The organism is Bradyrhizobium sp. JR3.5 (genome assembly GCF_054057015.1).
On record NZ_JBSRYV010000002.1, the window covers coordinates 1,942,706 to 2,054,899 of the forward strand.

Sequence of the window (112,194 nt, forward strand, 5' to 3'; positions counted from 1 at the left end):
AATACATCTGACGTCCTCCATGAGCCTGGAGATTTCATCGCGTCATTCGGGCGAACTCGCTTGCGCTCGCCCCCTCGCTTCCGCTCCTTCTCGGTCCGGGAAATCCGATGGTTGGTGTGTGGCTCTCGGCGCTTATTTTGTAGCGGGTGGCTTCCGTGATTCCGCGGCTTCACGCGCCTGCCGCTCGGCCTTGAGGCGGTGGAAGTTGTTGTAGAACGCCTTCTCGTGGGCGAGGTGCTCCTTCATCGCCTGCGACGCGTCCTGCTGACGCTGCTCGTTACGAACCTTGCGCTGCTGGGGAGTAAGATTCATACGACCTCCGACTAAGTTCTTGAATCAACGCCGGATTCAACGCACGAGGCTGGAAAAGGTTGCACCCCGGAAGGAGCTGGATCTATTTGCGCAGGCTCGCCCAGACGCCGCCGAGGATCAGCAAGCCGCCAACCAGGTGGATCAGCTTCGGCGGCTCGCCGAGAATGATCCAGGACAGCAGTGCGCTTGCGATCGGCGCGACGTAGAGCACGAGCGACGTCCATACCGAGCCGAACCTTGCGCCGAGCCAGGCGAAGCCGGCATAGGCGATCAGGCCGGGGACGAGGCCGGCGAAGACATAGGCCTCGAACGCCCGGGCGTTGAAGACCGCAGCCGGCGTCGTCCACATTTCCTGGAGCGCGGGCGGCAGCGAGCACAGCGCGCCGGCCGTCGAGAACAGGCTGACCCGCGCCAGCAGCGAGGCGTGCGGCGCGACGCGCGATTGCACCAGCGTGTAGCCGGACCAGCCGAGCATGGCGCACACCACCAGGAGATCGCCCCAGGCCGCGCTCGATTGCGTCAGCGTTTCCAGACGGCCGCCAGAGACGATCAAAAGCGCACCGGCGAGCGCCAGCACCGTGCCGAGCCATTGCAGCGGACCGATATGCTCGATGCCGAGCGCGGCCGAGATCAACAGCACCATGATCGGCGACAGCGCGAAGATCAGCGCGATATGGATCGCGGTGGTGGTGATGCCCGCGATGTAGACCGGACCGCCGCACAGGAACATGCCGAGGAAGCCCGCGGCGAGGATCGGCCAAAAATTCTGCGCCAGCGGGATCTTGCCGTCCCGGATCGCCGCGATCGCAAATGGCGCAAGGCCGATGGCGATGATGCTCCAGCGGAAGAAGGCCAGCGAGAACGGCGGCACCGAGCCGGCCAGGCCGCGCGCCAGCACCTGATTGGAGGCCTGCCCGACCGCGACCAGGATGAAGCCGGTCAGCGCGACCGCGTCTTCCCAGCCCGGGGCCGGGCGGCCGACCTGACCTTTCGGCAACTCCGCATCCATGACACCGCCCCCTCAGCCGGCGCACGTTCACCCAGGACGGCTTCCGTCAGCGCACCACGTTCGCAGCGCGCTCGCGCTATTACTCCGCCGCCTCGCGCTCCATGTCGCGGCCGGACATGTCCTCGCCCTGCATGTTGGCGTATTCGCGCGCCATCTCGCGCATCAGGAATTTGGCCGGAACGTCGTGATAGGTGCCGTGGTCGTTGACGTACTGCATGTAGGCGCGCCCTGCGCCGTCGAACGGGTGCAGCAGCGCATCCGAATGGCCGTCGAAATCGAGCGGCTTGACGCCGAGCTTGGCGCACAGCGTGTCGTTGAAGGTCGGCGTCGCCTTGCGCCAGGCGCCGTCGACGAACACTTCGGTGAAGCCGTGCCAGGTGAACAGGTCCGAGCCCATGCTCTGGCGCAGCTTCTCGGTGGTGAGATGGTTGCGGACGTCGGCAAAGCCGACCCGGGCCGGGATGCCGTGGACCCGGCAGGCCGCGGCATAGAGCGCCGCCTTGCCGACGCAGTAGCCATTACCGGCGGCGAGCACGCTAGAGGCCCGGTAGCTCTCGGGCGAGCGCATGCTGACATAGGGGTTGTAGCGGATGCCGTCGCGCACCGCGGTGTAGAGCCGGCTCGCTATGTCGCGCGCGCCGGCATCGGCTGGGACGGCGGCGCGGGCGAACGCCTCGACGGCGGGATGGTCGCTGTCGACATATTCGCCGGGGTCGGTGTAGAGGCGGCTGATCGTGTCGGGAAGATGCTCGGTCATGGCGCAACCTTAGCAAGCCATGTGCGCAGTTCAATGCAGCAGGCGCAGCCCTTCTTGCAGCCCTGCCCCGCCTAGTTCCTGAAGCGTTCGTCCCACTGCGGCGGCCGGTAGCTGCGCCGCTTCGCCTTGAAATATTCGCGTGCGAAATGGATGCCGATCCCGATCAGGAACGGCGGCGCGAGCGCGGCGGCGATCATCAGCGCGGTGATCGACTTCGGCGTCAGGATGTCCAGCACCATCGACGCCAGCAGCCATAGCGTGGCAGCAATCACCGCGACGTCGACATGCTTCATTCCGCAGTCTTTCCTTGGTCCCTGACCACGATCCGGGTTCCATCCTACCGGCTGGCCCCGGGCGCGCCAAGGATTCCGGCGGCAGACGATACCTCCAGCCCTTCACTTTTTTGGACGGTCCGCAGGCAACGTAGACCAGGTTGAACCAAGGCGGCGGCCGCAATGAGCCGCCGTTCAACCGATCAAGCCGCGAACGCCCGCACCAGCAACAGGCCGGCGAACAGCGCGAGGATCGAGAGCGCAACGGAGGCCGCGATGTAGGCAGCAGCCGGCCATAGCTCGCCCCGTTGCATCAACACGATCGCATCGAGCGAAAAGGTCGAGAAGGTGGTGAAGCCGCCGCAGATGCCGACGGTGAGAAACACCCGCACCGCCTGGCTGACATTCCAGGTCAGCGCGAAGGACTCCGCGAATACGCCGATCAGGAACGAGCCCACGATATTGATCACCAGCGTGCCCCAGGGAAATCCGGTGCAGACCAGGCGTCCCGCGCCGATCGCCACCAGATAGCGCGCGACCGATCCCAGCGAACCGCCGATCGCGACCGCCGCCAACAACTGAACGCTCAAGATTCTGCCTTTCCGCCCCGCCACTCGGCGACGCCTGTCACAAGCCCAACAACGAAGGTCGCGGCGATCAGCTCGCCCAGAGCGCCGGCCAATAGGGCGACGACACCGACGAGCCAGATCGACCCGACCAGCGACAATGCGATTGAGAGTGACCCAGGAAGACCCGTCATGCTCTGCCCCTTCTCGTTCGCGGGACACGCAGCAGATCGGCGGTGGCGCATGCTCCTACCGACGCTGTCGCGCCCGGTAGAAGTCATCAGCCTTGCGGCGGTTATCGGGGGACTCCATCCCCATCAACGCAGGGATGGTAGGCGAGCCCAGCGGCGGGAGCAAGTCGGCGTCCCGCGCCGGCGTGACTGCTCATTCGCTCATCGACAGCATCGCGTTCAGCTCGACGGCGGTCCGCAACTGCTCGATGCGCGCGGCAATCTGTTCGCGCTTGGCGCCACGCGGCAATTCCGCGAGCTGGCTCTCGAGCCGCATCCGGTGTTCTTCGAGGCGCTGCTCGAAGGTGTGGGGTTCAGATCGCTTCCGCTTCCGAATCGTCTTCTGCATCACTCACCCTTGGCGGTTGCAGACCCGGACTATTGGCCCAGCGGTCCAGTTGATCGATCACCCGTGCGTGGCTCGGGCGCCGCGGTTCCGGCGCTTCCGGCTCCTCGGATAGCTTTCGGGGCAGCTTGACGTGGTTGGTCATGGCGTCACTCCCGCCAGACAACGGAGGGGCAGCCGGATCGTTCCCTTAGTTTTTCTTGTAAGTCATTGATTTTATTTGATTAACCTGCTCAATCGACGCTTTTATCTCAAGCTGTGGAACCCACCGCGAATTGGTTCGTTTAGCAAATTACTCAACTAACTAATTCTGGGCGATTTGCGATGAATGAACTTCGCGCTGAACGTCTTCAAGTCATGCTTTCCCCCGAAGAATTATCGGCTCTCGACGATTTCCGCTTCAGGCACCGCATGCCGACTCGTGCCGCGGCCGTGCGCGAACTGCTCAGGCTCGGTCTGGCCGGCAACGGCGTCGATGGAGGGGCCGGGGTGAAGTCGAGCGAGTATGGGGTGTTTAACCGGGGGCCGGATGGGCACACCCAAGGGGACGCGCCGCAAGGGGAGTAACGGCGCGTTGGCGCTGCTGCGGCGGTTCAGCCGGCGACGAACAGGTCCACGACCGCTTTCAGCGTGCAGACCACAAGCGCCGAGGTGAACATCGCCGTACCGAGATCTGCGAGATAAAGCAGCTGCGCCTTCTGCTCCGCATCAAGCCGCGCGATCGCCTTGCGCATGGCCAAGCTCCCTTTTCAGGAGAACGCGTCGCGTGAACGTCGGTTCCCTCGGCCGCCTTCTCACGCCCGCTGCAGCGCCAGCGTCACGCCGCTGAGCGTCAGCGCCATCGCGCCGATCTCACGCAGCCCCAACGGCTCGCCGAGAATGATCGCAGCCGAAATCACGCCAATGACCGGCACCAGCAGCATGCCGGTCGACGCCGATGTCGGCGGCAGGCGGCGCAGCGTCTCGAACCAGGTGAGATAGCAGATGCCCATCGGCATCAGCGTCATATAGGCAAAGCAGTCGAGGCCGAACGGCGTGATCGCGACATAGTTCGGGTGCTCGAACAGAACGCCGAGCAGCAGCATCACCACAGCCGATGCCAACCTGCCAGGCGACCACCGCGAGCGGCGGCATCGGCAGCGGCTTGCGGTTCAGCACGTTGCCGAGCGCGAACAGGATGGCGCAGGCGAGCGCAAGCGCGATGCCGGTGAGCTTGTCGGCGCTGAACCCAAAGCCGTTGCCGCCGAGCAGGAGCGCGACCCCGGCGACCCCGAGCACCAGCGCCGCCAGATCCCGCAGCGTCGGGCGGCTGTGCAGCACCGGCCAGGCAAACAGCATCGCCCAGATCGGCATGGTGTAGGCAAGGAGCGCCCCCTCGCCGACCGTGACAAATTTCATCGCGATGGTGCCAAAACCCATCCAGGCGAAGACGTTGGTGAAGGAGGCGAACAACAGCCGCGGCAGCGCCTCGCGCGGCACCGCGAGCGACTGGCCGCGGGCCAGCGCCAGCGCGCCCAGGATCACCGCCGCACAGATCCCGGCCAGCCCGCGGGCGAACAACGGCGGCCATTGCTGCAGCAACAGCTTCATCAGCGGCCAGTTCAGGGCCCAGCCAAAGGCCGTTACCACCAGGCAGAGAGAGCCGATCGTTCGGTCGCGTTGCGTCTCATCCATCGGCCGCGCTTAGCAGGCGGAAGCAGGCGATTCCACTTCGCGGCGCGCATGCCGCGTCGGCGTGCATCTCGGATACCATTCCGTCAGGCAAAGGTGCCGATCGAGATCCGCGGCCAGCCCTCGCTTTTCCGCGCGGCGGCAAGCTTGCTGGTCCAGGCATCGATCAGGCTTGCGATCAGGAGGCGGCCGGTGCCGCGCATGTCGGGCAGTTTCATGGTGGGCGTGCCGAGCGTCAGCGCGACCACGCCGTGCACGGCCGCAAGTAACGCGGTCGCGAGCCGCGGCGGCAGGCCGGACGCCGGCTCGGCGCCTTGCGCCGCGAGATACTCGCGCACCGAGATCACGAACAGCTCGTAGCTGCGGCGGGCGATCTCGGTCTCGCCGAAATAAACGCCGTCGGCAAACCGGCGGTCCTCGACCGTGCCGGACATCGAGAACAGCGAGCGGAAGTGATCGGGATTGTCGGCCCAGTAGTCGAGATAGGTTTCCATCACCCGCCGCAGCCGCGCATCGCTGTCGGCCGTCTGCGCGCGGACCCATTCGAGCCGTTTCGGCAACCGCCTCGAGATTCTGCTGCTTCACCGCGAGCAGCAGCAACAGCTTGGTCGGATAATATTTGAGGACGGTGCCCTTCGAATAGCCGATCGCATCGGCGATCTTCTGGATCGAGACGGTCTCGAGCGTGCCGGCGGCGAACTCCGAGCGCGCGGTCTCGAGGATCAACGCCTTCAGCGCCGCCTTGTCGGCCTCCTGTCGCGCCCTGCGCTGAAAGCGCCGCGCACCCTTGCTGGATCGCTCCTCGATCGACATTGCCGTCTCCTAGAGCACTTTCGTTCTGATTGAATCAGAACCGAAGCTCTAGCTTCTCGTTTCGACGCGTTTTCTTCACGCGAACCGGTACCCACTTCGCTCGAAAACGCTCTAGAGCCTTTTCCGCTCCGATGGAATCGAAACGAGGCCCCCCTTGCCTTACTCCATTTAATTGACTATGGTCAATTAACTGATCATGAAACGGGAGGATGCAATGAGCGCCCTTGCGAGCCCCCTCGCCGGCGAAATTGTCCGCAGCGATTTCGATCCGTTCAGCCCTGCGACGCGGGCCGATCCCTACGGCACCTACGCGGCGCTGCGTGCCGCGGCGCCGGTCGTTCGCCTGACCAAATATGACATCTGGGCGGTGCCGCGCTTTGCCGAGGTCAAGACGATCTTCGGAGACCATGCCCATTTCAGCAACGCCGGCGGCGCCGGGCTTGCGAACCACTTCAAGGAAACGCCGTGGCGGCCGCCGAGCATCGTGCTGGAAGCCGATCCGCCGCTGCATACGCGGACCCGCGCGGTGCTGGCGCGGATCCTCTCGCCCGGCGCGATGCGACGGCTCGCGGATGATTTCAAGGCCACGGCGACGCGGCTGATCGACGGGCTGGTCGAGCGCGGATCGTTCGATGCGATCAAGGACATCGCGGAGGTGTTTCCGGTCAGCGTGTTTCCCGACGCGCTCGGCATCGACCAGGAGGGCCGTGAGAACTTCCTGACCTATGGCGCGATGGTGTTCGCCGGCTTCGGGCCCGAGAACGACTATTTTCGCGACCTGATGAAAGAGGCGCCGCGCGTGCTGCCCTGGGTGGCGGCGCGCTGCCGGCGCGAGGCGCTGCGGCCGGGCAGTTTTGGCGCACAGGTCTACGAGGCGGCCGACACCGGCGAGATCAGCGCGGAGGAAGCTCCGCTGCTGGTGCGCTCGCTGCTCTCGGCCGGGCTCGACACCACGATCAGCGCGATCGGCATGGCGCTGTACACGCTCGCGCGCCATCCGGAGCAATGGGCATTGCTCGCTGCCGACCCGTCGCTGTCGCGCGCGGCGTTCGACGAGACGCTGCGCTTCGATTCACCGGCGCCGTTCGTATTCCGCACCACGCCGCATGACACCGAGATCGCGGGCGTTAAGATCGGCAAGCACGAGAAGGTGCTGCTGCTGCTCGCCTCCGCCAACCGCGACGCGACGCGCTGGGAGCATCCCGACCAGTTCGACGTCAGACGGCGGCTGTCTGGACACATGGGCTTCGGCGTCGGCATCCACGGCTGTGTCGGGCAGATGGTGGCGCGGCTGGAGGCGGAGGCCGTAATCGCAGCGCTCGCCAGCCGCGTGAAGCAGTTCGACATTGCGGGTCCGGTCGCCTTCCGCGACAGCTCGGGCCTGCGCGCGCTCGGCACGATGCCGGTGCACGTCACCCGCAAATAGTTTCGACATCGCGCGCCACGCAGCCTTGCTCAAGAAAAAGCCGGCGTACCTTTCGGCACACCGGCTTGCACTTTGCCCTCTTGCGTAAACTCAGGTCATGCCGACGCCGCGCGCGGCGTGCGGTTGCGCGAGTTGCGCTGGAAGAACAGCGCCTGGCTCGCCACCGCCGACACCATCGCCGGCTGGAACGGCTTCGAGATCAGGAACGCCGGCTCCGGCCGCTCGCCGGTCAGGAAGCGCTCGGGATAGGCCGTGATGAACACCACCGGCACCTCGAAGGTGCGCAACAGCTCATTCACCGCATCGAGGCCCGACGAGCCGTCGGCGAGCTGGATGTCGGCGAGGATCAGGCCGGGCTTCTTGTTCTTGGCGAGCGCCACCGCGTCGGAATGGGTGCGCGCAACGCCGATGACGTTGTGGCCGAGATTCTTGACCAGGCTCTCGAGGTCCATGGCGATGAAGGTCTCGTCCTCGATGATCAGGACATCGGTGGCGATCTCGGCGGCCATCTCGCGGCCGGCGGCATCGGTCAGCTTGCGGGTCTCGGCAATGTCGGTGCCGAGAATGTAGCCGACCTCCTCCTCCGAGAAGCCTTCCAGCGACAGCAGCAGGAAGGCCTGCCGAGGCAGCGGCGTGATGTTGGAGAGCCGGCGCTCCGGCGGCAACGAGAGCGTCGCCACGTCGGCATTGTCGTTGTTGTTCACCGACACCGAATTCCAGATCTGGGTGAACAACCGAAACAGCCCGGCGCGCGGACCGTGGGTCTGGTCCAGCAATGATCCGTCCTGCAACAGGGCCTCGAGCATGGCCCCGACATAGGCGTCCCCGGACGCCTGGTTTCCGGTCAGTGCGCGCGCATAACGGCGCAGCAGCGGAAGGTGTTCGGCAACGATCTGTGATCGGGACATTCCCACTCCATCCTTGTTCGTGAGGCCAACCGGCCTGAAACCCGTACTCTGGGGCCGCGTACTCTGGGGCGGCGTACCATTTTGGGGCGCCCCAGGTTCCCCTGCATGCCCGACTACGCGCGAGCGCCGAAAAAGTTCCACGAAATAGTTCCAGCCTTCCGGAACTTTCTGCGCAACTTTGCATTAGCTCCTGACCGACGAGGCAACGCGGCCAGCCTCTTTTTTCGAGGAATCGACTTGAAAATCAGAGACTTCACTCCCGGGGAAGCGTGGATCACATCATGAAGGAAGTAAAGAAGCAGGGCGGTCTCAACGCCGAGATTCAATCGAGAATCGGCCACCAGCTTCGCGCCATGTACGACGACGTGGTGCGGCAGGGGGTGCCCGACCGCTTTGCGGAGCTGATCCGCAAACTCGACGGACCCGAGGCTGCCGCGGCGGCTGTGGCCGGGGGCGATACTGACAAGAACAATGGAGGGGACTAATGCCTCTCACGAATGAACTTCGCGACGACATCCTGGCGTCGGTCCCGAGCCTGCGCGCGTTCGCGATCTCGCTGTCCGGTAATGGTGACCGTGCCGACGATCTGGTGCAGGAGACCCTGCTGCGCGCGATCGCCAATATCGACTCGTTCCAGCCCGGCTCGAACCTGCCCGCGTGGTTGTTCACCATCCTGCGCAACCTGTTTCGCTCCGACTACAGGAAGCGGCGGCGCGAGGTGGAGGATGCCGAGGGCAACTATGCCAAGACGCTGAAGAGCCAGCCGTCGCAGACGGCCCATCTGGAGTTCGAGGAATTCCGCGCTGCGCTCGAAAAGCTGCCGCAGGACCAGCGCGAGGCGCTGATCCTGGTTGGCGCCTCCGGCTTCTCCTACGAGGATGCCGCGGCGATCTGCGGCTGCGCGGTCGGCACCATCAAGAGCCGCGTCAACCGCGCGCGATCGAAGCTCTCCGCGCTGCTCTATGTCGACAGCGCCGAGGATTTCGGCCCCGACAACACCGTGCGCGCCGTGATCGGCGGCAATGGCGGCTAGACAAGCGCGATGCTAGAATGGAAGGGCGGCCCGATCGGGCCGCCTTTTCTTTTGCAAGGGATCTCGCGGGCCGTCGCTTCGGGCGTCGCACACGCTGCGATCCGCCTGGCATACAGGGGGAATGAAAACGATCGAGTGCCCAGGCGCGTCCTCGCGCATTCTAGACGGGTTGGGCTTTCGCCGGACCGGCGTCGTAACGGATGACAATATCGGCGAGGCCTGGGGATGGGTCCGCGCGGCACCCGGCGCAACAGCCTAGCCCGCCATTGCCTGCTTGACGGCATTCGGCTTGAAGCCGTTTCTCAATTCGAGGATCTTGCCCGCGATCTCGGTCACCGGGACCGGATGACTGAACAGGAAGCCCTGGGCCTCGTTGCAGCCCTCGGCCCGCATGTGGTCCAGCTGCTCGACGGTCTCGATGCCCTCGGCGATCGTGGTCATGCCAAGGCTCCTGCCAAGGCTGATGACGGCGCGCACGATCGATTTCGATCCATGCGTCGCGGTCGCGTCGCGCACGAAGGATTTGTCGATCTTGAGTTTGTCGAACGGAAAACTGCGCAGATAGCTCAGCGACGAATAACCGGTGCCGAAATCGTCCAGCGCAATGCGCAATCCCAGCGCCTTCAGCTTGTGCAGCGTTGCAAGCGTCTCGCTGCTGTTCGCGAGGAAGACGGATTCGGTGATTTCGAGCTCCAGCCGGCGCGGCGACAATTTCGACGCCGCCAGCCCGTTGACGACGACGTCGATGAAGTCGGGATCGCGAAACTGGACCGCGGAGACGTTGACCGCGAGCTTCATCTCGCTGGGCCAGCTGACGGCCTGCTCGCAGGCGCGATTGAGGACCCATTCTCCCAATGGGGCGATCAGGCCGATCTCCTCGGCGATCGGGATGAACTGGTCCGGCGCCACCATTCCCCGCTTCGGGTGATGCCAGCGCAGCAGCGCCTCGAAGCCGCAGATGCGGTCGAGATGGAGATCGTAAAGCGGCTGGTAGTACAACGAGAACTCGTCCTTGGCCATCGCCTCGCGGAGATCGAGCTCGATCGCCCGGCGCCGCTGCAGGCTGGCGTCCATCGCGGGCTCGAAGAAGCGCCAGGTACCCCGGCCTTCCATCTTGGCGCGGTACAGAGCGACGTCGGCGTTCTTCAGGAGCTTCTCTCCGGTGCTGCCGTCGACCGGCGACATCGAGATGCCGACGCTGCATCCGACAACGACGCGATGCCCGTTGAGCTCGTACGGAGCGCCGACGCATTCCACGATGCGGCGAGCGAGGCGCTCGGCCTCCTCTCCGGCCTGGACGCCACACTGGATGACTGCGAACTCGTCGCCGCCCAAACGCGCGACGGTGTCGACCTCGCGGACGCAGGCGTTGAGGCGGTCGGCGACCGCACACAGCAGTTCGTCGCCGACCGGATGCCCGAGCGTATCGTTGACCTGCTTGAAATTATCGAGATCGAGGCAGAACACCGCGAAGCCGGATCCGCGGCCGACCTGAGCGACCGCCAGCTCGATCCGTTCGGCCAGCAGCGTCCGGTTCGGCAGCCTGGTCAGGGCATCGTGCCGGGCCATGAACGCGATCTGCGACTCGGCCCGCTGCTGTTCGGTGACATCCTCGCAGGTGACGAGCCAGCCGCCGTCCGATGTCGGCCGTTGCGCGATGGCAATGATCCGTCCATCGCTGAGATGCTGCAGATAGTTGCCCTCGTGCTGGGCCATCGATCGCTCGCGTTCCGCCAGCAGGTCGGCGACGGTCTGGTCACCGTGATTGTCGGCGGCGACGCTGAGGCCGAGCACGTCCTCCATGGTCATTCCGGGAACGACGAGCTCCGGCGAAATATCGAAGATCTCGCAGAACCTGCGGTTGGCGACCTGCAGCCGCGCCTCGCTGTTGTACAGGCACAGCCCTTGCGACATGTGCGTGAGCGCCGCGTCGAGCCGCAGATTGGTTTCATGCAGCTCGGCCTTCTGCTGCTTCAACGCGGAGATGTCGCTGTAGACGAGAACGACGCCGCCCTCCTGCGTCTCGCTGCGGCTGACACGCAGCCAGCGCCCGTCGGAAAGCTGCGCCTCGCTCGCGAAGCCATCGAAGTCACTGTCGGCCGGCGCCAGGCTGGGGGCATCGAGCCGATCCGACCGCAGAAGCTGCGGCGAGAGACGGATGAATTCGCTGGCGCGCGAATTGGCCAGCGCGATCTGGCCATCCGCATCGAGCAGCACGACGCCTTCGTGCGACGTTTCGAGCGCATCGGAAAGCCGCGCCTGCGCGGAGCGGCGTTGCGAGACCTCCTGATCGACCATCCGCCTGATGTTGTCGCGCATGGTTTCCATGGCGGTCAGCAGCGTGCCGAGCTCGTCGGTGCCGCCCTTGGGGACGGTCGCGTCGAGGTCGCCGCCGGCGATGCTCCGCGCGGCCCGCGATGCAATGGCGACGGGCCCGATGATCCGGCGCGCCAACACCCACGAGAACAGCGCCGACAGGAACAGCGCGACGGTCAGCCCGGCGACGTTGAGCTGCAGGTCCCGCTTGATCGTCGAGAGCGCCTTCTGCCTGAACAGAAAGCCGTCGCCGGCCGTATAGTTGACCAGCAGCTCAACCTGCTGGCTGACGATCTTGGAGTAGCGATCGACGTCGCCGACCGTGGTGCCCGAGGACTGCGGATCAGCCGCCGGGCTTCCCTCGAGCGACGATCCGATGGCGCGGCGATGCAGTGCCATCCAGGCGTCGGCGGCTTCCTGAACCTTTGCCGCGGCTTGCGCGGCCCGCGAGGACTGCGAGCGGTCGGCAGCGATCGTCAGGTCTTCCGAGAGCGTCTTGGCGAGCTTTTCGATCTGGCTGTCGAGGCTGGCGCGAATTTCCGGATCCGTGGTCAGCAGACGCTGCGACGACGCCACCCGCATCGAGGCGAAGTCCGCACCGGCCGCGCGGGCGTAATTGATCGACATCAGGGATTCGTCGAACGTCTTGGCCACCAGATCGCCGGCATGGCGGATGCCGAGGATGGAGTATCCGCCGAGCGCGACAGCAACGGCGCTCATCGCGAGGCAGAAAATCAGAATCTGGGTGCGGATCGAACCCGTGGTCAGGGCAAGACGCGACAGGCCGCCGGTTGCGAACCGAATGGCTGCACCGGTCTTCACCTTGAGGTTGCCTAATAGGCTATCCATACCCGCGTTTCGCCGTAGTGCTCGATGTTCAAGCCACGCAGAAACGCGCAGCGCTGCGGAAAAATGACTGTCTGCTCAAAATTGCTTTAGTAGTGACTGGAACTGATGCTGAAATCGTTAAGATCAGCCAGCGATAATCATCGTTACAGGTAATCCGGGAGGCACCACTTGCACCCTGGGGTAGCCGATGTTGGGTGTTCGAGGTTCAAGCGGGGGTCTCATGCAGTCAGGCTTGTTGCGCATCCTGCGCCTCGGCCGGTCCGGCCGCGTGCCTTTAGTGGCCGCGATTGTCACGGGAGCGCTAGCCGGCGCCGCTCTGGGTGCGGCTCCCTATGTCATCTCGCAGAAGGATCGTGAATTCAAACCCGCGGAGATTTCGATCAAGCGCGGCGAGGTTTTACGATTCATTAACGATGACGGCGAGCTGTTGCATCACGCTTATTTGAGCACCGATACTTTCAGTTTCGACTCGGGCGACCAGCAGCCGGGCAGCAAGTTCGACGTCACCTTTTCGGTGCCCGGCGACTACACCGTGCTGTGCGGCATTCATCCGAAGATGAAGCTCGCAGTCCACGTCGCCAAATAGTCCCTCTCAGGGATCAACGATCTACAGGACCGAGGTCTTGAAGATCGCGGCGTGGCCGAAATAGTAGACGAACAGCGTCAGCGACAGCGCGGCACAGAGCGCAACCGGGGCAAGCCACGGCGCGCGACGATCGCGCGGCAACACCTTGTTGTCGGCAAGAATCGCAAACAGCACGGCGATGATCGCCGAGTGTCCGATGGTGTCGATCTTGCCGAACTCGAAGCACGCGCTGATGAACATCCCCGTCAGCACGGCGGCGGCGCAGCGCCGGATCAGCGGCGTCCAGATCAGGGCAAAGGCGAGCGCGAATTCCACCATGCCCGCGGCGCGCATGTAGAATTCGTTATCGAAGCCGAGGGTCATCCCGGCATGCTCGATCAGGAGCGGAAAGCTCCATTCCGGATAGGCCCATTTTTCGATCGAGGCCCACATCAGCGTCACCGCCGCAGCGTACCGCATCACATCGATCGGGCGGATTCCGAACAGGTCCTTGTTCAGCCCGATCAGCGCAAAATAGGCGGCAACGCCGAGAAAAATCGGGTAGTCGGCAAGATGGAAGACGCCGTAATCGCGAATGCCGATGCCGAACAGGATCGCCATCCCCACGGCCGACAGCGGCAGCGTGCGCCGCGACAGCATGCCGGCGGCGATGGCGAGCTGCAACGCGCCCACGAGCGGTGACGACGTCTTCAACTCGGGGGTCAGCAGGATCCCCCCCACGGCCCAGATCGAGATGAAGAAGAACGCGCAGACCGCGCGCATCATCAGTTCAGTGTGCAGCCGAAGCGCTTCGGTGACGCGGTCCAGCACGCGAATGGTCGCATCGCCCAGCGATGTCGGCTCGATCAGGCAGCCCGCAAACAGCCAGAAGACGGCGACGCCGAGCAGCAGTTCAAAATCGAGGCAAAGGACATTCTCGAGTCCGCGCGGCTGACCGGCGACATCGTAAGCGCAAAACCATTTGACATGTGCCTCGGCACTGCGCGCGGCTGTGACGCAAAACAAAACCGCTGCAAGGCACGTGGCGAAAAAGGAGCGCACAGCCGACGCGGCATCTCGCTCCCGCCCACTAAACATTGAACCAACCGCCCACACACATACGCTTAAGGACTATGTTTAACTTATATCAAATTTTATGCTTTGCGCCTGCCTCCGGACATCCGCTGGTTGCATTGTGGTTAATTGCGGCAGGCAGGCCCCAACCCGTCCTTCAGTGCATCTTTTCCGGCCGGTTCCATCGAATTTTAGCTAATTCCGGCACGGGGGCTCAATTCAACTGTCGTAGTGAAACCCGGACAAATCGGATCGGGAGGCCGGTTAAATGTTCGGAGCGTTGAGCGTCGTGAGTATCGGGGTGGGGTCAGCCCTCGCCTATGTGACAAAATCGTCCCCGTCGCGCACGGCGGCCCTCGAGACTTGCGCGGGCGCGTTCCTAGTCGTCGGGCTCGGCCTGCTTGGGGCCGCACTGCCGCACCTCGCCTGACGCCTCCCCGTTCCAGACCCTCTGCTGCGCTCAGCGCGGCAATTTGGGGATCCCCGCCACCGGCGGGGCCGTGGCGGTCAGGGTTTGCAGGAAGGCGATGAGGTCCTTCTTCTCGCCTGCCGTCAGAGACAATGGCTTGATGTCGGGCGACCGGCTCGGCCGCTCGATCCCGCCCTTGTTGTAGAGCTCGATGACATCTTCCAGCGTTGCGACCGATCCGTCGTGCATGTAGGGCGCACGGCGCACGACGTCGCGCAATGTCGGGGTCTTGAAGGCATATTTCAGCTTCGCCGAGGTCGGAAAGTAACGTCCGCGCCCGATGTCCTGGCCTTTGGCGGTGCCGATATCCTGGAAGGACCCGTCGGAGAAGGATGGGCCGCTGTGGCAGGACGAACAGCGTCCCTTGCCGTTGAAAAGCTCAAAGCCGCGCTGAGCCGTTGCGCTGATCGCGCTCTCGTCGCCCTTGATCCAGCGGTCGAACGGGGCTTCGCCCGCGACGATGGAGCGCTCGAAGGTCGCCAGCGACTGCTCGATCCTCGGCCGTGTGATCGCGCCGTCGCCGAACGCGTGGGTAAATGCATCGACATAGCCGGGGATCGCCGCGAGACGCGCGATCAATTCCGGCTCGGTCATGTTCAGGTTCATCGGGCTCAGAATCGGCCCGAACGCAACGGATTCGAGATCCTTGAACTTGCCGTCCCATCCCAGCGGCTCGAAGAAGGCCACATCGATCAGCGTCGGCGAACGGATCGGCAAGCCTTTCGGATCCTCACCGATGGCGCGCGGCAGGCCGTCGGCCCATGACAGGCTCGGCTTGTGGCAGCTCGCGCAGGAGTGCGTCTTGGACCGCGACAGCAGCGGATCGAAGAACAGCATCTGCCCCAGCGCGGATTTCGCCTCCGAATAGGGATTGCTGCTCGGGAAGGGAACCACGTCGGGCCGGCGATAGCCGGCACGGATTGTCGCAGGGTCGCGCGGCGCCGTCGCCGGGGTCAAGGCAAGCGACAGCCCGACAGGCAAAACTGCCGCGAGCAAGGTCAGGCTGACCCAAAGCCTCATCGGGGTCCTCAGACGGTATCCTGCTCGGTATATGCCCAAGCATGTTCAACGAAGTTTTAACGCTCGGTTGCGGTCTATTACGGATGCCGGATTCCGTCACAGATCATTTGAGCGTCGTCCGGCGCTCCTGATTTCGATCAATCCGTGCAATACCATAGCCACTCAACCTAAGGCGGGCCACGGCGGTCTACTTCGTGGGACGCTCTACTTCTTCGCCGGACGGACCGGCGCGGAGAGCTGCTCGGTGCGGTCGCGCTCGGTCATATCGACCACGGTGTCCATCGGCGCGGTGAGCTCATAGACATAGGAGACGTCGGTGAAGTAGCGCTTCGCGGTGCCGCCGAGCGCCTCCGGCGCGACGCGGTCGAGCAGGATCAGGCCGAAATCGCTGTCGGCCCGCCGCGTCGCCTGGCTGGTGTTGAACTCCTCCCAGCGGAAATGGAACATCGAGTCCGCATCCTCGCCGGCGACTTCCCAGTTCGCGACGATGTGCGGATGCTTGCCGACCAGCGACAGCCCTTCGTCGGAGTGCGAGGCGAGCTCAAAAAACAGCAGCGACAGCGATTGCGCGGCGCGGGCGCTGACGGTGATGTCGGGACCGTTCACCGCGATCCGGTCGGCATGCGGAATCGCGCGCGATTCGAACAGGCCCTTCAGCTTGACGCCTTGCCACTGGCTCTCGCTGAGCAGCGTGACGACATTCGACATCGCGTGGATGCGCCCGATCAACAGTTCGCGCGCGACGTCGATGTCGGCGCCGTGCCGCAGCGTGCGGGTCACGATCGACTGGATCACCGCGAGGATGTTCTTGACCCGATGGTTGAGCTCGTCGATGACCGCAGTCAGCCGGCGCTCGAAGCCGATCCGAACCTCGATCTCGCGGCTGAGGCGCAAATTGTTGTAGGCGACATAGCCGAACAGGCCGCAGACGATGCCGGTCAGCGCGAGGCCGATCGCAGCGACGATGGTCGCGGTCTGCTGCGCACGCACCGTGGCGTTGCTCTTGGCGTAATAGTCGAGCGACCAGTCCCGGCCGCCGAACGTCACCGTGCGGACCATCGACGGCAGCGGGCCGTCCTGGCGCACCGCGCGCGAGGTGACGATGCCCTGCTCGTTGGCGGTGAACTCGTCGTTGGAATCACGCGGGTCCTTCAACGCCACCGCGAACAGCGAGGAATCGTCGTTGGTCAGCATCAGCGACGACAGCTCGTAGGAAAAGGTGATGAAGCCGGCCGGCTCGGACCCACCCTCCTGGAACACCGGCGCAGCGAGCACGACCCCGACCGGGCCGTTCTGCCGCAGCAGCGGCACCGGGTCCGAGGCCACGGGCTTGGCGTTCTCCATTGCCCGCGCCAGCATCGGACCGACCACCGAGTGGCGGTCGAAGGCGCGGCCCGGGATGCTCAGGGTTTCCGGATTGCGCGGCTCGACATCCATCAGCACGTTGATCGGCTTGTCGAGCGCCTTGATGTCGAGCGCCTGGTCGTCGAAATCGCGGATCGAGGGATTGGTGAAGCCGGCGGCCTTCAGCTCCGCCTCGGCCGCGGTCAGCTCGTTCGGCTTGAGCCGCGCGATCCAGGCGGCGACCACGAAATCGGTCTTGAAGGCGTAGATCGCCGAGCGCAGCGGCTGCAGCATGTTGGCCTTCACCATCGACGGGGTCCGGAACAGTCCCGAGGCCACCCGCGCCAGCAGCTCCCGCTCGGTCAGGCGGTCCTGCACCAGGCTGGCATGGACGTCGATCGCCCGCGCCAGCGCGATACCGTCGATTGCGAGCTCCTGATCGTGCACCCGATAGGCGGCAAGACCGGAGAGCAGAACTCCGATCAGCGCAATCAATGCAACGATGAAGCCCAGTCGAACCACACGCTTACTCGGCAATCAGGGGGTGGCGAAAGGGGACGGTAGGCATCTGGCTTCTGCGGGGGCGGCGACAAATCAGGGTGCGATGAACGCCAGCCGCAAGGGAATATGGAATAGCGATCATCGGTACGCAACAGGAGCCGGTCGGCAACATTAACGACGACGCCATCCGGCGGTCTTTGGCGGCACCAAAGGTTGCTAATCGTCAAAGTTGGAAATTGTTCCGGCGATTGCGCAGCTTTTTTGCGGCGGAATGCGCTCCCCTCTCGTCGTCCGTCACCCTGAGGAGCGCGAAGCGCGTCTCGAAGGGTGAACGGCCCGGACAGTGCGGCCGTACACCTTTCGAGGCTCGCTACGCGAGCGCCTCAGGGTGACGGTGAAGCGCACCACGGTCCGCCACAATGATTAACGGCCAGCCGCCTTGCCCGCGCCCTGCGACCGAAGGCCACCCTTGGTCTCGATGAAGCTGATGATGCGGTCGAGGCCGTCGCTCTTCTTCAGATTGGTCATCACGAAGGGCCGCTCGCCGCGCATCCGCCTGGCGTCGGTGTCCATCTTCTCAAGCGACGCACCGACATGGGGCGCGAGGTCGATCTTGTTGATCACCAGAAGGTCGGATCGCGTGATGCCGGGGCCGCCCTTGGAGGGGATCTTGTCGCCGGCGGCGACGTCGATGACGTAGATGGTCAGATCCGCCAATTCCGGCGAGAAGGTCGCCGCCAGATTGTCGCCGCCGGACTCGATCAGCACCAGGTCCAGATCGGGGAATTTCGCCCGCATGTCGGCGACCGCAGCGAGGTTCATCGAGGCGTCCTCGCGGATCGCGGTGTGCGGGCAGCCGCCGGTCTCGACGCCGGCGATGCGGTCCGGTGTCAGCGAACCGGAGCGCACCAGAAACTCGGCGTCCCATTTGGTGTAGATGTCGTTGGTGATCGCGGCGATGTCGTAACGCTCACGCATCGCCTTGCAGAGCAGGTCCATCAGCGCGGTCTTGCCGGAGCCGACCGGACCGCCGACGCCGACGCGCAACGGGCCGTGAGAAGTGGGCATGTGAACAGTGCCTCCGCTATCGTCGTCCCGGCCTAGTGCGCGATTGCGCACGGGGGCCGGGACCCATTACCACCGAATTGAGTTGTTGCGCGCAGCTGGGGCCGCAGACTTGCACAACCACAAGCGTCTGTGGTTATGGGTCCCTGCTTTCGCAGGGACGACCCGGCAGTGTAGCGCATCATGACCGAAACAGCCTCGTATACTGCGCTTCATGACGCAGGCTTGCGAGGTCGGCCCGGAAGGTCGCGCTGCCGAGATCTTCGAGCGAAGCTGCGTTGGCCCGCGCCGCGGTCGCGGCAACGACCGGCTCGAGATCGGCCAGCACGCGCTGGCTGTCGGTCTGCCCGAGCGGAATCAGCCGGCTGCCTGCGGAGATCCAATTCGAGAGCGCAGCATGCAGGAAGGCATGCAGCGATGGCGCCAGCCGGATGCCATGCGCAGCGCTGACGATACCGACCGCGACCGGGTACACGATCGGCCCGCCGCAAGCCGCAATCATCGCGCCGAGGCCAGACGCATTCCAGGCCGCACGGGCAATCTCGATGAAGGCGCGTCCCTGCGTCGTGGTCTCGAGCTGCCGCTCGCGCGACGGCACGAAGGCAGCAGCAAGCTCGGCGATCTCCTTCAGTCCCGCGTAGCCGGGCTCCGACGCCGCGCGATGGCTCTGCGCAAGGAACACGGCGTCGCAAAAGCCGCTGCCGTCGGTGAGCATCGCCGCGAGCCAGCCGCGCAGCGACGCGGCATCGGTGATGTCACCGGCCTCGACCGCCCATTCGATGCCGCTGGAATAGGCGAACGCCCCCACTGGAAAGGACGGCGACAGCCACGTCATCAGCCTGTACAGCGCGGCCGCCTCGTCCTCCGCCATCCCGCCGCGCACCGCAGCGGGATCAGGCTCATTTGTGGTCATGAGCATGGGAGTGGTCGTGGTGATGATGGGCATGGTCGCAATGCTCATCATGATGATGGTGATCGTGGTCGTGGTGATGTCCATCACCGTGGTGGTGACCGTGATCGTGCGCGTCGCCATGGGCATGATCGTGCCCGGCGTGACCATGCGCGTGCTCGTCAGCATGCGCGTGCTCGGCATAGGCGCCGCCCTCGGGATCGAACGGCGCCTCGATCTCGATGACACGGGCCCCTAACCCCTTCACCATCGCCTCGATCACGTGATCGCGCCGAATGCGCAGGCCTTTCGGCATGATCTGCGTCGGCAGATGGCGGTTTCCAAGATGCCAGGCGACCCGGATCAGATGATGCGGATCGCTGCCGCGGATTTCCGCGAGCGGCTCCGGAGCTGCGACCACCTCGACGAGGCGGCCGTCCTCCAGCACCAATGCGTCGCCGCCGCGCAGCGCGATGGCGTTCTCGAGATCGAGCAGGAATTCGAGCCCGCGCGTCCCTGATATCACCATCCGCCGCCGGTGCCGGTCGTCGAAATCGAGCACGACGGTGTCGGCTGCCGCTTCTGTCCAGCGATGCTGTCCCAGGACTTTGGTTGCGCGGATCATCGATTGCCTCAGAGCTTCTGAACCTTGGCGTCGCTGATGATCTCGATCACCGTCGGGCCGGTCTTCATTTCGGCGGAATATTCGCGCCACACCTTCATGTGCGGCGCCTTGCTGTGCGCGGTCAGGTCGTCGCGGGTTTCCCAGCGCTCGACGGACCACATACAGATTGGGATCGTTGACGCTGACATGGCCCTCGTAGGAGAGGCAGCCCTTCTCCTTGTGGGTCTCGGCGATGCACGCCTTGTGTCCCCTAATGAAGTCGTCCTTGTTTTCCGGCTTCATCGGCGTGGTTGCGATGACATAGATCATGGTGTTTCTCCCGTTCTTGTTCTTGTTAGCGAACGTCGACCTTCTCGGGCGTGATCACCTCGATCTTCGGCGGCGCGGCCATGCACTTCACCGCAACGCGGCCGAACGTCTTCATGTGCTCGGCGGTACGATGCGGCACCAGCGCCTCGGCGTTTTCCCACTGCTCGACGAACACCATCTTGCTGTGGTCGGTGACGCTCTCGTGCAAATCGTAGGCGATGTTGCCGGGCTCCTTGCGGGTTTCCTTGATGCAGGCCGTCGCCGCGGCGATGAATTCGGCGCGGGTCTCGGGCTTGATGGTCAGCGTGGCAACGACGTAAATCACGGAAATTCCTCCCGGTTTTCTCTTTTGGTTTCAGATATCGGGATGGGTTTTAGAACATAAAGTAGCGCTGTGCCATGGGCAGCACCTCGGCCGGCGCGCAGGTCAGGAGCTCGCCGTCTGCGCGTACCTCATAGGTCTCGGGATCGACCTCGATCTCGGGCGTCGCGTCGTTATGGATCATGCTCTTCTTGGAGATCTTTCCGCGGGTGTTCTGTACCGCGTAGAGCTTCTTGCTGATCCCGAGCTTGCGGGCGAGGCCGCCGGTGACCGCGGCCTTCGAGGTGAACACCACCGAGGACGCGGTCAGGGCCTTGCCGAAGGCGGCGAACATCGGCCGGTAATGCACCGGCTGCGGTGTCGGGATCGAGGCGTTGGGATCGCCCATCGGCGCCGCCACGATCGAGCCGCCCTTGATGATGCAGTCCGGCTTGACGCCGAAGAACGCCGGCGACCACAGCACCAGATCGGCCATCTTGCCCTTTTCCACTGAACCGATCAGCTTCGACACGCCATGCGCGATCGCCGGGTTGATGGTGTATTTGGCGATGTAGCGCCTGACGCGGAAATTGTCGTTGTCGTTGCCCTTGTCCTGCGGCAGCGCTCCGCGCTGCTTCTTCATCTTGTCGGCGGTCTGCCAGGTGCGGATGATCACCTCGCCAAGCCGGCCCATCGCCTGCGAGTCCGACGACATCATCGAGAGCGCGCCGAGATCGTGCAGGATGTCCTCGGCGGCGATGGTCTCCTTGCGGATCCGGCTTTCGGCGAAGGCGAGGTCCTCGGCGATCGACGGATCGAGATGATGGCACACCATCAGCATGTCGAGATGCTCGTCGATGGTGTTGCGGGTGAACGGCCGGGTCGGGTTGGTCGAGGACGGCAGCACGTTCTTCAGGCCCGCAATCTTGATGATGTCGGGGGCGTGGCCGCCGCCGGCGCCTTCGGTGTGGAAAGCATGGATGGTGCGGCCCTTGAATGCCTTCACGGTTTCCTCGACGAAACCGGATTCGTTCAGCGTGTCCGAATGCAGCATCACCTGGACGTCGTAATCGTCGGCCACCGACAGACAGGTGTCGATCGCCGACGGCGTGGTGCCCCAATCCTCGTGCAGCTTCAGCGCGCAGGCACCGCCCTTGATCATCTCGACCAGCGCCGCCGGACGCGAGGCGTTGCCCTTGCCGGAAATGCCGAGGTTGACCGGGAAGGCGTCGAACGACTGGATCATCCGCCCCATGTGCCACGGGCCGGGCGTGCAGGTGGTGGCGAAGGTGCCGTGCGAGGGGCCGGTGCCGCCCCCTAACATCGAGGTGACGCCACTCATCAGCGCGTGCTCGATCTGCTGCGGGCAGATGAAGTGGATGTGGCTGTCGAATCCGCCCGCGGTGAGGATTTTGCCCTCACCCGCGATTACGTCGGTGCCGGGACCGATGATGATGGTGACATTGGGCTGGATGTCGGGATTGCCGGCCTTGCCGATCGCCGCGATCATCCCCTCCTTGATCGCGACGTCGGCCTTGACGATGCCCCAGTGATCGACGATCAGCGCGTTGGTGATGACGGTATCGGCCGCGCCTTGCGCGTTGGTCACCTGCGACTGCCCCATGCCGTCGCGGATCACCTTGCCGCCGCCGAACTTGACCTCCTCGCCATAGGTGGTGAGATCCTTCTCGACCTCGATGATCAGATCGGTGTCGGCGAGCCGCACTTTGTCGCCGGTGGTCGGCCCGAACATGTCGGCATAGACGGAACGCTTGATCTTCACGGACATGTCAGCCCCCAGTTTCAGCCAGCGCGGCCTTGGCGCGCGCGATAGCGTCATCGAAAATGCGGTCGAGCCGCGGATTGATCCCCCGGCAACCGGCAACGACCTTGTCGGCCCAGGCCGCATAGTCGGCGAGATCGTCGCGCTCGTCCTTGCCTGGATGCGGCACGATCCGGGCGCCGATATTGCTGACCTTGTCGGCGGTCTTGATCAGCTTGGCACCGGGCGATTTGTGCGGAGCGTCCTCGATCTGCTTTTGCCGGCGCACGGGCTTTGGCAGGCTCATGTCGTCGGTGCATTCGACCACCAGCGCGGCAACGCGTTCGCTGAACTTTTGCGCGAGCTCCGCGCGCGTGGTCTCGGTGTCCTCGATGGTGTCGTGCAGCCAGCCGGCCGCCACCAGCTCGGCATCGGCACCATCGGTCACCTGCGCCAGCAGGTTCGCGACCTCGGCCAGATGGTTGATGTAAGGCTCATTGCCCCGCCCCTTGCGCGCCATGCCGTTGTGACGGCGCGCGGCAAGCTCGGCAGCTTCGGAGACCATGCGGAGCGCGGGTAGCATCGGGCCTACAACTTCCCCTTCACCTCGGCGCGGAAGCCGTAGATCACGCGCTTGCCGGCGAGTGCCACGAGGTGGACCTCGCGGGTCTGGCCGGGCTCGAAGCGGACGGCGGTGCCGGCGGCGATGTCAAGGCGCATGCCGCGGGCTTTCTTGCGGTCGAATTTCAGCGCCGGATTGGTCTCGAAGAAGTGGTAGTGCGAGCCGACCTGGATCGGGCGGTCGCCGGTGTTGGCGACCGACAGCGTCACGGTCTTGCGGCCGGCATTAAGCTCGATCTCGCCGTCCTTGATGAAGAGTTCGCCGGGAATCATGTCGCACTCCTATCGGATCGGCTCGTGCACGGTGACGAGCTTGGTGCCGTCGGGAAATGTCGCCTCGACCTGGATGTCGTGGATCATCTCCGGGATGCCATCCATCACCTGCGCGCGGGTCAGGACCTTCGCGCCGGCCTGCATCAAGTCGGCGACGGTGCGGCCGTCACGCGCGCCCTCGACGATGAAGTCGGTGATCAGCGCAATCGCCTCGGGGTGGTTCAGCTTGACGCCGCGCTCGAGCCTGCGGCGCGCCACCATGGCGGCCATCGATACCAGGAGCTTGTCCTTTTCGCGGGGAGACAAATTCATGCGAGCACTCTGATCGTTCTTGAAGGGTCTAGTTCAGCCACAGCCGCGGCAGCGGGACTAAGGAGGCGCGGCCGAGCACCGCCATCATGTCGGCGCGCAACCGGGCCGCATCTTGGGCACAGAAGCGCGCCATTGCAAAGCCATTCCAGGCAGAGATGCCGACCTCGGCGCCGAAGCTGTCAGATGCCTCGCGGATGCGCCCGACCAGCGCCTCGTCGCCTGGCACGATCAGCGCGGTGCCGATCGCGCAGCCGCCCCCAGCGATCGCGGGCCTTGCCAGCTTGTCACCGATCTCGCCGTCGAGCCTGATAGTCTCGGCAAACACCAGCCGGCCGCCGCGGCGCATCCGCCAGCGGTCGACGAACTCGCCATGGCGCATGGTCTCGCCCATCGCGGCGCGGCCGAACACCACGATCTCGCACAGCAAAAGCGAAGCGCCCTCGGCAAGGTCGATGTCGAAGCCGCGATGAATACGGGCGCGGTCGAACAGGATGGTCTCCTGCGGCAGCCAGGAGAGATGCGCGCCATCAGCGACCTTCAGCGCGATATCGAGCCGCGCCGCCGCGCCCGGGGCGCGATAGACCTTTTCGGCGGCCGCCGTGGTCAGCGTCAGGCGGGCGCCCTGACCGGCCGCGATTGCGATGTCGAAGCGGTCGCCGCCGGCAATGCCGCCGGCGGTGTTGACGAACATGGCCGACAGGCCATCGTCCTCCGGCGATGGAAAACGCACGCGCAGCGAGCCCGATTCATGGAGATCACCGCGGCGGGTGACGCCATCCTTGCGATGCACGCCGAACCTGACAGCGCCCTGGGCGCGGTTTGCCGCAAACGTCGCCGCTGCCGCGCCTGCGATCCCGGTCCGCATTCCCCCGACGCTCCCTTGCGCGCGCCGCGCGAGGCGGCGTCACAGCCTGTTCACAACGCCATCTGGCGGCTGATCTCGGCGGGATCGAGGCTTGCGCGGTCGCAGGCATATTTCACCGCACCCCGGTCCATCACGGCAAAACTGTCGCCGAGTTCGCAGGCAAAGTCGAGATATTGTTCGACCAGCACGATGGCGATGTTGCCGAGGTTACGCAGATAGGAAATGGCGCGGCCGATATCCTTGATGATCGAGGGCTGGATGCCCTCGGTCGGCTCGTCGAGCAGCAGGAGCTTTGGCCGCATCACCAGCGCGCGGCCGATCGCAAGCTGCTGCTGCTGGCCGCCGGAGAGATCGCCGCCGCGGCGGCCCAGCATGGTCTGCAGTACCGGAAACAGCGAGAACACGTCGTCGGGGATGTTGCGGTCCTCGCGCTTCAGCGGGCCGAATCCGGTCTTGAGGTTTTCCTCCACCGTCAGCAACGGGAAGATCTCGCGGCCCTGCGGCACGAAGCCAATGCCGCGCCGCGCCCGCTCATAGGGTTTTAGCGCGGTGATGTCCTTGCCGTCGAAATTGATCGCGCCGGAGGCGATCGGATACTGGCCGACCATGGCGCGCAGCAGCGAGGTCTTGCCGACGCCGTTGCGGCCGAGCACGCAGGTGACCTTGCCCGGCTCCGCGGTCAGCGACACGCCGCGCAGCGCCTGGGCCGCGCCCGTAATAGAGGTTGATGTTGTCGATCTTCAGCATCGCCTAGCGCCCCAGATACACTTCGACCACCCGCTCGTTCGACGATACCTGGTCGATCGAACCTTCGGCGAGCACCGTGCCTTCGTGCAGGCAGCTCACCTTGACGCCGAGCTCGCGCACGAAGGTCATGTCGTGCTCGACCACCATGATGGTGTGGTTCTTGTTGATCTCCTTCAGCAGCTCCGCGGTCAAATGGGTCTCGACATCGGTCATGCCGGCGACCGGCTCGTCGACCAGAAGCACCTTGGGGTCCTGCGCCAGCAGCATGCCGATCTCGAGCCACTGCTTCTGGCCGTGCGACAGGCTGCCGGCGAGGCGGTTGCGCGCATCGGTCAGGCGGATGGTCTCGAGCACCTTGTCGATGCGCTCGGCCTCGGCCTTGCTGCCGCGCCAGAACAGCGTGCCGCGCACGGAATGATCGACATTGAGCGCGAGCAGCAGGTTGTCCTGCACGGTCTGGCTCTCGAACACCGTCGGCTTCTGGAATTTGCGGCCGATGCCGAGCTCGGCGATGCGGGTCTCGTCGAGCCGGGTCAGGTCGACGGTGCCGTCGAACAGCACGGTGCCCTCGTCCGGCTTGGTCTTGCCGGTGATGATGTCCATCATCGTGGTCTTGCCGGCGCCGTTCGGGCCGATGATGGCGCGCATTTCGCCGGGCGCGAGCGTCAGCGACAGATTGTTGATGGCGTGGAAGCCGTCGAACGAGACGTGCACGCCGTCGAGATAGAGCATGGCCGAAGTGGCGCGGGTATCCATGACGTTCATCTGCCTACTCCGCCAAGTTCGGTGCACCGACGCCGTCTTCGCGTGCGGCGCTTTCCTTGTCGACCGCAAGGGCCGCGCTGCGCCGCGTCTCCCACCAGCTGTCGAAGGTGCCGACGATGCCCTTGGGCAACAGCAGCGTGACCAGGATGAACAGCGCGCCGAGCATGAACAGCCAGTACGGCGCGAGTGGTCCGGACGTGAAGAACGTCTTGGCGTAATTGACAACGACGGCGCCGAGCGCGGCGCCGATCAGCGTGCCGCGACCGCCGACCGCGACCCAGATCACCGCCTCGATCGAATTGCCGGGCGCGAACTCGCTCGGATTGATGATACCGACCTGCGGCACGTAAAGCGCACCGGCGACGCCGGCCATGCAGGCCGACAGCGTGAACACGAACAGCTTGTAGGATTCGACGCGATAACCGAGGAAGCGGGTCCGGCTTTCGGCATCGCGCACCGCGATCAGGACCTTGCCGAGCTTCGAGGTCACGATCGCGCGGCAGATCAGGAAGGCGATGATCAGTGCCAGGCAGCTCAGCAGGAACAGCGCTGCACGGGTCCCTTCGGCCTGCACGTTGAAGCCGAGGATGTCCTTGAAGTCGGTCAGGCCGTTGTTGCCGCCGAAGCCGAAATCGTTACGGAAGAACGCCAGCAGCAGCGCATAGGTCATCGCCTGCGTGATGATCGACAGATACACGCCGGTGACGCGCGAGCGGAAGGCGAGCCAGCCGAAGCAGAAGGCAAGCAGGCCCGGCACCAACAGCACCATCAACGCGGCAACCCAGAACTTGTCGAAGCCGTACCAGTACCAGGGCAGCTTGTCCCAGTTCAGGAACACCATAAAGTCGGGCAGGATCGGGTTGCCGTAGACGCCGCGGCTGCCGATCTGCCGCATCAGGTACATGCCCATCGCGTAGCCGCCGAGCGCGAAGAACGCGCCGTGGCCGAGCGAAAGGATGCCGCAATAGCCCCAGATCAGATCGATCGAGAGCGCGAGGATGGCGTAACAGACATATTTGCCCCACAGCGCCACCAGATAGGTCGGCACCTGGAACATCGAGCCCTGCGGCAGCAGCAGGTTCGACAGCGGGATCAGCACGCCGACCGCGGCGACGAGCAGCACGAACGCGGTCGCGGCGCGGTCGAGCGAACGGGTGAGGATATGCGGCGTCATGCTTCCACCGCCCGGCCCTTGAGCGCGAACAGGCCGCGCGGCCGCTTCTGGATGAACAGGATGATCAGCACCAGGATCGCGATCTTGCCGAGCACCGCACCTGCCATCGGCTCGAGGAACTTGTTGGCGATGCCGAGCGTGAAGGCGCCGACCAGCGTGCCCCAGAGATTGCCGACGCCGCCGAACACCACGACCATGAATGAGTCGATGATGTAGCTCTGGCCGAGGTTCGGGCTGACATTGTCGATCTGCGACAGCGCCACGCCGGCAATGCCGGCGATTCCCGAGCCGAGGCCGAAGGTCAGCGCGTCGACGCGCGAGGTGGCGATCCCCATCGAGGCCGCCATGCGGCGGTTCTGCGTCACCGCGCGCATCTCGAGCCCGAGCGCGGTATAGCGCAGCATCGCGAGCAGGATGGCGAACACCGCGAGCGTGAAGCAGAGGATCCAAAGCCGGTTATAGGTGATGGTGATCTGGCCGAGCTCGAAGGCGCCGCTCATCCAGGAGGGGTTGCCGACCTCGCGGTTTTGGTCGGACCGAACGCGGTGCGCACCGCCTGCTGCAGCACCAGCGACAGGCCCCAGGTCGCGAGCAGCGTCTCCAGCGGACGGCCGTAGAGGAAGCGGATGATGGTGCGCTCGATCACGACGCCGATGAGGCCCGCGACCAGGAAGGCGAGCGGCACCGCGATCAGCAGCGAATAGTCGAACAGCGCGGGATAGCGGGTGCGGATCACCTCCTGCACCACGAAGGTGGTGTAGGCGCCAAGCATCACCATCTCGCCATGCGCCATGTTGATGACGCCCATCACGCCGAAGGTGATGGCAAGCCCGATCGCGGCGAGCAGCAGCACCGAGCCGAGCGACAGGCCGTACCAGGCGTTCTGCACCATCGACCACATCGCAAGATTGCTCTGGATCGAGGTGACCGCGGTAGCCGCCGCCTTGGCGACCAGCGGCGGCTGGTCGCCGAGCCCGGTAAGCAACGCCTGCGCCTCCTGGTCGCCGCGGGCCTTGACCACAGCAACGGCGTCGAGCTTGTCGCTGTCCGATGCATCCGGCTTGAACAGGATGATGGCGGCGCGTGCCTCGGCGAAGGCCTGCTTGATCGATTTGACGCTCTCCTTGGCGAGCGCCCCCTCCACCGTCGGCAGCAGATTCTCCTCGTGGCTCTTGAACACCGATTGCGCAGCGGCAAGCCGCTTGGCCGGATCCGGCGACAGCAGCGTCAGGCCGCCAAGCGCGGCCTCCACGGTGCGGCGCAGGCGGTTGTTGAGGCGAACGGCAGCGGCGCTGTCGGGCAGCTTGTCGACGGCCGCGCCGGTGGCGGCGTCGATGATCTTGCCGTCGGCCTGCGTGATGAAGACCTTCTTGCTGTCCGGATCGGCCGACAGCCGGCCGTCCTGCAGCGCGCCGATGATCGGCGAAGCGAGCGCATTGCCCGATGCGGCAACCTCGCCGATCGCGGCCTCGGTGTCGGAGAACTCGTCATTGGCGAATTTGGCGACCGAATCCTCGAACGGGCCGGCCAGCGCCGGCACAGCAAGGCAGCTCAGCAGCAGGATCGAGAGAAACAGAGTGCGAAAGCGATCAATACAAATAGCAAACACGTCAGTACCCCGGCAGGAGTGGAGGAGAAGGCGGCGAGCAATGCCGCCTTCTCCGGTTTTGGAAGGTTGTGTTGTGTCGTTGTTGAGGTCAGGTGTCTTGTTTGAGCGTGATCTCCGCGCAAACGCGTTCCGCGTTTGTCGCGAGGGAAAACCGCTTCGCAATTCTCCCTATCAAGCTCTCAATCAGGAGCCCTGGCCGCCGCACTTGTTGGTCTTGGTGTTGTAGTTGCCGCACTTCTTGCCGACCCAATCGCCGATCAGGTCCTTGGAGCCCTCGAGCTCCTTCGACCAGGCGTCGCCGGCCACCAGGCCCGGAGTCTTCCAGACCACGTCGAACTGGCCGTTGCCCTTGATTTCGCCGATGAACACCGGCTTGGTGATGTGGTGGTTCGGCAGCATCTTCGAGGTGCCGCCGGTCAGGTTCGGCGCCTCGGTGCCGGGAAGCGCGTCGATCACCTTGTCCGGATCGGTCGACTTCACCTTCTCGACCGCCTTCACCCACATGTTGAAGCCGATGTAGTGCGCTTCCATCGGATCGTTGGTCACGCGCTTCGGATTCTTGGTGTAGGCCTGCCACTCCTTGATGAACTTCTCGTTCGCCGGGGTCTTGATCGACTCGAAGTAGTTCCAGGCGGCGAGATGGCCGAGCAGCGGCTTGGTGTCGATGCCGGCGAGCTCTTCTTCGCCGACCGAGAACGCGACCACCGGGATGTCGGTCGCCTTGATGCCCTGGTTGCCGAGCTCCTTGTAGAACGGAACGTTGGCGTCGCCGTTGATGGTGGAGACCACGGCGGTCTTCTTGCCGGCCGAGCCGAACTTCTTGATGTCGGCCACGATCGTCTGCCAGTCGGAGTGACCGAACGGCGTGTAGTTGATCATGATGTCGTCCTGGGCGACGCCCTTCGACTTCAGATAGGCCTCCAGGATCTTGTTGGTGGTGCGCGGATAGACGTAGTCGGTGCCGGCCAGCACCCAGCGCTTCACCTTTTCTTCCTTCATCAGATAGTCGACGGCGGGGATCGCCTGCTGGTTCGGCGCCGCGCCCGTGTAGAACACGTTGCGCTCGGATTCCTCGCCCTCATACTGCACCGGATAGAACAGGATGTTGTTGAGCTCCTTGAACACCGGCAGCACGGACTTGCGCGACACCGAGGTCCAGCAGCCGAACACGACCGCAACCTTGTCCTTGGTGATCAGCTCGCGGGCCTTCTCGGCAAACAGCGGCCAGTTCGATGCGGGGTCGACCACGACGGCCTCGAGCTTCTTGCCGAGTACGCCGCCCTTCTTGTTCTGCTCGTCGATCAGGAAAAGGATCGTGTCCTTCAGCGTGGTTTCGCTGATGGCCATGGTGCCCGACAGCGAGTGAAGAATACCAATCTTGATGGTGTCGTCGGCCGCTTGGGCGGGCGCGAACGGCGAGGACGCAGCCAGACCCAAAACCAGGCCGGCCGTCGCCGCGAGCGCGCGGCGGCGGGTCATCGTCGTTATTTTGTGAGTAAGCTGAGTAAGCATGAAATGTCGTCTCCCTGACGCAGGCGTGGAACGCTTGCGAACGGCCGCTTGGCCGCCTGCGGTTAAGGGAATCGCAAGAACTGTGCCACGGTGTGTGGGCACCGTAAGCCAATGAACCAACTGGATAATTTCATGAGTTCCGGGCAAATACGGAAAGCGATTGCCCAATCATTGAGCCGTAAACTTGACTGCCGAAAGAGCAATCAGATTATTTTGTGGGCAAAATCAACTTCTTGGCTAAATTTCCGGCACCGATTTGTGACAGTTTGCGCGATGGTTCGGCGCATTCCGCGCACCCATTCCGGCGATATCATCTTGAAACCGCCCAGTTCCTGGTCCATATCCTCGCCATGCCCGCGACATCGCGGTGCCTTCGCGAGCTGCGTGTTCAAGCCGCCCCAAGCGGCTTCTGGCTCGCCTTTCAGCTAACCCAGCTTGACGCCCCAGACACGCGGGTGTCCCCGAATGCTTTCATGCGATTCCGGCCGATACTGGCCGGGACGATGACGGCTTTTATGGAAAGAACCACCTTTTGACCTCCTTTCAGGATTTCGGCCTCGCCGATCCCATCGCCCGCGCGCTTCGAGAAGAAAACTATCTCACGCCGACCCCCATCCAAGCCCAGACCATCCCGCTCGCACTTGCCGGCCGCGACGTCGTCGGCATCGCCCAGACCGGAACCGGCAAGACCGCGTCCTTCGCGCTGCCGATCCTGCACCGGCTGCTCGAGAACCGCATCCGCCCGCAGCCCAAGAGCTGCCGCGTGCTGGTGCTCTCGCCGACCCGCGAACTGTCCGGGCAGATCCTCGACAGCTTCAACACCTATGGCCGCCACGTCCGGCTGTCCTCGACGCTCGCCATCGGCGGCGTGCCGATGGGCCGCCAGGTCCGTTCCCTGATGCAGGGCGTCGAGGTGCTGGTCGCCACCCCCGGCCGTCTGCTCGACCTCGTGCAGAGCAACGGGCTGAAGCTCAACCAGGTTGAATTCCTGGTGCTCGATGAAGCCGACCGCATGCTCGACATGGGCTTCATCAACGACATCCGCAAAATCGTCGCCAAGCTGCCGATCCGGCGGCAGACGCTGTTCTTCTCGGCCACCATGCCCAAGGACATCGCCGAGCTCGCCGAGGCGATGCTGCGCGACCCCGCCCGCGTGGCGGTGACGCCGGTGGCCTCGACGGTCGATCGCATCGCCCAGCGCGCGATCCAGGTCGATTTCGCGGCCAAGCCGACGGTTCTCGCCCAGCTTCTGAAGCAGGAGCAGGTCAATCGTGCCCTGGTGTTTACCCGCACCAAGCACGGCGCCGACAAGGTGGTGAAGAGCCTTGCCAAGGCCGGCATCGAGGCCAATGCGATCCACGGCAACAAGTCGCAGAACCACCGCGAGCGCACGCTGGCGGCGTTCCGTACCGGCGAGATCCGCACGCTGGTGGCGACCGATATCGCCGCCCGCGGCATCGACGTCGACGGCATCAGCCATGTCGTGAACTTCGACCTGCCCAACATCCCGGAGACCTACGTCCACCGCATCGGCCGCACCGCGCGCGCCGGCGCTGACGGCATCGCGATCTCGCTGGTCGCCGGCGCCGAGGAGATGGGCTATCTGCGCGATATCGAGCGGCTGATCCGGATTACCGTGCCGCGGGAAGACCGCCGCACCCAGGGCAGCCGCGAGGCCGCCGCGCCCGCACCGGCGACCCACCCCCACCGTGGCGGCCGCTCTGCGCCGCGCGCGCATAATGTCCGTGGGAATGAGCCGGCTCCAAGTGCAAAAGGCCCTCGCCGCCGCCGCCGTCGGGGTGGTAATAATGGCGCGCCGCAGACGAGCCGGGGCGAGTCGCCGCGTCCGTCGCAGGCCGGCAACAGCGAAGGCATTCAGGGCGTCGCCTTCTTGCATCGCGAGAGCCGGCCGAATCCGCAACCCAACCGCAACAACCGACCGAAGCACTAGCCGTCGCTCGATCTGGAGAAACATATGGCTAAGGAAGAGCTGATCCAGTTCGAAGGACTGGTGACCGAAATCCTCCCCGACGCTCGTTACCGGGTGCAACTCGATGCCGGACACGAGATCGTCGCCTACACTGCCGGCAAGATGAAGAAAAACCGCATCAAGACGCTGGCCGGCGACCGCGTCACGATCGAAATGTCGCCCTACGATCTCGAAAAGGGCCGCCTGATTTTCCGGCACAAGGACGAACGTCCGAGTGGCGCACCCGGCGGTCCGCCGCGGGGCGGCGCACAGCGCGGCGGCCAGTTCCGCCGCCGATAGGTTGGGCATTGCAACCGTTACGCGCAGACGTCGTGATGTCCTGCGCAACAAGTGGCCGGCGGCTGCGCCGGCCAAAAAATCGCGCACGTCAGGATTGTTTTGAGCCCTTCTATCGAATAATATCCTACCCATCGATTGTTCGGCCGGACGACATTAGCCAATACCGGTACAGCCGGTTCAGACGCTGACGACCCTTCCAAAAATTCGATCTCACCACCCCGCCGACAAGCGGGTCTTGAACTTGTATATCTGAGAAGGGACTACCCACGTGAGCATGGGAACCGTGAAGTGGTTTAACGCGACCAAGGGCTACGGCTTCATCCAGCCGGATGAAGGCGGGAACGATGTGTTCGTGCACATCAGTGCAGTCGAGCGCGCCGGCCTTGGCACTCTGCGTGAAGGCCAGAAGATCTCCTACGAGATCGTTGCTGACCGCCGTTCCGGCAAATCCTCGGCCGACAATCTGCGCGCCGCTGGATAAGCCGATTTCCCGGGAGCGCGAAGCTCCAGGAAATTGCCGTCAAAGCATCAAGGGCCGCACCTTTGGGTGCGGCCCTTTTTGTCTGGATTGCGTCTCTGGCAGCGCGACGTTGAGCATTTTCTTCACGCAAACCGGGTGTCCACTTCGCTCGAAAACGCCCTAGTAAGTCGAGCAGGTCGTCGGCATGGTGGCGGACGTCGGGGCATAGAACACGCAAACCGACTGCCGCGGCCGCGTAAAGGCAACGTCGCTGAGATTGATGCCGGCCTTGGCCATCACATAGCCGATCGTCGGAACGTATTTGTAGCTCACTTCGCTGAAGATCAGATAGCTACCAGCAACCAGCAGCGCCGACGGAACGATGCTTGTCACGATGTCACCCTGATTGCGGGTCGAGGCCGTCAGCGTGGCCTGCGTGGCGCCCGAGGCGATCGTCCCCGCCTTGCTCCACTGTATGTGCGCGATGTTGGAGTTATCGACGTAGATTTCCGACAGCGTGACCTTGGTCGGCGACGCATCGTAGGGCGTCATGATGCCAACGCTGGCGCTGAAGAAGTTTTGCAGGTCAGCATCCACCACCTGCGTCGCCTGCGAGGTGAGATCTGACGCCGCGCGCGCCATCAGCGTGACCTTGCGGTCGACCGCGACACCGGATGAAAACTCGACGGTGCCGAAGAACATCACCAGCATCAGCGGCATGATAAAAGCGAACTCGACGGCGGCGAGGCCCCGGCGGTCATGCGCGAGAGCAGCAACCGAGCGCAGCAAGGCCACAGACAGGGTTTTCACGACCTTGCTCATGAACATGTGGTCCCAGCCGTTCCGGACGGCTCGTTCTTGAATGTCGCGGTCGCGATCAGGAGCCGCTTGCCATTGGGAAGGTTCGAGGCGTTGAAGCCCAGCTGGGTGACAAACAGCTGCCATTGATAGAACAGCCGAACCACCACGACGTCGCCGTCCTTGCCGGGACACCATTTCACCTGGGTGGGATCGGTGATCGGCGTGATGTTGACGCTGCTAAAGCCTGTCGCAGACGGATAGCTGCGGACGTCGACATAGATGCCGTTGGTGCAGTCGAACAGCGCATTGATCTGGCCACAGACGTAGCTCTTGAACTGCGCTTGGGTATAGCTTGCGCCCTGGGCCTGTCCGGTCATGATGAAGCGAGACGAGTCCTGCGTCACCGTCTCGAGCACCTGGCTCGCAAAGAAGATCATTGCCACTTCGATGATCGCAAAGAGCAGCCCGAAAAACAGCGGCGCGACCAGCGCGAATTCGACCGCGGTCACACCACTGCGGTTACGGCGAAAGCGACGGAGGAGGCGTGCAAGACAATGAGCGGGCAGCGGCATCAACGACCCCGGATCAACATGGTGGCAACAACTACCCAAGAGTCATTGTCGAAGTATTTCGCCGGATCGAGACAGAGCGACCCGATCCGTTAGGCCTTTATCAAGCATGTCGGGCGTACCGCCTGCGATCGGCCAAGGCCCCGGCGAGTGAAGCGCCCGCGCGGACGCACGTCAGTTCTGCGGCTTCGCGCCGCCGCCCGAGCCGGTGGCCTGATTGTTGAGCGTACCGGCCTGGCCCATCGTCGCGTTGAAATAGGCCTCGCCATCGCCGAGGGTGATGCGGCGCTGACAAACCGGCATGCAGCTATAGGTCTCGCGATCGATGCCGCGATAGACGGTGACCAGTTGATCGGTCGGACCTTCGACCTGGATCTGGCGATCCACCAGCACCTGGCCGGAGCGGTCGAGTGCGATGAAATTGGTCGCGCCATAACCCTTGCCGGTGACCACGACAACCCCGCCATTCTGCAGGGTGACGTCGGCGATCAGGGGATTGCCGACCACGATCGTGGCAATGCCGCCGGGCAGCTTGACGAGCTTGGCCTGATCGACATTGACCGCGATCCGGTCGGGATCCGGCGCTGCCGTTGCGAGTGCGGGCCCCAGCAGCATGGCTGCGGCCATCGAGATGAAGCCAATGCGCGCGACGGCGCGAATACGCTGGGACTGAAACGACATACTCTACCCCGGGACGTTTAACAGGCCGGCAAAGGCGATACGCTGCGGACCGGCGCCCGACGCTGGCAAATCTGACGGCAATTCATTTAGGAAGAGCAAAGATCGACCGCCCAATTGCGCGGATGTCACGACTTCCCGAGCGGACCGGCCAACCGTCCGGTACCTCGCGCAGGACTATCCGGGTGCGCTCATGGCAATCTCAAGAATAGCGGCGGCTTCAACTGGCGGCGCGGACGTGAACGACCACGCGCTCATCGGCGTAGAGGCGCTGCCATCCTCCGATGTGATCCAGCAATTTGGACGCCGGCGTGGTCGGATCGAGCATCACCGCATCGATGTCGTGGGTCGCGAGCAGATTGAGGAAACCGTTGACGTCCTTGAGCTGAAGCGCGCGGGCCAAGCTCATGCCGAATACCTCGCCATAGAGCTCGGCACGCCCGTCGATGAAAACAGGCATCTGACGCCAGATCAGGTAGCCGCCGAACTGCAGATCGTTGAGCACGCGCCTGACGTTGTGCACCTTCATCGCGTCGACGGCGGCAGCCGGCGAATAGATCGGCGGTGGTGATATCACCTGGCGTGCGGCAACGACTGCGGTCCACGCGCAAAGCCCGACGATAAGGATTGCGGCCGGAGCAACTCTCGGGCGGACAGGGCTAGCGGCACGCAGCCCGAACTGGGTGGCGACCGGCGTCAGCACGCCCAGCGGCAGCAGCAGGGCGAGCAGTTCGAGATTTCTGACATGGGACAGCGCCATGTGCAGCAGGCCCAGCACCAGGATGATTCGCGGCAGCGGCAACCTCGCCCCGCAATAAAGCGCAGCGCCGAGCAGACCGAGGATCGATAGTCCAAACGGGTCGATCTCGCCGAACGTCGCCGGCCTCCACTCCGCGATGAGATGCAACAACTCACCGAGGCCGAGAATCCTGAGCGAGGCGAGGATCGAGCCCCAGCCATAAGGGGTCGCGCAGCACGCAGCCAGTGCGCCGATGCCGAACGCCCCCCAGCGCAGCGCCAGCGCCAACCTCTGAGCCGGCAAGGCATTCCACATCGCATCGAGCGCAAATGCGCCCGTCAGTACCAAACCAAACAGGAAGCCGCCGTGCAGATTGGCCCACAGCGCGATCAGCGGCAGCAGCCAGAACGAGGGCGCCTTGCGGCCTTCGCTGGCGGTCATCAGGCCGTTCGCCCAGACGATCATGATGGGCATCGCCAGCACATGCGGACGGGCCAGCAGGTGCCCGCAGGTCAGAACCAGCGCCGCAAGGGCGATGAGGCTCGCGTAGATCGTCGGCAACGCGCGGCTGAGGATGGCGGTGAGCAGCGAGAAGCTGGCAGCGGCGCAGGCGGCGGCCAGCGCCGCCGGACCGGTCCACCCGGCGAGGTCATAGGCCTTCGCGAACAGAACCTGCGCCAGCCAGGACGACGACACCCACGGCTCACCGGCCTTGGTGAAGGAATAGATGTCGACGGACGGCAGCGTGCGATGGTCGAGGATCCAGCGGCCGACGGCAATCTGCCAGTAGGTGTCGGAATCGGCGAGCAGCCTGTCGCCGACGAACAGCAGCAGCGCATAGACGCCGCACGCCATCCAGAACCAGGCCGGAAGCTCGGCGAACACGGAGGTTTTCGCGCGCGGGAAGGTCGCGGTCTCAGCGCTCATGATCGCACCGGCCGGCTGGCGGCGTCATTGCCGGAACGGATAGGCCAACTGTCCGCCGATCTCGGACGGCACGCCCTGCTCGGCATCGACGCCGTAATCTTCCGGAAGCTTGCCTTCGGGCATCCGGAACGTTCCGAACAGAATATCCCAGAGCGGAAACGTGCCAGCGAAATTGGTGTCGCCGCCTTCCTCGAGCCCGGTGTGATGCCAGCGGTGAAACACCGGCGTCGCAATCACGTATTTGAACGGGCCGAGCGTCCAGTTCAGGTTGGCGTGCACGAATGCCGAATGGAAGGTGGTGAACGGGCCGACCCACAGCATGATGTTCGGCGAGATGCCCGCCATCAGCAGGATCACATCGACAGTGATCGTGCCGATCAGAAGATTGACCGGATGGAAGCGTGCCGCCGAGATCCATTCAAGATCCTCGGAGGAGTGATGAATGGCGTGGTACTTCCAGAAGCCGCCGCCATGGAACATCCGATGCAGCCAGTACAGCATGAAATCGGAGGCGACGAGGAAGATAATGGACTGCAACCAGAGCGGAAGCTGCGCCAGAGGGCCATGTCCATTCTCGTAGAACGCGATCAGATCGTCGGCGTCGTGAACGTTGAACACCACGGCTGCGCCCACCACCAGGAGCCCGATCCGCAGCACGCGGGCGAACACCGGCACGAAGAACCAGTAGCAGATGTCGGTGACCAGCTCACGCTTCTGCCACCACGGCTTGCCGGGATTGCAGGCCCAGAAATGAGTGAGCACCGTGAAGAACAGCGCCAGCGCGATCGTGATCGGCACCACCTTCATCATCGTCTGGCCGATCATCTCGATGACTTCAAAGGGAAGGCTGGGCATGACGGCCTCATCTGACGGAAGCCCTATGGGTATAGATGTGCGCTTAAGGAGCCGTGAACAGGTGCCGACAGCAGGCCCCGGCAACAATCTGCAATCTTAGCGGACCGCTTAATTCCAAATTTACTGTGCGCAACAACTGCGGGTTCCCGCTGTGTTTATACGATCAAATTAACTGCGCCGAAATTGTCGAACCGTAGGGTGCCCCAATGGTCACGGTGCTGAGAACGCCGGCGAGACCAAACCTAGTTCGACCAGCCACGTGTACACAGGAGTTACTTATGAAGAACCTCGTCTCGCGCTTCGTGAAGGATGAGTCGGGCGCGACCGCCATCGAATACGGCCTGATCGCCACCGGTATCGCGATCGCGATCATCGCTGCAGTCAACGGCGTCGGCACCAAGCTCTCGGGCACCTTCAACACGGTCGCCAGCTCGCTGAAGTAATCCGGTTCCCAGGAACTCGCATCAAAGGTCCCGGCCCCCCCGGGACCTTTGCTATTTGGCGGACCGGCCGTCGGCGCCTTGATGGCGACCACGGCGGCCTTTCCCGATTGTTCACCATTGGCCGCTAGCGTCGGGTCGCGACCGCAGCTCCAGCTTGACGGCATGAATCCATGATCCTCGACATCGCACGCTTGATGCTGTTTCCGGCCCTGATGGCCTTCGCGGCGGCGAGCGATCTCTTGACCATGACGATCCCGAACCGGATCTCGCTGGCGCTGGCGGCCGGCTTCTTCGTCCTGGCGCCGCTGACCGGGATGGGCGTGCACGAGATCCTCAGCCATGCCGGCGCGGGCGCGCTGGTTCTGGTGGTGGCATTCGGCATGTTTGCGATGGGCTGGGTCGGTGGCGGAGACGCCAAGGTCGCGGCCGCGGCCGGCCTGTGGTTCGGGTTCGAGCATCTGCTCCCCTATCTGGTCTTCGCGTCGCTGTTCGGCGGTGCGCTGACGGTGCTGCTGCTGCAGCTCCGGCAATGGCCGCTGCCCTATGCGCTCGCGAACCAGGCCTGGCTCAGCCGCCTGCACGACAAGCAGACCGGAATTCCCTACGGCATCGCACTCGCCCTCGGCGCCCTGCTGATCTATCCCGAGACGGACTGGATCAAGACGATCGATCTCGCGCACTTCGCCATGCGCTGAGAAAGCAGCGGTAACCGCGCGTTAAGGCGATTTAGATACGCCTCATTAACCATGCTTTGACGAATAGCTGGTCAACTCCCATCACGGCGGCGGCAGCGTCGCGGCGTCATGTGGAAAGTGAAGCGTAATGGATAAGGCCCGCATTCTGGTCCTCGCAATCGCAGGCTGCGCCGGCCTTGCGGCGCTCTATCTGGCGAGCGGAAGCGACGACAAGCCGGCGCCGGCTCCGCCGGTCGCGCAGCTGCCCACCGTCGACATCCTGGTCGCGAAAACCGACATCGGCCTCGGCCAGGCCGTCAAGCCCGAGGATTTGCAATGGCAGACCTGGCCGGCGGCAACCGCCAGCGCCAGCTTCATGCGCAGGGACAGCAACGCCGAAGCGATCAAGGACGTGACCGGCTCGATCGCGCGCGCCCCGTTCATCCAGGGCGAACCGATTCGCGAGCAGAAGCTCGTCAAGGCCGACGGCAGCCGGCTTCATGGCCGCGATCCTGCCGACCGGCATGCGGGCGGTATCGACCGAAATTTCACCCGAGACCGGCGCCGGCGGCTTCATCCTGCCGAATGACCGGGTCGACGTCCTGCTGTCGAAGCGGGACAAGAATCCGGACCGCAATGGCGCCGACATCGTCAACTCCGAAGTGATCCTGACCAACGTTCGCGTGCTCGCGATCGACCAGGCGCCGAAGGAAAAGGACGGCACCAACGCACTGATCGGCAAGACGGTGACGCTTGAGCTGAAGCCCGAGCAGACCGAGACGCTGGCGCGCGCGCGCCAGAGCGGCGTCCTGTCGCTGGCGCTGCGCAGCATCGCCGACAACAACGCGCCCGACACCAAGACCGACGACAACCGGCAGAGGCGCGGTGACACGATCAACGTCATCCGCTTTGGCGTTGCCAACCAGGCGACGATGCAGAAGTGACCATGAGGACACACGTGATGAAGGGCGGGGCAACTCAACGGACGATGCGGGCCTTCATGGTCCGCGCATTGTCGTTCTCGGCCGTCGCGGCGCTCACGCTCAATCCGGCGCTGACACCGGTGGTGGCGAGCGATTACCGCGCCGCGCCTGCCCCTGCCGCATCGGCCGACGGCGGCCAGATGAATGCCCGCTTTCTCTCGCTCGGCGTCGGCAAGTCGATCGTGATCGATCTGCCTCGCGACATCAAGGACGTGCTGGTCGCCGATCCCAAGATCGCCAACGCCGTGGTCCGCTCGGCGCAACGCGCCTACATCATCGGCGCGACGGTCGGCCAGACCAACATCGTGTTCTTCGACGCCGCCGGCCAGCAGATCGCGGCCTATGACATCGCGGTCAAGCGCGATCTCAACGGCGTGCGCGCCGCGCTGCGCGCGGCACTGCCGAATTCCGATATCCAGATCGAGGGCGTCGGCGACGGCGTGATGCTGAGCGGAAGCGCAGCGAGCCCGATCGACGCACAGCAGGCCGGCGAGATCGCCACGCGGCTGGTCGGCGGCCCCGACAAGGTCGTGAACTCGATCACGGTTCGCGGCCGCGACCAGGTGATGCTGAAGGTCACGGTTGCCGAAGTCTCGCGCAGCCTGATCAAGCAGCTCGGCATCGACCTCACCGCGAACCTCAACTACGGCACGACCGTGGTAAAATTCGCCAACAGCAACCCGTTCACCGCTAACAGCTCACCGCTCGTGGCCGGCAACGCGCTCACCACATCGTTCGGATCGTCGGTGTCGGCGACGATCCGCGCCATGGAAAGCGCCGGCGTCGTGCGGACGCTCGCCGAACCGAATCTGACCGCGATATCAGGCGAATCGGCGACCTTCATCTCGGGCGGCGAGTTTCCAATTCCGACCGGCGTGACCTGTCAGACCTCGTCGACGGGCGCGATCGGGAATTGCGTCCAGACCGTCAGCTTCAAGAAATTCGGCATTTCGCTCAACTTCACGCCGGTGGTGCTGACCGAGGGGCGCATCAGTCTGCGGGTGATGACGGAAGTGTCGGAAGTCTCGACCGAGAACGCGCTGACCGGTGGCGCGGGTGGAACGACGATCCCGTCGATCAAGACCCGCCGCGCCGAGACCACGCTGGAAATTCCCTCGGGCGGCTCGATGGCCATGGCCGGCCTGATCCAGGACCAGACCAAGCAGGCGATCAACGGCCTTCCGGGGTTGGCGTCGCTGCCCGTGCTCGGCACGCTGTTCCGCAGCCGCGACTTCGTCAACAACCAGACCGAGCTGATGGTTCTGGTGACGCCTTATGTCGTTCGCGCCGTGGCGCAGAAGGACCTGTCGCGTCCGGATGACGGCTTTGCCAACGCGTCCGATCCGCAGGCCGACCTGCTCGGCAGCATCAACCGCGTCTACGGTGTGCCTGGCCGCACCGAGCCGGCGCGGAATTACCGCGGCACCTACGGCTTCATTACCGACTGAGGCGGACGATGACACAGACCACACCCAGAACATCCGCCGATTACAAGCGCACCGCCGGTCTCGCCGGAGCGCTCGTCGGCCTTGCCATGACGCTCGGCGCCTGCCAGCACGCCGCCGACAACAGTTTCGCGATGGCGGACTCGCCGGCCGACTATCGCCAGCGTCACCCGATCGCGGTGACCGAGGCGGATCGCTCGATCGTGGTCTTCGTCGGCCGCAGTCGCGGCGGCCTGACCGCCGAGCAGCGCGCAGAGGTGATGGGAATGGCGCAGGACTGGATGCGTGAGGGCACCGGCGCCGTCACCATCGACGTTCCCGCCGACACGCCGAATGCCCGGCCCGCGCAGGAATCGTTGCGCGAGATCCAGGCGACCTTCGCCGCCGCCGGCGTGCCGCCGCGCGGGATCCTCGTGCGCAAGTACCATCCCGAGAATCCGCGCCTGATGCCTGCGATCCGCGTGAACTATCCAAAGATGAAAGCGGAGGCCGGACCGTGCGGCCTGTGGCCGGAAGATCTCGGCCCGTCGATACACAACGGTTCCTACATCCAGAACAAGCAATACTACAATTTCGGCTGCGCCAATCAGCGCAACCTCGCAGCCATGGTCGAAGACCCGACTGACCTCGTGCAGCCGCGCGCGGAGACCCCTGCCTATACGTCGCGCCGCAATATCGCCTTCGACAAGTATCGCAAGGGCACCACCACCGCCACGACGTATCCCGAGTCCGACAGGGCCAAGCTAAGCGACACAGGAAAATGATCACCTACGCGCAGCAAAACTCCGAAGAGCAGACGGACGCCCCGCCGCAGGCCGTGGACGACCATATTGCTCCAGCGCCACGGGTCTCGGTCCAGGCGTTCTGCGAGACGGTCGAGACCGCTGCCGCCGTACAGTCGGCGGGCGAGGATCGCCGGCTGGCCAAGGCCCATCTCAAGATCCAGATGGGCGGCATGGCGGCTGCCATCGAGGCCTACCGCTCGGCGCCGACGCCCAATGTCATCATTCTCGAGACCGAGGGCCGCAGCGACATCCTGGCCGGGCTCGACCAGCTCGCCACGGTGTGCGACGCCGGCACAAGGGTGGTCGTGATCGGCCGGGTCAACGACGTCACGCTGTATCGCGAGCTGGTGCGCCGCGGCGTCAGCGACTACGTGATCGCACCGGCCCATGCGATCGACGTGGTGCGCGCGGTCTGCAACCTGTTCTCGGCGCCGGAAGCCAAGGCGGTCGGCCGCGTCGTTGCCGTCGTCGGCGCGAAGGGCGGCGTCGGCGCCTCGACGATCGCCCACAATATCGCCTGGGCGATCGCCCGCGATCTGGCGCTGGATTCCGTAGTGGCCGATCTCGACCTTGCATTCGGCACCGCCGGCCTCAACTACAACCAGGATCCGGCGCAAGGCATCGCGGATGCGGTGTTCTCGCCGGACCGCGTCGATACCGCCTTCGTCGACCGCCTGCTGTCGAAATGCACCGACCATCTGAGCCTGCTGGCGGCGCCGGCCACGCTTGACAAGGTCTACGATTTCGGCGCCGAAGCGTTCGATGCGATCTTCGACACACTGCGCACCACGATGCCCTGCATCGTGCTCGACGTGCCGCACCAATGGTCCGGCTGGACCAAGCGCGCGCTGATCGCGGCCGACGACATCCTGATCGTGGCGGCGCCCGACCTCGCCAACCTGCGCAACGCCAAGAACATGTTCGACCTGCTGAAGGCGTCCAGGCCGAATGACCGCGCGCCGCTGTACTGCCTGAACCAGGTCGGCGTGCCGAAGCGGCCGGAGATCGCGGCGGGCGAATTCGCCAAGGCGATCGAAAGCCCGCCGATCGCCGCCATCCCGTTCGATCCGCAGGTCTTCGGTTCGGCCGCCAACAACGGCCAGATGATCGCGGAAATCTCCGCCAATCACCGCGCAGTCGAGATGTTTCTACAGATGGCGCAGCGGCTGACAGGCCGCGGCGAAACCAAGAAGCCGAGGGGGTCCTTCCTGTCGCCCCTGCTCGAAAAGCTGCGGTCCAAATAGTGGCCCGCGTGGAGTCAAGACGTCGTGTTTGGTAAGCGTAGCGGAAACGATGGGGATATGCGGGCACCCAAGCCCGCTTTTCAGACGCCGGAGCCTGCCGGATCGTCGCCGATGGCGCGCGAGTCCGCCGCCCCGACGATATCGTCGCCACCGCTGGCCCCGGCCAAGCCACCGCCTGCTCCCGCCGTCGAAGCCCGCCGCTCGGACAACTACTACCAGGTCAAGGCGACGATCTTCGGCGCCCTGATCGAGGCAATCGACCTTGCCCAGCTCGCCAAGCTCGACAGCGAGTCGGCGCGCGAGGAAATCCGCGACATCGTCAACGAGATCATCGCGATCAAGAACATCGTGATGTCGATCGCCGAGCAGGAAGAGCTGCTCGACGACATCTGCAACGACGTGCTCGGCTACGGACCGCTGGAGCCGCTATTGTCGCGCGACGACATCGCCGACATCATGGTCAACGGCGCCGGCACCGTGTTCATCGAAGTCGCCGGCAAGATCCAGCGCACCGGCATCCGCTTTCGCGACAACCAGCAGCTGCTCAACATCTGCCAGCGCATCGTCAGCCAGGTCGGCCGGCGCGTCGACGAATCCTCGCCGATCTGCGACGCCCGTCTCGCCGACGGCTCGCGCGTCAACGCCATCGTGCCGCCGCTGGCGATCGACGGGCCCGCGCTCACCATTCGTAAATTCAAGAAGGACAAGCTGACGCTGGAGCAGCTCGTCAAGTTCGGCGCGATCACGCCGGACGGGGCGACCATCCTGCAGATCATCGGCCGTGTCCGCTGCAACGTGATCATCTCGGGCGGTACCGGTTCGGGCAAGACCACGCTGCTGAACTGCCTGACCAACTATATCGAGCACGACGAACGCATCATCACCTGCGAAGACGCCGCCGAACTCCAGCTGCAGCAGCCGCATGTGGTGCGGCTGGAAACCCGGCCGCCGAACATCGAGGGCGAGGGCCAGGTCACGATGCGCGAACTGGTCCGCAACTGCCTGCGTATGCGCCCCGAGCGCATCATCGTCGGCGAAGTCCGCGGACCCGAGGCGTTCGACCTGTTGCAGGCGATGAACACCGGCCACGACGGCTCGATGGGCACGCTGCACGCCAACAATCCCCGCGAAGCGCTGTCGCGCTGCGAATCGATGATCACCATGGGCGGCTTCTCGCTTCCCTCGCGCACCATTCGCGAGATGATCTGCGCCTCGGTCGACATCATCGTGCAGGCCGCGCGCCTGCGCGACGGTTCGCGCCGCATCACCCACATCACCGAGGTGATGGGCATGGAAGGCGATACCATCATCACCCAGGACATCTTCCTCTACGACGTGGTCGGGGAAGATGCCAACGGCAAGATCATCGGCAAGCACCGCTCAACCGGCATCGGCCGGCCGCGCTTCTGGGAGCGTGCGCGCTACTACAATGAAGAGAAGCGGCTTGCGGCGGCGTTGGATGCCTCCGACTCGCCGGCGCCGGTCTAGGGGAACGCAGGATGCAGACGCAAACCCTTGCCCTGGCCTTCCTCGCCGCCACCACCGTGGGCGGCATCGCCTGGGTCTTCCTCTATCCCTACCTCTCGGGGGAAAAGAAGGCCGAGTCGCGCCGCGCTTCGGTGGCGCGCAGCGAGCCGTCGACGCCGCGAAGCACCGACCGGACGCAGCGCTCCCGCCGCGAGCAGGTCGAAGGATCGCTGAAGGAGCTCGAGGCGCGCCGGCAGAAGGACAAGAAAGTCCCGCTCGGCGTGCGCATCTCGCAGGCCGGACTGGAGTGGTCCGAGCAGAAATTCTGGATGATCTCCGGCGCCCTCGGCCTGTTCGGGTTCGGCGCAGCATTCGTGGTCGGCGGAGGCCTGCTCGGCGCGGCCGGCATCGGATTTGCCATGGGTCTCGGCCTGCCGCGCTGGCTGCTCGGCTTCCTGAAGAAGCGGAGAGAGAAGGCCTTTCTGAGGGCGTTGCCCGACGCCGTCGACGTCATCGTGCGCGGCATCAAGGCCGGCCTGCCGCTGTTCGAATCGCTCAAGGCGGTCGTCAACGACGCACCTGAGCCGCTGCGCAGCGAGTTCCTTGCGATCATCGAGACCCAGGCGATCGGCATGCCGCTCGGCGAGGCGTGCTCCCGGCTCTACGAACGCATGCCGCTGCCAGAAGCGAACTTCTTCGGCATCGTGATTGCGATCCAGCAGAAGTCCGGCGGCAATCTGTCGGAAGCGCTCGGCAACCTGTCGCGGGTGCTGCGCGACCGCAAGAAGATGGCCGAGAAGATCCAGGCGATGTCGATGGAAGCGAAAGCTTCCGCCGCCATCATCGGCTCGCTGCCGCCGATCGTAATGATCCTGGTGTTCCTCACGACGCCGGACTACATCGCCCTGCTGTGGACGAACTCGATGGGCCAGCTCATGCTGGTTGCCTGCGTCGTCTGGATGTCGATGGGCGTGCTGGTGATGAAGAAGATGATCAACTTCGATTTCTGACGGTGCAGCATGATTGATATTCTGGTCGCCAAGCTCCACGACGTCAGGTTCATGACCATGCTGCTTGCCTTCATCGCGGCAAGCGCGACGGTCTACACGCTGGTGATGCCGCTGCTCGCCGGCGGCGATCTCAACAAGCGCATGAAGGCCGTCGCCAGCGAGCGCGAGCGTCTCCGGCAGCGTGAGCGCGATCGTCTCGCCAAGACGGAGAAGGTCGCGCTGCGGCAGACCCCGAAGCAGGTGGTCTCCCGGGTGGTGGACGATCTCAACCTCACGAAATGGCTCGCCCAGGAAGCGGCGCTCGATAAGCTCGTGATGGCGGGCTATCGCGGCCACGCCCCCTACGTCACCTTCCTGTTCGCCCGCGCGGTGACGCCGATCGTGCTGCTGCTCGGCGCCATCGTCTATACGTTCTTCATCGCGGGCGCGACCTGGTCGCTCACGCTCAAGATCGGCATTTGCGTCGCTGCGGCCTATGCCGGCCTCCAGGCGCCGATGCTGTTCCTGAAGAACGCGATCTCCAAGCGCCAGCTCCAGATCAAGCGCGCCTTCCCTGATTCGCTGGACTTGCTGCTGATCTGCATCGAGTCGGGCATGTCGGTCGAGGTCGCATTCCGGAAGGTGGCAAACGAGATCGCCGGACAGTCGATCGCGCTGTCGGAGGAGTTCGCCCTGACGACCGCGGAATTGTCCTATTTGCAGGACCGCAAGTCCGCCTACGAGAACCTGGCGCGCCGCACCGGGCTCGAAGGCGTGAAGTCGGTGTGCATGGCCTTGCAGCAATCCGAACGCTACGGCACGCCGCTCGGCCAGAGCTTGCGCGTGATGGCGCAGGAAAACCGCGACATGCGCATGAACGAGGCCGAGAAGAAGGCGGCGTCGCTGCCGCCCAAGCTGACCGTGCCGATGATCTTGTTCTTCCTGCCCTGCCTGTTCATCGTGATCCTCGGGCCGTCCTATATCAAGATCGCCACGATGCATTGAGCCGTGCCGCAGCGCATTACCAGAACGCCCGGCAAACGCCGGGCGTTTCTTTTTTTGCGCGCGTTGAGGCAGATATGGATTTGCGAAGCCGACAGATTCGCTGTCAGACGCCATAAAGGAGCGTTAATCGTCCTTGGCAACAACAGGTGCGGCGCGCGATGCGGTCCGCGGACCGTCCTTGCGGTTCAGCATGTCGCGGAGATAGGCGACATTGGCCGCCGCCTCATCGGCCGGCAGGTCGGCCTTGACGATGGTCTCGGCCTCCGCGAAGCGGCCCTGCAGGCCGACGACGAGCGCAAGGTTTTGCCGGATGCGGGTGTCGGCGCGGGCGCTGGCATAGGCTTGGCGCAGCGTCTCTTCCGCCTTCGGCAATTCCTTGGTCAGCATGTAGGACAGGCCGAGATTGGACAACACCGATGGCTCGTCGGGGGCCAGTCGAAGCGCACTGGCGTAATAGCGCCGCGCTTCCTCGTGCCGGTTCAACTTGTCGAGCGTGGTGCCCTGCACCGACAGGATCCGCCAGTCCGGATTGTCCGGACTGTGCGCGCGGCTCAGCACGTCGAATGCGGCCTGCGAATTGCCGTTGTCGGCGAGCGCGCGGCCATAGGCGGCGAGCAGCGGCTTGCTGCCGGGGCTGGCGAGTGTGGCCTGCTCCAGCACAGCGCAGGCCTGCGAACGCTGTCCGGTCATGCGCAGCGCCTGACCGTAAGCTATGGCGGCGTCGACATCCTTGGGATTCTTGCGGTAGCGCTCGCCATAAACCTCGAGATTGCGGCGCGGATCGTCTGGCACCGGATCGGACCGGGACGCGATCGATCCGGTGACGTCTGACATGGTCTGGCAACCGCCAAGCCCGGCGGCCAGGACCGCCACGAGGGCTGCGGAAGCGAGATGCCGGGTCAAAATGGACTGTCGACGCATGGCACTGTGACTCACGAAATCGGGCAAATGGATCGAGCCGAGCGTGCCAGCAATAGACTGTTAACCCTAACGTCTGGTTAACTGCGGCACCGGCGACCGGCGCGCCGGTTCCAACCCCGCGGGTCGCGTCAACCGCGGGCGCGCTACCATCCACCGCGAAAGGCGTGTTAGTCACCAGCAACGCCAGAACAGCCGAGAGCCGCATGCCATCCGTGTTCGAGATCGCCCCCACGACCGCCGTTACGCCGATCACCTTCGTCAGCAAGGCGACATGGGATGCGATCCGCAGCGAGTTGCCGGCGCCGGCGCGGCAATTCGCGGAGGCCAATGACTTTGCGGCGAAGCCGGGCAAGGCCCTCGCCCTGCCGGCAGCCGATGGCGGCATCGCGCAGGTGCTGTTCGGCCTCGAGGATGCAGACCACAAGGCGCGCGATCCGTTCCGTGCCGGCGCGCTGCCCGGCCTGCTGCCCCCGGGCATCTACCGCTTTGCCAATGCGCCGCATGACACGCGGCTTGCCACGCTCGCCTTCGCGCTCGGCTGCTACCGCTTCGGCCGCTATCGCAAGAACAAGACCCCCGAGGTCCGCCTGGTGCCGCCCGATGGCGTCGACACGGCCGAGATCGCGCGGATGGCAGACGCCGCGGCGCTGGCCCGCGATCTCATCAACACGCCGTCCAACGATATGGGCCCGGCCGAGCTCGCCGAGGCGGCGCACGACCTCGCAACGCGGTTCGGCGCCGCCTTCAATTGCATCGATGGCGACGAGCTCGCACAGAACTTCCCGCTGATCCACGCCGTCGGCATGGCATCGACCCGCGCGCCGCGGCTGATCGATCTGAGCTGGGGCGATCCGGCCCATCCGAAGGTAACGCTGGTCGGCAAAGGCGTCTGCTTCGACACCGGCGGGCTCGACCTCAAGCCGTCGAGCGGCATGCTGATCATGAAGAAGGACATGGGCGGCGCCGCCAACGTGCTGGCGCTGGCGCAGATGGTGATGGACGCGAAGCTGAAAGTGCGGCTGCGCGTGCTGATCCCGGCGGTCGAGAACGCGGTCGCCGGCAACGCGTTCCGCCCGCTCGACATCTTCAAGTCGCGCAAGGGCATCACCGTCGAGATCGGCAACACCGACGCCGAGGGGCGGCTGGTGCTCGCCGACGCGCTGGCGCTGGCCGACGAGGAGACCCCGGACCTGCTGGTCGATCTCGGCACGCTGACCGGCGCGGCGCGCGTGGCGCTCGGCCCGGATCTGCCGCCGTTCTACACCAATGACGAGGCGCTCGCCGGCGACGTTGCAGCTCACGCGACAAGCGAGAACGACCCGTTGTGGCGGATGCCGCTGTGGCCGGCCTACGATGCCTGGCTCGACTCCAAGACCGCCGACATCACCAACGCGCCGTCAGGCGGTTTCGCCGGCTCGATCACCTGCGCGCTGTTCCTGCAGCGCTTCGTCGAGCACGCGCGAAGCTGGCTGCATGTCGACATCTATGGCTGGACGCCGTCGGCAAAGCCCGGCCGCCCCGAAGGCGGCGAGTGCCAGGCCGCGCGCGCAATCTACAAATTGCTGAGCCAGCGCTATGCATGATGTCAGACTGACGCCGGCCCGCGCCGACCTCGCCGCGAAATATCTCGAGGGTAAGGTGAAGGCCGCGCGCTTCGTCGACGGCGAGACGCTCGAGGTCGGCGACGCCATCGCGCCGCTGCGGCGGGCGCCGGCGGCCGATGCCGAACAGATGACGCAGGCATTCAGGGGCGAACGCGTCACGGTGTACGACCGCAACGGCGAAGGCTGGGCCTGGGGCCAGCTCGCCGATGACGGCTATGTCGGCTGGATTGCCGAGGCCGCGCTGACGACGCCCGGCCCGGCACCGACGCACAAGGTGACGGCGCTGCGCACGCTGGCGTTTCCGGGACCGTCGATCAAGCTGCCGCCGGTCGAGGCGCTGGCGATGGGGACCAGGCTCGCAATCGCCCGCGAGGACGGCCCCTTCGCGGTGACCCGCGAGGGCTGGTATCTGCCACGCCCACATCTCGCCTCCCTCGACACAATGGCGCAGGATTTCGTCGCAATCGCCGAGCAGTTCGTCGGTTCGCCCTATCTCTGGGGCGGCAAATCGGGCCTCGGCATCGATTGCTCCGGCCTGGTGCAGATTGCGCTGACCGCCGCCGGCACCGGCTGCCCGCGCGACAGCGACATGCAGCAGGACGGGCTCGGCCGCGAATTGACGGCAGCGGAATCCAAGCACCTGCAGCGCGGCGACCTGATCTTCTGGAAGGGCCATGTCGCCATCGTGCGCGATGCGACGACGATCGTGCACGCCAACGCGCATCACATGGCAACGGTGGTGGAGAATACGCAGGCTGCGATCGCGCGGATCAAGGCCGCGGGCAGCGAGGTCGCCGCGATCAAGCGGCTTTGAGCCCGTCATTCCGGGGCGACGCGCGGCGTCGAACCCGGAATCCATTCGTCCACCGAACATGCCGGTCGATGGATTCCGTGCCGCCCCCGGAATGACGCGTGATGGCTACGTCGCCACCGTCCCCTCGCCGGCCGCTTCGATGCGGAACGCGGCGGCGAACAGCGCGCGGGTGTAGTCGCTCTTCGGGTTCCTGAACAGCTCGGAGGCCGGCCCCTCCTCCTCGACCTTGCCGGATTTCATCACGATCAGGTGGCTCGCGAGCGAGGCCACCACGCGCAGATCGTGCGAGATGAACATGTAGGTCAGGTCGCGCTTGCGCTGCAGGTCGCGCAACAGATCGACCATCTGGGCCTGGAGCAGCATGTCGAGCGCACTGGTCGGCTCGTCCAGCACGACGAAGTTCGGCTCCAGCACGACCGCGCGCGCGATCGAAACGCGCTGGCGCTGGCCGCCGGAGAATTCATGCGGATAGCGGAAGCGCCATTCAGGATCGAGGCCGACATCTTTCAATGCCTTGATCACCCGCACCTCGCGCTCTTCGCGCGACAGCTGCTTCTGGTGCACCTCGAGCCCCTCGGCGATGATGTCGGCCACCGACATGCGCGGGCTGAGCGAGCCGAACGGGTCCTGGAACACGATCTGCATGTCGCGGCGGAACGGCAGCATCTGCTTGAAGCGCAGGCCCTGGATGTCCTTGCCGAGGAATACGATCGGGCCATCGGACGAAATCAGCCGGAGCAGCGCGAGCCCGAGCGTGGTCTTGCCGGAGCCGGATTCGCCGACGACGCCGAGCGTCTCGCCCTTGCGCACCGCAAGGCTGACGCCATCGACCGCCTTGATGTGGCCGACGGTCGAGCGCATCAGCCCGCGCTTGATCGGAAACCAGACCTTGAGATTGTCCGCCGACATCACGACCGGCGCGTCCGGCTGCGGCGGCGCCGGATCGGGCTTCGGCTCGGCCGCCAGCAGCGCCTTCGTATAGGCGTGCTTCGGCGCGGTGAAGACTTGCTCGACCGGGCCCTGTTCGACGATCTTGCCGTTGTTCATCACGCAGACGGTGTCGGCGATCCGGCGGACGATGCCGAGGTCGTGGGTGATGAACAACATGCTCATGCCGAGCCGGGCGCGGATCTCGGCCAGCAATGCCAATATCTGCGCCTGCACGGTGACGTCGAGCGCGGTGGTCGGTTCGTCCGCGATCAGCAGATCGGGCTCGTTGGCAAGCGCCATCGCGATCATCACACGCTGGCGCTGGCCGCCGGACAGTTGATGCGGATAGCTCTTGAGCCGCGTCTCCGGCTCGGGGATGCCGACCTGGCCCAGCAACTCCAGCGTCCGCGCCCGCGCCGCCGTACCGCTGATGCCGCTGTGCAGCGACAGGATCTCGCCGATCTGGGATTCGATGGTGTGGAGCGGATTGAGCGAGGTCATCGGCTCCTGGAAGATGATCGAGATGTCGTTGCCACGAATCCCGCGCATCTCGCGTTCCGACGATCCCAGGAGATCGCGGCCCTTGAAACGGATCGCCCCGGAGGGATGCGACGCCGCCGGATAGGGCAGCAACCTCAATACCGACAGCGCGCTGACCGATTTTCCCGAGCCGGACTCGCCGACCAGCGCCGTGCATTCGCCGCGCTTGATCGAGAAGGAGACGCGATCGACCGCAAGCGAGCGGCCGAAGGCGACGGAGAGGTCGCTGACGTCGAGCAGGGGCTGGTTGGTCGCGTCCATACGTCAGCCCTTCGAGAACGTCTTGCGCGGATCGAAGGCGTCGCGCGCGGCTTCGCCGATGAAGATCAGGAGCGACAGCATGATCGCGACCGAGAAGAAGCCGGTGAGACCGAGCCACGGCGCCTGCACATTGGCCTTGCCCTGCGACAGCAATTCACCGAGCGAGGGCGAACCGGGCGGCAGGCCGAAGCCGAGGAAATCCAGCGCCGTCAGCGTCATCACCGAGGACGAGACGATGAAGGGCAGGAACGTCATGGTCGCGACCATCGCGTTCGGCAGCAGATGGCGGAACATGATCACGCGGTTGGAGACGCCGAGCGCGCGCGCCGCCTGGATGTATTCGAAGTTGCGGCCGCGCAGGAATTCGGCGCGCACCAGGCCGACCAGCGAGACCCACGAGAACAACAGCAGAATGCCGAGCAGGATGAAGAAGCCCGGCGGCAGCACCGCCGAGATGATCAGCAGCAGATAGAGCGAGGGGATCGCGGTCCAGATCTCGATGAAGCGCTGGAAGCCGAGATCGATCCAACCGCCGAAATAGCCCTGCACGCCGCCGGCGGCAACGCCGATGATCGAGGACAGGATGGTCAGTGTCAGGCCGAACAGCACCGAGATGCGGAAGCCGTAGATCAATCGTGCGACGACGTCGCGGCCCTGATCGTCGGTGCCGAGCCAGTTGTATTCGAGGTCGCGGCAGCCGGTCAGCCCCTTCCGCTTCACCACGTCCGCGCACTGCTTTTCGGTCAGGAGCCAGGTTGGCTTCGACGGCACCGCCGTCGGCGGGTCGAGGTTGCGGCTGTCGTAGGAATAGCGGATCGGCGGCCAGATCATGCTGCCGCCCTTGGCGGCGATCTGCTTCTGCAGATAGGGATCGCGATAGTCGGCCGCGGTCTCGAAATCGCCGCCGAAGGTGGTCTCGGCATATGTGAACACCACCGGCCAGTAGAGACGGCCGTCATATTTGACGACCAGCGGCTTGTCGTTGGCAATGAAATTGGCGAACAGCGACAGCACGAACAGCACGAGGAAGATCCAGAACGACCAGTAGCCGCGGCGGTTCGCCTTGAAATTCTGCCAGCGCCGCTGGTTGAGCGGCGACGGCGCGAAGGCGTGGCGGGTGGCAGGCACCGCCTCGCCCATCGGCGATTGCGTCGAGGTCTCGACCGGCTGGGGCGCGAGCACCGTCATCAGACCTCCCGCGCCTCGAAGTCGATCCGCGGATCGATCCACATATAGGCAAGATCGGAGATCAGATTGACCACCAGTCCGACCAGCGAGAAGATGAACAGCGTCCCGAACACCACCGGATAATCGCGGTTCAGGACGCTCTCGAAGCCGAGCAGGCCGAGCCCGTCAAGCGAGAAGATGGTCTCGATCAGCAGGGAGCCCGAGAAGAAGGCGTGGATGAACGCGCCCGGAAAGCCCGCGATCACGATCAGCATGGCGTTGCGGAAAATGTGGTTGTACAGCACCTGGCGCTCGCTGCAGCCCTTGGCGCGCGCGGTCATCACATATTGCTTGCGGATCTCGTCGAGGAACGAATTCTTCGTCAGCAACGTCATGGTGGCGAAGGCGCCGAGCGCCATCGACACCAGCGGCAGCGTCAGGTGCCAGAAGTAATCGATGATCTTCCAGTACCAGGGGAATTGCGACCAGCCGTCCGAGGTCAGGCCGCGCAACGGGAAGATATTGAGGAACGAGCCGCCGGCAAACAGCACGATCAACAGGATCGCGAACAGAAAGCCCGGGATCGCAAAGCCAATGATGATCACGGCCGACGTCCAGGTGTCGAACCGAGAGCCGTCCTTCACCGCCTTGCGGATGCCGAGCGGGATCGAGATCAGATAGGTCAGCAGCGTCATCCAGATGCCGAGCGACATCGAGACCGGCAGCTTCTCCTTGATCAGCTGGAGCACGCTGACGCTGCGGAAATAGCTTTCGCCGAAGTCGAACCGCGCGAAATTCCAGACCATCAGCGCGAACCGCTCCGGCGCCGGCTTGTCGAAGCCGAACTGCACCTCGAGCTTCTTGATGAAATCAGGATCGAGCCCCTGCGCGCCGCGATATTTCGAGTTGATGGCCGCGCCTGCGCCCGCGCCCTGGCCGCGCTGCGCGCCGAAATCGCCGCCGCCACCCGACACGCGCGAGGTGCCGCCGGTGTCGGCGCCGTTGATCTGCGCGATGACGCGCTCGACCGGCCCGCCGGGCGCAAACTGCACGACCACGAAGGAGACGAACAGGATGCCGAGCAGCGTCGGCAACATCAGGAAGATACGTCGGGCGATATAGGCGCTCATCGGCTACTTCGCCTGCTCGAGCTTGGCGGCCTTGGCCGCATCGTACCACCAGTTCTCCGGCGCCCCGACGCCCTGGGTATATTTCGCCAGCTTCTCCATATGACCGAACTGGTCCCAGTAGGCGATCGGATGCGTGTTGCGGTACCACTGCGGCACCCAGTAACGGCCGGCGCGAAACACGCGGTCGAAGGCGCGGCAGGCGATCGTCAGCTCATGGCGGCTGTTCGCGCCGATGATCTTCTCGATCAGCACGTCGATCGCGGGATTGGAAATGCCTGCGAGATTGTAGGAGCCCTTGGTCTTCGCAGCCTGCGAGGAGAAGAACGGCCGCATGCTGTCGCCGGGCGTCGCCGAGAAGCTGAAGCGCTGCATGGTCATGTCGAAATCGAAGTCTTCCACCCGGGCACGGTATTGCACTGCGTCGACCAGGCGGAACGTCGCATCGATGCCGAGCGTACCGAGATTCTTGATGTAAGGCCCGTGGTGCGGTTGCAGCGAGGGCTCGTCGTTGAGGAATTCGATGGTAATGGGTGTGCCGTTCGGCAGCACACGCTTGCCGTCCTTGACCACACAGCCGGCCTCGTTGAGCAGCTGCACCGCCTTGCGCAGCAGCGCACGGTCCTGACCTGAACCGTCCGACATCGGCGGCACGAACGGCAGGCCGAACACCTCGTCGGGCACCTGGCCGCGGAACGGCTCGAGCAACGCAAGCTCCTCCGGCGAGGGAGGCCCTTCCGCCACCATGTCCGAGTTCTGGAACGGCGAGACGGTGCGCGCATACGCATCGTACATGATGGTCTTATTGGTCCACTCGAAGTCGAAGGCGCAGATCAGCGCCTCGCGCACGCGTGGATCCTTGAATTTGTCGCGGCGCATGTTGATGAACCAGCCTTGCGCACCGGACGGTGTGTCGTCGGGCAGCGTCTCGCGCTTGACCCGACCGTCCTTGACCGCGGGGAAATCGTAGCGTGTCGCCCAAACGCGCGCGGTGAACTCCTCGCGGAACAAATAGCTCTTCGAGGTGAAGCCCTCGAATGCCACATCGCGGTCGCGATAGAATTCGTAGCGCACGGTGTCGAAATTGTAGCTGCCGCGATTGACCGGAAGATCGGCGCCCCACCAGTCCTTGACGCGGTCGTATTCGACGTAGCGATTGACCTCGAACCGGCCGACCTTGTACGGTCCCGAGCCGAGCGGCGCATCGAGCGTCGATTCCTCGAACGACCGCGTCGCGTAATAAGCCTTGGAGAAGATCGGCAGGCTCGCGACATAGAGGGGCACGTCGCGCGCGCGCCCCGCCGCGAAGGTCACCACCACGGTCGCGTCATCGGGCGCCTCGGCCTTGACGAAGTCGCGGAGCTGCACCTGGATCAGCGGGTGCCCCTTCTCCTTCAGCGTGTTGAGCGAGAAGGCGACGTCCTGCGCGGTCAACTTCGAGCCGTCGTGGAAACGCGCTTCGGGGCGCATGGTGAAGCGATAGGTCAGCTTGTCCGGCGAGATCTGCACCGACTTCGCGGCGAAGCCGTACATCGCGTCGGGCTCGTCATTGGCGCGCGACATCAGCGCCGCGAACGTCATGTCCATGCCCTGCGCGCCTTCGCCCTTCAGGACATAGGCGTTCAGCGAGTTGAAGGTGTAGTAGGACTGGTTGTAGGCTCGCACCCACGGAATCACCGAGAAGACGCCGCCCTTCGGCGCTTTCGGATTGACGTAGTCGAAGATCCGGAAATCCGCGGGATATTTCAGGTCACCGAACACCGACATGCCGTGCATCTCGGTTCCGTTGTCGGCCGCCGCCGGTGCAGCACGCAAGCCTGCAGCACTCAACGCACCGATGCCGAGACCGAGTGCGTGCCGACGGGAGAATAGCGCCATGCGCGGATCCTTGAGCTTATGAACGCTTGAGCTTGGCTGCCTTGTCGGCGTCGTACCACCAAAGATTTGGGAATCCTGAAACCGCGTATTTCGGCAGCGGATCGGGATGGCTGAAGCGATCCCAATAGACATAGCGCTGCTTGTCGTAGTTGAAGTGTGGAACGCAATAGAAGTTCCAGAGCAGAACCCGGTCCAGCGCCTTGGCGGCGGCGATCTGATCGGCGCGGCTGTTGGCGAAGATGATGCGCTCGATGATGGCATCGACGGCCGGATTCTTGATGCCCGGAAGATTGTTCGAGCCTTGCCGGTCGGCAGCCTGCGAGCCGAAATTGTCGCGCTGTTCGTTGCCGGGCGAGATCGACTGTCCCCAGACCTGGGTGACCATCTCGAAATCGAAATCACGCACCCGGTTCTGGTACTGCACGGTGTCGACGGCGCGCAGATTGACGGTAATGCCGAGGCGCTCCAGGCTCGGCTTGTAGAACAGCGTGATCCGCTCCATGCCGGAATCGCCGCTGTTGCCGAGGATCTCGACCGTAAACGGCTGGCCCGAGGAATCGACCAGCTTGCGATCGCGGATCTCGAAGCCGGCTTCCTTCAGCAGTCGCGTCGCCTCGCGCAGATTGGCGCGCACGTTTTCCGGCGTGCCGCCGACCGGGTTCGTGTAGGGCGTGGTGAAGACTTCCGGCGGCACCTTGTCGCGCACCGTCTCCAGAAGCTCGAGCTCCTTGCCTTCCGGCAGGCCTGTCGCCATCAGATCGGGGATGCCGTCGAAATAGCTTGAATCGCGATGGTACTCGCCGGTCGAGAGCACGCGGTTCATCTCTTCGAAATCGAACGCGTAGTTGAAGGCGCGGCGCAGCCTGGGGTCCGCGAACTTCGGACGCCTCAGGTTGAACACCCAGCCCTGCATCCGGCCTTGATTGCGGACGGTGAAAAGCTCCTTGAGCAGCCGGTTCTCGCGCACCGGCGGAACGTCGTAGGCCGACGCCCATTCCTTGGCGCTGCGCTCGTTGTACCAATCGAACTGGTCGGCCTTCAACGCCTCGCGCGCGACGGTGTCGTCGCGGAAATACTCGTAGCGCAGCTCGTCGAAATTGTTCTGCCCGATCGCGATCGGAATGTCCTTGCCCCAGTAATCCTTGACGCGCTCGAGCACGACCGATCGTCCGGCGACGAATTCCTTGATCTTGTAGGGGCCGGACCCAAGCGGCGGCTCCAGCGTGCTCGCGGTGATGTCACGCTTCTTGCCCTGCGCGTCGGTGCCCTCCCACCAATGCTTGGGCAGGATGACGAGCTGACCGGTGATCATCGGCAGCTCGCGGTTGCCCAGGGCTGTCGAAGGTGAACTTGACGTCGCGATCGCCGATCTTCTCGGCCTTTGCGATATGCCGGTAGTAGGCGCTGAACATCGGGCTGTTCGCCTTCAGTGCCTCGAAGGAGAAGATCACGTCTTCAGGCGTGACCGGTTTGCCATCGTGCCAGCGCGACCCGGGACGGAGGCGGTAGATCACGTAGGAGAAATCGTCGGGGAAGGCTGCGCCCTCGGCGAGCTCGCCGTAGTAGGTATCGGGCTCGTCGAGCGAGGCTTCCATCAGCGAGTCGTAAATGCGGGTGACCGCCGCGGCGACCGTGCCCTTCAATCCCGCAACGACCAGGTTGAAGCTGTCATAGGTGCCGGGCTGGAATAGCCGCACCACGCCGCCCTTCGGCGCGTCCGGCTTGACGTAATCGTAACGCTTGAAGTCGGCGGGGTACTTGATTTCGCCGTAGGTGGAGAGGCCGTGGCGCCATTTCAGCCCGTTGGGGGCGTCGTCGGCGAACGCCGGCGTGATCGCCGACAGGCCGGAGTTCAGTCCGAGCGCCGGAGCGAGTGCCGCCAGTGCGCTGCCTTGAAGGAGGTGTCGTCGGGTGATCGCCAAATTCGGTCTTCCTGCTTGCGGCCCCGGTTACATGGGACCCAATATAAGGCAACGGTTCGACAAATTACGTTGCTTTTTCCTCATGATATTGGCCCGGGAACAATACCGGTGCGGCGAAACGTCCCGATAGCAACCCCGCGACAACGGATTCCCCATGCGAAAACGGCCAGGCATTGCCTGGCCGTTTCATCCGCGTGCTTGCGCGAAGCAATTCGTTACTTCGAAGCGGTCGGGAGCGGAGCCGGGTGCTCCGAGTTCGAATTCAGATAGGCGATGATGTCGGCGCGCTCGCTGTCCTTCGGCACGCCGGCGAAGCCCATCGCGGTGCCGGGGACGAAGCCCTTCGGGTTGGTCAGGAACTTGTTCAGGTCGTCGAAGGACCAGTCGCCGCCCTTGCCCCTCATCGCGGCCGAGAAATTGAACCCACGGCCCTCGCCCTTCTTTTCGCCGACGATACCGAACAGGTTCGGACCGACGCGGTTGGGGCCGCCCTTCTCGAAGGTATGGCAGGCCTGGCACTTCTTGGCCGCCGCCGCGCCCTTCTCGGCGGAAGCGGTCTGCAGCAGCTTCTCGATCGGCTCGGAGGCAGCCGCGGCGGCCTCGCCGCCACCGCCATGGGACTCTTCCTTCACCGCGATCTCAAAACCCGGCTTCTCCGGCAGCTTCGCGGAAAACACCGATCCGGCGGCAAAGCTCATCACCAGGACGACGATGCAGGTGCCGAGAACCGCACCGAGGATTTTGTTGAGTTCGAAGGAGTCCATTTCGGTCAGGCTCCGGGCCTTGAATGTCGACTTCAGGCCGGGAATACGGCCGCGGGGAAAGACCTGGGAATCGGCCTTATCGCACCGCCCCAAGCAGGGTTGAGATATCGGTTTGCCCGCGCTCTGGCAACCCGTATAAACGCGCCCGAATTCAACCTCCTCCCCGCCAATTTCCGCTGGCCGGACGGGCCCCGACACGAATGACCCAACCCCGTACCTTGGTGCTGATTCCGGCCCGCATGGCCGCCACGCGCCTCCCCGGCAAACCGCTGCTCGATATCGCGGGCGTGCCGATGATCGTCCATGTGCTGCGGCGGGCCGAGGCGGCCGGGATCGGCCGGGTCGCGGTCGCCACCGACACGCCCGAGATCGCGGCGGCGGTGCAGGCTGCGGGCGGCGAGGTCGTCATGACCCGCCCCGACCATCCCTCCGGCTCGGACCGGATCCATGAAGCGATGACGATCCTCGACCCGGACGGCGCTGCCGAGATCGTGGTCAATCTGCAGGGCGATTTCCCGACCATCACGCCCGAAACCATCCGCAGCGTGATGCCGCCGCTCGCCGATCCCGCGGTCGACATTTCGACCCTGGCCTCGCGCATCCATACCGAGGAGGAGGATCTGGCTCCCAGCGTCGTGAAGGCGGTCGGCTCCCCGATCGGCGCGAACCGACTGCGCGCACTCTATTTCACCCGTGCCACCGCGCCCTACGGCGACGGACCGCGCTACCACCATATCGGCCTCTACGCCTACCGCCGGGCTGCGCTGGAGCGGTTCGTGCGGCTGCCGCCCTCGCCGCTGGAGCAGCAGGAGAAGCTCGAGCAGCTGCGAGCGCTGGAGGCCGGGATGCGGATCGACATCACCATCGTCGACACCGTGCCCCGCGGCGTCGACACCCCGGCCGACCTCGAAACCGCCCGGCGGATACTGGCAAAAGCCTAAGCCGCTGCTAAAAGGCCACCCATGACCAAGAAGCTGAAAATCGCGTTCCAGGGCGAGCCTGGCGCCAATTCCCACATCGCGATCGCCGAGGCCTATCCCGACGCCGAGCCGATGCCCTGCCCGACCTTCGAGGACGCGCTGGCCGCGATTTCCTCCGGCGAGGCCGATCTCGGCATGATCCCGATCGAAAACTCGGTCGCCGGCCGCGTCGCCGACATCCACCATCTGTTGCCCGCCTCGGGCCTGTTCATCGTCGGCGAATGGTTCTTGCCGATCCGCCACCAGTTGATGGCGGTCAAGGGCACCAAGCTCGCCGACATCAAGAGCGTGGAGAGCCACGTCCACGCGCTTGGCCAGTGCCGGCGCATCATCCGCAAGCTCGGCATCCGATCGATCGTCGCCGGCGACACCGCCGGCAGCGCCCGCGATATCTCCGAACGCGGCGACAAGAGCGTGGCGGCGATCGCCTCGCGCCTCGCCGCCGATATCTATGGCCTCGACATTCTGGCCGAGGACATCGAGGACGAGGCCCACAACACCACCCGCTTCGTGGTGCTGGCGCGCGAGGCCAAATGGGCTGCGCAGGGCTCCGGGCCGCTGGTCACCAGTTTTGTTTTCCGGGTGCGCAATCTGCCCGCTGCGCTCTACAAGGCACTCGGCGGCTTCGCCACCAACGGCGTCAACATGACCAAGCTCGAAAGCTACATGGTCGACGGCAATTTCTTCGCCACGCAATTCTATGCCGATGTCGACGGCCACCCCGACGACCGTGGACTCGCCTTCGCGCTGGAGGAATTGAAATTCTTCTCGCGCGAATTCCGCATCGTCGGCGTCTATCCCGGCCATCCGTTCCGCGCGACCTTCAGCGAAACGCAGAGCTAGGCCACTTTCTTCTGCAGCCCGAACGCCTCCGCAAGCAGGCTGTACGACTTCTTCCGCGCCGCGTGGTCGTAGACGGCGGTGATCACCATCAGCTCATCCGCCTGGCTCGCCGCGATGAGCGGCTCCAGCTTCGTCATCACGGTTGCGGGGCTGCCGACGAAAAGTCGCGCGCGGTTGCGCGCGACCGAGGCGCGCTCGGCGTCGGTGTAGGGATAGGCCTCCGCCTCCTCGACGCTCGGCAGCGGCAGATACTGGCCGCGATCGCGGCGCAGCCGGTTGAGATCCATCGATAGCGCAAGCCGCTCGGCTTCCGCGTCGGTCTCCGCCGCGACGACGGCGACCGCCAGGATCGACTGCGGCGTCGCTCGCCAGCCCGACGGCTTGAAATGCGCACGATAATTCGTCATCGCCGCGACTGCGTCGTGAGTGGCAAAATGATGCGCGAACGCAAAGCCCATCCCGACCTGCGCGGCAAGCTCGGCGGAATAGTCGCTCGAGCCGAGCAGCCAGATCGGCGGCAGCGGCGAATCGTCCGGCATCGCCACCACATTGTTGTAGGGATGGCCGGCCGGGAAATCGCGCGTCTCCCAAAGCGTCAGCTCATGCAGCCGCTCGAGGAAATCGTCGCCCTCGCGGCGATCGAGCCGGCTGCGCAGCGCGTAGGCGGTGGCGCCATCGGTGCCGGGCGCACGGCCGAGGCCGAGATCGATGCGGCCGGGAAAAAACGCCTCCAGCATCTTGAAGCGCTCGGCGACCACGAGCGGCGCATGGTTGGGCAGCATCACGCCGCCGGAGCCGACGCGGATATGCTGCGTCACCGCCGCGATCTGCCCGATCATCAGATCGGGCGCCGGGCTCGCGACGGAGGCGAGGTTGTGGTGCTCGGCGAGCCAGTATCTGACGTAGCCGAGACCGTCGACATGGCGCGCCAGGTCGATGCTGTTGCGGAGCGCAGCGGCGGGCCTGGTGCCTGTGGTGACGACGGACAGGTCGAGGACGGAGAGCGGGATCATGGCCGACAACCTAATGTGGCGCCACGAGGCGACAAAGACGCCGGTCGCGCAGACCAGTCCCGCACCGGAAAGTCGGCGCGGGTCATCCCGACTCTTGGGACGAAATACGAAGATTCGTTGACATGCGACCCCGCCCACAGTCGATTCGGGCATCCAATTGATTCCGGAACAACAATTTTATTTATATAATTCAATTAATTAATTCCATGGTTCGCCGATTGAATGCGCAGCCCACTACTCGTCCTCGATCACTCATTTTGAGCACATCTTGGCCGTCAATGGGCAATTTCCCATATCCGATGGGCTGTTTCGGCCCACCGGTTTCGCCTATCTTAGGGGCTCTATATCCAGGCCGGACGTCTGCCCTCCAGTTACGGAGCCCTTGCGTATCATGACCGAGACCATTTCCTCCCTGCCGAACGGGCAGCGCGCGCCGAAAACGCCGAAAATCTCCTTCGAGTTCTTCCCGCCGAAGACCGAGGAGATGGAGCGCAATCTCTGGGAGACCATCAATCGCCTGGCGCCGCTGACGCCGAACTTCGTCTCGGTCACCTACGGCGCCGGCGGCTCGACCCGCGAGCGCACCCACTCCACCATCAGCCGCATCCTCCGCGAGACCGATCTGCTGCCGGCCGCGCATCTGACCTGCGTCAGTGCCTCGCGCGGCGAGATCGACGAGATCGTCGACCGCTATCATGAGGTCGGTGTCCGCCACATCGTGGCGCTGCGCGGCGATCCGCCCGGCGGCATCGGCACACCCTACTTCACCCACCCCGACGGCTACCAGAGCTCCGCCGAGCTCGTCGCCGCCATCAAGAAGCGCCACGCCGACATCGAGATCTCGGTGTCCGCCTATCCGGAGAAGCATCCGGAAGCCACCGATTTCGACGCCGACATCGACACGCTGAAGGCCAAGGTCGACGCCGGCGCGACGCGCGCGATCACCCAGGTGTTCTTCGACAACGACCTCTACCATCGCTATGTCGACCGGGTGCGCGCACGCGGCATCGAGATTCCGATCGTGCCCGGCATCATGCCGATGCACAATTTCAAGCAGGCCCGCAATTTCGTGACGCGCGCCGGCACCAGCGTGCCGGACTGGCTCGCCGAGAAATTCGAGGGCCTCGACAACGACGCCGAGACCCGCAAGCTGGTCGCCGCCACCGTTGCCGCCGGCCAGGTGCAGAAGCTGTTCAAGCACGGCGTCGACACCTTCCACTTCTACACCATGAACCGCGCGGACCTCGTGTTCGCGATCAGCCACCTGCTCGGCATCCGGCCGACCGGTGCCCAAAAAGCTGCCTGACCCAGAAAGCAATCGATGTCCGTTCCCGTTTCTCCCAAGCGTAACGCTTTGCTCGCGGCTGCCCGCGAGCGCATCCTGGTGCTCGACGGCGCCATGGGCACGATGATCCAGGGCTTGCAGTTCGACGAAGCCGCCTTCCGTGGCGAACGCTTCAAAGACTTCCACCGCGACATCAAGGGCAACAACGATCTCCTGATCCTGACCCAGGCTGAGGCGATCACGGACATCCACGCCGCCTACCTGCGTGCCGGCGCGGACATCGTCGCGACCAATACCTTCTCCTCCACCTCGATCGCGCAGGCCGACTACGACATGTCGGACCTCGCCTATGAGCTCAACCTGCAGGGCGCGCGGCTCGCGCGTGCGGCCGCGGAGCGGGTGAGCGCCGAGGACGGCAAGCAACGCTTCGTCGCCGGCGCGCTTGGCCCGACCAACCGCACCGCCTCGATCTCCCCCGACGTCTCCAATCCCGGCTATCGCGCGGTGACCTTCGACGATCTGCGCAAGGCCTATGGCGAACAGGCCAAGGGCCTGCTCGATGGCGGCGCCGATCTGCTGCTGGTCGAGACCATCTTCGACACGCTGAACGCCAAGGCGGCGCTGTATGCGATCGCCGAGCTCATCGCGGAGCGCGGCATCGACGTGCCCGTGATGATTTCCGGCACCATCACCGACAAGTCCGGCCGGCTGCTCTCCGGGCAGCTGCCGGAGGCGTTCTGGCATTCGGTCCGGCACGCCAAGCCGATCACGATCGGCTTCAATTGCGCGCTCGGCGCCGAGGATCTGCGCGCGCATATCGCCGATATCGGCCGCGTCGCCGACACGCTGGTCTGCGCCTACCCCAACGCCGGCCTGCCCAACGAGTTCGGCCAGTATGACGAGACGCCGGACTACATGGCGCGGCTGATCGGCGAGTTCGCGGCCGCCGGCCTCGTCAACATCGTCGGCGGCTGCTGCGGCACCACGCCCGACCATATCGCGGCGATCGCCAGGGCCGTCGCCCCGCACAAGCCGCGTGTGGTGCCCGAGATCGAACCGCGGCTCAAGCTCTCCGGCCTCGAGCCGTTCACGCTGACCGACGCAATTCCCTTCGTGAACGTCGGCGAACGCACCAACGTCACGGGTTCGGCGCGCTTCCGCAAGCTGATCACCGCGGGCGACTACTCCGCCGCGCTTCAGGTCGCGCGCGACCAGGTCGAGAACGGCGCCCAGGTCATCGACGTCAATATGGACGAGGGCCTGCTCGATTCCGAAGCGGCGATGGTGACGTTCCTCAACCTCGTCGCCGCCGAGCCCGACATCGCGCGGGTGCCCGTGATGGTCGACTCCTCGAAATTCCACGTCATCGAGGCGGGCCTGAAATGCATCCAGGGCAAGCCGATCGTGAACTCGATCTCGATGAAGGAAGGCGAGGAGAAGTTCCTGCACGAGGCGACGGTCGCCATGCGTCACGGCGCCGCGGTGGTGGTGATGGCGTTCGACGAGACCGGACAGGCCGACACGTTCGCGCGCAAGACCGAGATCTGCAGGCGTGCCTACGACCTTCTGGTCAACCGGCTCGACTTCCCGCCCGAGGACATCATATTCGATCCGAATATTTTTGCGATCGCGACCGGCCTCGAGGAGCACAACAATTACGGCGTCGACTTCATCGAGGCGACGCGCTGGATCCGGCAGAACCTGCCGGGTGCCCACATCTCAGGCGGCGTCTCCAACCTGTCGTTCTCGTTCCGCGGCAACGAGCCGGTGCGCGAGGCGATGCACTCGGTGTTCCTGTATCACGCCATCCACGCCGGCATGGACATGGGCATCGTCAATGCCGGGCAGATGATCGTCTATGACGACATCGACCCCGAGCTGCGCCAGACCTGCGAGGACGTGATCCTCAACCTCGATCCGGGCGCGTCGGAGCGGCTCTTGGCGCTTGCCGAGAAATTCCGCGGCAAGGAGAAGCAGACCAAGGAGCAGGATCTCGCCTGGCGCGAATGGCCGGTCGAGAAGCGGCTGTCGCACGCGCTGGTGCACGGCATCACCGAGTTCATCGAGGCTGACACCGAAGCCGCCCGCCAGAACACGTCCCGTCCGCTCGACGTCATCGAGGGGCCGCTGATGGCCGGCATGAACGTGGTCGGCGACCTCTTCGGCGACGGCAAGATGTTCCTGCCGCAGGTCGTGAAGTCGGCCCGCGTGATGAAGCAGGCGGTCGCCTATCTGATGCCGTTCATGGAGGAGGAGAAGGCGCGCAACCTCGCCAATGGCATCACCGGCGGCCGCAACGCCGCGGGCAAGATCGTGCTCGCGACCGTGAAGGGCGACGTCCATGACATCGGCAAGAACATCGTCGGCATCGTGCTCCAGTGCAACAATTTCGAGGTCATCGACCTCGGCGTCATGGTGCCCGCCAACAAGATCATCGAGACCGCGAAGGCCGAGGGCGCCGACATCATCGGCCTGTCCGGCCTGATCACGCCCTCGCTCGACGAGATGAGCTTCCTCGCCGGCGAGCTGGAACGGCAGGGCATGAACGTGCCGCTCCTGATCGGCGGCGCCACCACGAGCCGGGTGCACACCGCCGTCAAGATCGACCCGAACTATCCGAGCGGCCCGGTCGTGCATGTCAATGATGCGAGCCGCGCCGTCGGCGTCGCCTCCTCGCTGCTGTCGGCCGAGAAGAAGCAGGCCTATGCCGCCGAGGTGCGCGCCGAATACGCCAAGATCTCGACGGCGCATTTCCGCGCCCAGGCCGACAAGAAGCGGCTGAAGCTCAACGACGCCCGCGCCAACAAGGTCGCGATCGACTTTGCGGCGGCGCCGCCGAAGAAGCCGGCGTTCTTCGGGCTGAAGAGCTTCGACGCCTACGATCTCGCCGAGCTCGCCGATTACATCGACTGGACGCCGTTCTTCCAGACCTGGGAGCTGACCGGCCGCTTCCCCGCGATCCTCGACGACCCCAAGGTCGGCGAAGTCGCCCGCTCGCTCTATACCGACGCGCGCAAGATGCTCGACACGATCATCCAGGAGAAGTGGTTCACTGCGCGGGCCACCATCGGCTTCTGGCCGGCAAATGCCGTCGGCGACGACATCGACGTCTATGCCGACGAGACGCGACGCGAGAGGATCGCGACCTTCCACACGCTGCGCCAACAGCTCGAGAAGCGCGAGGGCCGCTTCAACGCCGCGCTGTCCGACTTCGTCGCGCCAAAGGAGACCGGCGTGCCCGACTATATCGGCGGCTTCGTCGTCACCGCGGGGATCGGCGAGGATGCGGTCGCCGACCGTTTCAAGAACGCCAATGATGACTACTCCTCGATCCTGTGCAAGGCGCTGGCCGATCGTCTGGCGGAAGCCTTTGCCGAGCGCATGCACCAGCGTGTGCGCAAGGAGTTCTGGGGCTATGCGCCCGACGAGGCCTCGTCGCCGGACGAATTGATCCTCGAAAAGTATGACGGCATTCGCCCCGCGCCCGGCTATCCGGCGCAGCCCGACCACACCGAGAAGCGGACGCTGTTCGCGCTGCTCGATGCCGAGAACACGTCCGGCGTGAAGCTGACCGAGAGCTACGCGATGTGGCCGGGTTCGTCGGTTTCGGGCCTGTATTTCTCGCACCCCGAAAGCTTCTATTTCGGCGTCGGCAAGATCGAACGCGACCAGGTCGAGGACTACGCTGCGCGCAAGGCCATGACGGTCGCCGAGGTCGAGCGCTGGCTGGCGCCGGTGTTGAACTACATCCCCTCGCAGGACGGCGCCAAGGGCCAGGCGATCGCGCCTGCCGCGACGCCCGCCAACGACGAGGAGTCTCGGGAACTCGCCTCGCATCCGCAGGGCTGCACCTGCGCGGTGCACCTTGCCTGGCGGAAGAAGAAGGTGGGTGCGGGGTAGCTCCAGCCGCCGCTTCACCTCGCCCCGCTCTTGCGGGGAGAGGTCGAAGCCGAAGGCTTCGGGTGAGGGGTTCCTCCGCAATGACGGTTTCCTTTGTTGTCCGGTGAGGATTTCCGAGTCGGAGTGGGCTATAGTGCGGCACGATCGTGCCATGCCCCTCACCCGGCGCTGCGCGCCGACCTCTCCCCGCAAAAGGGCGGGGCGAGGTGAACATCGGACCCTCCCCATGCAATTCTTCTCCTTCTGGCGATCGCTGGCGAGCTTTCGGGTGCGGATCGCGCTCAATCTGAAGGGCGTGCCGGCGGAGGTCGTGTTCGTCGACATCGATGCGGACGCGCATCGCACTGATGCCTATCGCAAGATCAATCCGCAGATGGCGCTGCCGGCGCTGGTGACCGACGATGGCACGGTGCTGTTCCAGTCGCTCGCGATCATCGACTATCTCGACGAGACCTACCCGAGCCCGCCGTTGCTGCCGCCCGACGCGCTCGGCCGTGCCCGGGTGCGCGGGCTTGCGCTGATCGTCGCCTGCGAGGGCCATCCGCTGCTGACGCCACGGGTGCGCCGCTATCTCGACCGCGAGCTCGATCTGCGCGACAGCCAGCAGAACGCCTGGCGGCGGCACTGGACGGTCGAGACGCTGGCGGCGCTCGAGGGCCACCTCGCCGGCCACAAGGCAACCGGCCAGTTCTGTCACGGCGATGCGCCGACCCTCGCCGATATCTGCCTGGTCGGCCATGTCACCGCGGCGATCAACCAGCAGATCAGCCTGTCGCCCTGGCCGACCGTGAAACGCATCCACGACACCGCAATGGCGCAGCCGGCGTTCGCCAAGGCGCATCCCTCCGCACAGCCGGATACGCCCGAGGCGATGCGGGCGAAGTAGTGCGCGAACGGAAGCGCCGCGAAGCATAGACAGAGGCGCAAACGTGTGCACGATCCTCTCCCACCGTCGTCCCTGCGAAAGCAGGAGACCCATAACCACAGGGCATTGTTGTTGAAGCGAGCTGCGGCTCCAGCGTTGTGCAACGATGACCATCGGTGGTTATGGGTCCCGAGTTGCGCTGCGCTTGCCCGGGACGACAGCGAATCTTTGGCCCGCTTGTGAATCACACGTTCGCGTTTTCGCGACACGAATAGTCCGAGCTTTCTCGCCCCGAGGCCACCCCTCTCCCACAAGGGGAGAGCGAGCCTGAGAAGCGTGCTCACATCACATCGCGTGGGCCCAATAATTAGACCTCACCCATCAGCGGCCCTGCCCTACCGGCCCGCATCGCTCTCCAGATGCAGACGAACGCGCTCGCCGACCGACCGTGCGATCGCCGCCGACGCTTCGTCGGGAATCGCAAAGCACGAGCTCGCGTTGATCTCGCAGAGCACATAGGTATCGGCGCCATCGGCATCGCGCGGACCGTAGGGGAAGTCCGCATCCCAGATCACCGGCAACGACGCTTCATCGATCGCCAGCGCCGCCATCAACCCCGGAATCCATTCGTCCTCCATCAGCCGCCGCAGCGTCTGGAATTGTACGGCATCAGGACCGTGCATGATACGCGGTCCGGGTTGAGCTTCCGGTGAATCCGGACCTTGCGGCGGCGGCGGGATCAAGGCCTTGATCAGTTGGTGTCCGAAGCCCGCGACCTTCGATCCGCTGACATAGCAACGGATCATGCCCTCGGGCAGTCGCGGCTGGAATGCCTGATCGATGATGCAGCCGCCCCAACCGAAATACGGCTCGCAGCGTGCCAAGAAAGCGTCCAGCGGCAGCTCCCCGGGCCGGCTGCCGCGCAGTGCGTGGAGCACGCAGACGGTGGCGTCCGCATTCGGTAAGCCTTCCACCTTCAAGGCTTCCACCTTCCAGACGCCCTGCCCGCCATTGCCACGGTTCTGCTTGAGCACGCGCGGCCCGGTCGCGCGAAGGCGCGACGGTGCGGCGCGGAAGGCGTCCGCGGTGGCGTATCGATGCGTGTCGGCGCCCAGCCCAGATGACGCGTCCGATAGCGCACGTCCTTGACGCCCATCTTGAGGATGATTTCGGGATGTGCGCTGACCCACGGACGCTTCATCGCGACCTCGCGCAGCAGCGGATCGAGCGCCGCGCGGGTCTTGCCCTGATGGATCGGATCGACCCAGACGAGAACGCCGTCCGCGGTCAGCAATTGGTCGCGGACGAGATCGGCGAAGCTCTCGTCATAGACGACGGGAAAAGCATCGATGCCGGAAGCGGCAAGCGCTTCGAAGAGGCGAACGAACGGCTGTTTTGTGGGGTCGCCTCCCGGCGCGACGCGGCATCGCCACGCCACAGGATGGCGATTTTGGAACGACGGGATGTGTGCTGTTCGGTGTCCATATCAAAGCTCCACGACGGTGAGTGTCGCGCAGAGCTTGGACCGAAGTCTCACGGGGAGTCTGCCTTGTCCCCTTGGCAGGAACTCCAGACCACCTCGCGCAGGTTTCAAGATGGAAGTGGGATCAGGCCGTGATCCCGTGCAACCCCAGCCAGCCCGTGTAGAGGCCGACCAAAACGATCAGCGCGGCCGACACGTAGGGCGCGCGTTGGGCGAAGCGGCTGAAGCCGCCCCAATGACGCTCGACATGACGCAAACTGAGCGCCGCCGCGACGCCGACCGAGACCATGGTGATCGCAAGCCCGATGCCGAAGCAGAGCACCAGCACGAAGCCGAGGCTGAACTGCTTGAGCTGAAGGCAGAGCAGCAACACGGTGATCGCCGCCGGACACGGAATGAGCCCGCCGGTCAGGCCGAACAGAATGATCTGCCACGTCGTGACGGTCCGTCCGGCAAAGCGCTGGCGGATGTCGGCAGCGTGCGCGCGCGCATGCGCATCGTCCGCGTCACCGAGGTCCATATGCGCATGGTCATGCTCCTCGAACAGGACTTCGGCCGTGTCCGCCCGCACCGACACGCGTGCCTTGAAGGCATGCGGCTCCGGAATTTCATCGATGCTTTCCAGATAGCCATCCCGCGCGGCGAAGCGAAACTGCTGTTCGCTGCCGTCGGGACGGATCGTCACGACGTCAACTTCGCCGGCTGCCGGAAGCGCCCCGGCCTCGCTTCGCAACCGCCACCGCGGCGGCACGCCGTCCTCGAAGACTTCGAGTGACAGCGATTGCCCGGCCAGGGTCAATTGCCGCGTTTCGTCATGATGATGGTGATCATGGTCATGATCGTGATCGTGATCGTGATCGTGGTGATGGTCGTGTTCCGAATTCTGCTCGCGCCAGGTGCGCCAGGCCATCCAGGCTGCGATCGAAATGATGATCGCCGCCGAGGCCAGTTGCAGCCAGGCTTCGCTGCGTTCGCCGGACCATTGCTGGCCGAAATGCAGCCCCGCCAGCGCGATGATCCAGACGATGGCCGTGTGCGAGAGCGTCGCCGACAGGCCGAGCAGCACCGCCTGCACCACGGTGCCGCGGATGGCGACGATGAAGGCCGCCATCATCGTCTTGGAGTGGCCGGGCTCGAGACCATGCAGCGCGCCGAGCAGGATCGCACTGGGGATGAACAGCCATGCATGCGCGCTGCTCTGCTGGAGCAGCTGGGACAGATCGGTCATGTGCTTCACTTCAAATAGGTACGAACGACGTCGATCAGATCAGCCGCGCCCTGCGCTCTCTCGGGATCCTTCTCCCGGGCAGGATCCACCACGTGATGGCGGATGTGATCCTCGAGCAGTTCCGCGGTGAGACCGTTGATGGCGCCGCGAACCGAGGCCACCAGCATCAACACGTCGGCACAGCCGATCTCGGACTCCAGCGCCCGCTCGACAGCGTCGAGCTGACCCTTGATGCGGCGAACCCGGCCGACGAGCTTGGACTTGTGCTTGATCGTGTGCGACATGACCATAATATAGGGGGGTACCCTATATTGGTCAACCCGTTTCGGGCCCGGTGGGGTGCGCGGGCGCGGCCGCGCTCACGCTGGGTTGCCTGGCCCGCGCTTTACATTGCGGCGCCGACGGCGTTGAATCCGGTCAATCCAGGAACAAGGGTCACGAAACAACTGGCAAGGGAGGCGTCGCGTGAAAGTCCACATCCTGATGTTGGCTCTCCCGATCCTGCTTTCGAGCGAACTGCCCGCCGTGTCCAAGAGCAGCATTGGGCATAATGACGGCCCCTGGAATTCCGATCACATCGACAGTTTGCCGCCCGAAGTCCGGCAATACATCGCAGGGATTTGCAGAGGACCAGCCAGCGTCCAACACGACTTCGCGACCTACTCGCCGCGTGAAAAACGCTGGCGGATAAACCTCGAATATCTCCGATGCAACGGTATCGGCGCGTTCCGTCGGGGCAACCAGTGCCTGGACGTGGACTTCGTCGAGCAAGGCTCGCGATTTCACGTCGGCGCAAAACAATTCAGGGATTGCGGCTTCTAGATCGCAGCGATCCTGACCGTCTGAGTCTTGCGTCGCGGTCGGAACATTGTTCCAAACCGCGCAGGTGAACTGTTCGTGACAGTGACCTGGACGTTTCGCTTGTGACCGCGGGCGCACTCCGGTTGACATCGATCAACACAAGGTCTTAATTCCGGGGCACGGGGATGTGCGATCTCCCCGCGAGGCGACATGCCCAAGAATCGCGTCCTGTTCACCAAGGACGCACCATGTCGTCATACACATCGATCTCATCCGAAAAACTGTCTCGTCTCATCGGTACGGCCAAGGCGCCGGCGCTTGTCGACGTTCGCCTCGATGAGGATTTCGTCGCCGATCCGCGCTTGATCCCGGGCGCTATCCGGCGCTCCCATCTCGACGTCGAGGATTGGGCTTCCGGCCTCTCCGGCCAATCCGTGGTCGTCGTCTGCCAGAAGGGGCAGAAACTGGCCGAAGGCACCGCCGCCTGGCTGCGGTGCAGCAACATTGCAGCTGAAGTTCTGGAGGGTGGGCACCTCGGCTGGAGGGAAGCGGAACTTCCGACCGTTCCCGCCGACAGGATTCCGAAACGTGACGGGCGCGGCCGCACCGTCTGGGTGACGCGATCGCGACCGAAGATCGATCGCATCGCCTGTCCGTGGCTGATCCGACGCTTTGTCGATCCCGCGGCCGTCTTTCTGTTCGTCACATCGGCGGAGGTCGAAGGCGTCGCCGAACGATTCGAGGCCACGCCGTTCGATATCGAGAATGTGTTCTGGAGCCATCGCGGCGAACTCTGCACGTTCGACGTCATGGTGAAGGAATTTGGTCTCTCGACGCCGGCGCTGGAGCGGCTCGCGACGATGGTGCGCGCCGCGGACACCGCGCGGCTCGAGCTTTCGCCGGAGGCGTCCGGACTGCTCGCCGCCTCGCTCGGCCTGTCGCGCATGTTCGACGACGACCTCGAACAGTTGAGCGCCGGCATGCTGCTCTACGACGCCTTCTATCGCTGGTGCCGCGACGCGACTCGGGAGACGCACAACTGGCCGACCAGCAAGGTGAAGCCATGACGGACGTCGCAACGACACCAAGGGCGCGCGGAGAGGAGCACGCGCACGGCATCTCATTTCACGAGGCGCTGCTCGTCTGGATGCGTGTCGCCATCCTGAGCTTCGGCGGACCGGCCGGCCAGATCGCCGTGATGCATCGCATTCTGGTCGAGGAGAAGAACTGGATATCGGAAGGACGTTTCCTGCACGCCCTCAACTACTGCATGCTGTTGCCGGGACCGGAAGCGCAGCAGCTCGCGACCTATATCGGTTGGTTGCTGCACCGGACGCTTGGGGGCATCGTGGCAGGCGGATTGTTCATCCTGCCCGGCATCTTCGCCATCATGGGCCTCAGCTACGTCTACGCAGCGTACGGCAATGTGGGGTTTGTGGAGGCCCTGTTCTTCGGCCTGAAGGCCGCGGTGCTTGCCATCGTCATCCAGGCCGTGGTGCGGGTCGGCAAACGCGCGCTGCGCAACCGGGTGATGGTCGCGCTCGCGGCCATCGCCTTTGTCGCGATCTTCTTCTTCGCCGTGCCGTTTCCACTGATCATCGGAGCCGCGGCCGTCGTCGGCCTCGTCGGCGCACGCCTGGGCCGGCCGGAATTTGCAGCCGTCGAGCATGGCGGGAAGAGCTCAGCCGCGATCGACAGCATGCTCGGCGACGCGGTGCCGGATCACGTCCGTCCCAACGCATCGCGCGCCTTGCGGGTCGGCGCGGTCTGGCTCGCGCTTTGGCTTATCCCGGTGTTCGGGCTGCTCATCGTCTTGGGGCCCGGCGACGTGTTCACCCAGATCGCGATCTTCTTCAGCAAGATGGCAATGGTGACGTTCGGCGGGGCCTACGCCGTTCTGGCCTATGTCGCGCAGCAGGCGGCGGAATATTATCACTGGGTTAGCGCACGCGAGATGCTGGACGGGCTCGGCATGGCCGAGACCACGCCCGGCCCGCTCATCATGGTGGTTCAGTTCGTGGGCTTCATGGCCGCGTTCCGTGAGGCAAGCGGGCTGTCTCCGATGCTAGCCGCCACGCTCGGCGGGTTGCTGGCGACATGGGTGACGTTCACACCGTGCTTCCTGTGGATCTTCGTCGGCGCGCCCTACATCGAAGCGCTGCGCGGCAACAAGGTGCTGGCGGGCGCGCTTTCGGCGATCACGGCCGCCGTGGTCGGCGTGATCCTCAACCTGTCGATCTGGTTTGCGCTGCATACGCTGTTTCGGCAGACCTTCCCGGTGCACGGGCTCGGCCTGTCGTTCGACGCGCCGGTGCCAGACAGCGTCGACTGGCCTGCGCTTGCGCTGTCGGCAGCCGCAGCGATTGCGATCTTCCGTTTCAATGTGGGGATGCTCAGCGTCCTCGCAGCGTCCTGCATCACGGGCGTGCTGCTGCGCCTGGCAGGTCTCATCTGAACGGAGCGGCACGCGTCACGAGAACCTGGGGCAGCACAACACAACCAGGAGAACGACCATGCAAAAAGCAACCCTCTCGCATTTGATCCTCGCGCTTGCGATCGCGGCCGGCGCGATGCCCGCCAACGCCCTGACGCAGGACGAGCTTGTCGCGAAGCTTCAGGCCGCCGGCTACGGGAACATCGGCGACGTCAAATCGACGGCCGAGGGTATGACGGCGAAGGCGATGAAGAACGGCAAGCCCGTGAGGCTCGTGATCGACAGCAGCGGTCAGGTCAAGGAGCAGGACTGAGGTCCTGGCGAAACCATCAAAATCGAACTGAACGAGGAGCAATCATGCCCAAATCAACCTTGGCACTGTGTGTCGCCCTGCTCTGGCCCGCAATGTCTCTCGCGACGCCAGGCGACGGCAGCGAGCCGCAGCAAGCCGTCGTTGCACTGGCCGCGACGGCGGCGGTCCAGCCGCCGGCGACCGAGATCCTGCGCGGCGTCGTCGACAGCATCGATGAACGCAACGACACGATCAGGATACGCCTGTCTCCGGACAGAATAGAGCCGTTCAAGGTTCAGGACGGCCTGCTCTTCAACGCCGTCCGTTTCGGCGACCCCGTCGCGTTCTCGGTGCAGGACATCTCGGGATTCCGGACCATCGTCGGGCTCACGAAGGAATAGCGCGAACTTTTGCGCGTTAGATCCAAACGTATCGGCATTTCCAACATCAGGAGGATCCATGACCATCAACACCGAGCGCCGAAACTTCATCACCGCGGTCGGCGCGGCCACCGCGTCGGCAGTCGTGCTGGGCGCCAACCAAGCCGCTGCCGAAACCAACCAGCAGACAGGAACCAGGGCCATGTCCTATCAGGCAAAACCGATGTCGTTCGACCCGAAATCGATCAGCGGCATCTCGGAAAAGATTCTCGTCAGCCACTACGAGAACAATTACGTCGGCGCGGTGAAGCGGCTGAACGCCATCGGCACCCAGCTTGCCGACCTCGACTTCGCCAAGGCGCCGAACTTTGTGATCAACGGCCTGAAGCGCGAGGAGCTGATCGCAGCGAACTCGATGATCCTGCATGAAGTCTATTTCGATGGACTCGGCGGCGCCGGCAAACCGAACGGAGCGCTCGCCGAGGCGATTGCGCGCGACTTCGGCAGCATGGAGCGCTGGCGGACGGAATTCGCGGCGATGGGCAAGGCCGAAGGTGGCGGTTCGGGGTGGGTGATCCTCGCCTACTCGCCCCGCGACAAGCGGCTGGTCAATCAATGGGCCGCGGATCATACGACGACGCTGGCCGGGGGCCGTCCGGTCCTGGTGCTCGACATGTATGAGCACGCCTATCACATGGACTTCGGTGCCGCCGCAGCCCGCTATGTCGACGTCTACATGGAGGCCATTCGCTGGGACAATGCAGCCCGGCTTTACGAGCAATACGCGAAGGAGACGTGAGGAGAGACGTGGAGCGGCGCTGCCGGTTCCATTTGGCGGGCGCGTTGCCAAACACTGCTGCGTTATCGGCATTGAGAACGCGCCTCCGCCATTCTAGATCAGAGCTTGCCCCCCCGGGCGCTGGCACCGCGCCGCTCCACAGAAGAGTTAGTCTATGCGACCCCACATCATCTGCCACATGGGCACGTCGATCGACGGCCGGCTTCATCCCAGCCGCTTCACCAAGCCGGCCGCCGGCATCCCGGCCGACGTGCTGCGCTCCCACTATGAGAGGATCCATGACGGCTTCAATGCCGATGGATGGATCATCGGCCGCGTCACCATGAACGAGATGGCCAAAGGAACCGAGCGGCAGTTCGCCAATGCGCCCAAGCTGCCGCGCGAGGCGCATCTTGGCACTCGCAACGGTCGCAAGCTCGCTGTTGGCATCGATCCGTCGGGCCGCGTGCATTTCGGCAAGGACAATGTCGGCGGCGATCACGCCGTCGCGGTGCTTGGCGAGCAAGTCTCGGATAGCCATCTCGCCGAGCTGCGCGAGGACGGCGCGTCCTACATCTTTGCAGGCCGCAAGGGCGACGATCTGGCGAGCGCGATGACGCAGCTCGCGGCGCTGTTCAGCGCCAAGACGCTGCTGCTCGAAGGCGGCGGCGGGATCAATGGCGCGTTCCTGAAGGAGGGGCTGATCGACGAGTTCAGCACATTGATCCATCCGGCCGTCGACGGCGTCGCGGGATCGCAGAGCATCGTCGACTATCACGGCCCGGACGGCGACCGCCCCGGCGCCGGCCAGTCGCTCCGGCTCACGCACTGCGAGATGCTGGAAGGCGGCATGGTCTGGCTGCGTCACGCCGTGGAGCGCGCACCGGGCTGAGCGGCCTATTGCTGGGGACCATCCGCCCAGCCGCTCCTGCATCCCGCGACGAAAAACCCGACGCCGCGCGCGACGTGCTCATCGAGCTCGGGATCGAGCGCCTTGAGGTCGACTTCGTAGAGAGCCCGCAGCAGCATCGGTACCGCGATGATGTCGAGGAACAGGCGCGCCGTGGTCGGCAGGTGCTCCGGCGCGAAGGCCGGCAGCTTGCCGAGTTCGTCGGATCGCGTCAGGTCGCGCAGCAGATGAACGCCGAGCTCGGTGGCGAGCGCGCGCGCCCTGCGGTTGACGGTGGCGGCGAGATCCGGGAAGCGACGCGCCTCCGCGATCGCAAGCCGCATCAGGCCGATCCGGTCGGCGTCGAGGCCCCAATGCAACAGGGTCGAGGCGACGCTGGTGAGGCGCTCCTCCACCGTCGCGCCGAGCGGCGCGTCCGCCTTGAACTCTGCGATTCGTGACAGGATGTCCCGCGTCACCACCTCGGTGAACAGCGCGCGCTTGTCGCGAAAGCGCGCATAGATGGTGCGCTTGCCGGAGCGCGCGGCCTCCGCAATCTCGTCGATGCTGGCGCCTTCGAACCCGCGCTCAAGGAACACCTCGCGTGCGGCATCGAGGATGCGCGCATCGACCTCGCCGGCCAATTCCTTTGGCGGCCGGCCGGCGCGCACCTCGACCGGCCCGGTCGCCGTCCTGGTCTTGGGCGCCCGCGGCATCTTCAGGGTACTGGTGGTCATCAGTCTTCCCCGGGTTCCATGGGCCGGTCCGGCCGGCAACATCAAGCAATATAGCCTTATCACATCTAGTTGTAAATAGAACGGTACAGTTCCGTTTCTATTGACGCTGCGCTGCCGCGAGACTATTTGCCGCACAGAACGGAACGGTATCGTTCCCTTTTGCGAAGGCCTTGCAGACCTCGCCTGACAGCAGGAGCAGCCATCATGTTCGAAGACACTGTTTTGGAGCGCGACCAAGGAGGGCACGAGAGCATCGAGGGTTCGCCCTCGGCGCCGGCCGCACACGAGCCCAACGTCACGTCCGAGCGGCCAGAGGTGACCGCGCGCGCTCCGGCGCAGGAGCGCCCCGCAAACAAGGAGCCCGCCGCGCCGGAAATCGTCCCGCCGGAGGTAGCCCCACGGCGGCGCGGCTTCCTGCGCCGCCGTCCGGTGGTCTCCGCGATCGGCGCCGTGCTGCTCGCCGCCACGCTCGGCGGCGGCACCCTCTACATGGACTACACCGGGCATTTCGAATCCACCGACGACGCCTTCATCGCGGCGCGGCAGTTCGCGCTCGCGCCAAAAGTCTCCGGCTACATCACTGCGGTTCCGGTCACCGACAACCAGCACATCGCCGCCGGCGACGTGATCGCGCGCATCGACGACCGCGACTATCGCGTCGCGCTGGCGCAGGCCGAGGCGCAGGTCGCGGCCGCGCAGGCCAGCATCCAGAATGTCGATGCGCAGCTCGACGTGCAGCAGGCGCAGATATCAGCCAACCAGGCCCAGGTCGACCAGGCCCAGGCGGCGCTGACCTTCGCCCAGCAGCAGGCGACGCGCTACCAGCATCTGGAACAGACCGGCTACGGCACGGTGCAGAATTCCGAGCAGTACACCTCGCAACTGCATCAGCAGCAGGCGTCTCTGTTGAGCGCGCAGGCGACGCTCAACCTGGCGCAGCGCCAGGTGGAATCGCTGAAGGCGCAGCGCAAGAGCGCGGTCGCCAACCTTGCCCTGGCCGAGGCGCAGCGCGACCAGGCAGAGCTCAATCTCTCCTATACGACGGTGACCGCCGCGCAGCCGGGCCGCGTCGTCAACCTGTCGGCGGCGGTCGGCCAATTCGCGCAGGCCGGCACCAACCTCACGATGTTCGTGCCCGACCAGACCTGGGTCACCGCGAACTTCAAGGAGATCCAGCTCGACCAGATGCGTCCGGGCGAGAAGGTGACGCTGAAGATCGACGCCTATCCCGGCCGCACGATCAAGGGCCATGTCGAGAGCGTGCAGCCGGGATCGGGCACCGCGTTCTCGCTGCTGCCGGCGCAGAACGCCACCGGCAACTACGTCAAGATCGTGCAGCGCGTGCCCGTCAAGATCGTGATGGACAACCCGCCGACCGACGTCGCGCTCGGCCCGGGCATGTCTGTCGTCCCGACGGTGCGGATCAAGCCCGCGCCGTCGCTGCTCGAGCGTCTTGAGAAGTTGAATTTTGGGAGGCAGCAATGAGCGCGGCCGCAATCGACGCCAAAGGCATCCCGGCTCCGAGCGTTGCCGTCAATCCCTGGCTGATCGCGATCGTGGTTGCGCTCGCGAGCTTCATGGAGGTGCTCGACACCACCATCGCCAACGTCGCGCTGCCCTACATCGCAGGCGGCATGGGCGTGAGCGAGGACGAGGCCTCCTGGGTGGTCACGACCTACCTGGTGTCCAACGCCATCATCCTGACCGCCTCCGGCTTTCTCGCAAGAATGCTGGGCCGCAAGACCTTCTTCCTGATCTGCCTCGGCATCTTCACGGTGAGTTCGGCGCTGTGCGGCTTCGCGCCCAATCTGAACGCACTGCTGCTGTTCCGCATCCTGCAGGGTCTCGGCGGCGGCGGCATGGTGCCGGTGGCGCAGTCGATCCTCGCTGACGCCTTCCCGCCGGCCAAGCGCGGCCAGGCGTTTGCGGTGTTCGGCATCGCCGTGGTGGTGGCGCCGGTGGTCGGGCCGACGCTCGGCGGCTGGCTGTCCGACAATCTGTCCTGGCACTGGTGCTTCCTGATCAACGCCCCGGTCGGCGTGTTCGCGATCGCGCTGATCGCAGCGGTGCTGCAAGAGCCCGCGAAGGCCAAGGGGGCGCAGAAGGCCGCACAGCCGCAGAACAACAGCTTCGACTTCATCGGCTTCGCGCTGGTTGCGACCTTCCTCGGCGCGCTCGAGGTGACGCTCGACCGCGGCCTCGAGGACGACTGGTTCGGCTCGCCCTTCATCATCACCTTTGCGGCGATCAGCGCCGTGGCGTTCGTGCTGATGATCCCGTGGGAGATGACCCGCCGCAATCCGATGATCGACCTGCGCATGGTCGCGACCCGGCAATTCGGCGCCTGCTTCCTGGTGATGCTGGCGACCGGCGCCATCCTGCTTGCGACCACCCAGTTCCTGCCGCAGCTGGTGCAGCAAGATTTCGGCTACACCGCGACCTGGGCCGGCCTCGTGCTCTCGCCCGGCGGTGTGGTCACCATGGTGATGATGTTCGTGGTCGGCCGGCTCGCCGCCAAGGTGCAGCCGAAATATTTGATCGTCGCCGGCGCGCTGGTGATCGCCGCCTCGATGTACAGCATGACCAACGTGTACGGCGATCTCGGCTTCTGGTTCATGGCGCGCTCGCGCATGCTGATCGGCGTCGGCCTGCCCTTGATCTTCGTGCCGATCATGGCGGCGTCCTATGACGGCATTCCGCCTGACAAGACCGACCAGGCCTCCGCGCTGATCAACGCGGCGCGCAACACCGGCGGCTCGATCGGCGTCTCGATCGTCTCCAACGTGCTGACGCATCGCCAGCAATTCCATCAGAGCCGGCTGGTCGAGCAGGTGACGCCGTCGAGCCCGCAATATCAGGACACGCTGCACCAGGTCACCGATTTCTTCGTCGCTCAGGGCAACTCGCTGGCGCAGGCGCACCAGCAGGCGATCCAGTGGATCGGGCAGCAGGTGCAGACCCAGGCCTCGTTCCTGTCCTACATGGATGCGTTCTGGGTCCTGATGCTGATCGCGCTCTCGGCGATCCCGCTGGCGCTGACCTTGCGCAAGGTCAAGCTCGGCGGCCCCGCCCCCGTCGGCCATTGACGAGATGCTGAGGTCAAGTGCGATACACCCGCGCCACGGATCGGCGCGGGCGTATCGATTCGGGATCGTCGCGACGCAGATCAAATGCCGCCGGTGGCGGCGACGATCGTGTCCCGCAGCCAGCGGTGCGCCGGCAGATCGTCGAAGCGGGCGGTGCCAGCTCATGACGCTCTGCAACTTCGATGCATCGAACGGCAGCTCCCGCATCTCGATCGGATAGGCGCGGCGGAATTCGAGCGCGAGCTTGCGCCCGAGGATCGCAACCATGTTCGATTGCACCAGGACCGCGCCGGCGGACAGATACGGCACATCGGAAGCAATGATGCGGCTCGCCTTGCGTGCCCGCAGCCAGGCGTCGATGAAATCCAGATCTTCGCCGCTGGAGGTGATCGCAAGGTGCGGCAGCTCGACCAGCGTCTCGCCGGTCGGCTTCTTGCGCAACGCCGGATGACCGGCCCTCAGCACCGCGACGAATCGGTCCTCGATCAACCGGCAGGAGGCGAAGCGCTCGCCGTCCAGCGCGCGCGCGGAGATCGCGAGATCGAGCTCGCCGCGGTCGAGCCTGTCGGCGAGATTGAGCGTCCCGCTCGGCACCAGCGTCAGCCGCACCTTAGGTGCCTGGGCGCGCACCGCGGCGATGATCGAGCCGGCCGCGACCACCGCGGCATAATTGTTGACGGCAATGGTGAAGCGCCGTTCCGCCTGCGCCGGATCGAAGCGATCCCCCTCGACCGCGAGTTGCAGCTCGCTGAGCGCCTTGCGGACCGGCAGCGCGAGCGCTTCCGCCCGCGGCGTCGGCAGCATGCCGGACGGCGTGCGGACGAACAGCTGGTCCTTCAGCGCATGACGCAGCCGGTTCAGCGCGTGGCTCACGGCGGGCTGGCTGATGGCAAGCGCGCCGGCCGCGCGCACCACGCTGCGCTCGCGCATGACGGCGTCGAACACCAGCAGCAGATTGAGATCCAGATTGCGCATCCGCATGCCTTCATCATGCACGATGTGAATTGCTGGATAAAGACAATTCATTTGAATTATATCTGGCCGAAGCCCAGCTTCCGGGCATGTCCGAAAGCCCGCACAGCGCAATCGCAACCCGGTCCCGTCGCGCCACCACGGGCGTGCTGGTCGGCGTCCTGGTGGCCCCCGATGCCGCGTCCATCGCCGTGCCCGAAACCTTCGCGCGCTGGCGCCGGCTTACGCCGCTGGCAACATGGCTGCCGATCGAGCTCCGCGAAGCGAGCTATGCCGGCATCGTGAGCGGCGTTGCGGACGCACTCGATCGCGTCGGCATGATCCCGCGGCAGCTGATCCTGCTCGGCGAGGGATCGGTCGCGCGGCGCATGCTCGAACTGGCGCTGCGCGGTGAGCTGCCCTGCGGCGGCATTGTCGCGATCGACGTCGCCTCCGACGCACTGCCGTTTCACATCGTGCCGACGGTGACCGCGATCCGGCTCGTCGTTCATCGCAACGACGATGCGCCGCAAGGCAGCCTGATCGGCGCGTTGCGCGCCGCCGATCTCGACGCACGCATCATCCACGTCGATTTGACCGCCGGCCGTGGAACGGAAGCGGCCGCAGCGAGCGCAACTGAAACCTTCGTCCTGGAGCTGGTCGCAACGATCGGCCGCCGGACAACCGATGGAGCTGGTGACCCATGATATCGAAGACCTTCAAGATCGCGTGCGCGGGCCTGGTGGCCGCCGCCGCAATCGGCGCCGGCGCTTATGTCGCACATCGGCCGGACGGCGCAACGGACCATGCACCGGCAGCGACGCAGTCCGCCGCGGCAAAACCCGTCGTTCCGGTGACGGCGGCGAAGGTCCTGCAGCATGATGTGCCGATCGTGCTCGAAGGACTGGGCACGGTGACGCCGATCAATACGGCCACCATACGCACCCAGGTGCAGGGTACGCTCGACAGCGTCGATTTCGTCGAGGGCAAGCAGGTGAAGCGCGGCGACGTGCTCGCCAGGATCGACCCGCGGGTCTACGAGGCCCAGGTCGACCAGGCCGAGGCCGCGCTGGCGCGCGACGAGGCGAGCCTGAAGAACGCCAGGACCAATCTGGCGCGAACGCAGCCGCTCGCCAATCGCGGCTTTGCGACCCAGCAACTGCTCGACACCCAGGATTCGCAGGTCACGCAGGGCGAAGGCACGGTCGCGCTCGACAAGGCGGCGCTGGAAGCCGCGCAGACCCAGCTGAGCTTCGCCACGATCACCGCGCCGTTTGACGGCGTCACCGGCATCCGCCGCATCGATCCCGGCAACATCGTGCACCCGACCGACACCAACGGGCTCGTGGTCCTCACCCAGCTGCAGCCGATCGCGGTGATCTTCACGCTGCCGTCCGGCGAGATCCCCGGCGTGCGGCAGGCGCTGGCGTCCGGAGACGCCTCGGTCGACGTCTATGATGCACAGAACAAGCGCAAGCTCGACCACGGCAGCCTGATGCTGATCAACAACCAGGTCGACAGCACGACCGGCACGGTGCAGCTGAAGGCGTCCTTTCCCAATGCCGGCAACACGCTGTGGCCCGGCACCTTCGTCAACGTCCATCTGACGATCGCGATTCGTCACGACGCGCTCACCGTGCCGCTGACGGCGGTGCGCCAGGGACCGGACGGCAGCTTCGCCTATGTGGTCGGCTCGAACAATGTCGTCAGCATCCGCAATGTCACTACCGGCCAATCGCGCGACGGACAGGTCCTGATCGAGCAGGGCCTCGCCGCGAACGAGACCGTCGTCACCGCGGGTCAGTACCGGCTCAATCCGGGGACGACGGTCGAGATCTTGCCCGATGACAAGAAAGACCAGGTCCAGGACGCAACCACCGCAAGCGCAGGCATGCTGCCATGAACATCTCCGCAGGTTTTATCCGCAAGCCCGTCGCCACCGCCTTTCTGGCCATCGCCATCGTGCTGGTCGGCATGATCGCCTTCGTGCGGCTGCCGGTCTCGGCGCTGCCGACCGTGGATACCCCGACCATCCAGGTCACCGCGCAATTGCCCGGCGCCGATCCGCAGACCATGGCCTCCTCGGTCGCGACGCCGCTGGAGCGGCAATTCGGGCAGATCGCCGGCCTCACCGGCATGAGCTCTAGCAGCGGGCTCGGCAACACCCAGATCACGCTGCAATTCGCGCTGAACCGCAGCGTCGATGCGGCCGCCCAGGACGTGCAGACCGCGATCGATGCGGCATCGGGGCAATTGCCCAAGACCATGCCGTCGCCGCCGACCTTCCATAAGGTCAATCCGGCCGACGTGCCGGTGCTGCTGATCGCGCTGATGTCGGACACCGAGCCGCTGACCAAGGTCGACGACTATGCCGACAGCATTTTGGCGCAGAAATTGTCGCAGGTGCCGGGCGTTTCGCTCGTCACCATCGGCGGCATGCAAAAGCCCTCGATCCGCGTGCAGGTCAATCCGGCCAAGCTCGCCGCCGCGGGGCTCGATCTCGAGCAATTGCGCACCACGCTCGGCAACATCACCGTGAACCAGCCCAAGGGCGTGCTTTACGGCAGTCAGCAGGCCTACACGCTCGCCACCAACGACCAGGTGCTGGTCGCGAGCAAGTATGACGATCTGATCATCGCCTATCGCAACGGCGCACCGGTCCGCTTGCGCGATATCGGGCATGCCGTGGTGGCGGCCGAGGACATCACGCTGCATGGCTGGTACAACGACAAGCCCGCCGTCATCCTCGCGATCCAGCGTCAGCCCGGCGCCAACGTGATCAGCACGGTAGACGGCATCAAGAAGCTGCTGCCGCAGCTGGTGTCGAGCCTGCCGTCCGACATCAAGGTCCAGATCGCCTCCGACCGCACCCAGACCATCCGCGCCAGCGTCGCCGACGTTCAGCTCACTTTGGTGCTGACCATTGCGCTGGTGGTCGGCGTGATCTTCCTGTTCCTGCGCAATCTGTGGGCGACCATCATCCCCGCGGTCTCGGTTCCCATCTCGCTGATCGGCACCTTCGGCGTGATGTATCTGCTCAACTACAGCCTCGACAATTTGTCGCTGATGGGCCTGTCGATCGCGGTCGGCTTCGTCGTCGACGATGCCATCGTGATGATCGAGAACATCTCGCGGCATATCGAGGAAGGCCTCTCTCCAATGCAGGCCGCGCTGAAGGGCGCCGGCGAGATCGGCTTCACCATCATCTCGATCTCGGTCTCGCTGATCGCGGTGTTCATTCCGCTGCTGCTGATGGGTGGCGTGATCGGCCGCATGTTCCAGGAGTTCGCCGTCACGGTGTGCGTTGCCATCGTGGTGTCGGTGATCGTCTCGGTGACCCTGACGCCGATGATGTGCGCCTATCTGCTGTCGTCGCGCCAGGGCGCCAATGCTGGAGCGGTGTCGCGCGCGCTGGAACGCGGCTTTGTTGCGATCCAGGCGGCCTACGAGGCCGTGCTTGCCACGGCGTTGCGCTACAAGGCGACGACCCTGTCGGTCATGCTGGCGAGCGTCGTCCTGACCGGCTTGCTGTTCGTGGGCATCCCCAAGGGCTTCTTTCCTCAACAAGACACCGGCATGATCACCGGCATCACCGAGGCGTCGGCGGACATCTCGCCGGCGCAGATGGCGACGCTGCAACGAAGCGTCATCGACGTCATCGCCAAGAACCCCTCGGTCGCCAATGCGACCGGTTATATCGGACCGGGCGGCCCGACCGTGACCGAGAACAACGGCCGCCTTTTCGTGCTGTTGAAGCCGCGAAACGAGCGCAATGCTTCCGCCGATCAGGTGATCCGGCAGCTCGACACCGCGCTACAGAAGATCAAGGGGATGTCGGTGTTCATGCAGGCGACGCAGGACATCAATCTCGCCAGCCGGCTGTCCAAGACGCAGTACCAGTTCATCCTCACCGACGTGAACCAGGACGAGCTCAATCTGTGGGCCGGCAAGCTGTATCAGAAGCTGAAGACGTTGCCGGAACTGGCCGACATCGCCACCGACCAGGCCAACGCCGCGCGCCAGCTCAAGCTGCAGATCGACCGCGACGCGGCCTCCCGCCTCGGCATCGATCCGGCCGCGGTGGACAACACGCTCTATGACTCATTCGGCCAGCGTCACGTCGCCCAGCTGTTCACGACACTCAACACCTACTACGTGATCCTCGAGGTCGATCCGTCGTTCCAGCTCGGCCCCTATGCGCTCAACCGCATCTACGTCCGCTCGTCCGCGGGCACGATGGTGCCCTTGAGCCAGATCGCGAGCATCGACTACGGCACCGCACCGCTCGCCGTGAACCACCAGAGCCAGTTTCCGTCGGTCACGCTGAGCTTCAACCTGGCGCCGGGCACGGCAGTGGGGACTGCGGTCGCGGCGGTCCAGAAGGCGACCGCCGACCTGCACGTGCCCTCGACCGTGATCACCAGCTTCCAGGGCAATGCGCAGGCGTTCCAGGCCGCGCTCGCGTCGACGCCGATCCTGATCCTCGCCGCGGTGGTCGCCGTCTATCTGATCCTCGGCATGCTCTATGAGAGCACGATCCATCCGATCACGATCCTCTCGACCCTGCCGTCCGCCGGGCTCGGCGCCCTGCTCGCGCTGTGGGCCTTCGGCTTCGGGCTCGACGTGATCGGGCTGGTCGGCATCATCCTGCTGATCGGCATCGTGCAGAAGAACGGCATCATGCTGATCGATTTCGCACTGGAGGCCGAACGCCACCAGCATCTCCCTGCCGAGCAGTCGGTCTACTTGGCCTGCAAGGCGCGCTTCCGCCCGATCCTGATGACGACGATGTGCGCGATGCTCGGCGGCGTCCCGCTGATGATCGGCACCGGCACCGGATCGGAGCTGCGCCAGCCGCTCGGCTTTGCCATCGTCGGCGGGCTGATCGTCTCGCAGCTGATGACGCTGTTCACGACGCCGGTCGTGTACATCTATCTCGACGGCTTGACCCAATGGATCAACCGAATGCGCCGCAGCCGTTCAGCTGAGCCTGCGGCACATCCGACATTGTCGAGCTGAACGTTGCCGCGGAGACGCGCATGGACATGCGTCACATAGAGATGCGAGGGACGAGCGGAGTGCGCGAGGCCGCGTTCCGCTTCTGGGCGATCAGGACCTTTGCCGCAATGCTGGGCGAAATCGGAGGCCATGCGGTCGCGGGCAAGGGCAGCCACGTCCTGGCCGCGGCCGGCGTGGTGTCGATCGGGGTCCTGTATGCGCGCGACCGTGCCGGTCGGATCGCCTTCTGGCCGGTGCTGGTCGGCGTCCTGGTCCTCAGCGCGGCGTTGGCCCATATAGCGGACCGGTCGCTCGGGATCGGCGATCTTGTCGCCTCCGTTCAGCTGGCGGCGCTGTTCGCGCTCGCCCTGATCGTCTGGGCCCGGGTGGCGGGAACAACGGGATTTCTCTGCGTCGGCACGGTCCGCGACCAGGCTCCGTTCTGGATCGTCGCGATGCTGGCGCAGGCATTCGCCAGTTCATTAGCCGACTGGGTGGTGGACCCCGGCCAGACCGGCTCGTCCATCGTGCTGCTGGCCGTCGCAATCGGCCTGCCGGCGGTCGCCGCGGCCCGATGGGCGCGGATCGCGCGTCCCGCGCTGTTCTGGACCGCGTTCGTGCTGACCGGGATTCTCGGCGCGCTATGGGGCGACATGTGGATCCGCCTGGTGGGAGCCGGCCAGGCGCTCTCCACCTGACGCGCGATGAGATCGGGTCGAATCGTCATCGCGCTTCTGCTTGCAATAGCCGGGCAGGCCCGCGCAGCACGCCGCAGCAATCACCGCGTCTCTCTCAGACCGCCCGGCGGCGTTGGCCGCGCCACCAAAGGCCGAAGGCGATCGTGACCGCGGCGGCCAGCGAGAACCAGGTGATGGCGTACTGCATGTGGTCGTCCTTGAGCCGCACCTTGAGCGGTCCGGGCTTCGGCGTGCCGCTGTCGGGCACCGGCGCCTCGAGGTCGATATAGAACGGCGCGACCTGTCCCCAGCCGAGCGTCTGCGCCATCGCGCGATGATCGCGCACGAACCACAGCCGCTTCGGCAGATCTTCCTTCGGCGTCAGCCGGCCCGGCGGCTCGGGAAAGCGGATGTAACCAGTCAGCTCAACCGGCGCGCCAGTGACGAGACGGGCGGCGACGCGATCCTCGAAGGCACGGTCCTGCATCGTGTTCTGGACAAAGCCGGTGTTGATCACGACCGTCTCGCCGCTGGCGAGCTTGGCCGGCAGGAACGCCCAGGTGCCGGGTCCCGCGACATCGTCGCGTACTGCCGAGCCGGAGCTGAAGACCATGGCGTCCGGTTGTTTCGCGTAGGTTGCGGTCAGCGTAACGCGGCGGAATTCATCCTTGGCCGAGGTCACCGCAGGCCACGCCGATGGCGGCGGCAGCGCCTCGGTCGGGGCGGCCAACCGCTCGTCGAGCACGGCAATCAGCGCATGCTTCTCGACCCTGCGCTGCAACTGCCAAACGCCGAGGGCGATGAACACCGCGATCAGGATCAGCGTGAAAATACCGAAGCCGGCCGCGCTCGGCCGCTGAGAGCCCTTTGACGCGTTTCCTCCGCGCGAACCGGTGCCCACTTCGCTGGAAAACGCCTCGTTCGTCGCATCATTCATTGCGGGTCGCGCTCGATCAATTGGCCTTCGGCGGCCTTGTGGTGGAATTGCAGCGCGATCAGCAGCGCCTTCATCGAACGCAGCGGCAGGATCGTGGTGACCACGATCAACGGTAGCCACAGCGCGGCGTGAACCCAGAACGGCGGCTGGTACTTCACCTCGACGATCAGCGCCGCCGCGACCACGATGGCGCCGGCCAGCATGATGACGAAGATCGCCGGACCGTCGCCGGCATCGATGAAGGCGAAGTCGAGGCCGCAGGCCTGGCAGCGCGGCGCCAGCGTCAGGAAGCCGGAATAGAGCTTGCCCTTGCCGCAGCGCGGGCAGCGGCAGGCGATGCCGCGCAGCGCGCTTTCGGTCACAGTGGGCGGGGTGTCGGTCATCGGTTCTCTTCAAAAGCAAAGGGGGCGGCCATCGGGCCGCCCCCTATTAGCACGTCAGTGTGGTTAGTGTGCGCCGTGCGCCATGGACTCGGCGCCGTGGCCCCAGACGTAGATGCAGATGAACAGGAACAGCCAGACCACGTCGACGAAGTGCCAGTACCAGGCGGCGAACTCGAAGCCGAGGTGCTGCTTCGGCGTGAAGTGGCCGGCATAGGCGCGGATCAGGCAGACCAAGAGGAAGATGGTGCCGACCAGCACGTGGAAGCCGTGGAACCCGGTCGCCATGAAGAAGGTCGAGCCGTAGACGTTGCCGCCGAACGAGAACGTCGCATGGGCGTACTCATAGGCCTGCACGCAGGTGAAGCAGGCGCCGAGGATCACGGTGAGGATCAGGCCCTGCTTGAGGCCCTGGCGGTCGTTCTCCAGCAGCGCATGGTGCGCCCAGGTGACGGTCGTGCCCGAGGTCAGGAGCAGCAGCGTGTTGAGCAGCGGCAGATGCCAGGGATCGAAGGTCTCGATGCCATGCGGCGGCCAGGTGCCGGGGACCGAGCAGGCGCCCATCGCCGTGCCGGCGCCGCAGCCGAACACCGCATCGCGGGTGGCGTGCACCGCATCGGCCGGGAACAGCGCCGAATTGAAGAACGCCCAGAACCAGGCGACGAAGAACATCACTTCGGAGGCGATGAACAGGATCATGCCGTAGCGGTGGCTGATCTGCACCACACGGGTATGGTCGCCCTTGTACTGGGCTTCCTTGATCACGTCGCCCCACCAGCTTGCCATGGTGTAGAGCACGCCGATGGTGCCGACGCCGAACACGATCGGCGCGGCGGAGAACATGTGGTGCATCCAGCCGATCGCACCGAGCGCCATGATGAAGGCCGAGACCGAGCCGACCACCGGCCACGGGCTCGGGTCGACGAGATGATAGTCGTGATGCTTGACTTGCGCCTCAGCCATTGCCGTCTCTCCATTCGCGTGCCGCAAGGCACGTCTTAATCTTGAATTCCAGAACTAGCCGCCCTTGCGCTGCTCCGCCTCGCCCGCAGCCACGGGCTTCGGCGCGGCATCGCGCACGGGGAAGAAGGTGTAGGACAAAGTGATGTTCTTCAGCGTGTCGTTCTCGCTGTCCTTGGCCAGCGCAGGATCGACATAGAACACCACGGCCATCTCGCGCTTTTCGCCCGGCGCCATGGTCTGTTCGGTGAAGCAGAAGCAGTTGATCTTCTGGAAATAGGCGCCGACCGTCAGCGGCGCGACGTTGTAGGCAGCCTGTCCTGTCGTGGCGCGCGCCGACTGGTTGGTCACGGTGTAATAGACCGTGACGACCTGGCCGATCTTGACGTCGATCGTGTTCTGCTCGGCCTCGAACTTCCAGGGCAGGCCCGGCGCGACGTTGGAATCGAAGCTGACCGAAATGGTGCGCGCAAGCGGCGCATCCGTCGGCACCGAGGTCGCGACCTGGGTGGTGCCGTTGAAGCCGGTGGTGCGGCAGAACCAGTTGTAGAACGGCACGGCCGCGTAGGACGCGCCGACCATCAGCACCACTACGAAGCCGCAGATCGACGCGACCATGGCGTCGCGCGTCAGCCCGCGGCGCGTGACCTTGGCGCCCTCGCCTTGCGGAGTCTGCGGCGCGCTCTGGTTTGCCATCTCACTCACAGCGGCCGCACCAGCACGGCCGGCCCCTTGACGAGGGTGACGGCGAAGAACAGTACGACCATGACGCCGAGCGCGAGCGCAATGGCGATCGAGCGCTGGCGACGGCTCTTGAGCTGCGCCTCGGTGAGGACGATTCCTTCTGGTTCGTGTTTCTCGTCCATTGGTATCCCATGCGCCCCCATCCTGCCCCCCGGCGTCCCTACCCGATGAAGACAGGCAGGATCGCGCGGACGACCACCTCGGCGAGGAGGACGGCAAACAGCGCGAACAGATAAAGGATCGAGAAGGCGAACAGCCGGCGCGTGGCCTTGTTGGCTGCAACGCCCTCACGGCGGCGATAGACCTCGATCGCGAGCCACAGCATGCCGGCGCCTGCTACCAGCGAGGTGACGCCGTAGATCGCGTCGAAATAGCCGAGCGGCCACGGCGCCAGCGCGATTGCGACCAGCACGATGGTGTAGAGCAGGATCTGCAGCCGGGTCGCGTCGGGACCGGCGACCACGGGCAGCATCGGAATGCCGGCGCGCGCATAGTCGTCGCTGCGGAACAGCGCCAGCGCCCAGAAGTGCGGCGGGGTCCAGAAGAAGATGATCAGGAACAGCAGGATCGGCTCGACCGAGAGCGAGCCGGTCGCGGCCGCCCAAGCCACCACCGGCGGCAGCGCGCCGGCAGCACCGCCGATCACGATGTTCTGCGCGGTCCAGCGCTTCAGCAGCATCGTGTAGATCACGGCATAGAAGAAGATGGTGAAGGCAAGCAGCCCGCCCGCGACCCAGTTGACCAGGATGCCGAGCGTCATCACCGAGAAGAAGGCGAGCGTCAAGCCGAAGGCGGCGGCCTCGGCCGAGGTGATCCGGCCGCGCGGGATCGGCCGGTTGGCGGTGCGCGACATCAAGGCGTCGACGTCGCTCTCATAGGCCATGTTGAGCGCGCCCGAGGCGCCGGCCCCGACCGCGATGCAGAGGATCGAGGTGAATGCCAGCACCGGATGGACATGCACCGGCGCGATCATCAGCCCGACCAGCGCGGTGAAGATCACCAGCGACATCACGCGCGGCTTCAACAGCGCGATGTAGTCGCCCACTTCGGCCTCGGAAATCCGGGGCAGCTCGATGGCGTTGTGATCGACAACCGACAAGATCAGGTCTCACTTCTCTCAAAAGGCGCGGCGCACCCAGGGTGCGCCGCGTTGTCTTGGACTTACTGCACGCGAGGCAGCACTTCGAACTGGTGGAACGGCGGCGGCGAGGTCAGCGTCCACTCCAGCGTGGTCGCACCCGCGCCCCACGGATTGTTCGCAGCCTGCTCCTTGCGGACGAAGGCATCGATCACGCCGTAGATGAAGATCAGCACGCCGATGCCGGAGATGTAGGAGCCCCAGGAGGAGATCAGGTTCCAGCCGGCGAACGCATCCGGATAGTCGACGTAGCGACGAGGCATGCCCGACAGGCCGAGGAAGTGCTGCGGGAAGAACACCAGGTTGACGCCGATGAAGGTGAACCAGAAGTGGGCCTTGGCGATCCGCTCCGAGTACATGTAGCCGAACATCTTCGGGAACCAGTAGTACCAGCCGGCGAAGATGCCGAACACGGCGCCGAGCGACAGCACGTAGTGGAAGTGCGCCACCACGTAATAGGTGTCCTGCAGCACGCGGTCGACGCCGGCATTGGCCAGCACGACGCCGGTGACGCCGCCGACGGTGAACAGGAAGATGAAGCCGATCGCCCAGATCATCGGCGCCTTGAACTCGATCGAGCCGCCCCACATCGTGGCGATCCAGGAGAAGATCTTCACGCCGGTCGGCACCGCGATCACCATCGTGGCGGCGACGAAGTAGGCCTGCGTCGCCGACGACATGCCGACAGTGTACATGTGGTGCGCCCACACCACGAAGCCGATGCCGCCGATCGCGACCATGGCGTAGGCCATGCCGAGATAGCCGAACACGGGCTTGCGCGAGAAGGTGGAGACGATCTGGCTGACCATGCCGAAGGCGGGCAGGATCAGGATGTACACTTCGGGGTGACCGAAGAACCAGAACAGGTGCTGGAACAGCACGGGATCGCCGCCGCCGTCGGCCGCAAAGAAGGCGGTGCCGAAATTGCGGTCGGTCAGCAGCATGGTGATCGCACCGGCGAGCACCGGCAGCGACAACAGCAGCAGGAACACGGTCACCAGGATCGACCACACGAACAGCGGCATCTTGTGCAGGGTCATGCCCGGCGCGCGCATGTTGAAGATCGTGGTGATGAAGTTGATGGCACCGAGGATCGACGACGCACCGGCGAGATGCAGCGACAGGATCGCGAAATCGACCGCAGGTCCCGGATGGCCCGAGGTCGACAGCGGCGCGTACATGGTCCAGCCCGCACCGACGCCGTTGGCGCCCGGCTCACCCTCGACGAAGGTGGACAGCAGCAGCAGCGCGAACGAGGCCGGCAGCAGCCAGAACGAGATGTTGTTCATGCGTGGGAACGCCATGTCCGGCGCGCCGATCATCAGCGGCACCATCCAGTTGCCGAACCCGCCGATCATCGCCGGCATGACCATGAAGAAGATCATGATCAGACCGTGCGAGGTCACGAACACGTTATAAGTGTGCGTTTCGTGGAATATCTGGACGCCCGGGTACATCAACTCGGCACGGATCGCGATCGACATCGCAGCGCCGATGATGCCCGCGATCACCGCAAAGACAAGGTACATCGTACCGATATCCTTGTGGTTCGTGGAGTAGAGATAGCGCCGCCATCCGGTCGGATGGTGGGCGTGATCATCATGGGCGTGATCGTCGTGTGTCGCTGCGCCTGTCGCCATGTTCAAAATCCTGCCTTGCAGTCCCTCTTGGACCTTGCGGTCCCATCGCCCTTATTCCATCCGCGCCGCAAGCCTTGGGGCCTTAAGCCTTGGGGCCTTAACCCTTGGGGCCTTAACCCTTGGGGCTTACTGCGCCGCCTGACCAGCCGAGGCGTAGGAATTCGCCGGGTTGGTCGCAAACTTCTTCTTGGCCCCTTCAACCCAGGTCGCGAATTCCTGGTCGCTGACGACCCGCACCGCGATCGGCATGAAGGCATGGTCCTTGCCGCACAGTTCCGAGCATTGGCCGTAGAACACACCGGTCTTGGTGGCCTTGAACCAGCTCTCGTTGAGGCGGCCGGGGACCGAGTCGATCTTCACGCCGAAGGCCGGCACCGCGAAGGAGTGGATCACATCGGCGCCGGTGGTCTGGATCCGCACCACCTTGTTGACCGGGACCACCATCTCGTTGTCGACGCCGAGCAGCCGGGGCTGCTTGTCCTTGTCGAGCAGCGAGTCGAACTCGAACTTGCCGTTATCCGGGTAGGCGTAGGACCAATACCACTGCTTGCCGGTGACCTTCACGGTCAGGTCCGGCTTCGGTACGTCGAGCTCCAGGAACAGGAGACGGAAGGACGGCACCGCGATGCCGACCAGGATCAGGACCGGGATCAGCGTCCAGGCCACTTCGATCAGCGTATTGTGGGTGGTCCTGGAGGGGACCGGGTTGGCCTTGGCGTTGAACTTCACCACCACGATAACGAGCAGCGCCAGCACGAACAGGGTGATGACGGTGATCAGCACCAGCAGGAAATTATGAAACCAGATGATGTTTTCCATCACCGGGGTCGCGGCTTCCTGCAGCGTGTGCTCCCACGGTGCCGGCTGCCCCATTTCGGCGAGGGCCGACCCCGCGGCGACTGACGCCACACCCGCCACCGCCAACCCCAGCAATTGCCTGCCCAACCGGCCAATCGACATCTTCATGCCGTTCGCGCTCCCTTGCATTATTCCCCAACGCACCCCCGGCACGTGACCGGAGATACAGCACGATCCGCCCTGACAAATGGCCTTCCGGACATACCCGTCTCTGAGTCAAGGTGGGTACGGGAGCCAGATCGCTAGAACGCGTCGAAATCCAGCCTCTCAAACCATAATTCGCAGGCGCTCGCAATGCAGTAGTACGGCCGAAAGCCATGCGCGTGCGATGAAGCTGCCGCTTGCGAATTTTCCCGCAAAATCAAGCGAAAGTCGCCGAAACAGCGCCGCGCACTGTTGACAGGTGGATTACCGGATGTACGCACAGACGGGATGGCCCGCAGGAACCTGATTCGCTGCGGGCTGCCCCAATCCGGCGCGGGAATGGCTTCAAGATCGCCTTCAAGGCGCCCAATTGCGGTATCAGTCGACTGATGCGTGCTACCCGGCGGCCTCGACGGCCGGACCGACCGAACAATCAAAGGATCGACCCCGGATGGGCGCTTCGAAAATTCAGGCAGAACGAAAGGCCGGCTGGCTCGGCGGCTTGCTGATTCTGGCCCTTTCTCTCGGCCTGACCCAGCCGGCGAACGCGCAGGGCGCGGTGCGCTCGGTCCATGGCGACTGGCAGATCCGCTGCGACACTCCGCCCGGCGCCCAGGCCGAGCAATGCGCTCTGATCCAGAGCGTGGTAGCCGAAGACCGCTCCAATGCCGGCCTGACCGTGATCGTGCTGAAGACCGCCGACCAGAAGAGCCGCCTGATGCGCGTGGTCGCCCCGCTCGGCGTGCTCTTGCCCTCCGGCCTCGGCCTGAAGCTCGACAACCAGGACGTCGGCCGCGCCGGTTTCGTCAGATGCCTGCCCAATGGCTGTGTCGCCGAGGTCGTGATGGACGACAAGCTGCTCGGCCAGCTCAAAAACGCCAAGACCGCGACGTTCATCATCTTCGAGACCCCGGAAGAGGGCATCGGCTTTCCGCTCAGCCTGAACGGGCTGGCGGAGGGCTATGACAAATTGCCCTAGGCCGGCTGCTACGCGCAATTACTGCGTAGCACCGCCCGCATAATAATCGAACAGCCCGCTCGCCTCCGCAGAGAGCCAGTCGGCCTCTCCTGTCATGTAGCCCTCGACCTGTCCAGTGATGCCGATCAGGAATGAGATCGGCATGCCGTAGAGCGCGAAAGGCGTGTCGAGCTCGGCAGCGTCGACGCGCGACACGAGACCGCCGGGATCGAAGCCGATCGCAAGATGGCGGAGCTTGAGCTGCTTGACATAGGGCGCGACCAGTGCGCGGTTGCGATCGGTGCTGACAGCGACGACCGCAAGATCGCTACGGCCGCTGGCGGCGAGGCGATCCAGCATCGGCAGCTCGCTCCGGCACGCCGCGCACCAGGTGGCCCAGAAGTTCACCAGCACCAGTCTGCCCTTGGACGAGGTGAGATCGAGCGCGCCGCCGGCGAGCGCCGGTATCGCCACCTGCGGCACCGGGCGGGCGCCTTGAACCAGCGTGAACTGGTGGCGGATGGTGCCGAACGGCGGTGGTCCCGACGCTGCGCGGAGGCGTGCTGCCGGCATCGCGAGCGAGACGCCGGCGCCGATCATGCCGGCGACGACGGCGCGGCGGGTGGGCACCTGAACAGAAGTCATGGCGGTTACTCCGCTTGCGTTGATGGCCAGATCGCTCAGGACCGGATGTAGGACCAGCCGGCTTCCTGCAATTCGATGATGCGTCCGGGCCCGTTCGGCACCAGATCGACATTGTCGAGCAGGACCAGCGGATGTCCCTCAGCACGCTCCATGCCGAGCTTGGTGGCTTCGCAGACCACGAAGCGGATGTCCGGCGTGAGCCCCCGAACCACCCGCAACAGGTCCTTCACCGGCGAGGTATCGGCGCGCAGCATGTGGACACCGGCATTGTAGGCGACGACCTCGATCTCGAACGGCTCGTTGCGCTCCCGATAATATTTCGGAAGATTGAGCGCAGTCGAGATCAGCGCCCGCATCGTGGTCGGATCGTCCGAGTTGATAGGCAGCACCACATGGTGCACGCGCGGCTCGGGCTTCTTCAGCTCGACTTTGGAGACCGCCGCGACCGAGCCGGTGAGCAGCAATGTCACGGCGAACGGCACCGCGAAGGCCAGTGCGAGCCCCGCGGCCAGCGTCAGGATGCGGCGAGAGAAGCGCATCGCGGCCAGCTCACGGCAAGCTCGCGAGCAAGCCGAATTGGCTGCGCTTGGCGTAGGCTACGATCGCGCTCAACGTCAGCAGCACGAGGGCGAGCACCGGCGAGCCCCCGATCAGGAACAGATGCGCGATGGTGGCGCCGACCATGATGCAGCTCAGCAGCAGGCCGCCGAAGGCTGCGACCGGCGGCACCAGGATCAGGACCGCGCCGAGCAGCTCCAACGATCCCGTGAAATAGCGGAACCACTGGCCGAGCCCGATATGCTCGAATTCCTCGACCAGCATCGGCACGCCATAGAGCTTGGCCGCACCGGCGGCGGCAAAGGCAAGCGCGAGCAATCCCCTGACGACCCACAGCGTGACGGATTTCCAGCGCGACGGCGCTGCGGCAACGGCAACTGACATGGATGACTCCCCATATGTTCGAATCGACCGGACCGCGCGGCCACCCGCCCATTCGGCGACCGGCCCCTGGGCTTTCGATGGACTAAATTCGGGAGTAAGATGAAAAGAACAAGTAGGATGCTTTTTGTGAGGTAGTATGAAAAAACTGACTATCGAGCCCGCCGAGCCTCCGGCGGCGTCCGAGCCGTGCAACGGCGACCTGTCAGCGCAATTTCATCGGGCGCTGTCGGTGCTGGCCGGGAAATGGAAGGGCGACATCCTCTGGCAACTGGTCGAGCGCAAGCGCCGGTTCGGCGAATTGCGGCAGGCGATCCCCGGCGTGACCCAGCACATGCTGACCACCCAGCTGCGCGATCTCGAGGCCAATGGCCTGGTCAAGCGCACGGTCTATCCCGAGGTGCCGCCGCGGGTTGAGTACGAGATGACGCCGTCAGCCAAGGCGCTCAAACCGGTGTTCGACGAGCTGTACCGGTGGGCGCAGGAGCATGGTTTTCCGACCTCGGCGCAGGGTGCCGCGCAGCCGAAGCCTGAACCGTCGAGCGACGGCATCGCGCCGGAGGGCCAGCAGCGGAAGGCGGATCGGCGGGCTGGCTGATGACGACAAGGTGACAATCGCGTGGGGCTGCCGTGATCGACCGGATAGCCGCAGGCACTCCCGGTTTGCCACCCCAAACACTATCTTTGCAGATCGCCGTCCAGGCCTGAACCGGGACCGGCACAGGTTTCCGGGTTGTAAGGTGAGTTTTCCGCTCGTCTCTGCTTCAATCGCCCGAAAGTCCTGCTTCCGGGTTCCGCACTGGCAATCGGCTGCGCTTCAGGCAAGGATGACAAGGAATCGCCAAGGAATCGCATTGCGTCGGAGTGACCATGACCAATCCTGCCACCACCTCCCTGCTCGACCGCGCCAATCTGGACCGCGATGCCGTCCGCCGCGAGGTGTCCCGCGGACTTGAAGGTGCCGACGACGGCGAGCTGTTCCTGGAGTTCGGGCAGACCGAGGCGCTGGTGTTCGACAACGGCCGGCTGAAGCAGGCGACCTACGACACCTCGCAGGGTTTTGGCCTGCGCGCCGTCAAGGACGACGCGGTCGGCTACGCGCATTCCTCCGATGTCTCGATCCCGGCATTGATCCGCGCCGCGGATGCGGTCGCGGCCGTGCGCGGCGGCTATGCCGGCACGTTTGCCGCGGCGCCGGCCCACACCAACATCAAGCTTTACGGCGACGAGAATCCACTCGATGGCCCGGCATTCGAGGCAAAAGTAAAACTGCTCGGCGAGATCGACGCCTATGTCCGCGACAAGGACCCGCGGGTGCGGCAGGTCTCGGCCAGCCTCACCGCGACCTGGCAGGTGGTGGAGATCCTGCGGCCCGACGGCGAGAGCTATCGCGACATCCGTCCGCTGGTGCGCGTCAATATCTCCGTGGTCGCCGGCCACGGCGACCGGCAGGAGAGCGGCAGCAAAGGCTATGGCGGCCGCGAGGGCTATGCGCGCTTCATCGAGACCAAGGCCTGGCGCGATGCCGCCGACGGCGCGCTGCGCGAGGCGCTGGTCAATCTCGAATCGGTGCCGGCGCCCGCCGGCGAGATGGATGTCGTACTCGGCGCCGGATGGCCCGGCGTGATGCTGCATGAAGCCGTCGGCCACGGGCTCGAGGGCGATTTCAACCGCAAGCAGACCTCCGCTTTCGCCGGCCTGATGGGCCAGCAGGTCGCAGCCAAGGGCGTCACCGTGGTCGATGACGGCACCATGGCATCGCGCCGCGGCTCGCTGTCGATCGACGACGAGGGCACGCCGACCAACCGCACCGTGCTGATCGAGGACGGCGTTTTGGTCGGCTACATGCAGGATCGCCAGAATGCCCGGCTGATGGGCATGAAGCCGACCGGCAACGGCCGTCGGCAGAGCTATGCCCATGTGCCGATGCCGCGCATGACCAACACCTACATGCTGTCGGGTGACCGCGACCCGGCCGAGATCATCGCCTCGGTGAAGAACGGCATGTATGCCGCCAATTTCGGCGGCGGCCAGGTCGACATCACCTCGGGCAAGTACGTGTTCCAGTGCACCGAAGCCTACAAGATCGAGGACGGCAAGCTCGGCGCGCCGCTGAAGGGCGCCATGCTGATCGGCAATGGACCGACCGATCTCCACAGGATCACCATGATCGGCAACGATCTTGCGCTGGATACGGGAATCGGTACCTGCGGCAAGAACGGCCAGGGCGTGCCGGTCGGCGTCGGCCAGCCGACGCTGCGGATGGAACGGATTACGGTCGGAGGAACGGGCTAGTGAGCAGCGGAAACGAAGTCGTGGCGGCCAAGCCGACCAGCTGGCGCGGGCAGGCCGTGCAACTGGCCGCGATCGTGGCCGTCGTGTTCCTCGCCAAGGGCGCGATCGCCGAGCCGTTCTACGTGCCGTCGGGCTCGATGGAACCGACGCTGCTGATCGGCGACGCGCTGGTTGCTTCGAAATTTCCCTACGGCTACGGCGCGGCGTCGCTGCCGATCCAGATCACGCTGCCGGAGACCGGCCGCGTGTTCGGCGAGACGCCGAAGCGCGGCGACGTCGTCGTGTTCCGCTGGCCGGGCGACCGTTCGCAGGCCTGGGTCAAGCGCGTGGTCGGGCTGCCCGGCGATCGCATCCAGATGCGGCAGGGCCAGCTCTTCATCAACGATCACCCGGCGGCGCTGAAGCCCGACGGCACCGGCTTTGCCGAGGACGATCGCGGCGGCGGCGAGGACGCCTACCGCTATATCGAGACGCTGCCGAACGGCGTCAGCCACGCGATCTTCAAGATCCGCGACAATGGAAGGTTGGACAACACGGCCGAAGTGACGGTGCCGCCCGGCAATCTGTTCGTGCTCGGCGACAACAGGGACAATTCCGCCGACAGCCGCGTGCCGGTGCGCGACGGCGGCGTCGGCCTGTTGCCGATCGACAATCTGATCGGCCGCGCCGATGCAGTGGTCGGTTCCTGGGACATGGGCATCCGCAGCCAGCCGGTCTGGACCTGGCTCTCCGGCTTCCGCCTCGCACGCTTCTTCACCTCGGTGCAGTGAGCTCGCCAACGTGACCTTCGACGACGTCAGGACCCTGGTGCTGGCGTGGCCGGAGATCGAGGGCGGCTCGTCCTACGGCACACCGGCGCTGAAGGTGCGCAAGAAGATGCTGGTGCGGCTCAAGGAGGACGGCGACAGCCTGGTAATGCCCGGCGTGCCGCCGGACGAGCGCGACATGCTGGTCGAGAGCCAGCCGACGGTGTTCTACTTCACCGATCACTACCGTGATTATCCGATCGTGCTGATCCGCCTGTCGAAGGCCAAGCGCACGACCGTCGAGCCGTTGCTGCGCCGGCACTGGCGCACCCTGGCATCGAAGAAGGCGGTCAGGGATTACGACGCGACGATGGCATAACTCTCATCCGTCATTGCGAGCGCAGCGAAACAATCCATGTCACGGCATAACGGATCAACGGATTGCTTCGTCGCTTCGCTCCTCGCAATGACGGGGAAAAGCATGACGCAAGACGAATTCCTCACCGCCGCGCTGCGCAACCCGGCCAATCAAGCGATCACAGACGAGCTGCACCGCGTTGCCCTGCCCGACGCCTGGCTGGTGTCCGGCTGCCTGGTGCAGACCGTGTGGAATGCGCTGACTGGCCGGCCGATCGATTACGGCATCAGCGACTACGACATCTTCTATTTCGATCCGGATACGTCGTGGGAGGCCGAGGACGCAGTGATCCGCGAGCTGAAGGCGCGGCTCGGTCATCTCGGGGTTGCGATCGAGGCGCGCAACCAGGCCCGCGTCCATCTCTGGTATCCCGACAAGCACGGCCTGCCCTACCCCGCGCTGTCGCGTTCGACCGACGGCATCGATCGCTTCCTCGCCGCGACCACGCAGATCGGCATCCGCCGCAGCACCGATGGTTACGACGTCTATGCGCCGAACGGTTTCGAACATGTCGCCGGCATGATCGTGCGGCCGAACCTCACCGCGAATTTTTCCGCGGCGAACTATGCGAGGAAGGCTGAGCGGTGGAAGGCGCTGTGGCCGGAGATCACGGTGCTGGCGGCGGAGTAACCTGTCGTCCCTGCCTAGCGCGCAATTGCGCACTAGGCAGGGACGACAGATGTATGTGCGGCGCTACCGCACCACGCCCGATGTAAAACCCCGCCTTGCGGCGCGGCAGCCTGATCTCACCCGTACCGTTCTTGCGATGCTGCGTGCCTAGGGGCCGATGATCAAGCTCAGACTCGCCAGAAAAATCACGACAACGCCAAGCAAGACGGCCAGCAGGAACCAGTACCGGTCAAACATCTACGTCTCCAAAGCAGTTCTCCCAGCTTGTTGATTGGTATCAGCGGACAGCCGCGAGATGCATGTCGCCCAACGTCGTCGGCAGGCTGCGTGTAATCAGGTCGACGATCGCCCGGTGCAGGCCCTCATCGTTGCCATCGCCCGAGCTGATTGGAAAATTCCCGTCGACCGGCCGGCTCGGACCGGCGAGCGGCACATTTCCCGCATTGCCCAGCGGCTGGGCCGATTTCTTGTCGATGACGTCAAACGTCTTGCCGTCGATCACCCTGATTTCGTAGAGCGCATAGATCTGGCTGTAGGACTCCGTCACCGTCTGGTAGGTGATGAAGCCGACGCCTTCGACCTTTCGGTGGCCGCCACCGTAGGCCGCCTGCGCCTTGGTGATGACGATATACGCATCGAGCCCTTGCGGAGACACCTCGGTCCGGACCAGCTGCTTGAACGGATCGCCGCGAACAAGGTTGGCGGGCGTGAACACGGAATCCTTGATGGTGGCAAAGGCGGAACGGCTGTAGGTGACCGGCTGCACCTGAAAGCGGCCGCCCAGCGCCGCCGTCGCCTGCTGGACGATCAGATCATCAAGCCCCCACGGCCCGATCGGGAAGCTGTTGCTGCCATTGTCCAGGCCCGTGAGCCCTCCCTTGGCGACGGTCACTTGATCGCCGACCGCCGAAATGATGCCGACGGTCTTGACCGCCTGCAGCTTGCTCTCGCTGGTCGCAAACGTCGCGCACCCGGCCACATTTGCGGCGACAAGAACGACCGCCGCGAAGCTCGCACATCGACCGCTGCGTCGCATGGGCTCTCATTGAACCTTGACGTCGAATGAATAGGAGGCGCCGACGCCGAACGTGGTCTGATTTGCCGAGCCGCGGACCGTCACGATCGGGCTCTTCGCGGCGTCGCCGAGCAGTCGATCATATTCGACATAGGAATGAACTTCCCACTTCGGATTGATCCGATACGACAGCTGCGCGCCGACACCGGCCGAATGCGCCCCGCCTTTGGCGTCAAACACCGGCAGCCCGGTCGCCATCGCATGCACGGTATCGATGCTGAAATAGGGCGAGACCGCCTTCGCGGTCTCCAGCGTGAAGCGCGGTCCGGCGGAAATGGTGAGGCCGCCAAACACCGGCACGATGAAGTCCGCCGAGAAGTCGGAAACGATGCCGTGGTGCCCGCCAAGGCCCTGGCGCGTCTCGTTGCGCACACGAAACCAGTCGACCGGAAAGTATTCGACGAATCCGCCGAGCTCGAAGGCCGCGTTGACGTCGGCAAGACCGCTGAGCTCGGGGTACCTGCTCGCTTTTCGCGACGTCACGAACTTGCCGACGGGACCGGCCCGAAAATCACCGAAGTCGACGATCGCGATGCTCGCATTGTCGCGCGGGCTGCGAAACTGATCGACGGTGCCGGCGCGACGGATCGCGAAAATCGGGACCGGGGTGAACTTGGTGTGGTTTGTACCCTCGAAATCCGGTCTGGACGCCCCGCTCGCGCCGATCATCACAGTCCAGTTGCCCGAGACCGAGGGCAGGAACGGGACTGAAAAAGGCGGAGCCGGCAACGTGAACGCGGTTTGAGCGGCAGCCCGACCGGGAAAGGCCGCGACAACGCCAAATGCGGCAGGAAGAGCAGCAACGACGGCACGACGCGCGGTCTTCGCCGCGCAAGAACGGAACAACTCTCGCATGGCGGAATGCTCAAAACCTCTGACCTGGGCCCAGTGGGAAGCGTTGTCGTATGGTCGCGGGTAGGTGGCCTGTGAACATTGCCCGAAGATTGCCGCGCGGCGGGCGCCCACGAAGCCCGAAAAGATTCGTGGCTTGCCTTGTCAAAGCCGCCTGCCGATAAGTGTTGCGAGCGCTGAACCATCGCTGGCGCGATGCCGACACAATCGCCTGCAAGATCATCGACCGAACATGCGAGGCAAGGTCTGTGCGCTTTCTCGTGATCGAAGACGAACCGCAAATCGCCGCCTATCTCGACCGGCTGCTCGGACAGCTCGGCGGCGTTATCGACATCGTCGAGTCCGTTACGGATGCGAGGCATGCGCTCAGCAGTTTCAATTACGATCTGGCGATCGTCGACCGAATGCTGCCCGATGGCGATGCGCTCAGTATCGTCACGACGCTGAGCCGGCTGCCGGAGAGGCCGGCCATCATCATGCTGACCGCCAAGGACGCCAAGGAAGATGTGATCGGCGGGCTGAACGGCGGCGCCGACGACTATCTGGGCAAGCCCTTCGAGCCGCAGGAGTTCGTCGCGAGAGCACGGGCCGTGCTGCGGCGGCCCCGCGTCTTCGTGCCGTCAATGCTTTCGTTCGGCAATGTCGAACTGAAGATCGGCACCAACGAGGCGACCGTCGCCGGCCACACGGTCCTGCTCCGGCGCCGCGAGGCCTTGATCCTCGAGGCGCTGTTGATGCGACGCGACCGCGTCATCGCCCGCGAGGCACTGATCGAGGCCATCTACGGATTCGACGACGAGATCGAATCCAACACGCTCGAGTCGCAAGTGTCTCGGCTTCGCAAGAGGCTGTCCGAACTTGGCAGCAATGTCGAGATCCGCAGCATGCGGGGCATCGGCTACATTCTGAGGATGGCAAATATCCGATGACGTCGATCGCACGGACATTGACGCTCTGGCTCGGGATGGCCGCTGCCGTGATTTTCTTCGCCGCGCTCGGCCTCGTCTTCTGGCTGTTCATCGCGCAGGAGCCCGAACGCAGCGGCTGCTTTGCGGCCGCCTACGTTCTTGGTCGCGCCACCGACATCAACCCCGGCGACAGGCTCACAGTCCGCCCCACCGCCCGATTGGAAGAGCTGAAATCCCAAAGCCCGGACCTGTGGTACGTCGTGGCTTACGGCGATGTGACAAGCGAATTCGGGCGCGAACGCAGGCCACCGCTTCCGGTTTCGCTGCCCTTTATCGGACCAAGCGGTCTGTCCATGCTCAAGTCGCTCGACCAGAAGAGCTCGTTCTGCATGGTCGTCATGCACAGCGGCCACGTCCCCGAACTCGTGATGATGATCGGAAATGCCCAGGTCCGTCGTGACCAGATCGCGATGTGGTTCATCCTGAAAAATCTGTTCGAGATTTCCCTCTACGCGGCGGGGTACGTATTGATCGTGGCGATCGGCGTATTTCTCGCCGCGCGCTTCGTCGCGCGCAGCATCGAACGGGTGACGAAGCTTGCCCTCGCGATCGATCCGGCCGCGCCGCAGGGATCGATTTCGCTCGATCGGGTCCCGGCAGAACTGAAGCCGCTGGCCACGGCGCTGAACCGCGCGTTTGATGAAATCCACTCCTACATCCGGACGCAGCGCCGGTTCCTGGGCAACGCCGCCCATCAGCTCCGCACCCCCCTGACATTGTTGCGCGCCAGGGTCGAGGACGTGGCCGATCCCGCCTTGCGGGTGGAGCTGATTCACGATGTCCGCCGGCTGACATCGCTCGTTTCGGCCATGCTGGACCTGGCGCGGCTGCAAAACGGGACGCTCGAAAAGCGGCCGATCGACCTTGCGACCGTGACGCGCGACGTGCTGGCAGATTTCAGCCCGTCGGCTTTGGACGCCGGGATCGAACTCTCGCTGGAACACAGCGACGAACCGGCCACCATCGTGCAGGGCGTCGAAGCTGCTGTCAGGAGCGCGCTGGCCAACCTGGTCGGCAACGCGCTGATTCACGCCCGGGGCGCCCGAAGCATCAGGGCCAGCCTAAGCCGCGGCCGCGTATCGATCAGCGACGACGGCGCCGGACTCTCTCCGGGCTCGGAGTCCAAGCTGATCGAGCCATTCCAGACCGGCGGCACGGCCAGGAACAGCGCCGGCCTCGGCCTGTCGATCGTGCAGGAGATCATGGCCTCGCATGGCGGTGAGCTCGTCATTGCGTCGAACCGTGGACAGGGAACGACCGCTTGCCTTCGCTTTCCGGAGGCCGCGTTGGCCATGCCAATTCAGCGCGCGGCCGGGGTAAGCTGAGGGAGCCCGGTCGGTGAGGATCGGATGGGCGATCATCGTATCCAGAGGGCGATCAACCGCCCTTGGCGCTAGCGCACCACGCCGGACGTGAACCCCGCCTTGCGGCGCGGCGGCTTGATCTCCTTCTTCAGGAAGCAATGCGCGTCGCGGCCGGCATAGCCAGGCCGGGCGTAGGTCCAGGCGCGGCACTTGTTGTCGGCGGTGCAGGCGGCCTGGCAGGCCTCGTCGCCGTCACTGCTCTTCAGCTCGAAATTCTTGTAGTCACCGCCGAGGCGGTCGATCGAGGTTTCGATGGCGCCGTTGCGCGGTTCGACCACGCCCGCGCCACGCACCCCTGAGACGCAGCAGACGTTCTGCACCCGCGCCGGCACGGTGTTCTTCAGCCAGCACACAGCGCCGTTGTTGGCGTCGGTCGGATAGTTGAAGCTCCAGGCGCGGCAGCGGCGGTCACGCTCGCAGGTGAGCGCGCAATCGGCGGGATCGCCTGATGTCACCGGCGCATTCAGGTAGTCGCCGCCGGGACGGTCGAAATTGGTCTGCGCCAATGCCGGGCGTGCGACGAAAGCGGCCGCGAAAACCGCGAACATCACCATCCACGCCCTAAAGAGGCGACCTATCCCCATGAGATTGCTTTCAAATTCGCACAGCCCCGCGCACTTCGCGGGGCGTCATTTGAACGCCATGAACCTGTACGGCTGATGAACGGCGGGTGCGACACCACCGCCGTCAGCGCGCGTTCCGGACCCGAATTCAGGCCAAGCGGGGACTAGAAGGCGTACTCCTGATAGGCCGGTTCCACCGAGCCCTTCCACGGGCCGTTGAACTTCTCCAGCATCTCCTCCGCCGGCGAGCGGCCGGTCTCGATGAATGCGCTCGAGCGGTTCGAGGAAGCGGCTCTCGTCGCGTCCGAGATGATCGATCCGGCCGCGCCGCCGCAATCCGGCGTGCGACAGGATCAGGCACTCCTTGGCGATCTCGAATAGATAGCGGTCCTTGATCCGCGCCTTGAAGCCGAAACGCGGCACGTCGTCGCGCAGCGCCTGACGCTCCGGCGCGGTCCAATGCCGGACGATGTCCCAGGCGGCATCGAGGCTGTCATTGTCGTAGAGCAGCCCGACCCAGAACGCCGGCAGCGCCGGCAGCCGGCCCCACGGCACGCCGTCGGCGCCGCGCATCTCGAGGTAACGCTTCAGCCGCACCTCGGGGAAGATCGTCGACAGGTGGTTGGCCCAGTCCGACAAGGTCGGGCGCTCGCCGGGGAAGGCGGCATTCTTGCCGGCGAAGAAGTCGCGGAACGACGATCCGGAGACGTCGATATATTCCTCGCCGCGCTTGACGAAATACATCGGCACGTCGAGTGCGTAATCGACATAGCGCTCGAAGCCCATGCCGTCCTCGAACGCGAACGGGATCATGCCAGAGCGCGCATTGTCGGTGTCGCGCCAGATCTCTGAGCGGAACGAGAGGAAGCCGTTGAGCTTGCCTTCCGTGAATGGCGAGTTGGCGAACAGCGCGGTCGCGACCGGCTGCAGCGCCAGCGACACCCGCAGCTTCTTCACCATGTCGGCTTCGGAGGAGAAGTCGAGATTGGTCTGCACCGTGCAGGTCCGGAACATCATGTCGAGGCCGTATTTGCCGACCTTCGGCATGTAATTTCTCATGATCTTGTAGCGGCCCTTGGGCATCACGGGGATCTGCGCCCGCGACCAGGACGGCGTCATGCCGAGGCCGAGGAAGCCGATGCCGAGCGGGGTCGCGACCTCCCGCACCTGGGCCAGATGCGCCATCAGCTCCGATTGGGTCTGGTGCACGGTCTCGACCGGCGCGCCCGACAATTCGAACTGCCCGCCCGGCTCGAGCGAAATCGCGCCGCCGCCGGTGACGTCATAGAGCCCGATGATGTTGCCGCGCTCCATGATCGGCTCCCAGCCGAGCAAGAGCTTCATGCCCTCGAGCAGCGCGCCGATGCCCTTCGCGCCTTCATAGGGCACGGGGTGATGGCCCTCGAGCGTGAACGGGGTCTTCTCGTGCTCGGTACCGATCCGGAATTCGGACTCGGGCTTCACGCCGGCTTCAATCCACGCCACGAGTTCGTCGCGCGACTGCAGCGGCGTCATGTCGATCTGGTCACGCGCCATAGAAAATCCAACTCAAGGGCGCTTCGATCGAAGGCGCGCGGTGGCAGGGACATCCGCGAGCTACAATGGCCGCGGATGATGGGATCAGGAATATCATCGGGCAGGCACGCCGTCTCGCGCCGGCGCGGCCTTGGTGTCGCTCTTTGCATCGACCTTGGTGTCACCTTTGGCGTCGCTTTTGGCGTCGCCGCAGGAGCAGCCCAGACGGTCGAGCAGACCGCACAGCCTGGCCGCGTCGGCATCGGACAATTTCGAGCCGACATGCTTGTCGATCGCGGCCGAATAGGCGCTCCACATCTTTTTCTGGAGCTCGCGACCGGCCTCGGTGATCTCGACGAACTGGCCGCGCTTGTCGATCTTGCATTCGCGCCGGGCGGCAAGCCCCTCGTCGACCAGCTTGTCGATCAGCCGCGAGGTCGAATATTGCGGGATCAGCATCTGCCGCTCGAGCTCGACCGGGCGCAGCTCGCCCGACGGCGCGCGCGACAGCTCGAGCAAGGCGTCATACCAGGCGAGCGGCGGAAAGCCGGCCTTCTTCAAATCCTGCTCGACGCAGTCCAGCACCCGGCTCGGCACCCGCATCAGGCGGATCCAGGCGGCCGTCGCCTCGCTCGATAGCTTGCGTTTCATCGTCTAGCCCATAAGGTCCCGGCACCGACTGTACCGCACTGAATGCATCTGCATCAATCTTGACTATTTCATGCAGGTGCATGTAGGCAATCCCTCTCCGGACGCCAAGAACAAGGGAAGGAATACCCCCATGAAGCTTTATTACTCCCCCGGTGCCTGCTCCCTCTCCCCCCACATCGCCCTGCTCGAGGCCGGCCTGCCCTACGACCTGGTCAAGGTCGATCTGCGCGCCAAGAAGCTCGAAAACGGCGACGATTTCCTGCAAGTGAACCCCAAGGGCCAAGTGCCCGCGCTGGCGCTGGATACCGGCGAGATGGTCACCGAAGGGCCGATCATCATCCAGATGATCGCCGACAGGGTCGCCGACCGGAAGCTGGCACCGGCGCGGGACTCCAACGAGCGCTACAAACTGCTCGAATGGCTGAACTACATCACGACCGAGCTGCACAAGAATCTCGGTCCGATGTTCTCGCCCGTGCTGGCCGACGACGCCAAGGCCTTCTTCAAGGATCGCGCCATGGGCAAGTTCAAATATGTCGAGAGCCAGCTCGCCGGGCGCGACTATCTGATGGGCAACCAGTTCACGGTCGCCGACGGCTTACCTGTTCACCATGATGATGTGGGCGCAAGACCGCCTCGGCTTCGACTTCTCCGGCCTGCCCAATGTGACGGCCTACAAGGCCCGCGTCGCGGCGCGCCCGAAGGTGCAGGAAGCGCTGAAGAAGGAAGGCCTGCTGAAGGCGGCCTGAGCTCTCGCGCCAGTTTCATCAGACGTGAAAGGGCCGGATCAGGATCCGGCCCTTTTCTCTGCGTGGCGCCAGCACCTGGCGGGCTCGACGGCGCTGCTGGCAGCCGGCCCATCTCCTGGAGAGCACGGCCTCCATGCTCGCGGTGACATCGGCAGTGCGTCCGGGTTCCGAGCTGTGCGGAACGTCTCAATTTGACCTGCATTGTACCGATTAATACTAAGTCGGTGTACTTCCGGCTGAGGGCGTTCCTCTCCTTGTTCGTGCGATCCAACTGACCGACTATGACCTGCGGCGCGCCCTCCGCTCCAACTGGTCTAAAAATGTGACGATCGCCTTTACGCTTTTATTGACCCAGCACGCTCGTCGGGCTGGCAACCAGTTTGTACTTTCGGGTTTGGACATTGATGCTGGTGTCGCCGCTGATCGCGGTGCTCGCGGCAATCGTGCTCCAATCCGACGGCTATGCATTTGCCACCGGCGCCCCGATCGTCGTCGCCTGCCTCGCATTCAACCAGATCGCCTATCTCACCGGCGCTGTGCTTTCGCCGGACCATGACGGCTCAATGGCGGAAGAAGTCGACGGCATTCCACGCGGCCGCCGCGAGCACAAGGTCCACGGCCAGAACGAGTAGCACCAGACCGAACCAGGAAGGACCCTTGCCCCGCAAGCGCAGCGGATTCCCTCGTTGCGGCGGCGAGAGCGAGACGGAATGCTTGCCGGCGACCTCAGCGGCACCTTCCTTGAGCACAGAACGCATTGCAGGACACCCCAACCCTGATCGTCATCTTTGGTGATCGTCTTGGCGATGGACCAGCAAGAGTGATGCCAGCAGCATGGTGCCAGTGGGGAGCAAGCGTGGCGGGACTTTGACCTGCGCGACCGTCGCGCAACAGGATCAAGTCGGATCGATGACCGGCTTGATCCTGCGCGAGTTGGTTCAAAACGTAACGGCGTTCACGCCGCCTGCTTCTTCGGCGGGAAGCGGCCGTAGAAGGTTTCGCCCTTGGCCGCCATCTCCTCGAGCAGCTCCGGCGGAGTGAAGCGAGAACCGTATTTCTTCTCGAAGGCGTGGCAGAGCGCGACGAAATTCTTCGTGCCCATGAAGTCGATGTAGGACAGCGCACCGCCGGTGAACGGCGCGAAGCCGAAGCCGAGGATCGAGCCGACATCCGCCTCGCGTACGTCGGTGATGACGTGATCCTCGACGGTGCGCGCGGCTTCCACCGCCTGCACCACCAGGAAGCGCTGCTTCAATTCCTCGACGCTGAGCGTGTCGGGATCGAGCTGCTTCGGCTGCAGATTGGCCAGCCCCGGCCACAGGCTCTTCTGACCCTTGCCCTTCTCCGGATAATCGTAGAAGCCCTTGCCGTTCTTGCGGCCGAAGCGGCCCTGCTTCTCGACCATCTCGACCATCAGTTTCTTCTGCGCCTGGTCGATCGCGTTGGGGCCGAGATCGGCCTCGGTCGCCTTCGTGATCTTCAGCCCGAGGTCGAGCGCGACCTCGTCCTGCAGCGACAGCGGCCCGACCGGCATGCCGGCCATTTTGGCGGTGTTTTCGATCATGGCCGGCGGCACGCCCTCGAGCAGCATCTCATTGCCCTCGGAGATGTAGCGCATCACGCAGCGGTTGGCGAAGAAGCCGCGGGAATCGTTCACCACAATGGGCGTCTTGCTGATGGCGCGGACATAGTCGAGCGCGGTCGCCAGCGCGACGTCGCCGGTGTTCTTGCCCAGGATGATCTCGACCAGCATCATCTTCTCGACCGGCGAGAAGAAGTGGATGCCGATGAACTTGCCCTGGTCCTTGAACTCCTCGGCCAGCGAATTGATCGGCAGCGTCGAGGTGTTGGAGGCGAAGATCGCGCCCGATTTCAGCAGCGGTTGCGCCTTGGCGTAGGTATCGGCCTTGACCTTGCGGTCCTCGAACACGGCCTCGATGACGAGGTCGCAGTCCGAGATCACGTTGTAGTCCGCAGTGGCCGAGATGCGCGCGAGGATGGCATCGCCGGCCTCCTGCTTCATCCGGCCCTTCGCGACCAGTCCGTCGACCACGGTCTTGGCGTGGCCCTTGCCCTTGTCGGCGCTGTCCTGGTCGCGATCGACCAGCACGACGTCGATGCCGGCCTGCGCCGAGACATAGCCGACGCTGGCGCCCATGAAGCCGGCGCCGATCACGGCGAGCTTCTTCACCTTGGTCGGCGGCACGCCTGCCGGGCGGCGCGCGCCCTTGTTCAATTCCTGCATCGACAGGAACAGCGAGCGGATCATCGCAGCCGCTTCCTTCGAGCGCAGGATTTGCGTGAAGTAGCGCGACTCGACCCGCAGCGCGGCGTCGATCGGCAGCTGCAGGCCTTCATAGACGCAGCTCATGATGGCGCGCGCGGCCGGATAATTGTCGTAGGTCTCGCGGCGATAGATCGCGTTGCCGGCCGGGAACATCTGCATGCCCATCTTGGAGAAGACGGGGCCGCCGGGCAGCTTGAAGCCCTTCTCGTCCCACGGCGCGACCGCCTTGCCGCCGCCCTTGATCCAGTCCTTCGCGGCCTTGATCAGATCGGCCGCGGGCACGACGGCGTGAATCAGATTGAGCGCCTTGGCGCGGGTCAGATTGACCGCCTCGCCCTTGAGCAGCAATTGCATCGCGTCCTGCGGCGACACCAGGCGCGGCACGCGCTGGGTACCGCCGGCGCCGGGAAACAGGCCGACCTTGATCTCGGGCAGGCCGAGGCGAGTCTTGGGGTTCTCGGCCGCGACGCGGTAGTGGCAGGCCAGCGTGATCTCGAAACCGCCGCCGAGCGCGAGGCCGTTGATCGCGGCGACCCACGGCTTGCCCGAGGTCTCGATCGCGCGGAACGACTGCGACATCTGGCGGCTCTGCTCGAACAGCATCTGGTTCGCGGCTTCCTCGCCCTTCTCCTTGAAGAGCTGCGCGTAGTTGCGGTTCATGCCCTCGAGCATCGAGAGGTCGGCACCGGCGCAGAACGCCTCCTTGGCCGAGGTGATCACGACGCCCTTGATCGCGGCATCGTTCGTCGTCTGCTTGATGATCTCGCCGATCTCCCGGGTCGAGACCTCGTCGAACACGTTCATCGAACGGCCGGGGATGTCCCAGGTGACGAGCGCGATGCCGTCGGCGTCGACGTCGAACTTGAAATTCTTGAAGGCCATGTAAGTCGCTCCCAATCTCTCCGTCATCCCGAGGTGGCCTCGCTCTTGCGAGGCCCTCGAAGGATGAGTCAGTGAATTTATCCATCCTTCGAGGCTCGGGCTCTCGCCCTCGCACCTCAGGATGACGCTGCCTTCCCGGTTACACGCGCTCGATGATGGTGGCGGTGCCCATGCCGCCGCCGATGCACAGCGTGACCAGCGCCGTCTCCTTGTTGGTGCGCTCGAGCTCGTCGAGCACGGTGCCCAGGATCATCGCGCCGGTCGCCCCTAACGGATGGCCGAGCGCGATCGCGCCGCCATTGACGTTGATCTTGGCGTTGTCGATGTCGAAGGCCTGGATGTAGCGCAGCACCACCGAAGCGAAGGCCTCGTTGAGCTCGAACAGGTCGATGTCAGACTTCTTCATGCCGGAACGCTCGAACAGCTTTTCGGTGACGTCGACCGGGCCGGTCAGCATCATCGCGGGCTCCGAGCCGATATTGGCGAACGCGCGGATTTTTGCGCGCGGCTTCAGCCCGTACTTGGCCCCCGCCTCCTTGCTGCCGAGCAGCACCGCGCCGGCGCCGTCGACGATGCCGGAGGAATTGCCGGCGTGATGCACGTAATTGACCTTCTCGACCTCGGGGTGCGACTGGATCGCCACCGCGTCGAAACCGGCCATCGCCGCCATCGCCGCGAAGGACGGCTGCAGCTGCGCCAGCGACTGCATCGTCGTGGTCGGGCGCATGTGCTCGTCCATGGCGAGGATGGTCAGGCCGTTGACGTCCTTGATCGGCACCACCGACTTGTTGAAGCGACCTTCGTCCCAGGCCTTAGCCGCACGCTGCTGGCTCTGCACGGCATAGGCATCGACGTCGTCGCGCGAAAAACCGTACTTGGTCGCGATCAGATCGGCCGAGATGCCCTGCGGCATGAAATAGGCCGGCACCGCCATCGAGGGATCCATCGGCCAGGCGCCGCCGGAGGCGCCGATGCCGACGCGGCTCATCGATTCCGCACCGCCGCCGATCACGAGCTCATGCTGGCCGCTCATGATCTGGGCCGCGGCGAAGTTCACGGCATCGAGGCCGGAAGCGCAGAAGCGGCTGATCTGCACGCCCGGCACCTTTTCGCCGAGACCGGCCTTCAGCGCGGCGAAGCGGGCGATGTCGGAGCCGGCCTCGCCGACCGGATCGACCACGCCGAGGATGACGTCGTCGACGGAGTCCTCGGGCAGATTGTTGCGCTCCTTGAGCGACTTCAGCGGCACCGTGGCGAGCGCCAGCGCGGTGACCTCGTGGAGCGCGCCATCGGCCTTGCCGCGGCCGCGCGGGGTACGAACGTGATCGTAGATGTATGCCTCAGGCATGACGCCCTCCTTTATATGAGGATCATAATATATACGGAAGGAAGCGCCGCCGCACGGGTGCAACGGCAATTTTCAAGGCTTTCTTGTTTGACGCGTTTTCTTCACGCGAACCGGTATCCACTTCGCTGGAAAACGCTTCAGAACGCTTCCGCGGCCAATTCCATCGTGGTGGCGCTGCCGCTCTGGATCCGGGCCAGATGCACGGCGGTCTCCGGCAGCAGCCTCTCTATGAAGAAGCGGCCGGTCACGAGCTTGGTGTTGAGGTAGGGCGTGGCGCCGGCGGCGGCCTTGTCCTGCGCCACCTTGGCCATCTTCGC

At 64.8% G+C, this 112,194-nt stretch carries 107 protein-coding genes, 11 pseudogenes and 1 riboswitch (2 of these 119 only partly in view); of the genes and pseudogenes, 47 read left to right on the forward strand and 71 right to left on the reverse strand.

All coding sequences use genetic code 11. The annotated features are described in order from the left end of the window. The 9 genes from ACVWW1_RS26145 to ACVWW1_RS26185 all read right to left on the reverse strand — a co-directional run. A protein-coding gene (locus tag ACVWW1_RS26145) for a hypothetical protein (protein WP_176528905.1) crosses the window boundary here: on the reverse strand, window positions 1-7 show its 5' end (the start). It extends 167 nt beyond the left edge of the window; 7 of the gene's 174 nt are visible here — the first part of the coding sequence; the start codon lies at window positions 5-7; the stop codon falls past the left edge of the window. Window positions 8-132: 125 nt separating this feature from the next. Next, complete coding sequence (locus ACVWW1_RS26150; protein ID WP_456657915.1) at window positions 133-312, reverse strand: hypothetical protein; 180 nt, start codon at window positions 310-312, stop codon at window positions 133-135. A gap of 82 nt (window positions 313-394) precedes the next feature. After that, complete coding sequence (locus tag ACVWW1_RS26155; RefSeq protein WP_456657916.1) at window positions 395-1,321, reverse strand: DMT family transporter; 927 nt, start codon at window positions 1,319-1,321, stop codon at window positions 395-397. Window positions 1,322-1,400: 79 nt separating this feature from the next. Continuing rightward, complete coding sequence (locus ACVWW1_RS26160; protein WP_456657917.1) at window positions 1,401-2,078, reverse strand: transglutaminase-like domain-containing protein; 678 nt, start codon at window positions 2,076-2,078, stop codon at window positions 1,401-1,403. Window positions 2,079-2,149: 71 nt separating this feature from the next. Continuing rightward, entirely contained in the window at window positions 2,150-2,371 is a 222-nt protein-coding gene (locus ACVWW1_RS26165; protein WP_092118943.1) for a hypothetical protein, read from the reverse strand. Window positions 2,372-2,553: 182 nt separating this feature from the next. Next, entirely contained in the window at window positions 2,554-2,940 is a 387-nt protein-coding gene (gene crcB / locus ACVWW1_RS26170) for a fluoride efflux transporter CrcB (protein ID WP_456657918.1), read from the reverse strand. Then, complete coding sequence (locus ACVWW1_RS26175) at window positions 2,937-3,110, reverse strand: hypothetical protein (RefSeq protein ID WP_456657919.1); 174 nt, start codon at window positions 3,108-3,110, stop codon at window positions 2,937-2,939. The genes crcB and ACVWW1_RS26175 overlap by 4 nt, the downstream gene beginning before the upstream one ends. A gap of 70 nt (window positions 3,111-3,180) precedes the next feature. Then, a riboswitch (Fluoride riboswitch) is annotated at window positions 3,181-3,241 on the reverse strand. 59 nt (window positions 3,242-3,300) lie between these two features. Next, the gene (locus ACVWW1_RS26180; protein ID WP_456657920.1) at window positions 3,301-3,495 is read right to left on the reverse strand and encodes a hypothetical protein; all 195 of its coding nucleotides are present in this window, start codon (window positions 3,493-3,495) and stop codon (window positions 3,301-3,303) included. Further along, window positions 3,461-3,637: a hypothetical protein gene (locus ACVWW1_RS26185; RefSeq protein ID WP_171947849.1), complete on the reverse strand. Its 177-nt coding sequence runs from the start codon at window positions 3,635-3,637 to the stop codon at window positions 3,461-3,463. Before ACVWW1_RS26185 ends, ACVWW1_RS26180 begins: the two co-directional genes overlap by 35 nt. Before the next feature lie 179 nt (window positions 3,638-3,816). Here ACVWW1_RS26185 and ACVWW1_RS26190 point away from each other — a divergent pair, with 179 nt between their 5' ends. Next, window positions 3,817-4,059 (forward strand): hypothetical protein, encoded by a 243-nt coding sequence (locus ACVWW1_RS26190; RefSeq protein ID WP_092118949.1) that lies wholly within the window; start codon window positions 3,817-3,819, stop codon window positions 4,057-4,059. Window positions 4,060-4,085: 26 nt separating this feature from the next. On the opposite strand, the gene ACVWW1_RS26195 is transcribed toward ACVWW1_RS26190, so the two are convergent. The 4 genes and pseudogenes from ACVWW1_RS26195 to ACVWW1_RS26210 form a co-directional block, all read right to left on the reverse strand. Then, window positions 4,086-4,226 (reverse strand): hypothetical protein, encoded by a 141-nt coding sequence (locus ACVWW1_RS26195; protein WP_173643732.1) that lies wholly within the window; start codon window positions 4,224-4,226, stop codon window positions 4,086-4,088. A 60-nt stretch (window positions 4,227-4,286) separates the two neighbouring features. Beyond that, window positions 4,287-5,166 (reverse strand): annotated as a pseudogene (locus ACVWW1_RS26200) (DMT family transporter). Window positions 5,167-5,249: 83 nt separating this feature from the next. Beyond that, window positions 5,250-5,723 (reverse strand): TetR-like C-terminal domain-containing protein, encoded by a 474-nt coding sequence (locus ACVWW1_RS26205; protein WP_456657921.1) that lies wholly within the window; start codon window positions 5,721-5,723, stop codon window positions 5,250-5,252. An 82-nt stretch (window positions 5,724-5,805) separates the two neighbouring features. Then, window positions 5,806-5,976, reverse strand: a pseudogene (locus tag ACVWW1_RS26210) (TetR/AcrR family transcriptional regulator); the annotation flags it as partial. A 214-nt stretch (window positions 5,977-6,190) separates the two neighbouring features. Between ACVWW1_RS26210 and ACVWW1_RS26215 the strand changes: the two are divergent. Then, a complete protein-coding gene (locus ACVWW1_RS26215) occupies window positions 6,191-7,402 on the forward strand; it encodes a cytochrome P450 (RefSeq protein WP_456657922.1) in 1,212 nt (403 codons plus the stop codon). A gap of 95 nt (window positions 7,403-7,497) precedes the next feature. Here the strand turns inward: ACVWW1_RS26215 and ACVWW1_RS26220 are convergent, their stop codons facing one another. Next, window positions 7,498-8,310 (reverse strand): response regulator, encoded by an 813-nt coding sequence (locus tag ACVWW1_RS26220; RefSeq protein WP_016847263.1) that lies wholly within the window; start codon window positions 8,308-8,310, stop codon window positions 7,498-7,500. Window positions 8,311-8,591: 281 nt separating this feature from the next. On the opposite strand from ACVWW1_RS26220, the gene ACVWW1_RS26225 reads away from it, so the two are divergent. Next, window positions 8,592-8,795: a NepR family anti-sigma factor gene (locus tag ACVWW1_RS26225; RefSeq protein WP_018269610.1), complete on the forward strand. Its 204-nt coding sequence runs from the start codon at window positions 8,592-8,594 to the stop codon at window positions 8,793-8,795. Then, window positions 8,795-9,343 carry a sigma-70 family RNA polymerase sigma factor gene (locus ACVWW1_RS26230; RefSeq protein ID WP_092118964.1) on the forward strand — a complete coding sequence of 183 codons (549 nt, stop codon included), beginning with the start codon at window positions 8,795-8,797 and terminating at the stop codon, window positions 9,341-9,343. The genes ACVWW1_RS26225 and ACVWW1_RS26230 overlap by 1 nt, the downstream gene beginning before the upstream one ends. 255 nt (window positions 9,344-9,598) lie before the next feature. Here ACVWW1_RS26230 and ACVWW1_RS26235 read toward each other — a convergent pair whose 3' ends face one another. Further along, complete coding sequence (locus ACVWW1_RS26235; RefSeq protein WP_456657923.1) at window positions 9,599-12,508, reverse strand: EAL domain-containing protein; 2,910 nt, start codon at window positions 12,506-12,508, stop codon at window positions 9,599-9,601. 220 nt (window positions 12,509-12,728) lie between these two features. Between ACVWW1_RS26235 and ACVWW1_RS26240 the strand changes: the two genes are divergently transcribed. Further along, window positions 12,729-13,094: a methylamine utilization protein gene (locus ACVWW1_RS26240; RefSeq protein WP_176528895.1), complete on the forward strand. Its 366-nt coding sequence runs from the start codon at window positions 12,729-12,731 to the stop codon at window positions 13,092-13,094. A 21-nt stretch (window positions 13,095-13,115) separates the two neighbouring features. Here the strand turns inward: ACVWW1_RS26240 and ACVWW1_RS26245 are convergent, their stop codons facing one another. From ACVWW1_RS26245 to urtA, 19 genes and pseudogenes are all read right to left on the reverse strand, one after another. After that, window positions 13,116-14,099: a hypothetical protein gene (locus ACVWW1_RS26245; RefSeq protein WP_207834915.1), complete on the reverse strand. Its 984-nt coding sequence runs from the start codon at window positions 14,097-14,099 to the stop codon at window positions 13,116-13,118. Window positions 14,100-14,607: 508 nt separating this feature from the next. Next, entirely contained in the window at window positions 14,608-15,636 is a 1,029-nt protein-coding gene (locus ACVWW1_RS26250; RefSeq protein ID WP_456657924.1) for a cytochrome-c peroxidase, read from the reverse strand. 204 nt (window positions 15,637-15,840) lie between these two features. Then, window positions 15,841-17,502: a CHASE domain-containing protein gene (locus ACVWW1_RS26255; protein WP_456657925.1), complete on the reverse strand. Its 1,662-nt coding sequence runs from the start codon at window positions 17,500-17,502 to the stop codon at window positions 15,841-15,843. 402 nt (window positions 17,503-17,904) lie between these two features. Continuing rightward, entirely contained in the window at window positions 17,905-18,549 is a 645-nt protein-coding gene (gene ureG, locus ACVWW1_RS26260) for an urease accessory protein UreG (RefSeq protein ID WP_092118982.1), read from the reverse strand. 178 nt (window positions 18,550-18,727) lie between these two features. Beyond that, window positions 18,728-19,465, reverse strand: coding sequence for an urease accessory protein UreF (locus ACVWW1_RS26265; protein ID WP_456657926.1), 738 nt, complete (start codon window positions 19,463-19,465; stop codon window positions 18,728-18,730). Then, on the reverse strand, window positions 19,446-20,060 hold the full coding sequence (locus tag ACVWW1_RS26270) for an urease accessory protein UreE (protein WP_456660681.1): 615 nt from the start codon (window positions 20,058-20,060) through the stop codon (window positions 19,446-19,448). The genes ACVWW1_RS26265 and ACVWW1_RS26270 overlap by 20 nt, the downstream gene beginning before the upstream one ends. A gap of 8 nt (window positions 20,061-20,068) precedes the next feature. Beyond that, window positions 20,069-20,221, reverse strand: coding sequence for a putative quinol monooxygenase (locus tag ACVWW1_RS26275; protein ID WP_456660682.1), 153 nt, complete (start codon window positions 20,219-20,221; stop codon window positions 20,069-20,071). Window positions 20,222-20,273: 52 nt separating this feature from the next. Continuing rightward, window positions 20,274-20,369: pseudogene (locus ACVWW1_RS26280) on the reverse strand (putative quinol monooxygenase); the annotation flags it as partial. Between the two features lie 25 nt (window positions 20,370-20,394). After that, the gene (locus ACVWW1_RS26285; protein WP_024581875.1) at window positions 20,395-20,694 is read right to left on the reverse strand and encodes a putative quinol monooxygenase; all 300 of its coding nucleotides are present in this window, start codon (window positions 20,692-20,694) and stop codon (window positions 20,395-20,397) included. Between the two features lie 49 nt (window positions 20,695-20,743). Next, the gene (gene ureC / locus ACVWW1_RS26290) at window positions 20,744-22,459 is read right to left on the reverse strand and encodes an urease subunit alpha (protein WP_456657927.1); all 1,716 of its coding nucleotides are present in this window, start codon (window positions 22,457-22,459) and stop codon (window positions 20,744-20,746) included. 1 nt (window position 22,460) lies between these two features. Continuing rightward, window positions 22,461-23,015 carry an HD domain-containing protein gene (locus ACVWW1_RS26295; RefSeq protein WP_456657928.1) on the reverse strand — a complete coding sequence of 185 codons (555 nt, stop codon included), beginning with the start codon at window positions 23,013-23,015 and terminating at the stop codon, window positions 22,461-22,463. Between the two features lie 5 nt (window positions 23,016-23,020). Beyond that, window positions 23,021-23,326 carry an urease subunit beta gene (locus tag ACVWW1_RS26300; protein WP_342724809.1) on the reverse strand — a complete coding sequence of 102 codons (306 nt, stop codon included), beginning with the start codon at window positions 23,324-23,326 and terminating at the stop codon, window positions 23,021-23,023. A 9-nt stretch (window positions 23,327-23,335) separates the two neighbouring features. Then, window positions 23,336-23,638, reverse strand: a complete 303-nt coding sequence (locus ACVWW1_RS26305; protein WP_176528888.1) for an urease subunit gamma — start codon at window positions 23,636-23,638, stop codon at window positions 23,336-23,338. 28 nt (window positions 23,639-23,666) lie between these two features. Next, entirely contained in the window at window positions 23,667-24,503 is an 837-nt protein-coding gene (locus ACVWW1_RS26310; protein WP_456657929.1) for an urease accessory protein UreD, read from the reverse strand. A 50-nt stretch (window positions 24,504-24,553) separates the two neighbouring features. Continuing rightward, a pseudogene (gene urtE / locus ACVWW1_RS26315) lies at window positions 24,554-25,250 on the reverse strand (urea ABC transporter ATP-binding subunit UrtE). 3 nt (window positions 25,251-25,253) lie between these two features. Then, on the reverse strand, window positions 25,254-26,015 hold the full coding sequence (urtD, locus tag ACVWW1_RS26320; RefSeq protein WP_456657930.1) for an urea ABC transporter ATP-binding protein UrtD: 762 nt from the start codon (window positions 26,013-26,015) through the stop codon (window positions 25,254-25,256). A 4-nt stretch (window positions 26,016-26,019) separates the two neighbouring features. Continuing rightward, window positions 26,020-27,189, reverse strand: coding sequence for an urea ABC transporter permease subunit UrtC (urtC, locus tag ACVWW1_RS26325; RefSeq protein WP_456657931.1), 1,170 nt, complete (start codon window positions 27,187-27,189; stop codon window positions 26,020-26,022). Then, window positions 27,186-28,783 (reverse strand): annotated as a pseudogene (gene urtB, locus ACVWW1_RS26330) (urea ABC transporter permease subunit UrtB). Before urtB ends, urtC begins: the two are co-directional and overlap by 4 nt. Window positions 28,784-28,981: 198 nt before the next feature. Continuing rightward, window positions 28,982-30,310, reverse strand: coding sequence for an urea ABC transporter substrate-binding protein (gene urtA / locus ACVWW1_RS26335; protein ID WP_092119009.1), 1,329 nt, complete (start codon window positions 30,308-30,310; stop codon window positions 28,982-28,984). A 532-nt stretch (window positions 30,311-30,842) separates the two neighbouring features. On the opposite strand from urtA, the gene ACVWW1_RS26340 reads away from it, so the two are divergent. The 3 genes from ACVWW1_RS26340 (at window position 30,843) to ACVWW1_RS26350 (ending at window position 33,060) form a co-directional block, all read left to right on the forward strand. Continuing rightward, window positions 30,843-32,261 (forward strand): DEAD/DEAH box helicase, encoded by a 1,419-nt coding sequence (locus tag ACVWW1_RS26340; RefSeq protein WP_176528885.1) that lies wholly within the window; start codon window positions 30,843-30,845, stop codon window positions 32,259-32,261. Window positions 32,262-32,285: 24 nt separating this feature from the next. After that, the gene (gene infA / locus ACVWW1_RS26345) at window positions 32,286-32,579 is read left to right on the forward strand and encodes a translation initiation factor IF-1 (protein WP_016842649.1); all 294 of its coding nucleotides are present in this window, start codon (window positions 32,286-32,288) and stop codon (window positions 32,577-32,579) included. A 268-nt stretch (window positions 32,580-32,847) separates the two neighbouring features. Then, window positions 32,848-33,060 (forward strand): cold-shock protein, encoded by a 213-nt coding sequence (locus tag ACVWW1_RS26350; protein WP_016842648.1) that lies wholly within the window; start codon window positions 32,848-32,850, stop codon window positions 33,058-33,060. 159 nt (window positions 33,061-33,219) lie between these two features. Here ACVWW1_RS26350 and ACVWW1_RS26355 read toward each other — a convergent pair whose 3' ends face one another. From ACVWW1_RS26355 to ACVWW1_RS26375, 5 genes are all read right to left on the reverse strand, one after another. Next, window positions 33,220-33,861 (reverse strand): TadE/TadG family type IV pilus assembly protein, encoded by a 642-nt coding sequence (locus tag ACVWW1_RS26355; RefSeq protein WP_456657932.1) that lies wholly within the window; start codon window positions 33,859-33,861, stop codon window positions 33,220-33,222. After that, on the reverse strand, window positions 33,858-34,412 hold the full coding sequence (locus tag ACVWW1_RS26360; protein ID WP_173643707.1) for a TadE/TadG family type IV pilus assembly protein: 555 nt from the start codon (window positions 34,410-34,412) through the stop codon (window positions 33,858-33,860). The genes ACVWW1_RS26355 and ACVWW1_RS26360 overlap by 4 nt, the downstream gene beginning before the upstream one ends. Before the next feature lie 171 nt (window positions 34,413-34,583). After that, window positions 34,584-35,090, reverse strand: a complete 507-nt coding sequence (locus ACVWW1_RS26365) for a pilus assembly protein N-terminal domain-containing protein (protein ID WP_456657933.1) — start codon at window positions 35,088-35,090, stop codon at window positions 34,584-34,586. A gap of 217 nt (window positions 35,091-35,307) precedes the next feature. Next, window positions 35,308-36,753: a hypothetical protein gene (locus ACVWW1_RS26370; protein ID WP_456657934.1), complete on the reverse strand. Its 1,446-nt coding sequence runs from the start codon at window positions 36,751-36,753 to the stop codon at window positions 35,308-35,310. A gap of 24 nt (window positions 36,754-36,777) precedes the next feature. Then, window positions 36,778-37,608: a sterol desaturase family protein gene (locus ACVWW1_RS26375; RefSeq protein ID WP_456657935.1), complete on the reverse strand. Its 831-nt coding sequence runs from the start codon at window positions 37,606-37,608 to the stop codon at window positions 36,778-36,780. Between the two features lie 278 nt (window positions 37,609-37,886). Here ACVWW1_RS26375 and ACVWW1_RS26380 point away from each other — a divergent pair, with 278 nt between their 5' ends. From ACVWW1_RS26380 to ACVWW1_RS26420, 9 genes and pseudogenes are all read left to right on the forward strand, one after another. Continuing rightward, a complete protein-coding gene (locus ACVWW1_RS26380; protein ID WP_173643703.1) occupies window positions 37,887-38,051 on the forward strand; it encodes a Flp family type IVb pilin in 165 nt (54 codons plus the stop codon). Window positions 38,052-38,221: 170 nt separating this feature from the next. Next, window positions 38,222-38,746 carry an A24 family peptidase gene (locus tag ACVWW1_RS26385; RefSeq protein WP_456657936.1) on the forward strand — a complete coding sequence of 175 codons (525 nt, stop codon included), beginning with the start codon at window positions 38,222-38,224 and terminating at the stop codon, window positions 38,744-38,746. A 127-nt stretch (window positions 38,747-38,873) separates the two neighbouring features. Then, a pseudogene (gene cpaB / locus ACVWW1_RS26390) lies at window positions 38,874-39,669 on the forward strand (Flp pilus assembly protein CpaB). A gap of 17 nt (window positions 39,670-39,686) precedes the next feature. Then, window positions 39,687-41,156, forward strand: coding sequence for a type II and III secretion system protein family protein (locus tag ACVWW1_RS26395; protein ID WP_456657937.1), 1,470 nt, complete (start codon window positions 39,687-39,689; stop codon window positions 41,154-41,156). Between the two features lie 8 nt (window positions 41,157-41,164). After that, window positions 41,165-41,917 (forward strand): CpaD family pilus assembly protein, encoded by a 753-nt coding sequence (locus ACVWW1_RS26400; RefSeq protein WP_456657938.1) that lies wholly within the window; start codon window positions 41,165-41,167, stop codon window positions 41,915-41,917. Further along, window positions 41,914-43,182: an AAA family ATPase gene (locus ACVWW1_RS26405; RefSeq protein ID WP_456657939.1), complete on the forward strand. Its 1,269-nt coding sequence runs from the start codon at window positions 41,914-41,916 to the stop codon at window positions 43,180-43,182. The genes ACVWW1_RS26400 and ACVWW1_RS26405 overlap by 4 nt, the downstream gene beginning before the upstream one ends. 24 nt (window positions 43,183-43,206) lie before the next feature. After that, a complete protein-coding gene (locus ACVWW1_RS26410; RefSeq protein WP_212314254.1) occupies window positions 43,207-44,670 on the forward strand; it encodes a CpaF family protein in 1,464 nt (487 codons plus the stop codon). 11 nt (window positions 44,671-44,681) lie between these two features. Next, a complete protein-coding gene (locus ACVWW1_RS26415) occupies window positions 44,682-45,659 on the forward strand; it encodes a type II secretion system F family protein (RefSeq protein WP_456657940.1) in 978 nt (325 codons plus the stop codon). A gap of 9 nt (window positions 45,660-45,668) precedes the next feature. Next, entirely contained in the window at window positions 45,669-46,643 is a 975-nt protein-coding gene (locus ACVWW1_RS26420; protein WP_207834897.1) for a type II secretion system F family protein, read from the forward strand. A gap of 123 nt (window positions 46,644-46,766) precedes the next feature. On the opposite strand, the gene ACVWW1_RS26425 is transcribed toward ACVWW1_RS26420, so the two are convergent. Then, window positions 46,767-47,564 (reverse strand): tetratricopeptide repeat protein, encoded by a 798-nt coding sequence (locus ACVWW1_RS26425; protein WP_456657941.1) that lies wholly within the window; start codon window positions 47,562-47,564, stop codon window positions 46,767-46,769. Between the two features lie 203 nt (window positions 47,565-47,767). Between ACVWW1_RS26425 and ACVWW1_RS26430 the strand changes: the two genes are divergently transcribed. Further along, entirely contained in the window at window positions 47,768-49,147 is a 1,380-nt protein-coding gene (locus tag ACVWW1_RS26430; protein ID WP_456657942.1) for a leucyl aminopeptidase family protein, read from the forward strand. After that, window positions 49,140-49,982, forward strand: a complete 843-nt coding sequence (locus tag ACVWW1_RS26435; protein WP_456657943.1) for a C40 family peptidase — start codon at window positions 49,140-49,142, stop codon at window positions 49,980-49,982. Before ACVWW1_RS26430 ends, ACVWW1_RS26435 begins: the two co-directional genes overlap by 8 nt. Before the next feature lie 105 nt (window positions 49,983-50,087). On the opposite strand, the gene ACVWW1_RS26440 is transcribed toward ACVWW1_RS26435, so the two are convergent. From ACVWW1_RS26440 to ACVWW1_RS26465, 6 genes and pseudogenes are all read right to left on the reverse strand, one after another. After that, window positions 50,088-51,713 carry an ABC transporter ATP-binding protein gene (locus ACVWW1_RS26440; protein ID WP_456657944.1) on the reverse strand — a complete coding sequence of 542 codons (1,626 nt, stop codon included), beginning with the start codon at window positions 51,711-51,713 and terminating at the stop codon, window positions 50,088-50,090. A 3-nt stretch (window positions 51,714-51,716) separates the two neighbouring features. Then, the gene (locus ACVWW1_RS26445; protein ID WP_176528868.1) at window positions 51,717-52,901 is read right to left on the reverse strand and encodes an ABC transporter permease; all 1,185 of its coding nucleotides are present in this window, start codon (window positions 52,899-52,901) and stop codon (window positions 51,717-51,719) included. Further along, the gene (locus ACVWW1_RS26450; protein ID WP_207834893.1) at window positions 52,901-54,010 is read right to left on the reverse strand and encodes a microcin C ABC transporter permease YejB; all 1,110 of its coding nucleotides are present in this window, start codon (window positions 54,008-54,010) and stop codon (window positions 52,901-52,903) included. The genes ACVWW1_RS26445 and ACVWW1_RS26450 overlap by 1 nt, the downstream gene beginning before the upstream one ends. 3 nt (window positions 54,011-54,013) lie before the next feature. Then, on the reverse strand, window positions 54,014-55,885 hold the full coding sequence (locus ACVWW1_RS26455) for an extracellular solute-binding protein (protein WP_456657945.1): 1,872 nt from the start codon (window positions 55,883-55,885) through the stop codon (window positions 54,014-54,016). A 16-nt stretch (window positions 55,886-55,901) separates the two neighbouring features. Next, a pseudogene (locus ACVWW1_RS26460) lies at window positions 55,902-57,807 on the reverse strand (extracellular solute-binding protein). A gap of 215 nt (window positions 57,808-58,022) precedes the next feature. Continuing rightward, complete coding sequence (locus tag ACVWW1_RS26465) at window positions 58,023-58,571, reverse strand: c-type cytochrome (protein ID WP_456657946.1); 549 nt, start codon at window positions 58,569-58,571, stop codon at window positions 58,023-58,025. 200 nt (window positions 58,572-58,771) lie between these two features. Here ACVWW1_RS26465 and ACVWW1_RS26470 point away from each other — a divergent pair, with 200 nt between their 5' ends. Both ACVWW1_RS26470 and ACVWW1_RS26475 read left to right on the forward strand, forming a co-directional pair. Beyond that, window positions 58,772-59,512: a 3-deoxy-manno-octulosonate cytidylyltransferase gene (locus ACVWW1_RS26470; RefSeq protein ID WP_456657947.1), complete on the forward strand. Its 741-nt coding sequence runs from the start codon at window positions 58,772-58,774 to the stop codon at window positions 59,510-59,512. Between the two features lie 21 nt (window positions 59,513-59,533). Beyond that, window positions 59,534-60,394, forward strand: coding sequence for a prephenate dehydratase (locus ACVWW1_RS26475; RefSeq protein ID WP_176528862.1), 861 nt, complete (start codon window positions 59,534-59,536; stop codon window positions 60,392-60,394). On the opposite strand, the gene ACVWW1_RS26480 is transcribed toward ACVWW1_RS26475, so the two are convergent. After that, a complete protein-coding gene (locus ACVWW1_RS26480; RefSeq protein WP_456657948.1) occupies window positions 60,391-61,407 on the reverse strand; it encodes an LLM class flavin-dependent oxidoreductase in 1,017 nt (338 codons plus the stop codon). The two genes, ACVWW1_RS26475 and ACVWW1_RS26480, sit on opposite strands and share 4 nt — an antisense overlap. Before the next feature lie 391 nt (window positions 61,408-61,798). On the opposite strand from ACVWW1_RS26480, the gene metF reads away from it, so the two are divergent. The 3 genes from metF to maiA all read left to right on the forward strand — a co-directional run bounded on the left by metF (window position 61,799) and on the right by maiA (window position 67,478). Then, window positions 61,799-62,713: a methylenetetrahydrofolate reductase [NAD(P)H] gene (gene metF / locus ACVWW1_RS26485; protein WP_456657949.1), complete on the forward strand. Its 915-nt coding sequence runs from the start codon at window positions 61,799-61,801 to the stop codon at window positions 62,711-62,713. A gap of 15 nt (window positions 62,714-62,728) precedes the next feature. Then, window positions 62,729-66,592 (forward strand): methionine synthase, encoded by a 3,864-nt coding sequence (gene metH / locus ACVWW1_RS26490; RefSeq protein WP_456657950.1) that lies wholly within the window; start codon window positions 62,729-62,731, stop codon window positions 66,590-66,592. 226 nt (window positions 66,593-66,818) lie between these two features. Then, window positions 66,819-67,478 (forward strand): maleylacetoacetate isomerase, encoded by a 660-nt coding sequence (gene maiA / locus ACVWW1_RS26495; RefSeq protein WP_456657951.1) that lies wholly within the window; start codon window positions 66,819-66,821, stop codon window positions 67,476-67,478. 374 nt (window positions 67,479-67,852) lie between these two features. Here maiA and ACVWW1_RS26500 read toward each other — a convergent pair. From ACVWW1_RS26500 to ACVWW1_RS26510, 3 genes and pseudogenes are all read right to left on the reverse strand, one after another. Then, a pseudogene (locus tag ACVWW1_RS26500) lies at window positions 67,853-68,942 on the reverse strand (Cj0069 family protein). A gap of 122 nt (window positions 68,943-69,064) precedes the next feature. Continuing rightward, window positions 69,065-70,168: a nickel/cobalt efflux transporter gene (locus ACVWW1_RS26505; RefSeq protein ID WP_456657952.1), complete on the reverse strand. Its 1,104-nt coding sequence runs from the start codon at window positions 70,166-70,168 to the stop codon at window positions 69,065-69,067. Between the two features lie 5 nt (window positions 70,169-70,173). Continuing rightward, entirely contained in the window at window positions 70,174-70,452 is a 279-nt protein-coding gene (locus tag ACVWW1_RS26510) for a metal/formaldehyde-sensitive transcriptional repressor (protein WP_092126226.1), read from the reverse strand. Between the two features lie 181 nt (window positions 70,453-70,633). Between ACVWW1_RS26510 and ACVWW1_RS26515 the strand changes: the two genes are divergently transcribed. The 7 genes from ACVWW1_RS26515 to ACVWW1_RS26545 all read left to right on the forward strand — a co-directional run bounded on the left by ACVWW1_RS26515 (window position 70,634) and on the right by ACVWW1_RS26545 (window position 75,745). Further along, window positions 70,634-70,990, forward strand: coding sequence for a hypothetical protein (locus ACVWW1_RS26515; RefSeq protein WP_456657953.1), 357 nt, complete (start codon window positions 70,634-70,636; stop codon window positions 70,988-70,990). A gap of 227 nt (window positions 70,991-71,217) precedes the next feature. Beyond that, on the forward strand, window positions 71,218-72,036 hold the full coding sequence (locus ACVWW1_RS26520) for a chromate resistance protein ChrB domain-containing protein (protein ID WP_456657954.1): 819 nt from the start codon (window positions 71,218-71,220) through the stop codon (window positions 72,034-72,036). Beyond that, complete coding sequence (gene chrA / locus ACVWW1_RS26525) at window positions 72,033-73,424, forward strand: chromate efflux transporter (protein ID WP_207834878.1); 1,392 nt, start codon at window positions 72,033-72,035, stop codon at window positions 73,422-73,424. The genes ACVWW1_RS26520 and chrA overlap by 4 nt, the downstream gene beginning before the upstream one ends. Before the next feature lie 58 nt (window positions 73,425-73,482). Beyond that, window positions 73,483-73,716: a hypothetical protein gene (locus ACVWW1_RS26530; RefSeq protein WP_207834877.1), complete on the forward strand. Its 234-nt coding sequence runs from the start codon at window positions 73,483-73,485 to the stop codon at window positions 73,714-73,716. A 44-nt stretch (window positions 73,717-73,760) separates the two neighbouring features. After that, window positions 73,761-74,096, forward strand: a complete 336-nt coding sequence (locus ACVWW1_RS26535; protein ID WP_456657955.1) for a hypothetical protein — start codon at window positions 73,761-73,763, stop codon at window positions 74,094-74,096. Between the two features lie 181 nt (window positions 74,097-74,277). Beyond that, a complete protein-coding gene (locus ACVWW1_RS26540) occupies window positions 74,278-74,874 on the forward strand; it encodes a superoxide dismutase (protein ID WP_456660683.1) in 597 nt (198 codons plus the stop codon). Window positions 74,875-75,028: 154 nt separating this feature from the next. After that, complete coding sequence (locus ACVWW1_RS26545; RefSeq protein WP_456657956.1) at window positions 75,029-75,745, forward strand: dihydrofolate reductase family protein; 717 nt, start codon at window positions 75,029-75,031, stop codon at window positions 75,743-75,745. A gap of 5 nt (window positions 75,746-75,750) precedes the next feature. On the opposite strand, the gene ACVWW1_RS26550 is transcribed toward ACVWW1_RS26545, so the two are convergent. Continuing rightward, window positions 75,751-76,479 carry a TetR/AcrR family transcriptional regulator gene (locus ACVWW1_RS26550; protein WP_456657957.1) on the reverse strand — a complete coding sequence of 243 codons (729 nt, stop codon included), beginning with the start codon at window positions 76,477-76,479 and terminating at the stop codon, window positions 75,751-75,753. Window positions 76,480-76,683: 204 nt separating this feature from the next. On the opposite strand from ACVWW1_RS26550, the gene ACVWW1_RS26555 reads away from it, so the two are divergent. Together ACVWW1_RS26555 and ACVWW1_RS26560 are read left to right on the forward strand one after the other, a co-directional pair. Beyond that, entirely contained in the window at window positions 76,684-77,964 is a 1,281-nt protein-coding gene (locus tag ACVWW1_RS26555; RefSeq protein WP_456657958.1) for an HlyD family secretion protein, read from the forward strand. Beyond that, window positions 77,961-79,565: a DHA2 family efflux MFS transporter permease subunit gene (locus ACVWW1_RS26560; protein WP_456657959.1), complete on the forward strand. Its 1,605-nt coding sequence runs from the start codon at window positions 77,961-77,963 to the stop codon at window positions 79,563-79,565. The genes ACVWW1_RS26555 and ACVWW1_RS26560 overlap by 4 nt, the downstream gene beginning before the upstream one ends. 192 nt (window positions 79,566-79,757) lie before the next feature. On the opposite strand, the pseudogene ACVWW1_RS26565 reads toward ACVWW1_RS26560, so the two are convergent. Next, window positions 79,758-80,591, reverse strand: a pseudogene (locus tag ACVWW1_RS26565) (LysR substrate-binding domain-containing protein); the annotation flags it as partial. Window positions 80,592-80,818: 227 nt separating this feature from the next. On the opposite strand from ACVWW1_RS26565, the gene ACVWW1_RS26570 reads away from it, so the two are divergent. From ACVWW1_RS26570 to ACVWW1_RS26585, 4 genes are read left to right on the forward strand one after another with little or no spacing between them, the layout of a single operon-like run. Continuing rightward, a complete protein-coding gene (locus tag ACVWW1_RS26570; RefSeq protein WP_456657960.1) occupies window positions 80,819-81,223 on the forward strand; it encodes a hypothetical protein in 405 nt (134 codons plus the stop codon). Continuing rightward, complete coding sequence (locus ACVWW1_RS26575; protein WP_456657961.1) at window positions 81,220-82,419, forward strand: efflux RND transporter periplasmic adaptor subunit; 1,200 nt, start codon at window positions 81,220-81,222, stop codon at window positions 82,417-82,419. Before ACVWW1_RS26570 ends, ACVWW1_RS26575 begins: the two co-directional genes overlap by 4 nt. Next, on the forward strand, window positions 82,416-85,535 hold the full coding sequence (locus tag ACVWW1_RS26580) for an efflux RND transporter permease subunit (protein WP_456657962.1): 3,120 nt from the start codon (window positions 82,416-82,418) through the stop codon (window positions 85,533-85,535). The genes ACVWW1_RS26575 and ACVWW1_RS26580 overlap by 4 nt, the downstream gene beginning before the upstream one ends. 20 nt (window positions 85,536-85,555) lie before the next feature. Then, entirely contained in the window at window positions 85,556-86,212 is a 657-nt protein-coding gene (locus ACVWW1_RS26585; RefSeq protein WP_456657963.1) for a hypothetical protein, read from the forward strand. Between the two features lie 94 nt (window positions 86,213-86,306). Here ACVWW1_RS26585 and ACVWW1_RS26590 read toward each other — a convergent pair whose 3' ends face one another. The 8 genes from ACVWW1_RS26590 to coxB form a co-directional block, all read right to left on the reverse strand. Continuing rightward, complete coding sequence (locus ACVWW1_RS26590; RefSeq protein ID WP_456657964.1) at window positions 86,307-87,128, reverse strand: SURF1 family protein; 822 nt, start codon at window positions 87,126-87,128, stop codon at window positions 86,307-86,309. Beyond that, on the reverse strand, window positions 87,125-87,511 hold the full coding sequence (locus ACVWW1_RS26595) for a DUF983 domain-containing protein (protein WP_092119130.1): 387 nt from the start codon (window positions 87,509-87,511) through the stop codon (window positions 87,125-87,127). Before ACVWW1_RS26595 ends, ACVWW1_RS26590 begins: the two co-directional genes overlap by 4 nt. A 63-nt stretch (window positions 87,512-87,574) precedes the next feature. Further along, window positions 87,575-88,471, reverse strand: coding sequence for a cytochrome c oxidase subunit 3 (locus ACVWW1_RS26600; protein WP_092119134.1), 897 nt, complete (start codon window positions 88,469-88,471; stop codon window positions 87,575-87,577). Between the two features lie 54 nt (window positions 88,472-88,525). Continuing rightward, window positions 88,526-89,164 (reverse strand): cytochrome c oxidase assembly protein, encoded by a 639-nt coding sequence (locus ACVWW1_RS26605; RefSeq protein ID WP_176528845.1) that lies wholly within the window; start codon window positions 89,162-89,164, stop codon window positions 88,526-88,528. A gap of 5 nt (window positions 89,165-89,169) precedes the next feature. Beyond that, the gene (locus ACVWW1_RS26610) at window positions 89,170-89,334 is read right to left on the reverse strand and encodes a CoxF protein (RefSeq protein WP_194458181.1); all 165 of its coding nucleotides are present in this window, start codon (window positions 89,332-89,334) and stop codon (window positions 89,170-89,172) included. 38 nt (window positions 89,335-89,372) lie between these two features. After that, window positions 89,373-90,311 carry a heme o synthase gene (locus ACVWW1_RS26615; RefSeq protein WP_176528843.1) on the reverse strand — a complete coding sequence of 313 codons (939 nt, stop codon included), beginning with the start codon at window positions 90,309-90,311 and terminating at the stop codon, window positions 89,373-89,375. A gap of 62 nt (window positions 90,312-90,373) precedes the next feature. Further along, on the reverse strand, window positions 90,374-91,990 hold the full coding sequence (ctaD, locus tag ACVWW1_RS26620; protein WP_176528842.1) for a cytochrome c oxidase subunit I: 1,617 nt from the start codon (window positions 91,988-91,990) through the stop codon (window positions 90,374-90,376). 126 nt (window positions 91,991-92,116) lie between these two features. Further along, window positions 92,117-92,956 (reverse strand): cytochrome c oxidase subunit II, encoded by an 840-nt coding sequence (gene coxB / locus ACVWW1_RS26625; RefSeq protein WP_176528841.1) that lies wholly within the window; start codon window positions 92,954-92,956, stop codon window positions 92,117-92,119. A 487-nt stretch (window positions 92,957-93,443) separates the two neighbouring features. On the opposite strand from coxB, the gene ACVWW1_RS26630 reads away from it, so the two are divergent. Continuing rightward, window positions 93,444-93,971, forward strand: a complete 528-nt coding sequence (locus tag ACVWW1_RS26630) for an invasion associated locus B family protein (RefSeq protein ID WP_176528840.1) — start codon at window positions 93,444-93,446, stop codon at window positions 93,969-93,971. Window positions 93,972-93,989: 18 nt separating this feature from the next. Here ACVWW1_RS26630 and ACVWW1_RS26635 read toward each other — a convergent pair whose 3' ends face one another. The 3 genes from ACVWW1_RS26635 to ACVWW1_RS26645 are packed head-to-tail and all read right to left on the reverse strand — an operon-like array spanning window position 93,990 to window position 95,537. After that, window positions 93,990-94,595 (reverse strand): redoxin domain-containing protein, encoded by a 606-nt coding sequence (locus ACVWW1_RS26635; RefSeq protein ID WP_456657965.1) that lies wholly within the window; start codon window positions 94,593-94,595, stop codon window positions 93,990-93,992. A 35-nt stretch (window positions 94,596-94,630) separates the two neighbouring features. Next, entirely contained in the window at window positions 94,631-95,134 is a 504-nt protein-coding gene (locus tag ACVWW1_RS26640) for a DsrE family protein (protein WP_456657966.1), read from the reverse strand. Window positions 95,135-95,144: 10 nt separating this feature from the next. After that, the gene (locus tag ACVWW1_RS26645; protein WP_456657967.1) at window positions 95,145-95,537 is read right to left on the reverse strand and encodes a DoxX family protein; all 393 of its coding nucleotides are present in this window, start codon (window positions 95,535-95,537) and stop codon (window positions 95,145-95,147) included. A gap of 136 nt (window positions 95,538-95,673) precedes the next feature. Here ACVWW1_RS26645 and ACVWW1_RS26650 point away from each other — a divergent pair, with 136 nt between their 5' ends. From ACVWW1_RS26650 to ACVWW1_RS26670, 5 genes are all read left to right on the forward strand, one after another. Next, window positions 95,674-96,132, forward strand: coding sequence for a winged helix-turn-helix transcriptional regulator (locus ACVWW1_RS26650; RefSeq protein ID WP_176528837.1), 459 nt, complete (start codon window positions 95,674-95,676; stop codon window positions 96,130-96,132). A 272-nt stretch (window positions 96,133-96,404) separates the two neighbouring features. After that, a complete protein-coding gene (gene tldD / locus ACVWW1_RS26655; RefSeq protein WP_456657968.1) occupies window positions 96,405-97,829 on the forward strand; it encodes a metalloprotease TldD in 1,425 nt (474 codons plus the stop codon). Next, on the forward strand, window positions 97,829-98,599 hold the full coding sequence (lepB, locus tag ACVWW1_RS26660; protein ID WP_207834863.1) for a signal peptidase I: 771 nt from the start codon (window positions 97,829-97,831) through the stop codon (window positions 98,597-98,599). Before tldD ends, lepB begins: the two co-directional genes overlap by 1 nt. Before the next feature lie 10 nt (window positions 98,600-98,609). Continuing rightward, window positions 98,610-98,954 carry an MmcQ/YjbR family DNA-binding protein gene (locus ACVWW1_RS26665; protein WP_456657969.1) on the forward strand — a complete coding sequence of 115 codons (345 nt, stop codon included), beginning with the start codon at window positions 98,610-98,612 and terminating at the stop codon, window positions 98,952-98,954. Window positions 98,955-99,056: 102 nt separating this feature from the next. After that, window positions 99,057-99,623 (forward strand): nucleotidyltransferase family protein, encoded by a 567-nt coding sequence (locus ACVWW1_RS26670; protein ID WP_456657970.1) that lies wholly within the window; start codon window positions 99,057-99,059, stop codon window positions 99,621-99,623. A gap of 277 nt (window positions 99,624-99,900) precedes the next feature. Here ACVWW1_RS26670 and ACVWW1_RS26675 read toward each other — a convergent pair whose 3' ends face one another. After that, a complete protein-coding gene (locus tag ACVWW1_RS26675) occupies window positions 99,901-100,659 on the reverse strand; it encodes a hypothetical protein (RefSeq protein WP_456657971.1) in 759 nt (252 codons plus the stop codon). 6 nt (window positions 100,660-100,665) lie between these two features. Then, window positions 100,666-101,427, reverse strand: coding sequence for a MipA/OmpV family protein (locus ACVWW1_RS26680; RefSeq protein ID WP_456657972.1), 762 nt, complete (start codon window positions 101,425-101,427; stop codon window positions 100,666-100,668). A gap of 383 nt (window positions 101,428-101,810) precedes the next feature. Between ACVWW1_RS26680 and ACVWW1_RS26685 the strand changes: the two genes are divergently transcribed. Together ACVWW1_RS26685 and ACVWW1_RS26690 are read left to right on the forward strand one after the other, a co-directional pair. After that, window positions 101,811-102,479, forward strand: a complete 669-nt coding sequence (locus tag ACVWW1_RS26685) for a response regulator transcription factor (protein ID WP_456657973.1) — start codon at window positions 101,811-101,813, stop codon at window positions 102,477-102,479. Next, window positions 102,476-103,843: a sensor histidine kinase gene (locus tag ACVWW1_RS26690; protein ID WP_456657974.1), complete on the forward strand. Its 1,368-nt coding sequence runs from the start codon at window positions 102,476-102,478 to the stop codon at window positions 103,841-103,843. The genes ACVWW1_RS26685 and ACVWW1_RS26690 overlap by 4 nt, the downstream gene beginning before the upstream one ends. Window positions 103,844-103,911: 68 nt before the next feature. On the opposite strand, the gene ACVWW1_RS26695 is transcribed toward ACVWW1_RS26690, so the two are convergent. From ACVWW1_RS26695 to ACVWW1_RS26705, 3 genes and pseudogenes are all read right to left on the reverse strand, one after another. Beyond that, window positions 103,912-104,466, reverse strand: coding sequence for a PAN domain-containing protein (locus tag ACVWW1_RS26695; protein WP_456657975.1), 555 nt, complete (start codon window positions 104,464-104,466; stop codon window positions 103,912-103,914). Between the two features lie 143 nt (window positions 104,467-104,609). After that, window positions 104,610-105,981, reverse strand: a pseudogene (locus tag ACVWW1_RS26700) (glutamate--cysteine ligase). Window positions 105,982-106,074: 93 nt separating this feature from the next. After that, on the reverse strand, window positions 106,075-106,611 hold the full coding sequence (locus ACVWW1_RS26705; RefSeq protein ID WP_207834858.1) for a MarR family winged helix-turn-helix transcriptional regulator: 537 nt from the start codon (window positions 106,609-106,611) through the stop codon (window positions 106,075-106,077). Window positions 106,612-106,741: 130 nt separating this feature from the next. On the opposite strand from ACVWW1_RS26705, the pseudogene gstA reads away from it, so the two are divergent. Together gstA and ACVWW1_RS26715 are read left to right on the forward strand one after the other, a co-directional pair. Further along, window positions 106,742-107,360 (forward strand): annotated as a pseudogene (gstA, locus tag ACVWW1_RS26710) (glutathione transferase GstA). 404 nt (window positions 107,361-107,764) lie between these two features. Next, window positions 107,765-107,992 carry a hypothetical protein gene (locus tag ACVWW1_RS26715; protein WP_176528830.1) on the forward strand — a complete coding sequence of 76 codons (228 nt, stop codon included), beginning with the start codon at window positions 107,765-107,767 and terminating at the stop codon, window positions 107,990-107,992. Window positions 107,993-108,315: 323 nt separating this feature from the next. Here the strand turns inward: ACVWW1_RS26715 and ACVWW1_RS26720 are convergent, their stop codons facing one another. The 3 genes from ACVWW1_RS26720 to ACVWW1_RS26730 all read right to left on the reverse strand — a co-directional run. Further along, complete coding sequence (locus tag ACVWW1_RS26720; RefSeq protein ID WP_456657976.1) at window positions 108,316-110,529, reverse strand: 3-hydroxyacyl-CoA dehydrogenase NAD-binding domain-containing protein; 2,214 nt, start codon at window positions 110,527-110,529, stop codon at window positions 108,316-108,318. Between the two features lie 139 nt (window positions 110,530-110,668). Continuing rightward, complete coding sequence (locus tag ACVWW1_RS26725; protein WP_456657977.1) at window positions 110,669-111,877, reverse strand: acetyl-CoA C-acetyltransferase; 1,209 nt, start codon at window positions 111,875-111,877, stop codon at window positions 110,669-110,671. A 137-nt stretch (window positions 111,878-112,014) separates the two neighbouring features. Further along, on the reverse strand, window positions 112,015-112,194 hold the 3' end of the coding sequence (locus tag ACVWW1_RS26730; RefSeq protein ID WP_456657978.1) for an acyl-CoA dehydrogenase C-terminal domain-containing protein. The gene runs 1,608 nt beyond the window's last position; the window shows 180 of its 1,788 coding nt (coding positions 1,609-1,788); the start codon falls outside the window, past its right edge; it ends in the stop codon at window positions 112,015-112,017.

Coding starts and splice junctions, on each gene's coding strand:
- ACVWW1_RS26550 (WP_456657957.1), bottom strand. CDS start 76,479: ATGACCACCAGTACCCTGAAGATGCCGCGGGCGCCCAAGACCAGGACG.
- ACVWW1_RS26300 (WP_342724809.1), bottom strand. CDS start 23,326: ATGATTCCCGGCGAACTCTTCATCAAGGACGGCGAGATCGAGCTTAAT.
- ACVWW1_RS26725 (WP_456657977.1), bottom strand. CDS start 111,877: ATGCCTGAGGCATACATCTACGATCACGTTCGTACCCCGCGCGGCCGC.
- ACVWW1_RS26635 (WP_456657965.1), bottom strand. CDS start 94,595: ATGACTTCTGTTCAGGTGCCCACCCGCCGCGCCGTCGTCGCCGGCATG.
- ACVWW1_RS26650 (WP_176528837.1), top strand. CDS start 95,674: ATGAAAAAACTGACTATCGAGCCCGCCGAGCCTCCGGCGGCGTCCGAG.
- ctaD (WP_176528842.1), bottom strand. CDS start 91,990: ATGGCGACAGGCGCAGCGACACACGACGATCACGCCCATGATGATCAC.
- ACVWW1_RS26555 (WP_456657958.1), top strand. CDS start 76,684: ATGTTCGAAGACACTGTTTTGGAGCGCGACCAAGGAGGGCACGAGAGC.
- tldD (WP_456657968.1), top strand. CDS start 96,405: ATGACCAATCCTGCCACCACCTCCCTGCTCGACCGCGCCAATCTGGAC.
- ACVWW1_RS26190 (WP_092118949.1), top strand. CDS start 3,817: ATGAATGAACTTCGCGCTGAACGTCTTCAAGTCATGCTTTCCCCCGAA.
- ACVWW1_RS26705 (WP_207834858.1), bottom strand. CDS start 106,611: ATGAAACGCAAGCTATCGAGCGAGGCGACGGCCGCCTGGATCCGCCTG.
- ACVWW1_RS26715 (WP_176528830.1), top strand. CDS start 107,765: ATGCTGGTGTCGCCGCTGATCGCGGTGCTCGCGGCAATCGTGCTCCAA.
- ACVWW1_RS26720 (WP_456657976.1), bottom strand. CDS start 110,529: ATGGCCTTCAAGAATTTCAAGTTCGACGTCGACGCCGACGGCATCGCG.
- ureG (WP_092118982.1), bottom strand. CDS start 18,549: ATGCCCACTTCTCACGGCCCGTTGCGCGTCGGCGTCGGCGGTCCGGTC.
- ACVWW1_RS26675 (WP_456657971.1), bottom strand. CDS start 100,659: ATGCGACGCAGCGGTCGATGTGCGAGCTTCGCGGCGGTCGTTCTTGTC.
- ureC (WP_456657927.1), bottom strand. CDS start 22,459: ATGTCCGTGAAGATCAAGCGTTCCGTCTATGCCGACATGTTCGGGCCG.
- ACVWW1_RS26600 (WP_092119134.1), bottom strand. CDS start 88,471: ATGGCTGAGGCGCAAGTCAAGCATCACGACTATCATCTCGTCGACCCG.
- ACVWW1_RS26590 (WP_456657964.1), bottom strand. CDS start 87,128: ATGAATGATGCGACGAACGAGGCGTTTTCCAGCGAAGTGGGCACCGGT.
- ACVWW1_RS26160 (WP_456657917.1), bottom strand. CDS start 2,078: ATGACCGAGCATCTTCCCGACACGATCAGCCGCCTCTACACCGACCCC.
- ACVWW1_RS26310 (WP_456657929.1), bottom strand. CDS start 24,503: ATGCGGACCGGGATCGCAGGCGCGGCAGCGGCGACGTTTGCGGCAAAC.
- ACVWW1_RS26250 (WP_456657924.1), bottom strand. CDS start 15,636: ATGAGGCTTTGGGTCAGCCTGACCTTGCTCGCGGCAGTTTTGCCTGTC.
- coxB (WP_176528841.1), bottom strand. CDS start 92,956: ATGAAGATGTCGATTGGCCGGTTGGGCAGGCAATTGCTGGGGTTGGCG.
- ACVWW1_RS26370 (WP_456657934.1), bottom strand. CDS start 36,753: ATGAGCGCTGAGACCGCGACCTTCCCGCGCGCGAAAACCTCCGTGTTC.
- ACVWW1_RS26440 (WP_456657944.1), bottom strand. CDS start 51,713: ATGGACGCGACCAACCAGCCCCTGCTCGACGTCAGCGACCTCTCCGTC.
- ACVWW1_RS26480 (WP_456657948.1), bottom strand. CDS start 61,407: ATGATCCCGCTCTCCGTCCTCGACCTGTCCGTCGTCACCACAGGCACC.
- ACVWW1_RS26360 (WP_173643707.1), bottom strand. CDS start 34,412: ATGCCGCTGCCCGCTCATTGTCTTGCACGCCTCCTCCGTCGCTTTCGC.
- ACVWW1_RS26585 (WP_456657963.1), top strand. CDS start 85,556: ATGGACATGCGTCACATAGAGATGCGAGGGACGAGCGGAGTGCGCGAG.
- ACVWW1_RS26470 (WP_456657947.1), top strand. CDS start 58,772: ATGACCCAACCCCGTACCTTGGTGCTGATTCCGGCCCGCATGGCCGCC.
- ACVWW1_RS26195 (WP_173643732.1), bottom strand. CDS start 4,226: ATGCGCAAGGCGATCGCGCGGCTTGATGCGGAGCAGAAGGCGCAGCTG.
- ACVWW1_RS26225 (WP_018269610.1), top strand. CDS start 8,592: ATGAAGGAAGTAAAGAAGCAGGGCGGTCTCAACGCCGAGATTCAATCG.
- ACVWW1_RS26415 (WP_456657940.1), top strand. CDS start 44,682: ATGCAGACGCAAACCCTTGCCCTGGCCTTCCTCGCCGCCACCACCGTG.
- ACVWW1_RS26185 (WP_171947849.1), bottom strand. CDS start 3,637: ATGACCAACCACGTCAAGCTGCCCCGAAAGCTATCCGAGGAGCCGGAA.
- ACVWW1_RS26265 (WP_456657926.1), bottom strand. CDS start 19,465: ATGCTCATGACCACAAATGAGCCTGATCCCGCTGCGGTGCGCGGCGGG.
- ACVWW1_RS26230 (WP_092118964.1), top strand. CDS start 8,795: ATGCCTCTCACGAATGAACTTCGCGACGACATCCTGGCGTCGGTCCCG.
- ACVWW1_RS26505 (WP_456657952.1), bottom strand. CDS start 70,168: ATGACCGATCTGTCCCAGCTGCTCCAGCAGAGCAGCGCGCATGCATGG.
- ACVWW1_RS26175 (WP_456657919.1), bottom strand. CDS start 3,110: ATGACGGGTCTTCCTGGGTCACTCTCAATCGCATTGTCGCTGGTCGGG.
- ACVWW1_RS26165 (WP_092118943.1), bottom strand. CDS start 2,371: ATGAAGCATGTCGACGTCGCGGTGATTGCTGCCACGCTATGGCTGCTG.
- ACVWW1_RS26630 (WP_176528840.1), top strand. CDS start 93,444: ATGGGCGCTTCGAAAATTCAGGCAGAACGAAAGGCCGGCTGGCTCGGC.
- ACVWW1_RS26535 (WP_456657955.1), top strand. CDS start 73,761: ATGCCCAAATCAACCTTGGCACTGTGTGTCGCCCTGCTCTGGCCCGCA.
- ACVWW1_RS26435 (WP_456657943.1), top strand. CDS start 49,140: ATGCATGATGTCAGACTGACGCCGGCCCGCGCCGACCTCGCCGCGAAA.
- ACVWW1_RS26475 (WP_176528862.1), top strand. CDS start 59,534: ATGACCAAGAAGCTGAAAATCGCGTTCCAGGGCGAGCCTGGCGCCAAT.
- maiA (WP_456657951.1), top strand. CDS start 66,819: ATGCAATTCTTCTCCTTCTGGCGATCGCTGGCGAGCTTTCGGGTGCGG.
- chrA (WP_207834878.1), top strand. CDS start 72,033: ATGACGGACGTCGCAACGACACCAAGGGCGCGCGGAGAGGAGCACGCG.
- metH (WP_456657950.1), top strand. CDS start 62,729: ATGTCCGTTCCCGTTTCTCCCAAGCGTAACGCTTTGCTCGCGGCTGCC.
- ACVWW1_RS26560 (WP_456657959.1), top strand. CDS start 77,961: ATGAGCGCGGCCGCAATCGACGCCAAAGGCATCCCGGCTCCGAGCGTT.
- ACVWW1_RS26530 (WP_207834877.1), top strand. CDS start 73,483: ATGCAAAAAGCAACCCTCTCGCATTTGATCCTCGCGCTTGCGATCGCG.
- ACVWW1_RS26400 (WP_456657938.1), top strand. CDS start 41,165: ATGACACAGACCACACCCAGAACATCCGCCGATTACAAGCGCACCGCC.
- ACVWW1_RS26445 (WP_176528868.1), bottom strand. CDS start 52,901: ATGACGGTGCTCGCGCCCCAGCCGGTCGAGACCTCGACGCAATCGCCG.
- ACVWW1_RS26430 (WP_456657942.1), top strand. CDS start 47,768: ATGCCATCCGTGTTCGAGATCGCCCCCACGACCGCCGTTACGCCGATC.
- ACVWW1_RS26610 (WP_194458181.1), bottom strand. CDS start 89,334: ATGGACGAGAAACACGAACCAGAAGGAATCGTCCTCACCGAGGCGCAG.
- ACVWW1_RS26640 (WP_456657966.1), bottom strand. CDS start 95,134: ATGCGCTTCTCTCGCCGCATCCTGACGCTGGCCGCGGGGCTCGCACTG.
- ACVWW1_RS26595 (WP_092119130.1), bottom strand. CDS start 87,511: ATGACCGACACCCCGCCCACTGTGACCGAAAGCGCGCTGCGCGGCATC.
- ACVWW1_RS26510 (WP_092126226.1), bottom strand. CDS start 70,452: ATGTCGCACACGATCAAGCACAAGTCCAAGCTCGTCGGCCGGGTTCGC.
- ACVWW1_RS26545 (WP_456657956.1), top strand. CDS start 75,029: ATGCGACCCCACATCATCTGCCACATGGGCACGTCGATCGACGGCCGG.
- ACVWW1_RS26275 (WP_456660682.1), bottom strand. CDS start 20,221: ATGTGGTCCGTCGAGCGCTGGGAAACCCGCGACGACCTGACCGCGCAC.
- ACVWW1_RS26405 (WP_456657939.1), top strand. CDS start 41,914: ATGATCACCTACGCGCAGCAAAACTCCGAAGAGCAGACGGACGCCCCG.
- urtC (WP_456657931.1), bottom strand. CDS start 27,189: ATGACGCCGCATATCCTCACCCGTTCGCTCGACCGCGCCGCGACCGCG.
- urtA (WP_092119009.1), bottom strand. CDS start 30,310: ATGCTTACTCAGCTTACTCACAAAATAACGACGATGACCCGCCGCCGC.
- ACVWW1_RS26690 (WP_456657974.1), top strand. CDS start 102,476: ATGACGTCGATCGCACGGACATTGACGCTCTGGCTCGGGATGGCCGCT.
- ACVWW1_RS26220 (WP_016847263.1), bottom strand. CDS start 8,310: ATGTCCCGATCACAGATCGTTGCCGAACACCTTCCGCTGCTGCGCCGT.
- ACVWW1_RS26355 (WP_456657932.1), bottom strand. CDS start 33,861: ATGAGCAAGGTCGTGAAAACCCTGTCTGTGGCCTTGCTGCGCTCGGTT.
- ACVWW1_RS26155 (WP_456657916.1), bottom strand. CDS start 1,321: ATGGATGCGGAGTTGCCGAAAGGTCAGGTCGGCCGCCCGGCCCCGGGC.
- ACVWW1_RS26420 (WP_207834897.1), top strand. CDS start 45,669: ATGATTGATATTCTGGTCGCCAAGCTCCACGACGTCAGGTTCATGACC.
- metF (WP_456657949.1), top strand. CDS start 61,799: ATGACCGAGACCATTTCCTCCCTGCCGAACGGGCAGCGCGCGCCGAAA.
- ACVWW1_RS26365 (WP_456657933.1), bottom strand. CDS start 35,090: ATGTCGTTTCAGTCCCAGCGTATTCGCGCCGTCGCGCGCATTGGCTTC.
- ACVWW1_RS26465 (WP_456657946.1), bottom strand. CDS start 58,571: ATGGACTCCTTCGAACTCAACAAAATCCTCGGTGCGGTTCTCGGCACC.
- infA (WP_016842649.1), top strand. CDS start 32,286: ATGGCTAAGGAAGAGCTGATCCAGTTCGAAGGACTGGTGACCGAAATC.
- ACVWW1_RS26455 (WP_456657945.1), bottom strand. CDS start 55,885: ATGGCGCTATTCTCCCGTCGGCACGCACTCGGTCTCGGCATCGGTGCG.
- ACVWW1_RS26295 (WP_456657928.1), bottom strand. CDS start 23,015: ATGCTACCCGCGCTCCGCATGGTCTCCGAAGCTGCCGAGCTTGCCGCG.
- ACVWW1_RS26425 (WP_456657941.1), bottom strand. CDS start 47,564: ATGCGTCGACAGTCCATTTTGACCCGGCATCTCGCTTCCGCAGCCCTC.
- ACVWW1_RS26215 (WP_456657922.1), top strand. CDS start 6,191: ATGAGCGCCCTTGCGAGCCCCCTCGCCGGCGAAATTGTCCGCAGCGAT.
- ACVWW1_RS26395 (WP_456657937.1), top strand. CDS start 39,687: ATGAAGGGCGGGGCAACTCAACGGACGATGCGGGCCTTCATGGTCCGC.
- ACVWW1_RS26375 (WP_456657935.1), bottom strand. CDS start 37,608: ATGCCCAGCCTTCCCTTTGAAGTCATCGAGATGATCGGCCAGACGATG.
- ACVWW1_RS26450 (WP_207834893.1), bottom strand. CDS start 54,010: ATGAGCGCCTATATCGCCCGACGTATCTTCCTGATGTTGCCGACGCTG.
- ACVWW1_RS26270 (WP_456660681.1), bottom strand. CDS start 20,060: ATGATCCGCGCAACCAAAGTCCTGGGACAGCATCGCTGGACAGAAGCG.
- ACVWW1_RS26385 (WP_456657936.1), top strand. CDS start 38,222: ATGATCCTCGACATCGCACGCTTGATGCTGTTTCCGGCCCTGATGGCC.
- ACVWW1_RS26240 (WP_176528895.1), top strand. CDS start 12,729: ATGCAGTCAGGCTTGTTGCGCATCCTGCGCCTCGGCCGGTCCGGCCGC.
- urtD (WP_456657930.1), bottom strand. CDS start 26,015: ATGAACGTCATGGATACCCGCGCCACTTCGGCCATGCTCTATCTCGAC.
- ACVWW1_RS26695 (WP_456657975.1), bottom strand. CDS start 104,466: ATGGGGATAGGTCGCCTCTTTAGGGCGTGGATGGTGATGTTCGCGGTT.
- ACVWW1_RS26150 (WP_456657915.1), bottom strand. CDS start 312: ATGAATCTTACTCCCCAGCAGCGCAAGGTTCGTAACGAGCAGCGTCAG.
- ACVWW1_RS26520 (WP_456657954.1), top strand. CDS start 71,218: ATGTCGTCATACACATCGATCTCATCCGAAAAACTGTCTCGTCTCATC.
- ACVWW1_RS26670 (WP_456657970.1), top strand. CDS start 99,057: ATGACGCAAGACGAATTCCTCACCGCCGCGCTGCGCAACCCGGCCAAT.
- ACVWW1_RS26235 (WP_456657923.1), bottom strand. CDS start 12,508: ATGGATAGCCTATTAGGCAACCTCAAGGTGAAGACCGGTGCAGCCATT.
- ACVWW1_RS26380 (WP_173643703.1), top strand. CDS start 37,887: ATGAAGAACCTCGTCTCGCGCTTCGTGAAGGATGAGTCGGGCGCGACC.
- ACVWW1_RS26575 (WP_456657961.1), top strand. CDS start 81,220: ATGATATCGAAGACCTTCAAGATCGCGTGCGCGGGCCTGGTGGCCGCC.
- ACVWW1_RS26580 (WP_456657962.1), top strand. CDS start 82,416: ATGAACATCTCCGCAGGTTTTATCCGCAAGCCCGTCGCCACCGCCTTT.
- ACVWW1_RS26645 (WP_456657967.1), bottom strand. CDS start 95,537: ATGTCAGTTGCCGTTGCCGCAGCGCCGTCGCGCTGGAAATCCGTCACG.
- ACVWW1_RS26305 (WP_176528888.1), bottom strand. CDS start 23,638: ATGAATTTGTCTCCCCGCGAAAAGGACAAGCTCCTGGTATCGATGGCC.
- ACVWW1_RS26605 (WP_176528845.1), bottom strand. CDS start 89,164: ATGGCAAACCAGAGCGCGCCGCAGACTCCGCAAGGCGAGGGCGCCAAG.
- ACVWW1_RS26540 (WP_456660683.1), top strand. CDS start 74,278: ATGTCCTATCAGGCAAAACCGATGTCGTTCGACCCGAAATCGATCAGC.
- ACVWW1_RS26180 (WP_456657920.1), bottom strand. CDS start 3,495: ATGCAGAAGACGATTCGGAAGCGGAAGCGATCTGAACCCCACACCTTC.